The sequence below is a fragment of the Burkholderia sp. WSM2230 genome (assembly GCF_000472445.1).
In the GTDB taxonomy this organism is placed as follows: domain Bacteria; phylum Pseudomonadota; class Gammaproteobacteria; order Burkholderiales; family Burkholderiaceae; genus Paraburkholderia.
On record NZ_AXAJ01000004.1, the window covers coordinates 286,234 to 394,630 of the forward strand.

Genomic DNA, 108,397 nt, shown 5'->3' on the forward strand with positions numbered 1-108,397 from the left:
CCTGGAAGTTCTTCAAGAGAATCTTTTTCACGCTGCTGCGAGAGGCGCGTATCGGTGCGATGTCCGCAAGGGTATCGCACCGTTTTTTATTGGCGCGCGAGCTTTCATGAAACTGCGCTAAAGCGCGCGCGGCGTTTCAGTCACGCGCCGGCGCACCGCTTCGGTGCGCGAGCGGCTTAAACTGCCGCCTCGTTTTCCTCGCCCGTACGGATGCGAATCACGCGCTCCACGTCAGCGACGAAGATCTTGCCGTCGCCGATTTTGCCGGTGCGCGCCGCGCCGATGATCGCGTCGATCACCTGGTCGCACTGGTTGTCCGCCACGACGACTTCGATTTTCACCTTCGGCAGGAAGTCGACCACATACTCTGCACCACGATAGAGCTCGGTGTGACCTTTCTGCCGGCCGAAGCCTTTGACCTCGGTGACGGTCAGGCCCGTAAGGCCGACTTCAGCGAGCGCCTCGCGCACTTCGTCGAGTTTGAACGGTTTGATGACTGCGGTGATGCGCTTCATGGCGAACCTCGTCTCGTGACTGGAAGAGTGAAAGGAAAATGGATGATTTTTATTCTACGCCGCGCCGGATGCCTTGCGGCAGTCCGGCGCGCTCCGGGCAGCGCGCAAGGCGCTGGCTCACTCCACCGGTTCGGTATAGCGCGACGTGATCGGATAACGCCAGTCGCGACCAAATGCGCGATGCGTGACGCGAATGCCGATCGGCGCCTGGCGGCGCTTGTACTCGTTGACCTTGATGAGCCGCGTGACGCGCTTCACGTCTTCGACCGCATAACCCGCGGCGATGATTTCGGCGAGCGAGCGGTCCTCTTCCATGTACATGCGCATGATCGCGTCGAGCACGTCATAGGGGGGCAAGCTGTCCTGGTCGGTCTGGTTCTCGCGCAACTCGGCGGAGGGCGCGCGCGTCAGAATGCGCTCGGGAATCACGTTCTGCTTGTCGTAGGTGGTCGCCTGATTGCGGTAATGGCAGAGGCGATAAACGAGCGTCTTGGCGATGTCCTTGATCACCGCGAAGCCGCCGGCCATGTCGCCGTATAGCGTGCAGTAGCCCACCGCCATCTCGCTCTTGTTGCCGGTTGTCAGCACGATCGAGCCGAACTTGTTCGACAACGCCATCAATAAAGTGCCGCGGATGCGCGCCTGAATGTTCTCCTCGGTCGCATCTTCCGGGCGGCCTTCGAATTCTTGCGCGAGCGAGCTGCGGAACGCGTCGAACATCGGCGCGATGGCAATTTCGTCGTAGCGCACGCCGACGCGGCGGGCCATGTCGGCGGCGTCCGTGGTGGAGATGTCCGCCGTGTAGCGCGAGGGCATCATCACCGCGCGCACGCGGTCCGCGCCCAGCGCGTCGCACGCGACCGCCAGCACGAGCGCGGAGTCCACGCCGCCGGACAGGCCAATCAGCGCGCCTGGAAAACCGTTCTTGTTCACGTAGTCGCGCACGCCCATGACGAGCGCGGCGTATACCTGCGCTTCGAGCGTGAGCTCGGGCGCAATCGTGTTGCAGGCACCACTGCCTTTCGCATCGTTATGCTGGCCGCGCAACGGCGCGCCGTTTTCGAAGTCCACGAACCCGGTCGCTTCCTCGAACTGCGGCATCTTCGCGACCAGTTCGCCTTGAGCGTCGAGCACGAACGAGCCGCCGTCGAACACCAGTTCGTCCTGCGCGCCGACCATGTTGACGTAGACCATCGGCAACCCGGTCTCGCGAATCCGCGCACGCAGAATGTCGAAGCGCACCGCTTCCTTGTTCAGGTGGAACGGCGAGCCGTTCGGAATCAGCAGCACCTGGGCGCCGGCGGCCTTCGCCATTTGCGCGGCCGACGCATGCCACGCATCTTCGCAGATCACCACGCCGTACTTCACACCGTCGAGCTCGAACACGAACGGCTGCGGGTCCGACGCGAAGTAGCGCTTCTCGTCGAACACTTCGGTATTGGGCAGATCCTGCTTGCGATAGCTGCCCGCAATCCTGCCGTCGACCAGCAATGACGCCGCGTTGAATGTGTCGACCGGCGGCACGCCGCGCTCGATCGGCGCGTTTGCATTACCATGACCCAGGTTCGCGCCGTTCGCTCCCGCGTCTGCCCTATCGCGCAACGGATGACCGACGATCACATGCAGGCCGGCAAACGGCTTGAGTTGCGCGGCGAGGTCGGCCAACGCCGCGGCGCTCGCGGTATAGAACGCCGGGCGCAGCAGCAGATCTTCGGGCGGATAGCCGGACAGCGCGAGTTCAGGCGCGACCAGCAGCTTCGCACCGGCGTTGTGTGCGTCGCGCGCGGCGGCAACGATCTTCGCGACGTTGCCGGCGAAGTCGCCGACGGTGACATTGATTTGAGCAAGAGCGATTCGTGTCTTCATGGCAGGATAGACGGGCAAGCGGAAAGCTTGCGAGTCACGCGGCTTGTTATTGGCTCGACGGAACGGATGAACGGGCAAACGACAATTCGGATAAACGAACGACGCAGTACGTGCTTGACGGACCGCGTCGCTCATTGGGACAGTCACACAGATTGAATCAGGAACGCTTTGATTATCGCACGGGCATTCTGGCGTCGCCCTCCGAGGTGGACGCCGCCGAATGGAACGCCCTCCTCGCGCGGCAGCCGCAATCCACGCCGTTTCTGCGGCACGAGTTTCTGAGCGCGCTGGACGCCACCCGTTGCGCGGTGGCGGACACCGGCTGGGCGCCGCAATTCGTCACGCTGACCGACCCGCTCACGGGCAAGCTCGCCGCGGCCGCGCCAGTTTATCTGAAGGGCCACTCGTACGGCGAGTATGTGTTCGACTGGGCCTGGGCCGACGCGTACAAGCGCAACGGCTTGCCCTATTACCCGAAGCTGCTGTGCGCGGTGCCGTTCACGCCGGTACAGGGCAACCGCCTGCTCGCCGCCGACCCGCATGCGTTGCGGCACCTCGCGGCCACCTTGATGGCATTTGCCGAGCAGGCCGACGTGTCGTCGCTGCATGTCCTGTTTCCGACCGAGACGGAAGCGAACGCGCTCACCGAAATGGGCATGATGCAGCGCGAAGGCGTGCAGTTTCACTGGTTGAACGACGGCTATCGCGACTTCGACGATTTTCTCTCCACCCTCGAACAGAAAAAGCGCAAGAACATTCGCGCGGAACGCCGCAAGGTGCGCGACGCCGGCATCACGATGCGCCGCATCCGCGGCGAAGACATTCAGGACGCGGACTGGCGCTTCTTCAGCAAATGCTATCGGCAGACTTACCGCGAGCACTTTTCGACTCCGTATCTGAGCCTCGATTTTTTCCGCATGATCGGCGCGTCGATGCCGGAAAATCTGCTGCTCGTGATCGCCGAGTTTGAAGGCAAGCCCATCGCGAGCTCGCTCGTCGTCTATCAACGCGACGCGAAGACCGGCGGCACGCTGTATGGCCGCTACTGGGGCGCGCTCGAACACGTGCCCTGCCTGCACTTCGAGACCGCGTACTATCAGCCGCTCGAGTTCTGCATCGAAGAAAAGCTTGGCGCGTTCGAAGGCGGCGCGCAGGGTGAACACAAAATGGCGCGCGGCTTCCTGCCGACGGTCACGCGCTCGGCGCACTGGCTCGCGCATCCCGCTTTCGCGGATGCGGTCGGCCACTTTCTCGACAATGAAAAGAACAGCATCCACGCGTATGTGGACGAGCTGCGCGAACACAATCCGTTCAAAGGCTGACGCGCGTCCATGACGTGGTTTCTCTATCTGCTCGAATGCTCGGACGGCAGCGTCTATACGGGCATCGCCACCGACGTCGAGGCACGCTTCGAAAAACATGCGAGTGGCGCGGGCGCGCGCTATACGCGTTCGCGCAAGCCGGTGCGCGTGCTGGCGTCGTTTGAACTGGCGAACCGTTCGAGCGCCTCGCGCGCCGAATATTGGGTGAAGCGGTTGACCGCGGACCAGAAGCGCGCGCTGGCTGCGGGAGGAAGGACGCTTGAATCGGTGATGCCGTTGCCTGAGCCGGGGTTGGCCGTTGACGTTGAGGATGTCGAGCGGAAAGGCGACGGCGCGTGAAGGTGTGCGTGGAGCACGCTTGCGCGTGAGACTTGCGCGGCTGTTTAGTGTTTTGGGTCTTGCGCTGGCGCTTTGGTGCCGCTGCTTTGGTGCCGCTGCTTCCGTGCGGTTGCTTCCGAGCCGCTGCTTCCGTGCCATTGCTTTGCGCCGTCACTTTCGCCCCGTCGGGTCTGGCGCCGTTGCTCTCGCCCCGCCGCTCTCCCCTCGCCAATCTCCCCGATCACCCCCGCGCCTCGCGCATCCGCTCGGTGAGCAAGCGCTGCATCAGCGCCAGTTCGCCCACCGCATCCGCCTCGAGCGGCGTCAGACGCTCCCGTGCCGGAAGCTCGTGCCGCAGCGGCACAATCGTGCGATTTAGCGCGGCCTCGATGTCCGCGCTCACCGCCTCGACCCACTCGCCAAGCTCGGCGTGCATACCATCAGAATCACGCCGGTTCGCGCTCAGGCGAAGCTGCGTCGCCGTCCCCGCCATCTTGCGCAGCACACTCAGCACCGTCAGCGCGACGGTGTCGACCATGGAGTCTTCCAGCTTTTCCAGACGAATCCGCGCGATCGCCTCTTCTGCGTTATTGCTGCCCAGACCCGCCGCCCGGCGTAGGCGCTCCACCTCCTTCTCGCCTTGACGCGGCGACTCGAGCGCCGCCAGCAGATAAGCCAGATTGGCGCGCACGGCTTCGCTGAGATACGCGCGGTAATCGGTCTTTTCGCGCGTCGGCCACAGGTAGAACGTGGCGAAAAGCGCGAGCACGCAACCCAGCACGTTGTTGCCGAGGCGCGTCACCGCATACGCGATGCCGCTCGCGCCGGGCGCCGCGAAGTCGGCCACGAGCACGAAGGTCGGCGTGAGGAACAGCACGAAGAGGCTATAACTGACGGGGCGCAATGCCATCGTCGCCATCACGAGCGGAAAGACCGCGAGCGAAATGCCGAGCGGCGAATGAATCGCATAGCCGATGCCCGCCGCCAGCACGCCGCCGACAATGCTGCCCGCCGCGCGTTCGATGCTGCGCGGCCACGTCGCGGCAATCGACGGCTGCAGAATCAGCAGCGTCGCCATGGTCGCCCAATAGCCGAACGGCAAGCCCAGCGCGCGGATGACGAGAAAGCCGGCGGTCGTCGTCAGGCCGACGCGCGCCGCATGGCGCAAGCCGACGGATTCGACCGACAGATTAGCCTTGAGGGTCGACCAGAGTCGCGCAAGTGTGAGCGCGACGCTCTCTGCGAAACGCGGCGGCACCGCCTGCACCGGCGTGAAGTCGACCAGCTCGAAGTCGGACTTGAGCTTTACCGGCTCCATGAGCGCGCTTTCCAGACGCTGCGCGAGCCGGCGCAAACGCAACTGCTGTTGCGAAAGATAGGTCCAGCGCGCCTCGTTAGCGTCGGCGCCGATGTTGCGCAACAGCTCGCCCATTGCTGTGAGCAGACGCGCTGCGCGCGTGACGCGGCGAGCGTGGCGCCCGTCACCCGGCATTTTTTCGCACGCGCCCGAGACGGCGATCAGATACGCGAACAATGCCTCGCCTTCAGTCAACAGACCAAGCAGCGTGTCGTAAGTCTCGCGCGCGCCGGTTCGCGTTGCCGGGACGCGGGCCAGCGCCTTGCGCGAGCGCTCCAGCGCCGCGCGCGCATCGGCGCGAAACTGCGCAGCATGGGTCGCCCACTCGCGCGGCGTGCTGCGCTGTTGCAGCAGACGGGCGCTGTCGAACGCAATATCCGCGAGCCGCAAGTACACCGTGCGCAACGACGAGCGGCTCGCGCCGAACGGATGAATGCGCCACACGGTCAGGCTCAGCGCGACAGCGAACAGGCAGCCGGTCAGATAAACGCCGAGAAACGCGAGCCCTTCGCGGACATCGCGCATGGGCCGGTCGACCATCACGACGCAGGCGGTGGCGGCGAGAATCGTCACTTGCGAGGTCGCCGCGCCCCAGATGCGGCCGAATGCGCCGAGGCTCGTGAACACAAGGACCGCGAGCGCGGCCACCGCCGTGCCGCTCGCCGACGCGAAAGCGGTGAGCCCGCCGCATAGCGTGGAAAGCAGCGTGAAGCCCATCATCGACGCGAAGCGGGCGCGGTTCGAGCCGGCGGCATCGGCGAGGCAGGTCCAGAAGGCGCCGATCGCCGCCCACGCGAAGACCGGATCGTGCAACAGGTTGCCGAGCGCGAGCATCGCCGTTGACGCGCACGCGGCGCGCAAGCCTTCGGAGAGACTCGCCTCGCTGGCCGAAAACGACACCATCCACACCGGCCGCTTGCGATAGATCGCCGTGACGATCGCATACAGCCGATTCGACCAGCGAGGCAAAGAAGACGGCGTGTTGGACTTGCGGTTCGACATCCGGACGATGTGCTCCTGAAGCGGGCGCGTTGCTGGCGATTGCGGCGAACCGCACGGCTATGAAAGGCTATGCATGCCCATTGTCGACATGGCCGCGGTCGGGACAATCCGCCGCAGGCCACAAATAATAAGGGTTTACACCAAGATATAAAAATGGCTTTGGTTCATCCGCGCGATGCACTGCGGCTATGCGAGCGCATGGAGTCGCCTGCATACGTTCAGGCATCGCGAGGCAGATGCAATAAAAAACCGCGCGGCCCTTCCGGGCTCGCGCGGTTTCCAGCGTGATGCGTGCCGATCGGCGAACCGATGACTTGATTCTGTCCGACCGGCGCGTCAGGCCAATTACTTCTTGTAGTTCGCCACGCCTTCGCTGATTTCCTTGTGCGCGGCTTCGATGTCGGCCCAGCCTTCGACCTTCACCCACTTGCCCTTCTCCAGCGCCTTGTATTGCTCGAAGAAGTGCTTGATCTGGTCCTTCAGGTAAGCCGGCACGTCGTCGATCGACTTGAGGCTCGCGGTCATCGGGCAGATCTTGTCGTGCGGAACCGCGATCAGCTTTGCGTCCACGCCCGATTCGTCGGTCATTTGCAGCATGCCGAGCGCGCGTGCGCGAACCACGGAGCCCGCCAGCAGCGGGAACGGCGTGATCACCAGCACGTCGACCGGGTCGCCGTCGCCCGACAGCGTTTGCGGAATGAAGCCGTAGTTGGCCGGATAGCGCATGCCGGTGCTGATGAAACGGTCGACGACGAGCAGGCCCAGGTCCTTGTCGGCTTCATACTTCACCGGGTCGCTTTGCGCCGGGATTTCGATGATGACGTTGAAATCTTGCGGAAGGTCTTTCCCTGCGGGGACGTTATTGAAGCTCATGAGCGCTCTCTGGTCAGGATGGAATTCGGAGCACGGCAAGCAGCGCGTGCGCCCGAGGCGATGCGTGGTGAAACTCGCCTCGAATGCGAGCGCTGCGGCCGGACAGTACGGAATGCGCCATTATAGCCAATCGGCCGATGGCGCCCCTCGCCGGATCGGCGCGATAATCATCTGGCGCGTTGCGGTCGGGTCTCGCGGTTGTGTCTCAGGTTTGTGGGTCCCGATTGTGCCTCTCGTTTGTGAACACCGCGTAACGGCGCTCGCTTTGCGCGTCCGGTCGAGCGTGCGCCTGCTGCGCCACATCTGAAGGAGTCTGCATGGAAGAAGCCCGGCATTTCATTGGCGGCGAGTGGGCCGCTGCTTCAGGCGGCGACACGATCGCCGTGCTCGATCCCTCGGACGGCCAGCCGTTCACGCAGCTTGCTCGCGGCACCGCGGCGGACATCGACGCCGCCGTGCACGCCGCCCGCCGCGCCGTCGAAGGTGCATGGGGCGCCGCGAGCGCGGCCGAACGCGGACGCGTGCTGTACCGGCTCTCGATGCTCGTCGCCGCGCGCCAGGAAGAACTGGCGCAGCTCGAAGCGCGCGACACCGGCAAGCCGCTCAAACAGGCACGCGCCGATTCCGCGGCGCTCGTGCGCTACTTCGAGTTCTACGCCGGCGCCGCGGACAAGCTGCACGGCGAGACGCTGCCCTACCAGGCCGGCTACACGGTAATGACGATCCGCGAGCCGCACGGCGTGACCGGCCACATCGTGCCGTGGAACTATCCGATGCAGATTTTCGGGCGCAGCGTGGGCGCGGCGCTGGCCGCCGGCAATGCATGCGTCGTCAAACCCGCCGAGGACGCGTGCCTTTCCGTGCTGCGCGTCGCCGAACTCGCGGCCGAGGCGGGCTTGCCCGCGGGTGCGCTCAATGTGGTCACTGGCTATGGACATGACGCCGGAGCGGCGCTCGCCCGTCATCCGGGTATCGATCATATTTCGTTCACCGGCTCGCCCGAAACTGGCAAGCTCGTCACGCAAATGGCCGCCGAGAATCACGTGCCGGTCACGCTCGAGCTTGGCGGCAAGTCCCCGCAAATCGTGTTCGCCGATGCGGACCTGGACGCCGCGCTGCCCGTGCTCGTTTCCGCGATCGTGCAGAACGCCGGGCAGACCTGTTCGGCGGGCAGCCGGGTGCTGATCGACCGTGCCATTTACGAGCCGCTGCTCGACCGGCTGAGCGGCGCATTCAACGCGTTGCGCGTGGGGCCTTCGCATGCCGACCTGGATTGCGGGCCGCTCATCAACGCAAAGCAACAGCGGCGCGTGTGGGACTTCCTCTCCGACGCCCAGCACGACGGCATTGCAATGGCCGCGCACGGCGAAGTGATTCCAGAAGCACCGGAAAGCGGCTTCTATCAGGCGCCTACCTTGCTGCGCGACGTGCCCGCAACCCACCGCCTCGCGCGCGATGAAGTGTTCGGCCCCGTCCTCGCCGCCATGCAATTCAGCGACGAAGACGAGGCGCTCGCGCTCGCCAACGGCACGCAATATGGGCTCGTGGCCGGAATCTGGACGCGTGACGGCGCCCGGCAGATGCGTCTTGCGCGGCGTCTGCGCTCAGGCCAGGTGTTCATCAACAACTACGGCGCGGGCGGCGGCGTCGAATTGCCGTTTGGCGGCGTCAAGCATTCGGGCCACGGACGCGAGAAAGGTTTCGAGGCGCTGTATGGCTTCACGGTGCTGAAGACCATTGCGATCCGGCACGGCTAGCTGCTGAGCGGGTGCCTGCTTCACCAGTTGCAACGTCACAACTTCACAACATATACAGCGGAGACATCATGCGGTTGACAGGTAAAACGGCCATTGTCACAGGCGCCGGCTCGGGTTTCGGCGAGGGCATCGCTAAGACTTATGCGCGCGAAGGCGCGAACGTCGTGGTCAACGATCTGAACGGCCCGGCCGCCGAGCGCGTCGCGAGCGAAATTGCGCTGGCGGGCGGCAAAGCGATTGCGGTCGCCGGCAACGTCGCGCAACGCGAGGACTGGCAAAAGCTGCGCGAGGCGGCGCTCGAAGACTTCGGCAGCGTGCAGATCGTCGTCAACAATGCGGGGACCACGCATCGCAACAAGCCGGTGCTCGAAGTCACCGAAGCGGAGTTCGACCGCGTGTACGCGGTGAACGTGAAAAGCATCTACTGGAGCGTGCAGGAGTTCGTGCCGTACTTTCGCGAGCAGGGCGGCGGCAGCTTCATCAATATCGCGTCGACGGCGGGCGTGCGGCCGCGGCCGGGACTCGTCTGGTACAACGGCAGCAAGGGCGCGGTGATTATCGCGAGCAAGTCGCTCGCCGTGGAGCTCGGGCCCGATCGCATTCGCGTGAACTGCGTGAATCCGGTGATCGGCGAGACGGCGCTGCTCTCGGAGTTCATGGGCGTCGAGGATACGCCTGAGAACCGCAAGCGCTTTCTCGCCGGCATTCCGCTGGGACGCTTCTCGACGCCGCAGGATATTGCCAACGCAGCGCTCTATCTGGCTTCGGACGAAGCGGAGTTCATCACCGGCGTGTGTCTGGAAGTGGACGGCGGACGCTGCGTGTAGCAGCGCGCGGGACGTTGCGCGTTGCGTTTTGCTTTGCGATGTATCTGGCGCTGGGTTTGACGCGGTATTCGGCGTTGCATCCCGCGCTGCGCCGCTGCTTTTTGTGTACGCAGATGTGCCGTGAGCAAGCGCCGTTCACGCGCGGCGCTTGCCGGGCTCAGTGTTTTCCCCCGGTATCTAAATGACGTGCGAGCCGCGCCGCACGGCTAGAATCGATCGACGCGGCACTTCAATTCCACAAGAATAGAGGAGACACCATGGCTAGTCCCGCAGATCCGCTCCACCATCCCGGCGCGGGTGCGCCGCCTTCCACTTTTGAAGAGGCTACCTACCGCAAGGTCAACTGGCGACTCGCGCCGCTTCTGATGCTCTGCTACGTGGTCGCGTATCTGGATCGCGTGAACGTGGGCTTCGCGAAGCTGCAAATGACGAGCGACCTCGGCCTGAGCGACGCCGTTTATGGCTTCGGCGCAGGCATTTTCTTCGTCGGCTACTTTTTCTTCGAGATTCCAAGCAATGTGATCCTGCACAAGGTCGGCGCACGCGTGTGGATCGCGCGGATCATGGTGTCGTGGGGCGTGCTCTCCATGCTGACGATGTTTGTCACCACGCCCACCATGTTCTACGTGATGCGATTTCTGCTCGGCGTTGCTGAAGCCGGCTTCTTTCCCGGCATCATTCTGTACCTCACGTACTGGTATCCGGCGCATCGGCGCGGGCGCATGACGACGTGGTTCATGACGGCGATTGCGCTCTCCGGCGTGATCGGCGGGCCGGTGTCAGGATATATCCTCAAGACGTTCAACGGCATGAACGGCTGGCACGGCTGGCAGTGGCTGTTTCTGCTCGAAGGGCTGCCTTCGGTGCTGGTGGGCATTCTCGTGTTCTTCGCACTCGACGACCGCATTGCGAAAGCGAAGTGGCTCACGAAGGAAGAACAGGAACTGCTTCAGCGTCACGTTTCCGCCGAGGAAGCGACCAAACACGACATGCCGATCCGCCAGGTGCTGACGAGCGGCCGCGTGTTGATGCTGAGCCTGACTTACTTCTCGTTCGTGATGGGTTTGTATGGCGTGAGCTTCTGGCTCCCGACCATTATCAAGGCGACCGGCGTCACGGATGCGTTGGTGATCGGCTTGCTCTCCGCGATTCCGTTTGCGGCCGCGGTGGTGGCGATGGTGCTGGTCGCGCGCAGTGCGGACCGTACGCGCGAGCGCCGCTGGCATATTGCGTTGCCCGCGTTTGCGGGAGCGATTGGGCTGGTGCTGTCGGTGGTGTGGGCGCAGAACACATTGCTCGCGATGGCTTCTCTCACGCTTGCGACCATGGGCATTCTCACTACCTTGCCGCTGTTCTGGAGTTTGCCTACCGCGATTCTTGCGGGGACGGGCGCGGCGGCCGGGATTGCGATGATCAATTCGATTGGGAATCTGGCCGGGTTCTTGAGTCCATATGCTGTGGGGTGGTTGAAGCAGGCGACCGCGGCTAATGATTCGGGGATGTATATGCTCGCCGCGTTTATGGTGTTGGGTGGGTTGCTGGCGATTAGCGTGCCGGCGAAGATGGTTAATCGGTGAGGTGAGGTGGGTTTTTAAGGTGGGAGCCCTGGTGGCGATTTGCTGCTGGGGCTTTTTTGCTTGTGAATGACGCGGTGGTTTTGCGGGGGAACAGTGGTCGGTTGGTTTGGTGTGGTGCGAGATGATGGATGGGCTTAGCTCCTTCACTCTCAACGGGCAAAATGTCCGCCGGACCATTAGCGTTGAAACCGGCAAACCACGGCGCAATTCAACTCCGCCTTAGCCCACCTCATCCATTCAGCCAACTCGCAGCATTTCACTGTCAAGACCAAATTCAAGACAGCCCCTCCCTTATAATCGCCAAGTCGCCGGGAAACACCCAGCGACCAGGTTTAGCAGCCTGAACGTTGAAACCCGCACGCCTGCCCAGGCAGGCCGTGCGTCTGCTGCTGCACGTCTATAATTCTATGGGCGGGCCGTGGTGGGGGAGCCGCAAGGCTCGCCGGTTCTGGTTTCAACGCCGGTCTGCTAACCCCGCCACGTGCCCGCTCACCCCTTCCCCAAAAGCGGTTGTCCGGGCAATCCTAAGCATCACCAGGAAGATCGCACCATGACCAGGCCCGTCAAAAGTCAATCTGCTGCACGTCCACCCATCGACGCACTCCAGTACGAAAAACTCGCCCTTTCCGCCTTCGACCTCTGCGACCGCCAGGTAGCTCAACTGACCACGTTGATTACACTCACGTCTTCGATAATTAGCAATCCTGCTATTTCACGTGACGAACGACAGCGCCGTCAGACGCTCCTCGAATTGCTGCTGGACACGGCAGAGCAGTACCAGCAGGAACTCGAATGCGACCGCGAGCTCTTTCAAGTCATCGCGCTCGATGCCAAAGGTGTCCCGCAAAGCCGCATCACTGCGCGCCACGCGACGAAGCTGCTCGCCGAGGCATTACGGAGAGCGAAAGCAAGCGCCGACAATCAGGGCGCGGCGACGCGTCGCAAGAGAACGTCCGCGAAGCCTGCGCCCACACTGGCCGCGAACGTCGATCAGCGGCCCCTCGCCGCGCCACGCTAACTAGTGCAGCCCGAATAGAGATAAGGGCAGGCTCGCGTGCTACTCGTTGACCACTGCCCGATCAGCCTTCTTCGCAACCCGCTCACTGCACTCTTTCGAGATCGCCAGGTTTCCAGTTCTGGTCGAAATAAGCCTGAGTGGGACCATACAGGCGAAGCATCACGAAAAATCCCTGCCCCGGCACCGTTCGTCTCCAGTTGCGCTTCTTGCCTGCCGGCGCCTGCGGTCCGAAGTAGAGATCCGTCGATCCATCCGCGTTTGCGAGGGGCTTGTCGCGCGAGCCGATCGACGGGAACGGCTCGCCGTTATCCAGGCCCGACGCGGTTTGCGAGTCGTACAACGTCACAGACCAGAAGACCGCGGCGGGAACATTGGGCGGCAGGTGGAGGCGGTAGTTGCGCTCGCCGCGCAGGAATGCGGCATCGGCATCTTTGAACGTTGTCAGGTATCGCGCGCCCTGGCCGGGCACCGCCGATCCCATCGCGGGACTGGTTCCGAAAATGACGCTGTATGCGGCGCTGCGCGCATCGAGATCGAGAAAGCCTGCCGTCTTGTCCATCCATTCCCAGTCGGTGACGAAATTCCGCGTGGGCGTGACGTAATGACGGTCCGGGTAGATGAGTCCTCCGGGACGCTGTGCCAGCCCTTCATACATCATTGAACGGCTCATTCTGAAGGCGGTTCGCGCGGCCTGATCGAGGATTTGCCGCGTATGCCCATCGGGCTTGAACGGCTGGCCCTTCACGATGCCGATGGCGGCCATCATCCCGCGCCATTCGGGATCGGCGGTATCGCGCGGTTCACTGTCGATGAAACGGGCAAGCATGTCGAAGAAGCGGCCGTCAGCCGGATAGTTCATGTTGACCGGTACAGCCGAGGCATCGGGGAAGCGCATCGTCTCTGCCGGTCTGCCGAGCGGATAGATATGCGTTTGCTCCATCAGACTGACCGGCAAGGCGAGCCTGGCTGGATCGGCGAAAAACGCTCGCCAGAATATGAGCACGTTGTTCGTGCGGGACCGATACACGAAATAGCCGTCCGGAATCTTCCCCTGGTAACCCGGCGGCAGCACGAGAAACTTGCCGCCATTGCCGCGATCGGGGCCTGCGAAACCGACATCGCCCGCGTAGGTCGTTCCGTCGATCGTCGGCCCTTCGATTGGCCGCTGCCAGAAGTCGTTCAGGATACCTTGCTGTTTTGCTGGAACCTCGATGACCATCGGTCCGTTTTTGCCGACATCGATGTAGCCTAGCGCGTAGATCACATCTGAGTTCGGCGTAGGGATCACGGTCTTTGTGTCGAGCCGGCGCTTCCATACCGGAAACACGGTATAGCCGGCACCAAAGGCGCCCTCGGAGCCTTCCTTCATCGCGTAAAGGTTCACCGCGGGCAGCGCCCATAGGTAGACCTGGGTCGCACGCTGGAAAAGGAGTTCATCGCTCAGGATGGACGCCTCGTCTTTTGTGGGATACCCCTCCTTGAAAGGCAAACTTGCAAGCGATTCCCTGCGTGAAGCGATCTCCGACCGCGACGACTCATGGGCCGCATCGTCACGTAGAGCGCAGCCGCTGAGGAAACCTGCGAAGGTCGCGAAAATTACCAAAGCAAGCCAGCTTGTCACGCGCGGTCGCAGCATAGTTGTTCCTCTTCGTTCCGATGTAGCCGAAAGCAGCCGCCGACGGCATACAGGCAGGCTGCGGTTCTGTCCCAGGCAGATGTTATTCACCTTGCCGGCCAGGCCGCGCCCCTCGTTAAGAGGGGGCTAACCCACGCAGCACCAGAAACAAAAAAAATGGCCGCAGCGTCGGCTGCGGCCATCAGGTACAACGTGCAAAAGCAAGCGTGCGATTCAGCGAACGCCCATCACGCAAAAAGCAATCTCACACGATATTCATCGCCAACGCACTCTCGCGATAATGCAGGCTCGCCTTCTCGGTATCGCCCAACTGCTCATGCAAACGGGCCAACGCGCGATGCGAGCGGATCTTCAACGTCTCGTTATCGGCCAGCTTCAACGCACGCTCGAGGAACGACTGCGCCTTGCCCCACAACTGCTGATGCAGGCACAGCCGACCCAAGGCGAACAGCAGGTCCGCGTCTTCCGGACGTTCCTTCTGCCACGCCTCGGCCTTGTGGATCAGCGGCAACGCATCGCCGCCTGCCGTGTCCGGATAGCGGCGCAGCAAACGCGCGTCCCAATTCTGCGCGAGCGCGTCCTCCACGATTTTGCGCGCCTCCTGCGGACGATTCAGCGCGACCAGCAATTCCGCCGCGAGATCGGCGAGACGCGGTGAATGACGCTCGGTCGGCGTCAACGAGTTCCACATTTCGAGCAGCGCATCGGCGTTATGCCGACGATCGCGCAGCAGATTTTCCGCCGCGAGCTGACGCAAACGCACAGCGACAGCCGGGTGAATTGCCTCGCGCTTTTCCAGCGTCTTGACGAGCTTGAGCACTTCGCCCCAGTTCTTCAATTGCTGTTGCGCGCGCAACATGATCTGCTGCGCGTGAATGCGCCGCCCGCCCTGCGATTGCATTTCCTTCAACGCCGTCAGCGCGCCGTCCGCGTCGCGGCCGTCGGCGCGCATGTCGGCGGTGGCCATCAGACGCGCGTCCTGCCAGTCGGCCTCGTCGATCTGCGCAAGCCATTCGTCGCGCCGCGCATATTCGTGCATGCGATGCGCCGCGGTCGCCGCGATCAAACCGGCCGCGCCCTTGTTGTCGCCATTCGCGAGCGCATCTTTCGCGGCCTTCTCGGCGCGCGAAAAGCGCCCGGCGTACAGGTTGCCGATTGCATCGCGCAGCGCCGCGTGCGCCTTCGCGACGCGCGAGCGCGCACGATACGCGGCCACGCGCTGCGGCATGCGCCAGATATTGCGCACGATGCGCAAGAGCGCGTAGACCAGAATGAACAGCACCACCAGCCCGACCACGAACAGATTCAACGAGATGTCGACGCGGTACGGCGGATACACCAGCAGCACCTGCCCCATGTCGAAGCGCCCGACCACCGCTAGCACGACCGCGATGGTGAACAGCAGCGCGAGCCATAGAAGTCCCCGGATCGCCATGATTAACCTCGGCTCCGGTATTGATTGACCGCTTGCAGGCTCGTATTCAGATTCGGCAATTCGACCGCGGCGGAGCCGGCCTCGACCTGCTTGACGAGATCGACCACGTTCTGCGTTTTCTTCGACGATGCATCGAAGTAGCGCGTCAGCGCATTTTCCGCTGCCTGCAGGTCGGACTTGAGCGTGGTTTCGTTGCGCGACAGCAGCGCGAGCCGCGCCGACAGCAGACGCAGTTTCACGTTCTCCCGCACGAAGTAGCCTTGATCCGGCGCGACCATCATCGCGTCGGCGTTGTCGATACGGCGCACTTGCACCAGGCTCGTCAACTGCTGGCCGATGCCGCTCGTCACCTCGCGCCACCACACTTTCCAGCGCGGCTCGCCGGTGGCCGCCGCGACCTTCGCCGTGTCGGCCCAGGTCGCCGCGCGCGGCGTGGCATGCGCAATCGGCGCCTCGCCCGAAAGCGGCAGGCTGTCGACCTGATCGACCGCGTTATCGAGCTTGATGGCAAGACCGGTGAGATCAGTGGAAGGCGCGGCCTTCAGCTTGTCGATGTCCTGCGCGATGGCCTTTCGCACCGCGACCGCCTGCGGGCTGTCCGACGCCGCGAGCCGCGTATCGGCGCTTTGCAGCGCGAAGAGCGCAAGCTGCGTGTTGCCGGTAAGTTGCAATTGCTGGCTCGCGGCCGACAGCATCTGCCCCACTTCGGCGAGCGTCCAGTCGTCGCGATTGCGCGCGAGATCCGCGTACTGTTGTTGCAGCGCCTGCTGCGCGGCCTGCGCGTCGGCAAGCTTGCCTTCCAGTTGCGCGACCTGCGAGTCGGACTGACGCACCGTGGCGAGCGCCTGCTCCGTCTTGATGCGCAACTCGTTGGTCTGTGTGTCGTTCGCCTGCTGACGTTGCGCAATCTGCTGTTCGGTGCGCTCCAGCTTGCGATTGAGCGCATAGCCGCCCACGCCCGCGGCGCAAGCCAGAACCACGACGACAAACCACAGAAGCGGTCCGCTCGCGCTGCGGCGCTTTTGCGCTTCGTACGGCGTGAAGGGTTGGTTCGGCGGCAGGCTTGCGGTCGCGGCCGGCTTGGGTGAAGCGTTCGTGGATGCGTTCGTTTCAGTCATGCGTGATTGAGCCGGTGAATGAGCCGGATTGGACGGTACCGGTTGAACTACGGTCGGCAGGGCGGCGAGCAGGGCTTGGGCGATGCGCTCGTCGCCCGCGCCGGACACCGTAATCCTATCAAAACCCAATGCCCGCGCGGTCTGCGCGATACGGGGATGCGGCGTGACGAGCAACGCGCGCTTGAGCTGCACGATTTCGTCGGCGGTGAGGTGTTCTTGCGCCAGCTCGTGCAGATTGCGCACGCCTTCGGAACTCGTGAGCAGCCAGGCATGCGGTTCGCCTGCGAGCAGTTGATGCACGCGCGCCCAGGCGGCGATAGAAGGCTCGGGCACGAGGCGCCGGTATGCCGCGACCGTCTCCACTTCAGCCCCGGCTTCGCGCAGACGATCGGCGAGCCACTCGCGGCCGCCGTCGCCGCGCACGATCAGCACGCGCTTGCCTTCCAGCGTCGCCTCGCCGAGCGCTGCTTCGATCGCGGCGTAGAGACCTTCGGAATCGAAGCGGCCGTTGGCGTCATCCACGCCTGCCGCCGGGCTGATGATCTGGTGCGCCGGCGCACTCACGCCGTGACGCGCGAGCGCGCGCACGCTGCCCGGCCCGACCACGCCGACCGGCAACGCATGTGGCCAGATCGCGCCGCTTTTCGCAAACGCATGGTCGATCGCGTTGGGCGACACGAAGACGACGAGCGCGTAGCGTTCGAGCGAAGCGAGTGCGGCGCGCAGCGGCGCATCGTCCGCAACGGGGGCGATGTCGATCAGCGGAAAGTCGAGGGTGGCGACGCCGGCCGCGGCAAGCCGTGCGATCAACTCGCTCGACTGACCGGCCGGTCGCGTAATGACGACCGTGAACGCCGCCTGAGCGGCGGTTGAAGAGGACGCGTTGCGCGGAATATCGGCCGCCATCAGTCGCCGGACAAGGGGCTGTCCGCTGGGCCTTGCTCTGCGCCGCCCTGCGCGCCCGACGCCGCCGGGCCGCTTGCCGTGCTCAACGCGCGGACAATTTCCATCGCGCCTTGCTGTTCGAGCGCGCTCGCCACTTCGCGGCCCAATGCGACCGCGCGCTCCACGGTGGACGCCGGCGCCGACGCCTGCGCGCTCAGCACGCGCTGGCCGTCGGGCGTGGCCACGACGCCACGCAGATGCAGCGCGCCGTCATGCCACGTGGCGTAGGCGGCGAGCGGCACTTCACAACTGCCGCCGAGCGCGCGTGACACCATGCGCTCCGCCTCGACGGCCGCCGCCGTATGTTCGTGATGCAGCGGCGCGAGCCATGCCGCGAGGTCCGCCCGGTCGGCGCGAATCTCGATGCCGAGCGCGCCCTGCCCGGCGGCGGGCAAGCTGTCCTCAGGATCGAGCAGCGCGCGGATCCGGTCTGCAAGACCGAGACGCTTCAAACCTGCCGCCGCAAGAATGATCGCCGCGTAATCGCCGCGATCGAGCTTGGCAAGGCGCGTGTCCAGATTGCCCCGCAGCGCACGCACTTCCAGATGCGGATAGCGCATGCGCAGCATTGCTTCGCGGCGCAGGCTCGAGGTGCCCACCACCGCGCCGGCCGGCAGCGCGGCGAGCGAATCGTAATCGTTCGATACCAGCGCGTCGCGCGGGTCTTCGCGCTCCATGATCGTGGAGAGCGCGAAGCCCGGCGGCAATTCCATCGGCACGTCTTTGAGCGAATGCACGGCGAGATCGGCGCGGCCGTCGGCCAGCGCAGCTTCCAGTTCCTTGACGAAGAGACCCTTGCCACCCACCTTCGACAGCGTGCGGTCCAGAATCTGATCGCCACGTGTCGTCATTCCGAGGATTTTTACCTCGCAAGATGGATATAATTTGTGCAGCGCACATCGCACATGCTCCGCCTGCCACATCGCAAGGCGGCTCTCTCGCGAAGCAATCACAAGCGTGTGGGGTGGCGCGGCAAACGTCTCGGTGTTCATTAGCTTGTCGATTGAATGACGGGATGGAATAACAAGGAATGTTAGCACGCGCCCTTGCGTTCTCCCCTCGGTTCACCCGCCTGCCGCCCTTACGGAGCAAGGCTCGGGTCGAGGCGGCAGCGGGGCGCCGTGCCGGCGCGGTATCGATGGAGGAGACGGGCTTCGCGCCACGCGCGGCTGTCCCACGGTGTCTCGCGGCTGTCTTGCCACAGCCTCTTCACGCACGGTCGTTCGCGCATCGCGCCGCTGCATGCGCGATGATTCAATGCGGCGCAACATGCGCCGTATGCAGAGCTCGTGCGAGCGCGGCCATCCTCCCCGGCGTATCGCCATCGGTGCATACCGCTTCATGCAGTTCACGTTGCAGTTCAGTGCAGTTCCGAGTTCCGCAGTAGCAGTTCATCACTTAACAGACCCTGGCTTCCCTGAGGAAACCCATCGTGACGTCTTCCGGATCGGCGCGCTCAGCCCGCCGCAACACTGCATCGCCCAACGCTTCCACTGCCGACGCCAGCGCGTTCCCGGCCTCTGCATCTATCACCGCCGACGTCGCCGACCCGGCCAAAGTCAAACGCACGACATCGGGCGCGAAAGCCGCAAAGGCAGCAAAGCCCACGAAGGCCGCCAATGCCGCCAACGCTGCGAAAGCCCTCAAGGCCGGGAAAACCTCCGTGCCCGTCAAAGCGGACAAAACCGTGAAGATGCCGAAGCCGGGCAAGTCCGGCGAGGCCGCGTCTTCGACCAGCAAGGCGAAAGGCAAAGCCGCCGACAACGCGCCAGCCCTGCAAGCCGTATCCGGTGACACGCGTGTCGCCGCGCCGAGAGCCAACGGCCGCACACGCGACGACAAGGACCATCCGCTCTTCCAGGACATCCGCTACCTTGGACGGCTGCTCGGTGACGTGCTGCGCGAACAGGAAGGCGACGAGGTGTTCGACGTCGTCGAAACGATCCGGCAGACGGCCGTGCGCTTTCGCCGCGAGGACGACAATGCCGCCGCGCAGACGCTCGACAAGAAACTGCGCTCGCTGAGTCCCGAACAGACGGTGAGCGTGGTGCGCGCGTTCAGCTACTTCTCGCATCTCGCCAATATCGCCGAAGACCGTCACCGCAATCGCCGTCACCGCATTCACGCGCTGGCCGGCTCGGCCGCGCAACCGGGCAGCATCGCCTATGCGCTGGAGCGACTGGTCGAAGCCGGCGCGGCGGCCACGCCGGTACTGCAGCAGTTCTTCAACGACGCGCTGATCGTGCCCGTGCTGACGGCACACCCGACCGAAGTGCAGCGCAAGAGCATTCTCGACGCCGAGCACGACGTCGCGCGTCTGCTCGCCGAACGCGACCAGCAGTTGACCGAGCGCGAGCGCGCGCACAACGAAACCATGCTGCGCGCACGCGTCACGTCGCTATGGCAAACGCGGATGCTGCGCGATTCGCGTCTCACTGTGGCCGATGAAATCGAGAACGCGCTGTCGTATTACCGCGCGACCTTCCTCGAGGAAATCCCCGCGCTTTACGCCGATATCGAAGAAGCGCTGAAAGAGCACGGCCTGGAAGCGCGCCTGCCGCCCTTCTTCCAGATGGGCAGCTGGATCGGCGGCGACCGCGACGGCAATCCGAACGTCACCGCCGAAACGCTCGAGCACGCCATTGCGCGCCAGGCCGAGGTGATCTTCGAACACTATCTGGAGCAGGTGCACAGGCTGGGCGCCGAGTTGTCGGTGTCGAACCTGCTCGCCGGCGCAAGCGACGAACTCAAAGCGCTCGCCGACATCTCGCCGGACCGCTCGCCGCACCGCACGGACGAGCCGTATCGGCGCGCGCTTATCGGCATGTACACGCGGCTAGCGGCAAGCGCGCGCGTGCGCCTCGGCGAAGGCAGCGTGCCGCTGCGCAGCGCTGGCCGCGGCGCCGCGCCGATCCGCGCGACGCCGTATGACGACGCATCCGAGTTTGTGCGCGACCTGCATGTGCTGATGGATTCGCTCGCCGCGCATCACGGTGCGCCGCTTGCCGCGCCGCGTCTCGCGCCGCTCGCGCGCGCGGCCGAAGTGTTCGGCTTCCATCTGGCGAGCATCGACTTGCGCCAGAGCTCGGACATCCACGAAGCGGTGATTGCGGAGCTGCTCAAGCGCGCGGGCGTCCACGACGACTACGCGGCGCTCTCTGAAAGCGAGAAGCTCGAGGTGCTGCTCGCGGAACTCGCGCAGCCGCGTCCGTTGCGTCTGCCTTATGGCGAGTACTCGGATCTCGTGAAAAGCGAACTCGGCGTGCTCGAGCAGGCCCGCGTCACGCGTGAGAAGTTCGGCGCGCGGGCGGTGCGCAACTACATCATTTCGCACACGGAAACGGTCAGCGATCTGGTCGAAGTGATGCTGCTGCAGAAAGAAACCGGCCTCCTGCAAGGACAGCTCGGCAACCCGAACGATCCCGCCAAAGCGGCGCTGATGGTGATCCCGCTCTTCGAGACGATTCCCGACCTGCGCAACGCGCCGCACATCATGCGCGATCTGCTCGCGCTGCCGGGCGCCGATTCGATCATCGAACATCAGGGCAACGAGCAGGAAGTGATGCTCGGCTATTCGGACAGCAACAAGGACGGCGGCTTTCTCACGTCGAACTGGGAGTTGTACCGCGCCGAACTCGCGCTCGTCGCGCTCTTCAACGAGCGCGGCGTCACGCTGCGCCTGTTCCACGGACGCGGCGGCACTGTCGGCCGTGGCGGCGGCCCGACCTATCAGGCGATTCTGTCGCAACCGCCCGGCACCGTCGACGGCCAGATCCGTTTGACCGAGCAAGGGGAAGTGATCGCGAGCAAGTTCGGCAATCCGGAAATCGGCCGGCGCAATCTGGAAACGGTGGTGGCCGCGACGCTTGAAGCTTCGCTGCTGCCGCACGGCAATGCGCCCTCGGAGCTGCCCGCATTCGAGGAAACGATGCAGCAGTTGTCCGACGCAGCGATGGCCTCGTACCGCGCGCTCGTGTACGAAACGCCCGGCTTTAAGGAGTATTTCTTCGAGTCGACACCGATCTCGGAGATCGCGGAGCTGAACATCGGCAGCCGTCCGGCGTCGCGCAAATTGCAGGACCCGAAGCATCGCAAGATCGAGGATCTGCGGGCGATTCCGTGGGGCTTCTCGTGGGGCCAGTGCCGGCTGCTGCTGACTGGCTGGTATGGCTTCGGCAGCGCGGTCGGCGCGTATCTCGACAACGCGTCGAGCGACGCCGAACGCGGCCGACGTCTTGCGCTGCTCAGGAAGATGCATAAGAGCTGGCCGTTCTTCTCGACGCTGCTCTCAAATATGGACATGGTGCTCGCAAAGACCGACCTCGCGGTGGCCTCGCGTTATGCGGCGCTCGTGTCCGACAAGAAGCTGCGCAAGCACGTGTTCGAGCGGATCGTCGCGGAATGGGAGCGCACGTCGAAGGTGTTGTCGGAGATTACCGGCAAGAGCGAGCGGCTCGCGGAAAATCCGCTGCTCGCGCGTTCGATCAAGAACCGCTTCCCGTATCTGGATCCGCTCAATCACTTGCAGGTGGAACTGCTCAAGCGTCACCGTGCGGGCGACAGCAACGCGCGTGTGCGGCGCGGGATTCATTTGACCATCAACGGGATCGCGGCGGGATTGCGCAATACGGGCTAGCGCTTGGGGGATGCGCGGCGGCGTTTTTTGCGGGCGCCGCTGCTCCCTGCTCCTCTAATGAATGAAGCCGGACGTGGATTGGTTGGCCACGGCCGGCTTTGTTTTTTGCGCCGAAAGATTGCTATCAACGCTGCTGATCAACTCGCATGGCTCAACTCGCTTCGATCATCAACGCGTCCAGCTTGAACGAGCCATCTTCCTGCACCTCGAAATACTGCCGCACTTCGTCCGGCGCGCCGCGCCACAGCGATTGAATCGCGACCACCCGCGGCTCGGGCGTGCGCATGCGCGCGACCCACGAGCTGAACTCGATGTCGATGCGCCAACGCTCGCGAATCGACGCATTGAAGCCCGCGGTTTCAAACATTGCGATCCATTCGTCGGAGCGGTAATCGCGAATGTGCGAGCCGTCGCGCAACAGTTCGATCGCCTGAATATGCGTATCGAGCAGCGGATGGTCGATACCGGCAATGTCGATGAACAACACCTTGCCGCCCGGCTTCAGCACGCGCCGCACTTCAGCCAGCGCGGGCGCCACGTCGTGCCAGTGGTGCGCGCTCATGCGGCTGATGACCCAGTCGAACGTGTGATCGTCGAACGGCAGCTTTTCGGCGGCGCCCTGCTGCGTGCGGATGTTGGCGAGGCCGCGCTCCTTCGCCGCGCTTTCGACGGTGGCGAGCATCGGCGCAGCAATGTCGTACGCGACCACCTCTTTTGCATGCGGCGCGACCGCGAAGCTCGCGTGGCCCGCGCCGCAACCCATGTCCAGCACGGTCGCGCCCGGCGTCGCGGCAACCGCTTCGGCCAACGTGCGCAGGTCCGCGCCGGTTGCATGGGTCGGACTCGTCAAATAGGCGGCGGCGGTCGACCCAAAGGCGTCGGCGACCTGATCGTGATGCTTCATGGATAGCTCCGGTTATCTGCGTGGGGACGAAGTGTCGTGAGGGTCCGCGTGTAGCGTCCGGCAGCGCGGCCTGCCGTTCCTGCCGCTACGCCGCTACAATAGAGCCCGCCCGGTACCAGTACAAGTTAAGCGATTATTCTGGTATCTAAACCACCCTCTTCACGCGCCGCAAGAATCGAATGACCCCGCGAACCACCACGCGAACGAGCCCGCCCGCTTCCGCCGACCACCCTCCGCCGCTCGACGCCACGCCTGCCCGCGCGCTCGGCGACTTTATCCGCGCGCATCGCGAACGGCTGTCGCCGCAAGCGGTCGGCCTGCCGCCGGGCCCGCGCCGCCGCACGCCGGGCTTGCGTCGCGAGGAAGTGGCGCAACTGTGCGGGGTGAGCCCGACCTGGTATACGTGGATCGAACAAGGGCGTCCGGTCTCTGCTTCCGCCGACGCGCTCGCGCGCATCGCCGTCGCGTTGCAACTGTCGCGCGCCGAACGCGCGTATCTGTTCGAGCTGGCGGCGCAGCGTGATCCGGCCGAACCCGATCCGGCCGCCGCCGACGCCCCCGCCACGCTGCTCGAAACAGTGCAGTTGGTGAACACGCCGGCGTATGTACTCGACCGTCAATGGAATGCGCTCGCGTGGAACGAGCGCGCGGCCGGGCTGTTCGTCGGCTGGCTGGACGGCGCGCACGATCGCAATCTGCTGCGCTATACGTTCACGGAACCGGCGGCGCGCGAATTGATCGTCGACTGGGAAACGCGCGCGCGGCGGCTCGCCGCCGAGTTTCGCGCGGACTCCATCCGTCATCTGAACGATGCGCCCACGCGCGCGCTGATCGATTCGCTGAGCGCGGCAAGCGACGCGTTTGCGCGCTTCTGGGCTTCGCAGGACGTGGGCGGCCGCGAAGGCGGGCGACGCGAATTCAACCATCCGCGCGAGGGCCGGCTCGTCTACGATCAGATCACCTTCAAGCCCGCACATCGCGAGGATCTGAAACTGGTCGTGCTGGTGCGCGAATAGGTGCCCGGCCGCAAGCTCGCACCGGCCGCGCCCGGCTTGCGCCAACTCGCGCCAACTCGCCCCGGCCCGCCACGGCCGCACCGCCCGCGCGGCCTCGCTGGCGCGGAGCCGTTCAGTCGCCGGCGCGGCCTTTCGCCAGTGTTAAAATCAGCGTCTTTCTTCGCTTCGGCGATTCGCTTGCAGCCGTGTCATGTGCATTCGCGCCGTCTGCTCGTCACCGCTCGCTCAACCGTCGCTCAACTGCTGTTTAACTGCCCAATACCATGACGTCCCAACTGCACAAAAAAGGCGAAGCCTGGTCGGCTCGCTTCTCGGAGCCGATGTCGGAGCTCGTCAAACGCTATACGTCGTCGGTTTTCTTCGACAAGCGTCTGGCGCTCGTCGACATTGAAGGGTCGCTCGCGCACGCCTCGATGCTGGCCGCGCAAAAGATCATCGCCGCCGACGACCTCGCCGCGATTCAACGCGGCATGGCGCAGATCAAGGGTGAAATCGAGCGCGGCGAGTTCGAGTGGCAACTCGATCTGGAAGACGTCCACCTGAACATCGAGGCGCGGCTGACCGCGCTGATCGGCGACGCGGGCAAGCGCCTGCACACGGGCCGCTCGCGCAACGACCAGGTCGCGACGGACATCCGCTTGTGGCTGCGCGGCGAGATCGACCGTATCGGCGATTTGCTGAAGCAGTTGCGCACGGCCCTGCTCGACATGGCGGAGAAGAACGCGTCGACCATCATGCCGGGCTTCACGCACTTGCAGGTCGCGCAGCCGGTCACGTTCGGCCATCACCTGCTTGCCTACGTGGAAATGTTTTCACGCGATTCCGAGCGCATGCTCGATTGCCGCAAGCGCGTGAACCGCCTGCCGCTCGGCGCGGCTGCGCTCGCCGGCACGAGCTATCCGATCGACCGCCATGCAGTGGCGAAAACCCTCGGCTTCGACGGCATCTGCGCAAATTCGCTCGATGCCGTTTCGGACCGCGACTTCGCGATCGAATTCACGGCCGCGTCGGCACTGGTCATGACGCACATCTCGCGCTTCTCCGAAGAACTCGTGCTGTGGATGAGCCCGCGCGTCGGCTTCATCGATCTGGCCGACCGCTTCTGCACCGGCTCGTCGATCATGCCGCAGAAGAAGAACCCGGACGTGCCCGAACTCGCGCGCGGCAAGACCGGCCGCGTGAACGGCCACCTGATGGCGCTGCTCACGCTGATGAAGGGCCAGCCGCTCGCGTACAACAAGGACAATCAGGAAGACAAGGAACCGCTGTTCGACACCGTCGACACAGTCGCCGATACTCTGCGCATCTTCGCGGAAATGGTGGCGGGCATTTCGGTGAAGCCGCAAGCCATGCGCGACGCCGCATTGCAAGGCTTCTCGACGGCAACCGATCTGGCCGACTATCTGGTCAAGCGCGGCCTGCCGTTTCGCGATGCGCACGAAGCGGTCGCGCTCGCCGTGCGTATCTGCGCGGACCGCGGCTGCGATCTCGCGGATCTCACGCTCGACGAAATGCGCGGCGAGTTGCCGAACGTCGCACATCTGATCGGCGAAGATGTGTTCTCGTATCTGACGCTCGAAGGCTCGGTTGCGAGCCGCAATCATCCGGGCGGCACGGCGCCCGAGCAGGTGCTCGCGGCGATCAAGGCCGCGCGGCAAGCGTTGAACTGAGCACAGGCGCGTGGCTTGCACGCGCGCTCACGCATGGCAAATCGCGAAGGGCGAACTCGTTGACGAGTTCGCCTTTTTGCTAGCAGCGTGCCTGCTCACACGGGGGCGAACGCGGATTGAAACCGCGCGGTTTTTGACTACCATCAAAACACGTTCCGCCCTTTGTCGTGGTTCATCATGCTTACCCGCACGCGCTCCCTTCTTCCTCTGACCGAATGCAGCGCGCGCCGCGGCTGCGCATGGTCGAACCTGCTGCGCGGCGCGGCACCGATGGCGTTGCTCGCGCTCGCCGTCGCCGGCTGCACGATTACGCCGCCGCCGCGCGCGGTGGTGGCCACGCCGCCTGCCGCGGTCAACAGCGTCACGCTGGATCAATACCGCGAAGCTGTTGCGCGGCGCATCGTCGAGCGCAGTCCGTCATACGTGCTGCGCGGCACACCGCAAGCGATGCTGCGCTCGCTCGTCGTGGTGTCCTTCACGGTGGATCGCAACGGGCACGTGGTGCAGTCGTCGGTGTATCGCACGAATGGCGACGACGAAGCCGAAGGCACCGCGCTCGCCAGCTTGCGGCGCGCCTCGCCGCTGCCCTTGCCGCCCGGCAAGTTGCTGAACGGCCGCGGCCAGCTCGAGCTGTTCGAAGACTGGCTTTTCAACGACGACGGCAAATTCCAGTTGCGCGAACTCGCGTCGCCGCAAGCGCTCACTATCGACTAACCGTGTCGACTGAACGTATTGACTGAATGCAGCCTGGTTGATGGGGCTGTTGAACGGCCTGTTGATCGGCCGACCGCCTTGCTGCGCGAGCGCCGCGCTCGCTATAATTTTCCGATTCCCCGCCGGAGTCTTCCGGCACCGCTCAGGCCGCCTGCTCATCCGCAGGCGTGCTCGCAGCCTGTCGCGGCACCGCGTCATCCGTGCGTGCCGCGCAAGCGCCTTCGTGTAATGCGTTGTATGTTGTGCGTTGCGAGTCGTATCTCGACGCAAGCTCGACGCGTGATCCGCACAAGCGCGCACGAACCCTCAACAAAGATGCCGATTCAGCTCGCCGTTTTCCGGGCGTGGTCCTATTGACTGCACCGCGGGCGACAACGCTGCCGCGAGGCGCGCGCGCCGCCGTCACAGGCTGCAAGGCGGCAGCGAACCGGCATCACGACACATGGAGACCCTGCATGTCCACATCGCCGATTTCCGCGGCCAGGCCCAATGCGGCCGGGCAGACCAACAGCGGGCGGATCATCTTTGCGAGCTTCATCGGCACCGCAATCGAGTTCTACGATTTCTATGTCTATGCGACCGCCGCGGCGCTCGTCATCGGCCCGGTGTTTTTCCCGCATGGCTCGGCAACGGCTCAGGCCTTGTCGGCTTTCGTCACGTTCGGCATTGCCTTTGTCGCGCGCCCCATCGGCTCGTTCCTGTTCGGCCACTTCGGCGACCGCATTGGCCGTAAGTCGACGCTGGTCGCGTCGCTGCTGGTGATGGGTCTGTCCACCACGTTGATCGGCTTCGTGCCTGGCTACGACTCCATCGGCAGCCTCGCGCCAATCCTGCTGTGCATCTTGCGTTTCGGCCAGGGCATCGGGCTCGGGGGCGAATGGGGCGGCGCGGCGCTGCTCGCCACCGAAAACGCGCCGGCCGGCAAGCGCGGCTGGTTCGGCATGTTCCCGCAATTGGGGCCGTCCATCGGCTTTCTCGCGTCCAACGGACTTTTCTTCGCGCTTGCGATGTCGCTCACCGACGCGCAGTTTCGCAGCTGGGGCTGGCGCGTGCCGTTCCTCGTGAGCGCGGTGCTGGTGGCGCTTGGCCTGTACGTGCGCCTGAAGATCGCCGAGACGCCGGCCTTTCAGGCCGCTATCGAGCGGCAGGAGCGCGTGAAGGTGCCCATCGCGACGCTCCTCTCGCGGCATTGGCTGCCCACGCTGCTCGGCGCGCTGGCGATGGTGGTCTGCTACACGCTGTTCTACAACGCGACGACGTTCTCGCTGTCGTACGGGGTGTCGGTACTGCACATTCCGCGGCAGACGTTCCTCGGGCTCCTGTGCATCGCCGTGGTCTTCATGGCGCTCGCCACGCCGCTCTCGGCGTGGGCAAGCGACCGTTATGGCCGCAAGCCGGTGCTGGTCGTGGGCATCGTCGCGGCTGTGCTGTCCGGCTTCACGATGGCGCCGCTCCTCGGCAGCGGACAGACGCCGCTCGTGCTGCTCTTCCTCGTGATCGAGCTGTTCCTGATGGGTGTGACCTTTGCGCCGATGGGCGCGTTGCTGCCCGAACTGTTCCCCACCAACGTGCGTTATACCGGTGCGGGCGTGTCGTATAACCTCGGCGGGATTCTGGGCGCGTCCGTGGCACCGTATATCGCGCAGATGCTGGCTGCGCGCGGCGGGTTGCCGTGGGTTGGCGCGTATGTGTCGATTGCCGCGGCGGTCAGCATGATCGGCGTGCTCTGCATGCGCGAAACACGCGACTCCCGCATGATGTGACGGCAGCGGTCCGCAAGGCGGCGAGCTTCGGCTACCCAGGTGCCGAAGCGCCCGCCTGGCGGGCTTTCGCTGCGTGAATCCCCGGTCTTGCGCGCCTTTTTGACTTGCCTATACTCGAATTGAAATAACCACATGGCAAGCAGGGAGGTCCGGATGAACCTTCATCTTCACAATGCCGACGTCGTGATGATCATCGCGCTCGCGCTTCTGTGTTCACTGCTGCTGGCGCTGCGCTTTCGTCCCGCCAGCTGGAAGGGCATTGTCGTCGAGGCGCTCGCGGCAAACGCGGCGGCCATTACCGCGGTCGTCGCGTTCGAAATGCTGGTCGCCTGATGCGCTGAAATTCCCTCCCGCGCCTTCCGGCCGACACTTCGTGGCGGGCCAGGCCGCGCATTCAGTGGTCAGCGGTCAGCGCGGCTCAACGATCTGAGCGATCTCAGCGGTAGTAATAGCCGTGATGGTGGTAGCCGCCACCGCCGTAGTAATAGCCCGGCGCCGGAGCGACGATACAGCCGCCCAGCATGGTGGCAAGCGCGGTGCCGGCGATCAGGGTCAGGATCAAGCGTTTCATGTTGTTCTCCGTCGAGTCAGATTGTTCGAGCCGAGGTCCCGAATGACTCGATTGAACACGACCCGCGCCCGCGAGAACGTTGCCAGTTGTAAGGGAAGATCACGGCGGGGTTACACATTCGCGAAGGCCGCCCGGCTTTGCCAGTCGCCGCACGTTGAGAACTGACGTTCTGCGAAACAGCAAACGAAAACACCGCCTATACTGGCTTGCATGTGCCCGGCGCCGACGCGCCTCATGGCTGCTGCGTTGCGGCTTCGCGAAGATGGAATGGACCGGGCGTCATGCGGCTCGGAACCGCGTCGAGAGCGGCTCGAAAGCAGCACGGTGGCCCGCACTCATGGCCCGGGGCCGGCACAGGCCGCGGGCGCAATGAGCCTCACGACCAACGAAAAGCGACAGATTTAACAAGCGTGTAATGCATGCACGGCGCGCAATAAGCACTTCGCGGACAACTCGCGGGCACCTGGCGCACCGGATCTCACGCAGCAATGCGGCTTCTCTTCGCCCGACGTTCCCCGACGCGGGCGTTTCCGGGCGTCACGTGACTGGGCCGGTTCACATAGGCACCCTGCACGTCACGCCCTTTTTCTTTGAGCAAACGATTGCGCGATTGCGCGGCGACTATCGCTCAAGCCGCGGCCGAGCCCTGCTGCGCGGCCAGAGCCTGCGGCTCCGTGTGCACGTAGTCGATGGCGTCGAGAACGTCGCTGATGGGCGGCACCGAAAGGCCGTCGCCGACCGAGATCGAGCGGAACGGCGCTTCCACGCCGCAGTGCGATGGCGAGGTCGCCACGAAGACCATCACCGTGCGCTTTTGCAGTGCATGTGCGAGGTGGACAAAACCGGTGTCCGTGCCGACCACCAGCGCGCACGCGTCGATCATTTGCGCGATTTCAGTGACGCTCAGTTTCGGCAGAACCTTCGAGCCCGGCACTTGCGCGGCGATCTGTTCGGCTTCGAGGCGCTCGCCTTCGGAGCCCCACGGCAGAACCACCCGAAAGCCGCGATCCGCGAGTTCCGCGCCGACCACCGCCCAATGCGAGACCGGCCATTTCTTGTCGTCTTTCGACGTGGCATGAAAAAGCGCGGCGACGGGCGCCCGTTCTCCTGCGAACAGCGGCTTTGCCGGCTCGGGCAATTTCAGATCGTAGACGGCCGGGCCCTGCACCTCATAGCCCAAGGCTTCACTCGCGCTGATGCGCATGCCGTGCCACGCATTGCATAGCGGACGCGGACCGAAGCGCCCACTGTAGGCGAACGCGGCGCCGCGCTCGCCCAGATCCTGCGACTGATAGCCGATGCGCCGCGACGAGCGGGCCAGAAACGCGATAATCGCGCTCTTGTACACGCCGTGAATGTCGATAATGTAGTCGTAGCGATGCGCGCGCAGTTCCGAAATGGACGCCGCAATCGCCTTTAAGTCCGCCCAGCGGCGTGCTTTCTTGAAGCGGCGCAGCGGCGCGAACAGCACGCGGTCTATACCCTTGCACCATTGCGCCACTTCGGCGAATGCTTCGTCCGCGGCCCAATCCACCTGAACGCCGGGAAACGCGCGTTTGATATCAGCCACGACGGGCAGCGCTTGCACGATATCGCCTAGTGAGGTGACCTTGACGATAAGGACTCGCTTCATTGAGGGCCTTTGGTTGTTCAGACTTCAAAACATTTTAGCCGACGAATGGAATAGTCTTTGCTGAACCGGGCAATCCGGATGCCCGGCAATTAATACGGCGCCTTACAGCGGTCGCCTTACAACTTGTCTTTTACTACATTTCACGTTGCTTTCAAACCGTTTGGGGCGATCCGCGCGCTTTATACTTCTTCATTTGCTTCTTCAGACACTCATGCCGCGAGCACAACCTCTCCTTTCCTCCGGGATCGTGCGTCGAGCCAGACGCCTTTGGCGGCAATACGGCATTTTCTGGCTCGGTGCAATTGCGGTCGGGCTCGTCGCGGTGCTCTACGCGCGGCTGATTGACTGGGGTTACGGCGAATTCCGTGCGGTGCAGCGCGAGTATGTCTGGGCGCCGCTCATCATCACGCCAGGCGTTGCCGCGCTCGCCGTGTGGCTCACGCGCAAGTTCTTCCGCGGCGCCGAGGGCAGCGGCATCCCGCAGGTGATCGCTACGCTTCATGCGAAGCCCGGCGAATACGGCGCGCGGCTGCTCTCGTTTCGCATCCTGCTTGGCAAGATCGCCGTGTCTTTCCTCGCGATTCTCGGCGGCTTCACGATCGGCCGCGAAGGTCCGACCGTGCAGGTGGGCGCCGCGCTCATGTTCAATCTGCGCAGGCTTTATCCGCGCTCGAATGCGCTGATCGAGCGGCAACTGGTGCTGGCGGGCGCGGCAGCGGGTTTGTCGGCGGCATTCAACACGCCGCTCGCCGGCATTGTGTTCGCCATCGAGGAATTGACGCGCAGCTTCGAAGCGCGCGCGAGCGGCGTGCTGATTACCGCGATCATCATTGCCGGTGTCATCGCGCTTGGCCTGAACGGCAACTACACCTATTTCGGCACGATTCAGATCGGCGCGCACTTTCCCGATCTGCTTGCGCTGGCGGTGCTGCTCACGGGCATCGTCACCGGCATCGCGGGCGGCGTGTTCGGCTGGTTGCTGCTCAACACCGCGCGCTGGATTCCCGCACCGTTGCGCCAGTTGCACGGCGAGCGGCCTGTCGCGTTCGCCGCGTTGTGCGGCCTTGTGATCGCGGCAGTCGGCCTGATTTCGGGCGGCACCACCTTCGGCAGCGGCTATGCGGAAGCACGCGGATTGCTCGACGGGAACCAGCAGTTGTCCGTGTTCTACCCGTTCCTGAAAATGATTTCGATGGTCGGCTCATACCTGCCCGGCATTCCGGGCGGTATCTTCGCGCCGTCGCTGTCGATCGGCGCGGGCTTCGGCAATCTGCTGCACATGGTGTTCGGCTCGATGCAACTGCCGATGCTGATCGCGCTTGCCATGGTCGGCTATCTGGCGGCCGTCACGCAATCGCCGATTACGTCGTTTGTGATCGTGATGGAGATGATCAACGGTCACGCGCTCGTGATCTCGCTGATGGCCACCGCGCTCATCGCGAGCCGCGTTGCGCGCATGTTCGCGCCACCGCTTTATGAAGCGCTTTCGGAGCGCTATCTGGCGCCGCTGCCGCGTCCGGCGCCCGCTCCGGTGCCGGAAGTGCCCGAGGTGGATGCGCCTGAGCCGGCGACGGAAGTGACCCAAGCGAATGCGCATGAGCCCGCGAAGGGAGTGTCCGAAGCGGATGCGCCTCAACCGGCGACGCAAGCAGTCGTTGCGCAGCCTTCCACTGAGCCGTCAGGCGACGCGCCAACTGATGCACCCGCTGGTTCGTCGCGCTGATTCGTCGCGCTGATTCGTCGCGCTGGTTCGTCGATCAGTGCGCCCGGTGATGCGCGAGCCGATACATCCATTGACACCGCCCGGCTGCGCGCCGGCCGTAAGCGACGCTGGCGGCTCGCGCGCCGGCCGCTCGTTCCTTGGCCGCTCTTTGGCCAGTCGCACATTCACGGCGCGCCGCACATCGACATGCGCGCCGCCGCGCCCGTCAGCGCATCAACGCACCCGCCCTTCCACCAGCAATGCGCGTCAGGTCTGCGGGATTTCGATCTTGACCTCGAGCACTTCGAGGTCGTCCTGGCGTTCGAGACTCACGCGGATGTCGTCATCGGAAATCCGCACGTACTTCGAAATCACGGCCACCAGTTCGCGTTGCAACGCAGGCAGGTAATCGGCGGGAGCATGACCGCCGGCGCGCTCGTGCGCGATGATCAACTGCAGGCGTTCCTTCGCTACCGACGCGGACTTCTTTTTCTCGCCCAGCAAAAACGAAAGAATCGACATAACGTGCGCTCCCCTTACTTGGTGCCGAAGAGGCGCTGCAGCAGCCCGGGCTTCTGGTAATCGATAAAGCGAAGCGATTTCTGCTCGCCGAGGAAACGCGATACGACGTCTTTATAGGCTTCGGCGACGTCAGTGCCGTCCAGGTGCACCGCCGGCAAACCCTGGTTCGACGCATGCAGCACGGCTTCCGATTCCGGAATTACGCCGATCAGGTCGATGCGCAGAATTTCCTGGATGTCCGTGAGCGACAGCATTTCGCCTTCGCTCACGCGCTTCGGGTTGTAGCGCGTGATCAGCAGGTGCTCCTTGATCGGCTCCTTGCCTTCAATTGCGCGCTTGGTCTTCGACGAAAGAATGCCGAGAATGCGGTCCGAGTCGCGCACCGACGACACTTCCGGATTCGTCACGATCAGCGCTTCGTCGGCGAAATGCATGGCGAGCAGCGCGCCCGATTCGATGCCGGCCGGCGAGTCGCACACGATGTATTCGAAGTCCATTGCGATCAGGTCGTTAATGACCTTCTCGACGCCTTCCATGGTCAGCGCGTCTTTGTCACGCGTTTGCGAGGCCGGAAGAATGAAGAGGTGCTCGCACTTCTTGTCCTTGATGAGCGCCTGGTTCAGATTGGCTTCGCCCTGGATCACGTTGATCAGGTCGTACACCACGCGGCGCTCGCAACCCATGATGAGATCGAGGTTGCGCAGGCCGACGTCGAAGTCGATCACGGCGGTCTTGCTGCCCCGCAACGCGAGGGCCGATGCAAAACTCGCGCTCGTGGTCGTCTTGCCCACGCCACCCTTGCCCGATGTCACCACAATGATTTTTGCCATTACCCTTACCTTGTGTTCGTCAAATTCGTCAATTATGTGCGGCCATATTTCGTGCAAAACGCCGCCTGCCGCAAAGCCTCAGCACGGCGCGCTTCGCTGCGCTTACGTGAGCCGCAATGGTTCGATCATCAACTTTTCGTCTTCGAGCCAGATCTGAACGGGCTTGCCGAGCACGTCGGCCGGCAGCGGGTTTTCGGTCGTCCGATAGATGCCCGCGATCGAGATCAGTTCCGGTTCGAGACACGTGCAGAAAATACGCGCGTCGTGATTGCCTTGCACGCCGGCAAGCGCGCGGCCGCGCAACGGCGCATAGATGTGGATATTGCCTTCCGCGATGACTTCCGCGCCGTAGCTCACGAGCCCGAGCACGACGAGATCGCCCTTTGCGTAGATACGCTGGCCCGAGCGCAGCGGTTTTTCGACCACCATGGTTTGCGACGAGGTGGCAAGGCGTACGGGCTCGGCGGCGGGCGCGGGTTCGAGCGGTGCGGCTGCGGCGGCGCCCAGCGCGGGGTTTGCGCTCGTGTTTGCGTTTGCGCTTGCGTTTGCGTTTGCCGCCGCGTCGCTCGAGCTGTCCGCACCGTTTTCACTGTTCGTCGCGGAGCTTGGCGTGCCATTTGCGGCTGTGCCGCTATCCGCTGCGGGCGTGCTCGCCGAATCCTCATCAGCCGGTTTCGCGCCCGCGCCGCGACGGTCGCGCGCTTCGAGAAGCGGCAATGCCGACTCCGCGGCCCACGACTGCTGCGGCTCTGCAACGACGCCGACCGGACGCATGCGCACGCTCTCGAGCAATTGCGCGATGTCGGCAAGCGGCACGCGCTCGTTCTCCGCGAGACGGCGCACGTCGATCGCGACGACGTCGTTAGCAAAAAATTCGGGGGTCGCCTCGAAGCGCCGGGTCAGCTCGGCACGCATGGCATCGAGGTCGGTTGTCTTGACCACAAAAAGGAGCGTGTCGACGGAACCGCTGCGGAGTTCGAAAAAGGGCGATTTCTTGGGCGACATAGCGTTCGGCAAAAAATTTTGCGTATTTTACAGGCGTCCACGCGCGCGGCGAGATTTTTTGCCCGACAGCGCGGCGAATATCCGCATGCCGTGCGCTCAAAAGGATCACGCCGCGCCGCGCAAGAGCGGACGAGGTAACGAGCCGTCGAGCTACGGGCGCGGATACGAAGGGGAATGCGCGAGAAAATGCGAGACGGGCGGCGAACTGCTGCGCCGCTCGGTGGGTCACGAGTCAACTGCAGGGGACGTGGACGGCACGTGGCGAACCAGCAGACTTTCGGCCTGCTCCGGCGCACGCGCCATGCGCCGATGCTCGCCGGTCGGCCCAAAACCGAGCGCTTCGTAAAAGCGCATGGCATTGCGATTGGAGTCGGCGACCCAGGCGTAGATTTCCGTGGCGCCCTCGTTGGCGAGCCAGCCGCTCGCGGTGTCGACGAGCAGCTCTCCGCCGCGCAGGTGCCGGACCGCCGGCGCCACCCACAGCTCACAGACGAATGCGCGACGCTCCGGGACATCTTCGAAATGCGCTTCGATCAGTCCGGCCGGATGACCCTCGGTATAAAGAATAAAAGTGCTGACCGTGAGAGAAACCGCGTGCTTCGCGGCGATGACGTCAAAGCTGGCGGCGTCCGCAGACAATGCGTCTTCCAGCGTCGCACCAAAGGCATAGGGCGCCTCTCGCAGCGACGCAGTACGGAGTTCGCGAAAAACGGCGCCCTGATCAGCGGCGATACGGCGAACGGTCAATGACGGACTCATGCAGACGAAAACCCCTTGAAGCCTTAAGGCGTAGCTTTAACCGAACCGGCGTGCGAGTCAAATCATTCTTTGCCGGGCGATCTTATCGCGCGAACGGGTTCTCGCAAAGCGTACGACGGGTTAGCAGCATTTGCCGCGCCCGACGCCGTGCGCGTAAAGCCGCTCGCGAGTAAGGCTTGCGGGCTAAGGAGCCTCGTAGCTGCCGGTGCCGTCCGGCCAGGGCGTAAGGAGTTCGTAGCCGTCGTCGGTGACGGCGATCATGTGTTCCCATTGGGCCGACAGCGAGCGGTCTTTGGTGACCACCGTCCAGCCGTCGCGCAGAACGGTGGTGCCGGCGCGGCCCGCGTTGATCATCGGTTCGATGGTGAAGACCATGCCGGGCTTCAGACGCATGCCCTGCCCCGGCTGACCGTAGTGCAGGACCTGCGGGTCTTCGTGATACACCTTGCCGATGCCGTGGCCGCAATAATCGCGCACGATCGAGAAGCCGTCGCGCTGCGCCACCTTCTGGATCGCATGGCCGACATCGCCGAGCGTGGCGCCCGGCTTCACTTCGCGGATGCCCGCGAGCATGGCCTCATACGTCGTATCGACCAGTTGGCGCGCCACCGGGCTCGGCTCGCCGACGCAATACATGCGGCTCGTGTCGCCGAAATAGCCGTCCTTGATGATGGCTACGTCGATGTTGATGATATCGCCGTCCTTGAGCACCTCGTTGCGATTGGGAATGCCATGGCAGACCACCTGGTTGACCGACGTGCATACCGTCTTGGGAAAACCCAGATAACCGACGTTCGCCGGAATCGACTTCTGTGTGTTGACGATGTAGTCGTTGCACAGTGCGTCCAGTTCGTCGGTGGAGACACCGGCCTTGACGTGCTCGCCGATCATGGCCAGCACGTCGGCCGCGAGGCGGCCCGAGATGCGCAGCCTGGCGATGTCGTCGGGAGTCTTGTAGGTAATGGCCATGAATTCGGTCGATGGGTTCGAAGATGGGGCGATGTTCAATCGAACGGCCAATTGTACAGAGGATCGGGCAGGGGTCGGTGCGAGGGGAGGCAAACGGGCGCGACGGCGAGAAAGCGCGCGCCTGCATCCGTTGATTCGCGTTGGAGCCGCGCCAGCACCATTAACTTAGGATCGCTTATGAAAGCGAGACGCTGGCACGACATTCAAACGACCAACGCAATGCTGGGACCAGAAACAAAAACAGGCCCCGAAGGGCCTGCTTTCTAGATCTGGCGGAAAGGGTGAGATTCGAACTCACGGTACCCCTAAAGGTACACCGGATTTCGAGTCCGGCGCATTCGACCACTCTGCCACCTTTCCGTGTTTTTCCAACTCACCGCCACCTTGTGAAGCCGGGCGGTTTTGTCAGATTCAAGCGGGTCGCTGCTTGAGAGAGAAAGATTATAGAACAGCTGATCTGGATTTCCAAGTCCCTCGTCAAAAAAATTCATAGCGAGGCACTGGAGCAACGCAATTCAAACCGCCGGCACTTCCAGCCGCTCCGTACCGCCCAGATACGGCCGCAATGCAGCCGGCACCGTCACCGACCCATCCGCGTTCTGGAAATTCTCCAGCACCGCCACGAGCGTACGGCCGACCGCGAGCCCCGAGCCATTGAGCGTATGCACGAGTTCCGGCTTGCCCTGCGCGTTGCGATAACGCGCCTGCATCCGGCGAGCCTGGAAGGACTCCGTATTCGAGCAGCTCGAAATTTCGCGATAGGTGTTCTGCGCGGGCAACCACACCTCGAGGTCGTAAGTCTTGGTCGCCGAAAAGCCCATGTCGCCCGTGCACAGGGTGATTACGCGGTACGGCAGTTCCAGTTTCTGCAGAATCGTTTCCGCGTGACCGACCATCTGTTCCAACGCGTCGTAAGAGGTTTCCTGCGCAACGATCTGCACCATCTCAACCTTGTCGAACTGATGCTGTCGGATCATGCCGCGCGTATCGCGCCCGTACGAACCCGCTTCCGAACGGAAGCACGGCGAATGCGCGGTCAGCTTGATGGGCAACGCATTGGCTTCGACGATGCTCTCGCGCACCGTGTTCGTCAGCGAGATTTCCGACGTCGAAATCAGATATTGCGTCACCGTATTTTCGCCGCCGCCCTTTTCGACGCGAAACATGTCGTCTGCGAACTTGGGCAGTTGGCCGGTGCCGTACAGAATTTCCGGATTCACGATATACGGCGTGTAAATCTCCGTATAGCCGTGCCGCTGTGTATGCGTGTCTATCATGAACTGGGCGAGCGCGCGATGCAGCCGCGCGATCTGTCCACGCAACATGGTGAAGCGCGCGCCCGAAAGCTTGGCGCCGGTCTCAAAATCGAGGCCGAGCGGTGCGCCCACATCCACGTGATCCTTCACTTCGAAGTCGAACTGACGCGGCGTGCCCCAGCGGCGCACCTCGACGTTATCCGCTTCGTCGCGACCGACGGGCACGCTCTCATGCGGAAGATTCGGCACGCCCAGCAGCAGATCCGACAGACGCTTCTGAATATCGTCCAGCTTCGCCGCCGACGCCTTCATCTCGTCGCCAATGCCGCCTACTTCGGCCATCAGCGCCGACGTGTCCTCGCCCCGCCCTTTCATCGCGCCGATCTGCTTGGACAGGCTGTTGCGGCGCGCCTGCAGTTCTTCGGTACGGGTCTGGGTATCGCGGCGTTCCGCTTCGAGCGCGGTGAAAGCCGCGACGTCGAGGGTATAGCCGCGGTCGGCGAGGCGTTTCGCGACGCCGTCGAGGTCTTTGCGCAGCAACTGGATGTCGAGCATGGGATGGGGCGGGTATTCGTTGTGTGAAGGTGGGATTTTAGCGCACCGGCGCAGCGCGCCGGAGAGTGTCAGCCCTTCTTCGGCTTGTTCTCGCTGCGCCATTGCGCGTCGAGTTCGGCAAGGCGCGCCATCTTGTCGCCGATCTTGCCTTCGAGGCCGCGCGGCGTCGGCGTGTACCAATGCGGATCGCGCATGTTGTCCGGAAGATACGTCTCGCCGGCCGCGTAGGCATCGGGTTCGTCGTGCGCGTAGCGATATTCGTGACCATAGCCAAGCTCCTTCATGAGCTTGGTCGGCGCGTTGCGCAAATGCACCGGCACGCCGCGCGACTTGTCCTTGCTGACGAAACGCCGCGCTTCGTTATACGCGTTGTAGCCGGCATTCGACTTCGGCGCGACCGCGAGATAGATGATGGCCTGCGCGAGCGCGAGTTCGCCCTCCGGTGTACCCAGCCGCTCGTAGGTTTCGGCCGCGTCGAGCGCGATGCGCGCCGCGCGCGGGTCGGCGAGACCGATATCCTCCCACGCCATCCGGACGATGCGGCGCGCCAGATAGCGCGGGTCCGCGCCGCCGTCGAGCATCCGGCAGAACCAGTACAGCGCGCCGTCCGGACTGCTGCCGCGCACCGATTTATGCAGGGCGCTGATCTGGTCGTAGAACGCGTCGCCGCCTTTGTCGAAGCGGCGCAGATTTTCGGCGAGCGCGCTGCCGAGCAACGTGCCGTCAATTTCGGTGGTCTTCTGCTGCGAAGCGGCACGCGCGACGATTTCGAGGTTGTTCAGAAGCTTGCGGCCGTCGCCGTCGGCGGAACCGATCAGCGCGTCGCGCGCTTCGTCGGTGAACGTGAGGCCGCCCAGTTCGTGCTGCGCGCGCGCGAGCAGTTCGCGCAACTCGCCCTCGTCCAGGCTTTTCAGCACATACACGGCGGCGCGCGACAGCAACGCGCTGTTGACCTCGAACGACGGATTTTCCGTCGTCGCGCCGATGAACACGAAAAGCCCCGACTCGACATGCGGCAAGAACGCGTCTTGCTGGCTCTTGTTGAAGCGATGCACCTCGTCGACGAACACGAGCGTCTGATGCCCGTTCGCGCGATGAACCTGCGCGGTTTCGACCGCCTCGCGAATGTCCTTCACGCCCGAGAGCACCGCCGAAAGCGCGATGAACTGCGCGTGAAACGCGTCCGCCATGAGCCGCGCGAGCGTGGTCTTGCCGACGCCCGGCGGGCCCCAGAGGATCATCGAATGCGCCTGGCCGGACTCGAATGCGACCCGCAGCGGCTTGTTCGGGCCGAGCAGATGCTTCTGGCCGATCACTTCGTCGATATTGCGGGGCCGCAGGCGTTCGGCGAGCGGGACATTGGCAGGGGTTTCTTCGAACATGACGTTTTGGGGATAATCTCGGCTTTCCGGACGCGGTTCGCGCGACGGTATCTGCGATGGGCCGAAGGCGGCGTGTTGCCGGACAGCGCCAGGCCCGCGCGACAAACACGCGGGCAACGTCCTGCATTATGACAGTGACGACGCCTCAGCGAGAGCGGCGGACGCGCCAGCCGCCTTTCTCGCGGCGACGAGCAACAAGATCAGCAACAGACACAAGACTCAGGGACAACACCCGATGACGCAAGCAACACCAGATCCGCTCACCGGCGACGCCGGTTCCACCTACGCGCCGCTCACGCCGGTGCCGGACGCGCGCCGCGCCTTCCGTACCGGCGACGCATTCGCGCTCTGGTTCTCGCTCGGCATCGGCCTGCTGGTCGCCCAAGCCGGCGCGCTGCTGGTGCCGGGCCTGTCGCTGCCGCATGCGCTCATGGCCATCGCAATCGGCAGCGCGATCGGCGTGGTTCTGCTCGCGCTCGCGGGCGTGATCGGCACGGACACCGGGCTTGCCGCGATGTCGTCGCTGCGTCCGACGCTCGGCGTGCGCGGCGCTTCGGTGCCCGCGGTGCTGAACGCCGTGCAACTGGTCGGCTGGGGCGCGTTCGAAGTAATCGTGATGCGCGATTCCGCCGACGCCCTCGCGAAGCAGGCGTTCGGTTTTTCGATGCCGCTCATCTGGACCGTCATCTTCGGCTTGCTCGCGACGCTGCTCGCAATCAGCGGGCCGCTGTCGTTCGTGCGGCGTTTTCTGCGCACGTGGGGCATCTGGCTGCTGCTCGCGGGCGCGGGATGGCTCACGTGGAATCTGCTCGCGCAGCACGACCTCGCGGCCATGATGCGCCGGCCCGGCACCGGCGAGATGTCCTTCGGCGGCGCGATCGATCTTGTGGTTGCAATGCCGCTGTCATGGCTGCCGTTGATCGCGGACTACACGCGCTTTGGCCGCCGCGCCGGCGACACGTTTCGCGGCACGCTGCTCGGCTACGGCATCGCGAATATGTGGTTCTACGCGTTGGGCGCAATCTACGGACTCGCCGCGGGCGGCGGCGACGCGCTGCTCACGAGCGCGCTCGCGCAGGCGGGCGGCGGCCTCGCGCTGCTGCTGATCCTGATCGACGAAATCGACAACGCATTTGCCGACATTCATTCGGCAGCGGTGTCGACGGGCACGTTCTGGGCGCGCGGCAGCGTGCCGATGCTCTCCGCGGCATTCGGCGCGCTCTGCACGTTGATCGCGCTGCTCGTGCCGATGGCGAAATATCAGAACTTCCTGTTGCTGATCGGCTCCGTGTTCGCGCCGCTCTTCGGCGTGGTGCTGGTGGATCACTTCATTGTGCGCAAGCGCCGCATAGAAGCCGCCGTGCTCGCCGACGTCCGCGGCCGTTACGGCTTTTCGGGAGGCTGGCATCTGAGCGCCTTCATCGCGTGGGCGATCGGCATCGCGGCCTACCAGGCGATCAACCAATGGCTGCCGAATCTGGGCGCAACGTTGCCGTCGCTGGTGATCGGCGCCGTGTGTTATCTCGTCTTCGTGTCGACGCGCAAGACCGCTTACGCGTGAGCGGTCTCTTTGCTTGCTCATGAAGAAAAGGCCTGCAAATGCAGGCCTTTTCGTTGCACGGCGCACCGCTTTGCGCCAACTCACCTCGCGAGCCGCCGGCTCAACGAGCCGCGGCCGTGCGATATTCGACGCCCGGCAGCACGCACAACAACTCGAACGCGAGGTTGGCGCCGAGCAGCGCCGTTGTGCCGAACGGGTCATACGGCGGCGCGACCTCCACCAGATCACACCCGACGATGTTCAAGCCGCGTGCGCCGCGAATGATCTCTAGCGCTTGCGGCACCGTCAGCCCCGCGATTTCCGGCGTGCCGGTGCCGGGCGCAAAAGCCGGATCGATCCCGTCGATGTCGAATGTGATGTAGACCGGGCCGTCGCCCATGCGCTCGCGCACGCGCGCCATCAGCGGCGCGAGCGACTGGTTCCAGCACGCCTCCGCCTGCACGACCTCGAAGCCCTGGTCGCGGCACCAGTCGAAGTCTTCGGCCGCGTAGCCGGTGCCGCGCAAACCGATCTGCACGACGCGCTCGCAATCGAGCAAGCCTTCTTCCACCGCGCGACGAAACGGCGTGCCGTGGGCGATTTTCTCGCCCATCATCGTGTCGTTGACGTCGGCATGCGCGTCGACGTGAATCAGCCCCACCTTGCCGTGCTTGCGATGAATCGCGCGCAGGATCGGCAGCGCAATCGTGTGATCGCCGCCCAGTGTGATCGGCTTGCAATCGTGCTGGAGGATTTCGTCGTACGCGGTTTCAATCCGCGCAATCGAGTCGTGCAGGTTGTACGGGTTGATGGCAACGTCGCCGAGATCGGCCACGCGCAGCGAATCGAAGGGCGCGGCGCGTGTCGCCATGTTGTACGGGCGCAGCAGCACAGACTCGCTGCGGATCTGACGCGGCCCGAAGCGCGCGCCCGTGCGGTTCGAGGTGCCGAGATCGAACGGCACGCCGACGAAGCAGGCGTCGAATCCCGCGGCCGAGCCGACGTTCGGCAAACGCATCATGGTCGCGATCCCGCCGCAGCGCGGCATCGCGTTGCCGGAAAGCGGCTGCGGCCGCTCGCCAGCTTCGGGAGAAATGAAAGAGGACGTATTCATCGTGACTCGGCAATGAAAGCAGCGCAGCAGGCGCGAATCGACAAACCGGCTGGAGACACTGGGCTGGAAAGCCGCCTGAACGGCCCATGCCGGGCAAGTCCTCATTCTTGAGCAGTTCTCGCCAACCTCAAATAGCCGCGCAAAAACCTTCACATCGATTCCGAGCGATGTATCCTGACGCATGTTCTCGCAACTCACCGACCTCGATCTGCGGCTCATCCGCGTATTTCTGGCGATTGTCGACGCGGGCGGCGTCTCGCCGGCGCAAGCCACGCTCAACGTCGGCCAGTCGACCATCAGCACGCAACTGGCCACGCTCGAGACGCGCCTCGGCTACCGGCTATGCGAACGTGGCCGCGGCGGTTTTCGTCTCAGCGCGCGCGGCGAGCAATTCGTCGACGCCGCCCGCGCGCTGCTCGATGCGGTGGACAGCTTCGGCATGCAGGCGCGCAATGTAGGGCGCAAGCTCGTCGGCACGCTCGACATTGGGATGATCGGCCATACGCCGGTGTCGGCAAGCGCGCGCATCAGCGACGCGATCGGCCGGTTCCGTTCGCGCGACCAGTCGGTGCGGTTTTCGATTCTCGTGCGCTCGCCGGGCGAACTGGAAGAGCTGCTGCTCAATGGGCGGATTCAGATCGGCATCGGCTATTTCTGGCATCGCGTGCCGTCGCTCGAATACACGGAAGTGTTCGCCGAAGAGCAGTTTGCCTACTGTGCGAAGGGGCATCCGCTTTTTGCGCGCGCCGGTGACGTGACGCCCGCAGAGGCTGCGGCGCACGAATGGGCGTGGCGCAGCTATCCGTTGCCCGAAGCAGAAAATCCGGTGGCTGCCGCCAATGTCACCGCCGTCGCCGACAACATGGAAGCGGTCGCGATGCTCGTGCTTTCCGGACATCACCTGGGCTACCTGCCGGGGCACTTTGCGGCGCCGTTCGTCGAGCAAGGTCTGCTCGCCGCATTGAACCCGGCTCTGATGCGCTATCGCGTCGCATTTCATATGGTCACGCGGGTACGGCGGCAGCGAACGGATATTGTCGAAGCGTTTCTCGAGGACATGAAGGCCGCGCATGCGGTAAAAGCGCACAAATAACGCGGCGAATTTTCCGTAGCTCATCTGGCGCCGCGCCTTGCGTCTCGCCTTGCGTCTCTTCTATCGGCGTCACGCCCATGAAAAAAGCCGCGCATGCAGCGCGGCTTCCCTCATCAATCTCAAACATACAGCGGCAATCTAGCCATTGATCACGTCCGCACCCTTCGGCACGGTGAACTTGAACGCGTCGGCAGGCAGCGGCGGATTCTTCTGGATGTTCGAAAACGTCAGCAACGTCACGTTGCCGAACACGTCGTGCAATTCCATAGCTTGCAGATTGCCGTCCTTGAAGCCGATGCCCACGCGCTGAAACTGCGTGTCCTTCGTTTTCGGCGTCAGTTCCAGCCAGTCGATGCCGGCCTTCACACCCGCGTCGCGCAGCGTGAAGTTTTTATCGAGATCATTGCTGCCGAACAGAATCGCCGCCGGGCTCGCGCCAAGCGCGCCGCCCAGGCTTCGCACCGTCACCTGGTTTAGATCCTTGTCATACACGTAAAGCTTGTCACCGTCCGCTTGCAGCAATTGCGCGTAGGGCTTTTCGTATTGCCAGATGAACTTGCCAGGACGCGCAAACGTGAATGTTCCACTCGACGTGCTGTTCTTGCCGCCGCCGTTGGTGGACAGCACGCCGCTCGCGCCGCTCGCTGCTTGCGCCTTGCCCGGCGCGCGCACTTCCTGCTGCACGAAGGTACCGCGCGCCGAGTGAACCTGTGCGACGAACGTCTTCAACTGCTCGGTGCCGCTCGCGAAAGCCTGCGAAGCGACGAGCATCGACGCGCCGATCGCCGCCGCGCCGGCACTGCGCGCGACAGTGCGAGCGAGGCGGGCAAAACGGCCGGGGCCGCTGGACTGAGCATGCTGCTGCGCAAATAGCTGCATATGTTTTTTCTCCCTCGATTTCAGTTCGTTGAGCGGCCGCGGTGGTTGCGGCGCGTGGTCATAGCGTGTCTCTTCTGGCCGCTGGCAAAGTGAGCGGAGCGTGACGCACGGCCCGTGATTCGCAGACTTAGGGCAACAAACGCGTGAGGCTGAAACGCTCGCGACAGGTCTTGCGGCTTTGGTCCGGAGCTTAGGCAGCCGGTCTTAAGCGAACCTTAGAAGCGAACGTTTGGAAACGAACGTTACAGGCGGACATCAACCTCTGCGCGTCAATCCGCCTCGCGCGCCGGCGCAAGAATCTCGCGATTGCCGTTCGACGACATCGCCGATACGACGCCGGAGTTTTCCATCTGCTCGAGCAGGCGCGCCGCGCGGTTATAGCCGATGCGCAAATGCCGCTGCACCAGCGAAATCGACGCGCGCTTGTTCTTCAGCACCACGTCCACGGCCTGGTCGTATAGCGGGTCGGACTCGCCGTCGCCCGAGCCGGCCCCGCCCGCGCCCGCCGAGCCCTCGTCGCCCTCGCCGGTCACGCCGCCTTCCAGAATGCCCTCGATATAGTTCGGCTCGCCCTGCTCCTTGAGCTTGTCGACGACACGGTGCACTTCCTCGTCGGACACGAACGCGCCGTGCACGCGCACCGGCAAGCCGCTGCCTGGCGGCAGGTACAACATGTCGCCCATGCCGAGCAGCGATTCCGCGCCCTGCTGATCGAGAATCGTGCGCGAGTCGATTTTCGACGACACCTGGAACGCCATCCGCGTCGGCACGTTGGCCTTGATGAGGCCGGTGATCACGTCGACCGATGGACGCTGCGTCGCGAGAATCAGATGAATACCCGCCGCGCGCGCCTTCTGCGCGATCCGCGCGATCAGTTCCTCGACCTTCTTGCCGACCACCATCATCAGGTCCGCGAGTTCGTCGATCACGATCACGATGTTAGGCAGGCGCGTGAGCGGTTCCGGATCGTCCGGCGTGAGGCTGAACGGGTTCGGCAGCTTTTCCTCACGTTTCGCGGCTTCGTCGATCTTGTTGTTATAGCCCGCGAGATTTCGCACGCCGAGCTTGCTCATCAGCTTGTAGCGGCGCTCCATTTCGGCGACCGCCCAGTTGAGCGCGTGGCCGGCCTGGCGCATGTCCGTCACGACCGGACACAGCAGATGCGGAATGCCTTCGTAGACGCTCATTTCGAGCATCTTCGGATCGATCAGGATCATGCGTACCTGGTCCGCGCTCGCCTTGTAGAGCAGCGACAGAATCATCGCGTTGATACCGACCGACTTGCCCGAACCGGTCGTACCGGCCACGAGCAGGTGAGGCATCTTCGCGAGGTCCGCGCAGACGGGCTTGCCGCCGATGTCCTTGCCGAGGCCCATGGTCAGCGGCGACGCGGCGTCCGCATAAACCGCCGAGCCGAGAATCTCCGACAGACTCACGGTCTGGCGGCGCTGATTCGGCAACTCGAGCGCCATGTAGTTCTTGCCCGGAATCGTCTCGACAACGCGAATCGACACCAGCGACAGCGAACGCGCGAGGTCCTTCGCCAGATTCACGATCTGGCTGCCCTTCACGCCGGTGGCCGGTTCGATCTCGTAGCGCGTGACGACCGGGCCCGGATACGCGGCAACCACGCTCACTTCGACGCCGAAGTCCTTGAGCTTTTTTTCGATCAGACGCGAGGTGAACTCGAGCGTATCGGCGGAAATGGTTTCCTGCGCGGCCGGCGCCGGGTCGAGCAGCGAAATGGGCGGCAACGTGGAATCGCCCGGCAGATCGGTGAAGAGCGGCACCTGCCGTTCTTTCTCGACGCGCTCCGACTTCGCGGGCGTGACGACCGGCGGCACGATCACAACCGGCTCGTGTTCCTCGATACGCACGCGGCCCTTTTCGACCTTGCCTTCGCGCTTGACCGCGGCGGCTTCGCCCAGCTTGCGGTCGCGCCCGGCCTCGCGGCGCAGCTTCGCAAAGGTCACGGCCGAGATGATCGACTCGCCGACCTTTTCCGACACGGACAGCCACGAGAAACGGAAATACAGCGACAGGCCGATGGCCAGCACGATCAGCAATGCAAGTGTGCCGCCGGTGAAACCGAGCGCGTGCGACACGCCGCGCGCGACCGCCTCGCCGATCACGCCGCCCGGCGCACGCGGCAGTTGCACTTTCAGCGACCACATGCGCAGCGCCTCGATACCGTCGCAGGCGAGCAGCACGAGCATGAATGCGAAGGCGTCCGCGAGCCACGTGGTGTCGCGCGGCGCGTCTTCCGGCAATTCCTCGTGGCGGGTGATGCGCTTGTAATTCGCGGAGATGTGCCGGCCCAGCAGCACGATCCACCAGTAGGCGGAAAGGCCGAACAGCAGCAGCAGGATGTCCGAAGTCCACGCGCCCACGCGGCCCGCCCAGTTGGCGATGTGATCGACCTGCGCGGCGTGCGTCCAGCTCGGATCGCGCCGGCTGTAGCTGACGAGCGCCATCAGCAGGAACACGCCGAGCGCGACCTGCAGGATCCAGCGGATTTCGGTGAAGAGGCGCGACATGCGGTGCGGCAATGCCTGCGCGCTCGCGGAATAAGGAGCTTTTGCCATTGATCCTGTTGCTTGTGTGGCCGATCCGGTGTGCCGGGTCTCGCGCGACGCGGCTACGGGCACGGCGCCGGCGACCCGAAACTTCGATCCGGCCTATTGTAAACGCAGTACCCCGCGGGAGGCTGTAAATGACGGTAACCTGGCCGATTGACCACACGCGCGTGCCGCGCGCGCCACGCGCCGGGCTATCGCCGCGATCGGAAAGCTTCATGGAGCAGCCCGCCGCCCCGCCCTTTATAATGCCCGACTGATGCCCATCTACAGTTTCAGCCAAGTCGCGCTGCCCGCATGGGCGAGCAGTGCGCCGTAAAAGGATTCGATCATGCCCGCAACTTCCACGAAACACGCCAAGGTTCTGATTCTCGGTTCCGGTCCCGCCGGCTACACGGCTGCGGTCTACGCGGCGCGCGCCAACCTCGCGCCGGTGCTCGTCACCGGACTCGCGCAAGGCGGCCAGCTCATGACCACGACCGACGTTGAAAACTGGCCCGCCGACGCCAACGGCGTGCAAGGCCCGGAACTGATGGCGCGCTTCCTGGAGCACGCTGAGCGCTTCAACACCGAAATCATCTTCGACCACATCCACACCGCAAAGCTGGATGAAAAACCGATCCGCCTGATCGGCGATTCGGGCGAATACACCTGCGATTCGCTGATCATCTCGACGGGCGCGTCGGCGCAATACCTCGGCCTGCCGTCGGAAGAAGCGTTCATGGGCAAGGGCGTGTCCGCCTGCGCGACCTGTGACGGCTTCTTCTACAAGCAGCAGCATGTGGCCGTGGTCGGCGGCGGCAACACCGCGGTCGAAGAGGCGCTTTATCTGTCGGGCATCGCGAAGAAGGTCACGGTAATCCATCGTCGCGACAAGTTCCGCGCGGAGCCCATCCTGATCGACCGTCTGCTCGCGAAAGAAAAGGAAGGCGTCGTCGAGATCAAGTGGAACCATACGCTCGACGAAGTGACCGGCGACCAGTCGGGCGTGACGGGCGTGCGCATCAAGCACACGCAAACCGGCGAGACTACGGACATCGCGCTGCAGGGCCTTTTCGTCGCGATTGGCCACAAGCCGAACACGGATATCTTCGAAGGCCAGCTGGAGATGAGGAACGGCTACATCATCACCAAGGGCGGCCTGAACGGCTTTGCCACGGCGACGAGCGTGCCGGGCGTGTTCGCCGCGGGCGACGTGCAGGACCACGTGTACCGTCAGGCGATCACGAGCGCGGGCACGGGCTGTATGGCCGCGCTCGACGCGCAGCGCTATCTGGAAACCATCAACGAGATGGCCGGCGAACATGCGATGAGCCAGGAAGCCGAGCGCTGATCCGCAGCGCCTGCGCGCCAACGCAACGGTAAAATGGCGGCTGGGCGTGGCCCAGCCGCTCGCTGAATGAAAGGCCACGGCTCACGAGCCGGCGGCCTTTTTTCATGTGAAGCCGCATCATGGTTGCGCGAGGCGCGGCGCGACCAGATCGCCGCGTGACCAGATAGTTTTCCGCGTTTTTTCCGCGTCTATTACCGCTATGCCGAAGAATCACCCACACCCAAACGAGCCGAAACGGGCACGCGCCGCCGCGCCGGCCTCGCGCGAACCGGCGACGCCCGCCGCGAAGCCTGCCATCGAGCCGGCCGCGGGCCTGGCCGGCCTCTCCGCGCTGCGCGACGCATTGAAGATCGACGCGCAAAAGCGTGAGCGCGAACGCGCTGCGGCGGCAGCCGCGAAGCGCGAAGCGGCTGCGGACGCTGACCTGTTTCGCCGCGAGATTGGCGAAGTCGCGCCGCTCGCGGTGCCGCCGCGCGCATCGTTGCCGCGCAATCCTCCGCCGCCGCTGCCGGTGCAAACCCGGCTCGACGAAGAAGCGGTGCTGCACGAAGCGATTTCCGACGAGTACGACCCCGAGGTACTGCTCGACACGGACGAAACGCTCTCCTATTGCCGCCCCGGCGTAAGCCAGGAAGTCGTGCGAAAACTGCGGCGCGGCGACTGGATCGTGCAGGCGCAGATCGATCTGCACGGCATGCGGCGCGAGGAAGCGCGCGAGGCGCTGGCCGAGTTCATCCGCGAGTCGGTCAAGCGCGGCTTGCGCTGTCTGCGGGTGATTCACGGCAAGGGCCTCGGATCGATCGGCAAGGAACCGGTGCTGAAGGGCAAAGTGCGCGCGTGGCTAGTGCAGAAGAACGAAGTGATCGCGTTTTGCCAGGCGCGCCCGCATGACGGCGGCGCCGGCGCGGTCGTCGTACTGCTTCAGCCGGGCGCGGCACCGGCTTACGCCAGACCTTCGACGGAGCCGCGGTGATCCATCCCAGACTCACGCTGGCGCTTTCCATCATGGAGGCGCTGGCCATCTTTGCGTACGCTATTTCCGGCTTCATCGAGGCGAGGACGCGGCGCCTTGACGCGGTCGGCACGTTTCTCGTGGCGATCGCCACGGCTTTCGGCGGCGGCACGCTGCGCGACGTGCTGCTCGAGCGCCGGCCGTTCTATTGGGTCGAGCATCAGGACTATCTGATCGCCATCTTCGCGATGTCGCTGTTCGCGCCGACGCTGCTCAAGATGACTTCGCGTCTTTTGTCAGAGCGCGTGCTGCTGGTGGCCGATGCGATCGGCCTCGGCCTTTTCAGCATTGCGGGCACCTCCATCGCGCATGACGCGCAAATGCCCTGGTTCACGTCAGTGATGATGGGCGTGGCCACAGGCGTTTTCGGCGGCGTGATCCGCGACGTGCTGTGCAACGAGGTGCCGCTAATCTTGCGCGATTCGCGGCCTTACGCGACGTGCGCTTTCGTCGGCTGCTGGCTGTATGTTTTGCTGGACTACGTGAACTTCGACACGGTGTATAGCGTGCTGGTCGCCACCGGGTTCATTCTGCTCGCGCGGCTCGCGACGTTCCGCCTCAATGTACGCCTGCCGCATTAGCGGCTTTTTGCTTCGTGATCGCCGGGCGCCTGGTCGCCCGGCGCGGCGTGTCGATTTTCGCCGTGCCCGTTCGTCGTGATCTGAGCGGCCCAGCCGGGCCGCAGCACACGTCCAACCGTCAAAGGTGATCACGATGAGCCTCAAGCTATACGCCCACCCTTTTTCCTTGTACTGCCAGAAGGCGCTGATCGCGCTCTACGAGAACGGCACGCCGTTCGAGTTCCGCCTGCTCGCGTACGACAATCCGCAGATCATGGCCGAATTCGCCGAACTGTGGCCGATCAAGCGCTTTCCCGTGCTGGTCGACAGCGGGCGCACGGTGATGGAGGCGAGCATCATCATCGAATATCTCGGGCTCTACTATCCGGGGCCGGTGGCGCTCCTGCCCACCGACGCCCGCGCGGCGCTCGAAGTGCGCAGCATGGACCGCTTCTTCGACAACTATATTTCGACGCCTCAGCAGAAGGTCGTGTTCGACAGCCTGCGCCCCGAAGCCGAACGCGACAAGCGCGGCGTCGCGGAGGCTCGCGCAATGCTCGACACCGCCTATGCGTGGCTCGACAGGACCATGGCGGGTCGCGAATGGGCGGCGGGAGATACGTTCAGTCTTGCCGATTGCGCGGCCGCGCCCGCGCTCTTTTACGCCGACTGGACCCACCCGATCGACCCGGGGTTCGCACAGGTGCGTGCTTATCGCGAGCGCCTGCTGGCGCGTCCGTCGTTTGCCCGCGCGGTGGACGAGGCGAGGCCATATCGCCCGCTGTTCCCGCTCGGCGCGCCTGACCGGGACTGACCATGCCCGAGCGGGACTGAGCGAACCTGAGCGTGACTGGAGCACGGCTAAAGCGTATCGAGCGGCACCGAGCGCCATCGCGCGGCGCCTCCACCACTTGCGGACAACATTAATTCGAGCCTATACACTTCACGTCGAAACCTATTTCCGCCAATTACATAGAAGGCCAAACATGGACCGTTTCGAAGCGATGGAGATATTTACGCGTGTGGTCGAGGCGAACAGCTTCACGAAAGTATCCGAATCGCTCGACCTGCCGCGCGCCAAGGTGAGCCGCACGATTCAGGCGCTCGAAGAACACGTCGGCGTGCGCCTGTTGAACCGCTCGACGCGCCAGGTCAGCGTCACGGAAGACGGCGCGCTTTTCTACGACCGCTGCGTTCGCATTCTCGCGGAAGTCGCCGACGCAGAGTCGTCGCTGTCGAACAAGCGCGAGAACCCGGTGGGCACGATCCGTGTGGATACGTCGGGCACGCTCGCCCGCGCGCTGCTGCTGCCCGCGCTCGATGACTTCTACCGGCGCTACCCTGAAATCGACGTGCGGCTTGGTCTCGCCGACCGCAACATCGACCTGATTCAGGACGCGGTGGACTGCGTGATCCGCATGGGCACGCCGGAGGAATCGAGCCTCGTCGCGCGACGCATTGGCCATGCGCGGATCGTGACGTGCGCGTCGCCTGCGTATCTGGAGAAATACGGCACGCCGACCACGCTCGATCAATTGAGCGAGCACCGCGCGGTCAACTACGTGTCGGCGCGCACTGGCAAGACCTTTCCGTTCGAGTATGAAGTGAACGGCGAGATCGCGAAGGTCGCGATGAAAAGCGTGCTCGCGGTGAACGATGGCTCCGTCTACATCCGCGCGGGCGCGCTCGGCCACGGCATCATTCAGCCGTCGCGCTTCATGGTCGCGCATCTGATCGAGCGCGGCGTGCTCAAGGAAATTCTCACCGACTACACGAGTCCCGGCACGCCGTTGTCGATTCTGTACGCGCATCGCCGCAACCTGAGCTCGCGGCTGCGCGCCTTCACCGAATGGGTCACGGAAGTCGTGCGCAACAATCCAGACCTTCGCATTCCGGACGCTTGACGCGCGTTTGCCGAGCCGGTTGCGAAACAGAAGCAACCGCAATAGCAACAGCGAAAACAAAAGCCCCTTGTCTCTCACGAGCCAAGGGGCTTTCTGCTTCGGAACAGATGACGCGAAACGCAGTCGCGCCTTAAGCGATCCGCTCTTCGTTCGACGGGTCGAACAACACCGCCTTCGACGTATCGAACAGCAGCGTGGTGTTCGTCAACGGCTGCGGATTCGAAGCCGGGTGCACGCGGCTCACCACGCGCTTGCCGTTGACCTGCGCGAACACGAGCGTGTCCGGACCGGTCGGCTCGATCACGTCGACCTTCACTTCGATCTGCTGCAGCTTGCCGTGATCGCCATGCGCGCCGCGCGAATCGGTAATGCGCTCCGGACGCAAGCCGAGAATCACTTCACGACCGATGTGCGACTTGACCTTGGCCGAGTCGAACGGCAGCACGAGCGCCGTGCGCGCGACGCCCGTGTCGAGTTCGAGGCCCACGCCCGCGCCCTGCTCGACGAGCTTGCCCTGAATGAAGTTCATCGGCGGCGCGCCGATGAAGCCGGCCACGAACAGATTCGACGGCGAATCGTAGATCTCCTGCGGCGCGCCGAATTGCTGGACGATGCCGTCTTTCATCACGGCGATGCGGTCGCCGAGCGTCATTGCTTCGATCTGATCGTGCGTCACGTAGACGATCGTCGTGCCGAGGCGTTGATGCAGCAGCTTGATTTCCGAGCGCATTTCGATGCGCAGTTTGGCGTCCAGGTTCGACAGTGGTTCGTCGAACAGGAACATCACCGGGTCGCGCGCGAGCGCACGGCCCATTGCCACACGCTGACGCTGGCCACCGGACAACTGCCCCGGCTTGCGATCAAGCAGATGCGTGATCTGCAGCGTGTTCGACACGCGGTCGACAATCTGCGCCTGCTCGCTTTTCGGCACCTTGCGGATGTTCAGGCCGAACGAGATGTTCTCGCGCACCGTCATCGACGGATACAGCGCGTATGACTGGAACACCATCGCGATATCGCGGTCTTTCGGCGACAGGTTATTCACCGTCTTGCCGTCGATCTGGATCTCGCCCTTGGTCACCGTTTCGAGCCCGGCAATCATGTTGAGCAGCGTCGACTTGCCGCAGCCCGAGCCGCCGACGAGAATCAGGAACTGGCCGTCTTCGATGTCGATGTTGACACCCTTCAGAACCGGCACCCCATTCGGGTAAGTCTTGTACACGTCACGGATGGAAAGGCTTGCCATGCTGTGAATCCTCTAGTCTCTGGTACTGCTTGAAATCGTCTTGTCGGGTGACGGCGGCACTGGTTTAGTGAAGCGCCGCCGCGCCCGGATGGTCTGTCGAGGGTTAGCCCTTCACTGCGCCGGCCGTCAGGCCGCGCACGAAATAGCGTCCAGCCACGATGTAGACGAGCAAGGTCGGCAGTGCGGCGATGATCGCACCGGCCATGTCCACGTTGTATTCCTTCACGCCGGTCGAAGTATTCACGAGGTTGTTCAGCGCCACCGTGATCGGCATTGAATCGACGCCGGAGAACACGATACCGAACAGGAAGTCATTCCAGATCTGCGTGAATTGCCAGATCAGGCACACCATGAAGATCGGCAGCGACACGGGTAGCAGAATCTTCGTGAAAATCGTGAAGAAACCCGCGCCGTCGATGCGCGCCGCCTTCACGAGTTCAGCCGGAACGCTCACGTAGAAGTTGCGGAAGAACATGGTCGTGAACGCAATACCGTAGATCACGTGTACCACCACCAGACCGGTCGTCGTGTTCGACAAACCGAGCGCGCCTTCGAAACGCGCCATCGGCAACAGGATCGCCTGGAACGGAATGAAGCAGCCGACGAGCAGCATCGTGAAGATCGGATCGGCGCCGCGGAAACGCCAGTGCGTCAGCACATAGCCGTTGAACGCACCGATGATCGACGAAATCAGCACCGCCGGAATCACCATGCGCACCGAGTTCATGAAGAACGGCTGCATGCCGTCGCAACGCACGCCCGTACACGCGCCGCTCCATGCCTTGATCCACGGATCGACAGTCCAATGTGAAGGCGGCGTAAGCAGGTTGCCGGTGCGCAGCTGGTCGATGTCCTTGAACGACGTGGACAGCATCACATAGAGCGGAAACAGGAAGTACAGGGCGAACAGAATCAGGGCCGCGTAAATGACGGCACGGCTGATCGTCATCTTAGGCTGCATTGCGGGTGCTCCTCGATTCCAGATACATGAGCGGCACGAGCACGGCCACGACGGTGGCGAGCATCATGATCGACGATGCCGCGCCGACGCCGAGCTGCCCGCGATTGAACGAAAACGTGTACATGAAAATGGCCGGCAGCGACGACGAAGTGCCAGGACCGCCCGCAGTCAATGCGACGACGAGGTCGAACGTCTTGATCGTGATATGGCAAAGAATCAGCAGCACCGAGAAGAACACCGGGCGCATGCTCGGAATCACAATCTTCCGGTAGATGGTGGGCAGGTTCGCGCCATCCATCTGCGCGGCCTTGAAAATTTCACTGTCCACACCGCGCAGGCCGGCGAGAAACAGCGCCATCACGAAGCCGGTGGATTGCCACACCGCCGCGATCACCACGCAGAAAATCGCTTTGTCAGGGTCGCCGAGCCAGCCAAACGAGAAGCTCGTCCAGCCCCAGTCGTGAAAGACTTTTTCGAGGCCGATGCTCGGCGTCATGATCCATTGCCACGCCGTGCCGGTCACGATGAACGACAGCGCCATCGGATAGAGAAACACTGCGCGCAGCGCGCCCTCGTTGCGGATCTGCTGATCGAGCAGGATCGCGAGAAAGAGACCGAGGCCGATACAGATGCCGATGAACGGAATGCCGAACCAGCCGAGGTTCGCAGCCGAGGTCCAGAATACGTCGTTATCGAACAGTTCGCGATAACGGTCGAAACCGACAAAATCATAGCGCGGCATGAGCCGCGAGTTGGACATCGACAGATAGCCGGTGATGGCGATGAAGCCATACACGAAGATCAGGCTGATCACGACGCTGGGTGCGAGCACCAGCTTCGGAATCCAGCGATCGGCAAGGGCCGCCATGGGCGACGTGCGGCGGGCGACGGTAGCCGTTTTCCCGTTTCCGCTGATAGAAGCAGTCACTACTCGACTCCTGCTGAAACTGTCAGGTGAAGCCGCGTGCATCGGATACGCGCAGTGCAAGCAACGCATCGCATTGCGCGAATTCACGCGATCAACGGCGCGAAGGGCGCGCCGATACACCGGCGCGCCCTTCGCAACTTCACTTACTTGGTCTTCGCTGCCTTCGCGAGCGCTGCAACCGCACTCTTCGAATCCTGCTGCGAGTTCATGAACTTCGTGACGACGTCGGAGATCGCGCCGGCTGCGGCATCCGGCTGAGCCATGCCGTGAGCGAGCGACGGCACATAGCCGCCCGACTTGATCGCGGTCTGCTCATCCGCGTACGACTTCTTCGCGCAGTCGTCGAACTTCGCCATCGACACGCCGAGACGCACCGGAATCGAGCCCTTGTACAGGCTGAACTGCTCCTGGAATTCCGGCGACATGATGGTCTTCGCGAGCGCGAGCTGGCCCGGCGTTGCAGCCTTCTGGCCCTTCTGCTGGAAGAACACGAACGAGTCGACGTTGAACGTGTACGACTTCTCGGTGCCCGGCACGGCGGCGCAGACGTAGTCCGCGCCCGACTTCTTGCCGGCGTTGGCGAATTCGCCCTTCGCCCAGTCGCCCATGAACTGCATGCCTGCCTTGCCGTTGATGACCATGGCGGTGGCGAGGTTCCAGTCACGGCCGGTGCGGCCCTGATCGAAGTAGCCCTGGATCTTACGGACCGTGTCGAACACGCCGACCATCTTGTCCGAAGTCAGCGTCTTTTCGTCCAGATCGACCAGCGCCTTCTTGTAGAAGTCCGCGCCTTGCGACAGCACGACGTCTTCCCACAGCGTCAGGTCTTGCCACGGCTGGCCGCCCATCGCGATCGGCTGGATACCCGCGGCCTTCATCTTGTCGGCGACCGCGAAGAATTCAGGCCACGTGGTCGGCACCTTGCCGCCCGCCTTGTCGAGCGCTGCCTTGTTGATGTACAGCCAGTTCACGCGATGCACCGAGAACGGCGCCGCGACGTAGTGGCCCTCCGCGTGCATGATCTTGTCGATTTCCGGCGGCAGGTTCTTCTTCCAGTCACCGGCGACGGAGTCGATCGGCACCAGCACGCCCTGCGAAGCCCAGTCCTGGATCAGCGGACCCTTGATCTGCGCGGCGCTCGGCGCGTTGCCCGAGATCACCTGCGTCTTGAGTGCCGTCATGGCAGCCGCGCCGGCGCCGCCCGCAACCGCGAAGTCCTTCCACGTGTAACCCTGCTTCGTCATGTCGTCCTTGAGGACGCCGACGGCTTTGGATTCACCGCCCGAGGTCCACCAGTGCAACACTTCGACCGACTCGGCAGCCTGCGCGGCCGAGACGCCACACATCAGACCTGCGGCGCACAGAGCGCCCATGATCGCGCGAAATTTCATTGCTTATCTCCTCCAGACACCTGAACAAAAAACAAATGGCCCCTGATGTCGCCAGGGTGCTGTGGTTGGTTCAAAACAGGCAAAACACTGGGCGATCGAGCACGGTCGGGCGCATGCGTGACGCATGTGCCGGCGGACCGATGTCCGGCCGCTGGAAGCTCAAGAGATGAGTGGTTCGGGATGCAACTGACTGTCTCCTCTTTTGATTTTTGCCCGCCCGCGTCGCGCGGCAGACTCGAGGTGCCTTGCACGTCAACCGAGGCAACCGGCTTGCCGGACCTGCCAGCTTTGCCACGCACTTGCGAGCTTCGCCAACGCGGCTTTGCTGCAACAACTGCCCGGTTGGCTCGCCGATGCCGGCATGCATTGTCCGTTAACATGCAGGGGGCGCCTGCCGATTCGCGAAAACGCGCAACCTGCCTGCCAGCGCACGCTTTTTTCATCGAATTAGCGCTACCTCTTGATTTGGATTGTAGTTAAACTACAATTCAGTGTCAAAAAATATTTTATCGGACTACGGTCGCCTTTCCGCAAGCAGTCAGCGGTCAGCGCGGCGGCCTCAGGACATCGACGGAGACTCATGCAAACCGATTCGAGCTTCACCTTCGTTCTCTTCGGCGGAACCGGCGATCTGTCGATGCGCAAGATTCTCCCCGCCCTGTTTGAAGCACACCGTGCGGGCGGCATGCTGGCCGACAGCGGCAAGATCGTCGCGGTAGCGCGCCACGTGGGAGATCGTGGCGAATACCTTCAGTGGGTGAACGAGCACGTCAAGCCGCATGTGTCGAAGAACGGTGTCGACGAAACCGCATGGGCGAGCTTTCTCGAACGCATCCAGTTCGTGAAGATCGACCTCGGCAATCCGGAAGACTTCGTGCTGCTGCGCGATGCGGTAGAGTCGCTGCCCGGCATCCGCGTGTTTTATCTGGCCACCGGTCCGTCGCTGTTCGTGCCGATCTGCCGCGCGCTCGCATCGGTTGGACTCAACGAAAACGCGCGCATCGTGCTCGAGAAGCCGCTCGGCTATGATCTCAAGTCGTCCAATGCAATCAACGACGCGGTCGGCGAAATCTTCGCGGAAGAGCAGATCTACCGTATCGATCACTACCTCGGCAAAGAGCCCGTGCAGAACCTCTTGGCGCTGCGCTTCGGCAATGCGCTGTTCGAGCCGCTGTGGCGCCGCGAGTGGGTCGAGAGCATTCAGATCACCATCGCGGAAGAACTCGGTGTCGAAGCGCGCGGCGATTTCTACGACAATACCGGCGCGCTGCGCGACATGGTGCAGAACCATTTGCTGCAACTGCTTTCGATCGTCGCCATGGAGCCGCCCCACTCGATGGACTCCGACTCGGTGCGCGACGAGAAACTGCGCGTGCTGCGAGCATTAAAGCCCATCAATCCGCTCGACATCGGCAAAGTTGCGGTGCGCGGCCAGTATCATTCGGGCGTGATTCGCGGCAACTCGGTGCCCGCCTATGCGACGGAACCTGGCGTGAAGCAGAACAGCACGACGGAAACCTTCGTCGCGCTGAAGGTGGAGATAGAAAACTGGCGCTGGGCCGGCGTGCCGTTTTTCCTGCGCACCGGCAAACGGCTTGCCGATCGCGTCGCGGAAATCGTGGTGAATTTCCGTTCGGTGCCGCATTCGGCATTGGGCGCCTCGGCGTTGCGCGCGGGCGCGAATCGTCTCGTGATCCGTTTGCAGCCGAACGAGACAATCCGGCTTTACTGTCTCGCGAAGCAGCCGGGTGAGGGCATGAATCTCGCAAGCGTTCACCTCGATCTCGCGTTCGACCAGTTCTTCCGCGAAGGGCAGATGGAAGCGTATCAACGTCTTCTGCTCGACGTGATCAACGGTCGTCTCGCGCTCTTTGTGCGACGCGACGAACAGGAAGCCGCATGGCGCTGGGTCGAACCGATCCTGAACGAATGGAAGGCTTCGAACCGGCCGCCCAAGCCGTATGCGGCGGGCACGTGGGGTCCCGCGGCCGCAAGCGCAATGCTCGCGCAGCACGGCACCTGCTGGCTCGAAGAAGAGAATTGATTCGCGGCGGTCTTGCGCCGCGCTAACAAAAAAGCAGCACGGAGGAGAAGTGATCGAGCTTCACGCTTTCGACGATCAACGCGCACAATCCGACGCGTTGGCGAAGGCAGTCGGCGACGCGTTACATGCATCGCTGGCCGCACAGGCGGCAACGTCGGACGCCGGTATTGCCGGCGCGTCCACAGCCGGTACCGCAACCGCCGGCGCGCGCCCGGCCCTGCTCGCCGTGTCCGGCGGCAGCAGTCCGCGCCCGTTCCTGCAGACGCTGTCCACGCAAACTTTCGACTGGCCGCGCATTGCCGTGACGCTGGTCGACGACCGCTGGGTGCCCGAGACGGATAGCGCGAGCAACGCGCAACTGGTGCACGCCACGCTGTTGCAGAACGCTGCGCAGAACGCGACGTTCTGGCCGCTCGTCGACACGACGCAGGATCTGCATTCGCATGTCGCCGCGCTCAACGTAGACCCGCGTTTTGCGAACGTGCCCGACGTCGCGATTCTCGGCATGGGTGAAGACGGCCACACGGCGTCGATTTTCGCCGACGCACCCGAATGGGACCACGCCATCACGACTGCCGAGCGCTTCGTCGCCGTGCATCCCGGCAGCGCGCCGCATGCGCGCGTGAGCTGGTCGCTTTCTGCGCTGAAGGAAGTGAAGCACCTGTTTTTGCTGATCGCAGGACCGCGCAAGATGGACGTGCTGAACGCCGCCGCGTCTTCGCTACAAAAAAATGCCATCTCGCAGTTGGCAAACGACAAGGGAGTGAGACTCGATGTCTACTGGTGTGCAAACTAAGGCTGTTCCGGGCGCGGGCCAGCACGCCGATGGACCGAGGCTCCTCGCCGACATCGGCGGCACGAACGCGCGCTTCGCGCTCGAGACCGGGCCGGGCGAGATCGGCTCGGTGCAGGTCTATCCATGCGCGGACTACCCCGGTGTCGCCGAAGTTATCAAGAAGTACCTGAAGGACATGAAGATTGGCCGCGTGAATCACGCGGCGATTGCGATTGCGAACCCGGTCGACGGCGATCAGGTCAGCATGACGAATCACGACTGGACCTTTTCGATCGAAGCCACGCGCCGCGCGCTCGGCTTCGACACGCTGCTGGTCGTAAACGACTTCACCGCGCTTGCCATGGCCCTGCCCGGCCTCACCGACACGCAACGCGTGCAGGTCGGCGGCGGCACCCGCCGCCCGAACAGCGTGATCGGCCTGCTCGGTCCGGGCACCGGCATGGGCGTATCTGGCCTCATTCCCGCCGACGACCGCTGGATCGCACTCGGCAGCGAAGGCGGCCACGCCACCTTCGCGCCGGCCGACGAGCGCGAGGACATCGTGCTGCAGTACGCGCGCAAGAAGTGGTCGCACGTGTCGTTCGAACGCGTGGCCGCGGGCCCCGGCATAGAAGTGATCTACCGCGCGCTCGCGGGCCGCGACAAGAAGCGCGTGGCCGCGACCGTCGACACGCGTGAAATCGTCAAGCGCGCGCTGGATGGCGAGCCGCTCGCGGCCGAATCCGTCGACGTGTTCTGCGGCATTCTCGGCACCTTCGCGGGCAACATCGCGGTGACGCTGGGCGCGCTCGGCGGCATTTATATCGGCGGCGGCGTCGTGCCGCGGCTCGGCGAATTCTTCGCGCGCTCGTCGTTTCGCAAGCGCTTCGAGGCGAAGGGCCGCTTCGAGGCGTATTTGCAGAACGTGCCGACCTACGTGATTACTGCGGAATATCCGGCTTTTCTGGGCGTATCCGCGATACTCGCCGAGCAGTTGTCGAATCGCGCGGGCGGCAGTTCGTCGGCGGTATTCGAGCGGATCCGTCAGATGCGCGACGCATTGACGCCGGCCGAGCGCCGCGTCGCGGATCTCGCGCTGAATCATCCGCGCTCGATTATCAACGACCCGATTGTCGACATCGCACGCAAGGCCGACGTGAGTCAGCCGACCGTGATCCGCTTCTGCCGTTCGCTCGGTTGCCAGGGGCTGTCGGATTTCAAGTTGAAGCTCGCCACCGGTTTGACCGGCACGATTCCGGTCAGCCATAGCCAGGTGCATCTTGGCGACACGGCGACCGACTTCGGCGCGAAGGTGCTGGACAACACCGTGTCGGCGATCCTGCAGTTGCGCGAGCATCTGAACTTCGAACAGGTGGAGCGCGCAATCGATCTGCTGAACGGCGCGCGCCGCATCGAATTCTACGGTCTCGGCAATTCGAACATCGTCGCGCAGGACGCGCACTACAAGTTCTTCCGCTTCGGCATTCCGACCATTGCATACGGCGACCTCTACATGCAGGCCGCTTCGGCTGCGTTGCTCGGCAAAGGCGACGTGATCGTCGCGGTGTCGAAGTCCGGCCGCGCGCCCGAACTGCTGCGCGTGCTGGACGTCGCGATGCAGGCCGGAGCTAAGGTGATCGCAATCACGTCGAGCAATACGCCTTTGGCCAAGCGCGCGACGGTCGCGCTGGAGACGGATCACATCGAAATTCGCGAGTCGCAGCTTTCGATGATCTCGCGCATTCTGCATCTGGTCATGATCGACATTCTCGCGGTCGGCGTGGCAATTCGCCGCGCGGTGCCGAGCGCGGACGTCGCGGAAACGGTGGCCAAAGCACGTCAAGGCGCCGACGACGACGCGACCGCCGTGCTCGACTGGCTCAGTCACGGCGCGGCTTCATCGGCGCGCGACTAAGTCTGCTGGAAGCCTGCTCGAAGTTGGCACGAAGGCCACGCTGCGGCGTGGCCTTTTGCATTGCATGGAATGCGGCAGAAACCTTGTCGCCTGTAGAAGCGATAATAGAAACCCCATCGCTTACGGCCACGCACACCGATGATAATCCGCCCGCATCTCCATTGGTTCCGCATGCTGCTCGCCTGGCGAGGCTCTGTCCTTCCGCAGTTGCTGCCACGGCTCGGCCTCATTTTCGCCATTTCGGTGATCGCGGTCGCGGCGCACGATCATCTGTTGCCGATTTCGCTGAACCTGAACACGACCGCGCCGTTCTCGCTGGTCGGCATCGCGCTCGCGGTGTTTCTCGGCTTTCGCAATAACGCGAGCTACGACCGCTGGTGGGAAGCGCGCAAGCTGTGGGGCCAGTTGCTGAACGACTCGCGTTCGCTGACGCGGCAGGCGCTCACCTTGCGAACGCGGCAGTTGCCGAAAGAAGACCTGATCGAGTTCTGCGCGGCGCTCGGCGCGCTCGCGCATGCGCTGCGCCATCAGCTTCGCAGAACAGATCCGCGCGAAGACCTGGCTGCGCGTCTGCCGCCAGCACTGTTCGAACGCGTGATGGCGTCGCGCTTTAAGCCGGCTACGTTGATGCTGTTTCTCGGCGAATGGGTGCAGCGCCAGGCGCAGGCCGGCGCGATCGATCCCATGGCGGTGCTCGCCTTCGACCGCAATCTGAATGCGTTGTCGGATGTAATCGGCGGATGCGAGCGCATTGCGTCCACGCCGCTGCCGTTTGCGTACTCGGTGATGATTCACCGCACCGTGTACTTCTTTTGCGCGTCGCTGCCGTTTGGGCTCGTGGACAGCATCGGCATTTTCACGCCGGTGTTCGCGGTGTTCGTTGCGTACACGTTCATGGCGCACGAAGCGATCGCGTCGCAAATCGAAGAGCCGTTCGGCACCGACGACAACGACCTCGCGCTCAACACGATGTCCATGATTATCGAAGACGCAATGCGCGATCTGCGCGGCGAGCCGGCGCTTGCGCTGCCCGGTCCGCAGCCCGAGAGCTATGCGCTCACGTGAACGTGAACGCCTGCATCGGGCATGGCGTCTCGCCGGCTGCGGATCAAGCGTCTAGTGGTTGCCGGCCGTTTCCGACAGGCGCTTGAGCGTTGCGATCCGCGTACCGATGATGTCGATGCGGCCGCGCTCGTCGACGAGCGGCGTGGCCGCATTCAGATAGGCTGTCCACGCCTTTTGCGCTCGCGTCAGCGTGGGACGCGAGTGCACCGGCATTTTCGCCCGCAGACGGCGGTAGTAGCGGTTCATGTCGAACATCGCGTGTTCGCAGCGTGCGTCGGCGCTGCAGGCGCGCAGACGTTTGCCGCCCGGAGGGTCGCCGGCGCTCGCGTCGGCCACCGCGCTGCGCAGCACGAGCGCGCGGTCGCGCACCGGCTGGAGTTGCATGTCGGCTGCGGCCAGCACATACATGGTGCCGCGCGTGGTGGCGAACACCGCCGCGAGCAGTTGCGTGTCGGCATCGCGCGAAGCCTGCCAGCTTGCCTGACTCTTCTGCCATTGCTGGCGCCGTGCCGGCGGCAACTTCGGCTGCAACTGCTGCCATGCGTTGTCGAGCGCGGACTTCCAGCCTATGCGCGCCGTCTCCATGCACTGCACCTGCCCCGCCGTCGACGACATATCGCTGCGCGCCAGACACGTGCGCATGGCCGCGTCGATCGGATCGGCGGCGGCGACTTCGGCGCGCGCCGCGAGCGGCGCGGCGCCGAACACGAGCGCGCATGTCAAGGCGAGCGCGAGAGACCTCGTCAGCCGCATTGTCAGACGCGCACGCAATCGACGAAATACTCGATGCGCCCGTTGATCATTTCGCCGACGAGCCCGTGTATGTCCGTGTGGAAACCCGGGAAACGCTCGTTGAACTCGCGCGCGAAGCGCAGGTAGTTCACGATGGTCTTGTTGAAGCGCTCGCCCGGAATCAGCAACGGGATGCCCGGCGGATACGGCGTCAACAGAATCGACGTGACGCGGCCTTCCAGCTCGTCGATAGGCACGCGGTCGATCTCGCGATGCGCGAGCTTCGCGAATGCGTCCGACGGCTTCATCGCCGGTTCCATGCTCGACAGGTACATCTCGGTCGTGAGACGCGCAATGTCGTTTGCGCGGTAGACGCTGTGAATCTGCTGGCACAGATCGCGCAAGCCCACTCGCTCATACGTCGGATGCAGCGCGACGAAGTCCGGCAGCACGCGCCACAGCGGCTGGTTGTTGTCGTAGTCGTCCTTGAACTGCTGAAGCTCGGTCACCATCGAGTTCCAGCGGCCCTTCGTGATGCCGATCGTGAACATGATGAAGAACGAGTACAGCCCGGTCTTTTCGACGATGATGCCGTGCTCCGCCAGATACTTCGTGACGATCGCGGCCGGAATGCCGGTTTCGCCGAAGTCGCCGTTCATGTCCAGGCCCGGCGTGACGATGGTCGCCTTGATCGGGTCGAGCATGTTGAAACCCTCGGCGAGCGGGCCGAACCCGTGCCACGAATCGTCCGGGCGCAGCATCCAGTCTTCGCGTGAGCCAATGCCTTCTTCGGCGAACTGCTCGGGGCCCCAGACCTTGAAGAACCAGTCGTCGCCGTATTCTTCGTCGACCTTGGTCATCGCGCGGCGGAAGTCGAGCGCTTCGGCAATCGACTCTTCGACGAGTGCCGTGCCGCCGGGCGCTTCCATCATGGCCGCGGCTACGTCGCACGAGGCGATGATCGCGTATTGCGGGCTCGTCGACGTATGCATCAGATACGCCTCATTGAAGCGATGCTTGTCGAAGCGGCTGTTCTTCGAGTCCTGCACGACGATTTGCGAAGCCTGCGAAATACCGGCGAGCAGCTTGTGAGTCGAGTGCGTCGCGTAAATCATCGCGCCAATGCGCGGTCGGCCCGCGCCGATTGCGTGCATGTCCTGATAGAACTCGTGAAACTCCGCGTGCGGCAACCAGGCTTCGTCGAAATGGAGCGTGTCGAGCCACTCGCCCAGCATCTCCTTGATCATCTCGACGTTGTAGATCACACCGTCGTACGTGCTTTGCGTGATGGTCAGAATGCGCGGCTTGAGGTTTGGGTTCTTCGCGAGCGCCTCGCGCGCGAACGGATTCGCCGCGATCTTCTTGCGGATGTTCTCCGGCTCGAATTCCGAGCGCGGAATCGGACCGATGATGCCGAAGTTGTTGCGCGTCGGCGTGAGGAATACGGGAATCGCGCCCGTCATCGTGATCGCGTGAAGGATCGACTTGTGACAGTTGCGGTCCACCAGCACGATATCGCCCGGCGCGACCGTGCCGTGCCAGACGATCTTGTTCGACGTGGACGTGCCGTTGGTCACGAAGAACACGTGGTCCGCGCTGAAAATGCGCGCGGCGTTGCGCTCCGAGGCCGCAACCGGCCCGGTGTGGTCAAGCAGTTGCCCGAGTTCGTCCACGGCATTGCAGACGTCGGCGCGCAGCATGTTCTCGCCGAAGAACTGGTGGAACATCTGGCCGAGCGGGCTCTTCAAAAACGCGACGCCGCCCGAATGACCCGGGCAGTGCCACGAGTACGAACCTTCGTCCGCGTACTTCACAAGCTCCTTGAAGAACGGCGGCGACAGCGAGTCGAGATACACCTTCGTCTCGCGGATGATGTGGCGGGCGACGAACTCCGGCGTGTCCTCGAACATGTGGATGAAGCCGTGCAGCTCACGCAGGATGTCGTTCGGCAGGTGGCGCGAGGTGCGCGTTTCGCCGTACAGGAAGATCGGAATGTCCGCGTTGCGGCGGCGCACTTCGGTCACGAACGCGCGCAGCGCGACGATCGCGGCCGCGAGCTCCGGCGTCTCGCCTTCCACCACGACGTTTTCGACGTACGGCAGCAGTTCGTCGTCGTCGATGGAAAGAATGAAGCACGACGCGCGGCTCGACTGCTGCGCAAACGAAGTCAGATCGCCGTAGCTCGTCAACCCGAGCACTTCCGCGCCTTCTTTCTCGATTGCTTCGGCCAAAGCCCGGATGCCGGAACCCGAGATGTTCTCGGAGCGGAAATCTTCGTCGATGATGACGACGGGAAAACGGAACTTCATGGGCGATTCTCCAAAAAGAACGACCGCTGCATTCTGAAAATTGCAGCGGTCACCCGAATAGCTGGTGGGTCAATGCGCTGCCGACGTCACGTCTTCGGCAACGTGACGCCGTGCTGACCTTGATATTTGCCGCCGCGATCCGCGTACGACGTTTCACAAATCTCGTCGCTTTCGAAAAACAGCACCTGCGCGACGCCTTCGTTCGCGTAGATTTTGGCAGGCAAAGGTGTCGTATTCGAGAATTCGAGCGTGACGTGCCCTTCCCATTCCGGCTCGAACGGCGTGACGTTCACGATGATGCCGCAGCGCGCGTAAGTCGACTTGCCGAGGCACACGGTGAGCACCGAGCGCGGAATGCGGAAATACTCGACCGTGCGGGCGAGCGCGAACGAATTAGGTGGGATGATGCAAACGTCGCCCTTGAAGTCCACGAACGATTTTTCGTCGAAGTTTTTCGGGTCGACAATCGTGGAGTTGATGTTCGTGAAGATCTTGAATTCGTCGGCGCAGCGAATGTCGTAGCCGTAGCTCGACGTGCCGTAGCTGACAATCTTCCGGCCGTCTTCGGAGAGGCGAACCTGATCGGGCACGAACGGCTCGATCATGTTGTGCGACTCGGCCATGCGCCGGATCCACTTGTCGGATTTGATGGTCATAGGTGAACGCTGCTCGACGTAATAACAGATGTGTGACGGATAACCGACGGGTAACTGAATGATCGCAGCGCGGTAAGCGCCGGGCACCCGGGGCCGGGCTCGCGCGCCTCGCGCCCTCAGGCGCCGAGGACGGCGCGCCGCACGAAAGGCGCTTATTTTACGCGATCGCGAAGACGCTGCCGTAGATACGGGCCGCGAGCGGGTTGTCTTGCGAGAACCCGCGCAACGGCAAAGTCCGCGGCGCTTGCGCTCATTGCCGGATCAGTCCGCAAGCGAGCGCCGCACCGGCGCCGTGCTGCGGATACGCGTAGGGGTCGGTTGCGTCGTGATGCAGCAGAACGGCGCGCTGCAGGACCGAACGGATACCGTCGAGCGAAACGTCCGGTGCCACGATGAAGCCGCTTGCCACGCCATTGGCGTCCGCATGAATGTTGCCGAGGTCGCCCTCCACCCGGGCGCCTGCTTTCAGACGCTCGGCGGCCGGCGAGAACACCTGGCCGGCGCTTGAGCCGTCGGTGGCATTGCAGTCGCCGCGCTCGTGGACTTGCAGCGCGTGATCGCTATTGGGCGGCAAGCCCGCAAGATTGTAGGTGACCTGCACCCCGTCCGAGCGCTCGATGAACGTAACGAGGCCGCGCGCCTGATTGCCCACGGTGGGCAGCAACTGCGCGTCGGCACGCTTTTCCTGTGGTCTCAGGAAGGCGCTGCAGCCGCATAACAGCACACTGCTGGCAGTCAGGACGATGAACGCATGCACCGCCTGCCCGTCGATTCGTTTTCCCATGCGATCCTCTTGCCGGCCTGGCGGCCGCCCCTGCGGCCGCCGAGCCGAACCTGTGAAGTCGACATGATACCGCGAGACCTGGCGAAAACAGACGCTTCGGCCCGCCCGCCGCGCCTTGGCGGGCCGCCCGAGCGCGCCGCCCAGCCGGTTGGCACGATGCGTCAGGTGTTCTGCACGACGATGTTGGGGAACTTCGAGCTCATGTCGCGCGCCCGCTCGGCGATATGCACCGCCACCTTTCGCGCGATCGTGCGATAGATCTCCGCGATACGCCCTTGCGGATCGGCCACCACCGTCGGCCGGCCGGAGTCGGCCTGCTCGCGGATCGCAATGTCGAGCGGCAGGCTGCCGAGCAGGTCGACACCATACTCCTTGCCCATCCGCTCGCCGCCGCCCGCGCCGAAAATATGCTCTTCGTGCCCGCAATTCGAGCAGATGTGCATGGCCATATTTTCGACGATGCCGAGAATCGGAATGCCCACTTTCTCGAACATTTTCAGGCCCTTGCGCGCGTCGAGGAGCGCAATGTCCTGCGGCGTGGTGACGATCACGGCGCCCGTCACGGGCACCCGTTGCGAGAGGGTCAACTGGATGTCGCCGGTGCCCGGCGGCATATCGACGATCAGGTAGTCGAGATCGCGCCAGTTGGTCTGCCGCAGCAGTTGTTCGAGCGCGGACGTGGCCATCGGCCCGCGCCACACCATCGGGTTGTCCTGCTCGATCAGAAAGCCGATGGAGTTGGCCTGCAGACCGTGACCCGTCATCGGATTCATGGTCTTTTCGTCCGGCGACTCCGGGCGTCCCTCGATGCCGAGCATCAGCGGCAGCGACGGGCCGTAAATGTCCGCGTCGAGTATGCCGACCGACGCGCCCTCGCTAGCCAGCGCGAGCGCAAGATTGACGGCAGTCGTGCTCTTGCCGACGCCGCCCTTGCCCGACGCTACCGCCACGATGTTTTTAACGTTCGGCAAAAGTTTCACGCCGCGCTGCACCGTATGCGCCGCGATTTCCTGCGACACCTGCACGCGGGTCTGCGCCACGCCCGGCACGGCCCGCAGCGTGTCGTCGAACTGTTTGCGGATCGCGTCGAACTGGCGCATGGCCGGATAGCCGAGTACCACTGCGACGCTAACCGTGTCACCCTCTACGGCGACGCTCTTCAGGTTTCTGGCAGCGGCATACGGCCGGCCAGTGTTAGGGTCAGTGACGGCTGCGAGCGCAGCGTCGACCAATGCCCGATCGATACTCATTGACACTCCGAGGGGAACACCCGCGGCGCGGCAGGATCGAAATCTCGGCCACGCGCCGGAATTTGCAAGAAATTGTTAGGCAGCATTGCGAAAACCAGGCGTGCCAGGCACCCTTCGGGCAGGCGGACCGCCGTGGGGCCGCATCGCTGCGCGCCAGCCTTCATTGTAGTGGCTAGGGTGAAGCGGTGCCGGAAGACCCTTCTTCACTGTCGGACCGGGACGATGAAGGCCCTTGGGTTGGCCAGGCTCCGCCGCTGTTTTTACAGCTTGATGGGCACAGTAATTTTGTTGCCGTGACGTTCGCCGCCACGGCTTGACGTTGCGCAATGCTTCACCTGCGCGCTTTATGCGCGTCATTCGCTTCAATCAAGAGGAATCAAAAATGAATGCAAAAATCATGACTCGCCTGGCCGTTTTCGCCGTTGCAGGTTCCGTGCTGGCCGGCTGCGCTAGCCAACAGGGTACGAACACGGCCGTCGGCACGGGCGTAGGCGCCGGCACCGGCGCGGCACTGGGCGCGATTTTCGGCGGCGGCAAGGGCGCGGCAATCGGCGCCGGCGTCGGCGCTGCGGTGGGCGGCATCACCGGCTACAACTGGCAGGCGATCCACAACAAGCTGTCGGGCGCGACCAAGGGCACCGGCACGCAGATCACCGAGCAGCCGGACGGCTCGCTCAAGCTGAACATTCCGAGCTCCGTCACGTTCGACACGAACAGCTACGCGATCAAGCCGTCGTTCGCGCCGGTGCTCGATCAGCTGACGCAGACGCTGCAGCAGAATCCGGAAGTGATCGCGCAAGTGGTCGGCCACACGGACAGCACCGGCCAGCCGGCCTATAACCAGACGCTGTCGGTCAATCGCGCGCAAAGCGTGGTGAGCTTCCTCGAGCAACGCGGCGTTGCGGCGCAACGCCTGTCGGCGCAGGGCATGGGCCAGAACCAGCCGATCGCCGACAACAACACGGAAGCCGGCCGCGCCGCCAACCGTCGCGTCGAGATCTATCTGCGCGCCACCGCTCAGCACGCTACGCAGTAAGAACAGCGCGCGACAGCGCGGAGGAAAACGGCGGGGCGCGCGCAGCGCCCCGCTCGGCTCATGGCAGTGTGAAGGCGCGGTTTATCGCGCCGAGGCCGCCTTGCGCCGGCCAGACAGCTTCGCAGCACCTCTGCGGATCGACTCGCGAGACACCGCGAAACATGCGCCGTGGGAAATCTCGCACGAGGACGAAAAAAATTTCGAACTCTCGCGAAAATCCGCTGTCTCTCTTTACGGTACGTGGCTGGCGAAGCCGCCGCGTCACCATTCTCCTCTTGTCGTTGTTGCTCCGGGGTTAATCGCCCCGGTTTTTTTTGGGCGCTCGCTTTTCGTGCCGCCCGGTGCCGCCCGGCAAAGCCCAACCCCGCGCGGGCCCGCGCCCGGCGGGCGTCCGCCCTGCTAGAATCGACCTTTCGTCCCACCGCAGGCTCCCACCATCCTTATGTCAGCACCCGCAACCGATCTCACCGCAGGCGCGCCGTCGGGCCGCCGCCAGATTCTCGTCACGTCGGCCCTTCCGTATGCGAATGGGCAAATCCATATTGGCCATCTGGTCGAATATATCCAGACGGATATCTGGGTCCGCGCGCTGCGAATGCACGGGCACGAGGTCTACTACGTGGGCGCCGACGACACGCACGGCACGCCGGTCATGCTGCGCGCGGAAAAGGAAGGACTGACGCCGAGACAATTGATCGAGCGCGTCTGGCAGGAGCACAAGCGCGACTTCGACAGCTTCGGCATTTCGTTCGACAACTATTATTCGACCGATTCCGAAGAGAACCGCGTGCTGAGCGAGAGCGTGTATCTCGCGCTGAATGAAGCGGGCCTCATCGACGCGCGCGACATCGAACAGGCATACGACCCGGTCAAGGAAATGTTCCTGCCGGACCGCTTCATCAAGGGCGAATGCCCGAAATGCGGCGCGAAAGACCAGTACGGCGACAGTTGCGAAGTATGCGGTTCGACCTATCAGCCGACCGAACTCGTCAATCCGTATTCGGTCGTGTCGGGTGCCACGCCGATTCGCAAGACCTCGACGCATTACTTCTTCCGCCTCTCGGACCCGCGTTGCGAAAACTTCCTGCGCGCGTGGGTCGGCGGCCTCGCGCAGCCGGAAGCGACCAACAAGATGCGGGAATGGCTCGGCGACGCGGGCGAAGCCAAGCTCGCCGACTGGGATATCTCGCGCGACGCGCCTTACTTCGGCTTCGAGATTCCGGGCGCGCCGGGCAAGTATTTCTACGTGTGGCTGGACGCGCCGGTCGGCTACTACGCGAGCTTCAAGAATCTTGCAGAAAAGCGCGGTCTCGACTTCGACGCATGGGTTCGCAAAGGCTCGACGGCCGAGCAGTATCACTTCATCGGCAAAGACATTCTGTATTTCCACACGCTGTTCTGGCCGGCGATGCTCGAATTTTCGGGCCACCGCACGCCGACCAACGTGTTCGCGCACGGCTTTCTGACCGTGGACGGCGCGAAGATGTCCAAATCGCGCGGCACCTTTATCACGGCGCAAAGCGTGATCGACACCGGGCTGAATCCGGAATGGCTGCGCTACTACTTCGCCGCCAAGCTGAACAGCACAATGGAAGACCTCGACCTGAACCTCGACGACTTCCAGGCGCGCGTGAACAGCGATCTGGTCGGCAAATACGTGAATATCGCGAGCCGCGCCGCGGGCTTCCTGATCAAGCGCTTCGACGGCCGCGTGCAGGACAGCGCGATGCAGCATCCGCTGCTCGCAACGCTGCGCGCCGCCGTTCCGCAAATCGCCGCGAACTACGAGGCGCGCGAGTATAACCGCGCGCTGCGTCAGACCATGGAACTGGCCGACGCGGTCAACGCGTACGTCGATACGGCCAAGCCGTGGGACCAGGCGAAGGACCCGGCCAACGCCGTCGCGCTGCACGAAACCTGCAGCGTGAGCATCGAGGCGTTCCGGCTGCTCTCGCTCGCGCTCAAGCCCGTGCTGCCGAAGCTGGCGGAAGCGGTCGAAGCGTTCCTCGGCATCGAGCCGCTGCGATGGGCCGACGCCAACCTGCCGCTCAGCTCGGCGCGCCCGATCAACGCCTACAAGCACCTGATGACGCGCGTCGATCCGAAACAGATCGAAGCGCTGCTCGCGGCCAATCGCGAGTCGCTGCAAGCCACGCCGGAAACGGCGGCACCCGCGGCGGACGCAAACGCGAAATCGAAAGCCGCAAAAGCCGCGAAAGCGACCGTTGCCGAAAAGGACGAAACGCCCGGCGTCATTTCGATCGACGACTTCGCGAAGATCGATCTGCGCGTCGCGAAAATCGTCGACTGCAAGGCGGTGGAAGGCTCGGACAAGCTGCTGCAACTCACGCTGGACGTCGGCGAAGAAAAAACGCGCAACGTGTTCTCCGGCATCAAGTCCGCATATCAGCCGGAGCAGCTGATCGGCAAACTCACGGTGATGGTCGCAAACCTCGCGCCGCGCAAGATGAAGTTCGGTCTGTCGGAAGGCATGGTGCTGGCGGCGTCGGCAGCGGACGAGAAAGCCGAGCCGGGCCTGTACGTGCTGGAGCCGCACAGTGGCGCGAAGCCCGGTATGCGCGTGAAGTAAGCCCACAGGCAGGGCGCCGCGGCGGATTCGCGGCCTGTTTTAGCGCGGCGCTCTCACGGCGCGGCGCTCTGCGCTTCGCTCTGCACCGCGCCCAACGGCACGCCCTGAAAAAGCGTGCCGTTTCTCATACCGCAACCGTCACCACTTGATCCGGTCATAACGCCGCGTGTAGAGCAGCGTGACGCCGTCGAAGGTGCCTCCGTAAGCCGCCACCGACCAGTAGCGCGTCAGATTGACGGTCGCCTTGATCGCATTGCTCGCGGACTGCAGGCCTTGCTCATAGCCGATCACGAGCCATTCGTTGATCGCCTTCGACACCATCACAACCTGCGGATCGGTCAGCCCGACTTCGCTGCGGCCAATCGAAAACTCGTCGAGACCAAAGGTCTGCGCAATCCGCTTGCCGCTCGCGCTGCCGAGCAACGCAAGCGCCGTCGTCATGGTGCTCTGCTGGCCGAGGTTGTTGCCTTGATCCGTGCCGTGGCCGAACAGCAGCCATGAGAGCTTTTCGTTGTCCGGCACGTTCGGCTCGGACACGAGCTTCGCCACCGGGAAGTTGACCGTGCCCGTCACCTGCACGCCCGCTTCGACCTGTTGATTGCGGCGCATCGCCAGAATGTTGATGCCCGGATTCGCCACCGGCCCGTTGAACGTGAAAAAGCCGTTCTCGATGTTCAGCTTGCGGCCAAACGCGGTGTAGGTCGAGCCCGGTGTCACGCGGACGTTGCCGACCGCGCGCAGCGGCAGGTTCGGCGCGCTCATCGCCGTGATGGTGCCGGTCAGGCGGAGATCGGCGCCTTGCCCGCGGAAGCGGAAGCTGTCGCCGAGATTGATGTCGATGTTCGCGCGCGGCGCAAACGGACCGATCGGCTTGTTGCTGCCGGGCACCGGCCGCGGGCGCTCGCCGGCCACGGTGCCGTCCGGGCGCACCACGACGACGTCGTCGCCGAGCTTGGGCGCCGACTGCTCCGGCATGTCGAAGAGCGCATGATCGACCACGAACTTGCCGTTGATCGCCATGCCGCCCTGCGCACCCGCGTTCGCGACCGTCGCGCTGCCGGTCAGCGACAGGTTGCGATCAGGCGCGGCAAAAAGCTCCAGCTTGTCCGCGACGATGCTCGCGGTGAGATCCGGCTCCGCCCCGTCCAGGCGCACGCGGCCGGTGGCGCGCAAGGTGCCGCTCGCGCCGTGGAACTCGACCTGCTGGAAGTCCACGAGGTTCTTCGACAGCGCGATGCGCACCACGCCGTCCTTCAACTGCACGCCCTGATCGACGAGCGTGGCCGAAAGCTCGTCGCCGAGCAGCGAGCCGGTCAGATTGGGACGCGCGACAGTGCCGCCGAGCGCGAGCTTGAGCGCGAGATGGCCGTCGAGCAGATAACTCGGCCCGAACAGCCCGCCGGTCGTTTTCAGCGACGGCACATTGGCGCTCACATTGCCGGTGAGCGCGCTCTCCTCGTCGACGGTCAGGAAGCCGTCGCGCGCGACGAGCAGCGTGTGGGCGTCGGCGTCGATCACGCCGATGCGGCTCGCCTGCGCATGCAATGTCGTGTTCAGCCGATTGCCGCCATTGAAGTCGGCACGCGCTGCAATGTCGGTAATGCCGAGCGACGCCAGCCCGCGGCCGATTTCGACGGTGACGTCGCCGCTGCGGCGCTTCAACTGGATATGGCCGCTCGCGCTGCTGCCGAGCGCGAAGTCCCAGTCGCCGTCGAAGATCAGGTCGGTCCGAACCGCCGGCGGCACGCCCGTGATCTCGCGCCGCAGATCCTGGAGACGCGCGAGCGAAATGCCGGTCAAGCTGCCTGCCGACTGAACCCGGCCGTGGTCGAACGCGAACGATTTGAGGCTCAGCACCGCGCCCTCGAGCGTGAGCCTTGTCGCGCCGAGCGTCAGACGGCGCGGCCCGGCGCTCACGGCGAGCGGCGAGTCGAGGTTCAGTGCCGGTGTGCCGCGGTTTTGCAGACGCGTTACCGTGCCGTCCCAGCGCGTGCCGTCGCGCGCCTCGGTGAGCTTGCCGTTGGCCGCGAGCGTCAGATCGAGCGGCCGCTCCTGCAGCTTGCCAGTGGCGGCCGCTTCGAGCGAATGATTGGCGCGCGTGCCGCTGAGCCGCGCGGTGAGCGTGGCGAGATCGACGCCGCCAGCGCTTACGTTGCGCGCGTCGGTGGTGAAAACGAGCGCACCGTTCGCGCCGTCGCGCAGTTCGGCGTGGCCTTCCGCATGGCCAATTCTGTTGCTGCTCATTACGACGCTGTCGGCCTTGTAGTTCAGCACCACGTTTGGATGGTCGAACGAGCCGGTCAGATCGCCGTCGGCGGCAATGAGGCCAGCGAGGCCGAAGCCGAGGCGCTCGAGCGCGGGGGCGTCGATATGAAAGCGCAAGCGGTCGCCGCGTGCGCCGAAGCTGCCCTGCAAGTCCACCTGGTTGCCCGCCACCGAGAGGTTCGCGCGGCTCGGCAGAATTCGCGAGCCCGCCAGTTGCACGGTGCCGCCGCCCGTCAGCGGCAGGCCGTCGTAGACGCTCGGGCCGAGTTTGAATTCGGCCTTCGTGGTGAACACCGGAGCAAGCATGCCAGTGGCGGACAACGTGCCGTTGACCTTCGCCTCGATCTTGCGCGCGGGCGGCGCGGCGCGTTTGGGCGCCGGCGTCTTGCGCTGCATGACCTCCGCTTTGACGACGGCCTTGCCGGTGTTTCTGACTGCCGCCGCCGCTTTGTCGGCGGGGGCCGCGCTCCTGGCTCCGGCCGTGCTGCCCGCTTGCGCAGCGGCCTCGGCGGCGAGCTTGCTGTTCGCGGCGCTCTGCGGCGCGGCGGCCCCTTTGACCGGCGTGCGCGACGGCATTTGCGAGGTCAACGTCAACGGGTCGAAGTCGGTCAGTTGCGCCTTCAGGTTGTAGCTGGAATTCGCGTCGTGCTTGAGCGCGCCGGACAGCTCGATGCTGCCCTTGCCCGACGTGATGCGCACGTCGTTGAAGCTGAGCCGCGCCGGATCCATGGTCAGCTTGCCTTGCGCGCGCAACGCGGCTCTCGGGTCGGCAAGATCGAGCGTGACGCTCTGGATATCGTCATTCAGACGAATCGCGATGGGCCCGGAAAGCTGCGTCGGACGCACCGCCGCCTGGAGCGCATTGAGGTCGAGCCCGGCCACCTGCAGATCGAACTGCCCGCGCTTGCCGGTCAGCGTGCCGCCGCCTGTCAGCGTGGCGCTTTTCACCAGCCGGACGGCGAGATTCGAGATGCGCTGCGCCTCGGCGTCGAGGCGCACATCGGCGTTGGCGTCGATGAGCGGCAGCAGCTTCTGATCGATCGCGCCGGGGCGCGCGTTGACGATCGAGATGTGGCCGGCCACTGCGAACGGGCTGGGAGTCTTGCCGGAGTTGCCAGAGTTGCCGGGGTGGGCGGGGCTTGCTGGCGCCGCCGCGCTTGCGTGCTGAGTGATGGAGCTTGCCGGATGCGCCGGGGTGCGGCGCTCGGCCGCGCCAACCTCCTGCCCCACCGGCTGCAACTCCGCCCTCACGGCCAGATCGGCGAGCGGGGCGCCCGGCGCGAATGCCTGCGGATTGACGTGATCGAAAGTCAGCGTGGCACGTTTGAGCGGCACCTCGGCGAACGGCGTCGCCTCGACGCGCGCATGCCCGGCAAGCTTCATCCCGCTTGCGTCGAGTTCGGCCAACAGATTCTCGAGCGACCCGCTCAGATGCCCGCCCACCTGCACGGCTTCGTCGCGCACCTTGCCCGAATAACCGACGTCGCCCGTCAGCGGGAACGGCTTCGCGCCGTCCAGCTTCGCGGACGCCCTCACTGCGCCGAACGGCGTATCCAGCTGCTCAATCGCGGCCTCGTGATGACGCCCGTCGCTGCGTCCATGAAACGCGAAGTGCGCAAACTCGCTGATCGAAGTGCCCTGACGCAGCAACAGCCTGTCCACCTGGACGTCGCGAATCTCGAGCTGCATCGGCAAACGCAGGTCTTGCGGCAGCGTGAGCGGCTCGTTGCTGCGCGGCGACGACGAGCCGATGCGCGCATCGACGGTACCTACATGCAGATAATCGACCGTGAAACGCCACGGTTCGCGCGTGAGCCCCCAGCGGCCCGACACGCGGTCGACCTGGATGTCGGTGCCGCTGCCGTCGAGCGCGCGCCAGCGCACTGCCCGCAGCCGCACGCCGTTTGCCAGCGAGCCGCCTTCCAGTGTGCCGCTCAGCTTGCCGTCCAGCAGCTTGACCGCCGCCTGCCACGCGTATGCGGTGCCGCGCTCGGTGGTGAGCGCGCCGTAGAGCAAGCCGAGCGCCAGCGCGAGCAGCAGGACCAGCACGACCACCGTCCAGCCGAGCGTTTTCAGCAGCAGGCGGCCCGCGCCGCGGCGCCTTGGCGGCGGCGAACCCGGCGGCCCGGCTTGCTGGCCGCCGGGCGGCTCGTTCCCCGGCGGCGGCGCGGGAGGTTGGGCGGAAACGTCCGTGGTCATGCGCAGTTTCGGTAAAAGGAGGTTTCCATCAGAAGGCGATGCCGAGCGTCAGATAAGGCCGCACGCTTCGGTTGCGAATGCCGTACGCGAGGTCGACGTTGACCGGCCCGACCGGGCTGCGCCAGCGCGCGCCGACGCCCACGCCCGGATAAAACACGCGCTCGCCCCAGGTGTCGGTGGCGGTGCCGACGTCGAAAAACGCCGCCGCGCCCCAGTCGTGCGTAAACCAGTGCTGGTATTCCGCCGACGCCGTAACGAGATATTTGGTTGGCAGCACAGAACCCTGAACGTTGTTACCGATGCTCTGATAACCATAGCCGCGCACCGAGTTCGAACCGCCCGCGCGAAACAGCAGCGAAGCTGGAATGCCGCTCGAACTGCCGCTCGTGAACACGCCGCCCAGCTCCGCGCGAAACACCACGAGGTCTTCCTTGCCGATGGGCAGATACTGCTGGCCGCGCGCGTAGCCGCGAATGAACGTCTGATCGGTCAGCGCCCCTTTCACCGCGAAACCGGCCTCGACGTGAATCAGGTTGCCTTTGCGCGGAAACAGCGGGTCGTCGGTATTGCGGCGGGTCCACGACCACGACGGCACCAGCGCGCGGCTCGTGGTCGGCGCGCCGACGTTCTGATCGAGCCGGTCCTGATAGAACAGGATCGCGTAGGTGTAGTCGATGAATTGCGATGTACGGGTGCGCTGCACGCCGCCACGGATGCTGTAGATGCGCGTGTCGGAAACGTCGGTGGTGGTGTAGGAAGCGAGCACGCTGTTGGTCCACGCACGCGGCCCGGGCGGCATCGCGAGCTGCACCTGGCCGTATTGCTGGACCTGATCGAGACGGCCGTCGACGGTAAACGGCCAGGCCTTGCCGAACGTATTCAGATACGAATACGCGCCCTGCACGAGCGCGCCGTTGTCCGTGGAATAGCCGACGCCGCCGCGAATGCTGTTGTACGGATACTCCGACACCTTCACATGCAGCGGCGTTTCGACCGGCTTTGCCGGGTCGCTGTCCACGTCGATCGCGACGCTCGCGTAATACGGCGTGTTCTGCAACTGCCGCTGCAATTCGGTGATGCGCTGCACGTCGTAAATGTCGCCCACCGAAATCGGATTGACGTTTTCGACGATCTGCTCCGGATAGCGCCGCGTGCCCGACACGTCGAGCTTGCCCATCGTGAAGGTTGGCCCGCTTTCGAACGCGACCGAGAGCTTTGCCTCGTGCGTGCGCGGATCGACGCGCGCCTCCGAATGATAGATTTTCGCGCCGAGATAGCGGCGCGCCTGCAGCGCCTTCAGCGACGCGTTCTTCGCGTCGTCCCAGTCGCCCTGCGAGAACGGATCGCCTTCGTGCAGCGAAAACGCGAAGCGCGCCGCGTTTTCCTGCGCCGGGTCCTCGGTCAGCACCGGGCCGCGAAACGACAGCGAGATCGCGCTGACGATGGTTTGCGGCCCCGGCTCCACGCTCACTGTGACGTGCTTCGTATTGTCCACTGTGCGCACGTCGGTACGGACAACCGGCGTGAAGTAGCCTTGCGTAGCCGCCAGGTCGCGCACCTGCTGGGGCGTGGCGGTGATCAGAAATTCGAACTGGTCGTCGCTGATGTCGGGACGCTTCGCGAAGCGCGCAATGTCCAGATGCGCGTCGAGCAGCTTGCGCAGCGAGCGCGGCGAGGCTTCCACGTCGACCTTGTAGCTCGCCGCCGCGCGCGCGGCATAAGCGGGGCCGCCAGCGAGAATCAGCAGCATGCCGACGGCAAGCGACGCGTGCAGCCAGCACAGCCAACGCCGCAGCCCGGCTGCATTGAATGCCGCCGGCTGCGGCGCTGCGCACCGCGCGCCGGCTTCGCCGCGCCGCTCATGCGGCTTTTCGATCACACACCCCGCCAAGCAGGACCTCCGGCCATGGTTGATGAATTTGTCGTTCGGGCGCGCAGTGCCGCCGAAGCTCGCTATTTGACCACATCGGCGCAACCGCGCTATCTCAAAACGCATCCGCGAATGCGCCGTCGGACGCGCCCTTAGCCTCACGCCGGGCGCCTCGCGCGGTCCTGACGCGCCCGCCTTTGACGCGCCGTGCGGCGCGCGGGTTCCAGCCGCATGTGCCACGCGAAAGATGGAGCGCCCGCGTGACCCGCCGGCGGGGTTTTTCGCCCGCGCGCGGCGCATGAGCTAAAATTGCGAAATCGAGTAGCGGCACCCGCATAGAGACAAGCGAAGCCGCCATTTCACCAACCACGGACGTCGAGCCATGTATCAATCGGACATCACCCAGTTCCTGAACCAGCTCAAGCAGCAGAAGCCTAACCTGGAAGCCGAGCAACGCCGCGGCCGGGCACTCCTGTGGGACAAACAGCCGATCGACCTGGAAGAGCGCGCCGAGCAGAAGGCCTCGCGCGTCGAACAGACGCCTTACCAGTACTACCAGAACTTCTGAGCGCCGCGCCGCCACCGATGAGTCACGCCGACGAGGCTCACGGCGCGCCGCCGGCATCGCCCGACGCCGCGCTCGCCGCGCCCGCCACCGATTCGACGCCGGACACCGTCGACGGCATTGCTTTCGCGCGCCTGTACGGCGAGCCGCTCTTCAAGCTGCCCACCGACCTGTACATCCCGCCGGACGCGCTCGAGGTGTTTCTCGAAACGTTCGAGGGACCGCTGGATCTGTTGCTGTACCTGATCCGCAAGCAGAACTTCAACGTGCTCGACATCCCGATGGCGGACGTCACGGTGCAGTATCTCGGCTACGTCGACCAGCTGCGCCAGACCAATCTGGAACTCGCGTCAGAATATCTGCTGATGGCGGCCATGCTGATCGAGATCAAGTCGCGCATGTTGCTGCCCGTCAAGAAGGTGGACAGCGGCGAGGAAGCCGAAGACCCGCGCGCCGAACTCGTGCGGCGCCTGCTGGAATACGAACAGATGAAGCTGGCCGCGCAGCGCATCGACCAGTTGCCGCAACTCGGGCGCGACTTCCTGCGCGCCGAGGTTTACATCGAGCAAAGCATCACGCCGCGCTTTCCGGACGTGAACAGCGAAGACCTGCGCGCCGCGTGGGCCGACGTGATCAAGCGCGCCAAGCTCGTGCAGCATCACAAGATTTCGCGCGAAGAACTGTCCGTGCGCGAGCACATGAGCGCGATCCTGCGGCAGTTGCAGAACGCGCGTTTCATGGAATTTTCGGATCTCTTCGATACCAGCAAGGGCGTGCCCGTCGTGGTGGTGAATTTCATCGCGGTGCTGGAGCTGTGCCGGGAATCGCTCGTTGAAATTACCCAGGCCGAGCCGTTCGCACCTATTTATGTGCGCCTCGCCTACTTGCCGGCCTGAACGCCGATCTGAAGCCGAAGCCAAACCTAGGGCCGCGGCGTCGGCGTTCGCGCGGCGGCGCAAGACCGCCTGCTCCGAAGTGGCCGTTCAGGCCTCATTTCGGTGCGTGCAGCCGCCAAATCCACTACAATCCCGCGCTTCGAACCTGTCATTACCAGTGAGGCCGCGGGCCGCGCAATCGGCCAGGGCCGTTGCGTCAACCCAGTCTCGCGCCGCGCGAGGAATCCCTGTCCGATCATGAAAGTCATCAGCTCGATCCATGAATTGCGCGACCAGTTGCGCGGCCAGAATCGCACGGCCTTCGTGCCGACCATGGGCAATCTGCACGAAGGCCATCTGTCGCTGATGCGTCTCGCGCGCCAGCACGGCGATCCGGTGGTGGCGAGCATCTTCGTCAATCGTCTGCAGTTCGGACCCAACGAGGACTTCGACAAATACCCGCGCACGCTCGAAGCCGACATCGAGAAGCTGCAGAAGGAAAACGTCTACGTGCTGTTCGCGCCGACCGAGCGCGATCTGTACCCGGAGCCGCAGGAGTATCGCGTGCATCCGCCGCACGATCTGGGCGACATCCTCGAAGGCGAATTCCGTCCAGGCTTCTTCCAGGGCGTGTGCACCGTCGTGATGAAGCTGATGTCGTGCGTGCAGCCGCGCGTCGCGGTGTTCGGCAAGAAGGACTACCAGCAGTTGATGATCGTGCGCCGCATGTGCCACCAGTTCGCGCTGCCGACCGACATCATCGCCGCCGAAACCGTGCGCGATACCGACGGCCTCGCGCTCAGCTCGCGCAACCGCTACCTGCAGCCGGCCGAGCGCACCGAAGCACCGATGCTGGCGGCCGAACTGAATCGCGTGCGCGACGCGGTGCTCGCGGGCGAGCGCGACTTCGCGGCGCTCGAGCGCGCGGCAATGGCATCGCTCAGCACGCGCGGCTGGCAACCCGACTACGTCGCGGTGCGCAAGCGCTCTAATCTGCTGCCGCCCGGTCCGCAGGACGCGAACGCGGAACTCGTCGTGCTGGCAGCGGCCAAGCTCGGCGCGACCCGTCTTATCGACAACCTCGAAATCTGAAATTGCTTTAGGCGATCGCGCAGCGCCTAAGAATCACAAGGGATTGACTAGTCATGCAACGCAACATGCTGAAGTCGAAGATTCACCGCGTCGCGGTCACACATTGCGAGCTGCACTACGAAGGCTCGTGCGCGATCGACGAAGACCTGCTCGAAGCGGCGAACATTGTCGAAAACGAACGCATCGACATCTGGAACATCAACAACGGCGAGCGATTCTCGACGTACGCGATCAAGGGCGAGCGCGGCAGCGGCATGATTTCGCTGAACGGCTCCGCGGCGCGGCGCGCGCAACTGGGCGATCTGGTGATCATCGCGGCCTTCGCCATGGTCGATGAGACGGAACTCAAGGCAGGCTGGAAGCCGGATCTGGTTTTCGTCGACGAAAACAACAGGATCAAGGGCAGCCGCGACCACGTGCCCACCCAGAACTGGACCTGAGCCGGCGCGGGCGGTTTTTTCGGGCGGTTTTCTCCCAGATTGCAGCCTGTGCAGCGTGGTCGCGGCAGCGAGGCGTCGCTCGACGCCCGCTCAGCCTTTCTTCGCGGCGCCGTTGGTCCACTGGATGATCGGCTCCCACTGCTCCAGATCCTTCTCCACACGGCTTTTCGCGACGTCCCACAGCGTCAGGCCGTGCGCCGCGAGTTGCACGTAGTTCTGCGTGTCCCGCAAATAGCCGAGCACCGGCAGCTTCAGCCCCTCTACGAAACGATGCAGTTGCTCGGCCGAGCGCGTGCGCGCGTCCACCCGCATGCCGACCACGCCGATCTCGATTGCGCCTTTTCTGACAGCCTTTTCCTTTGCCAGCCGCTCCAGAAAGTCCTGAGTGGCGAGGATGTCGAACATGGACGGCTGCAGCGGCACGATCACCTTGTCCGCCAGTTCCAGCGCGATGTTCATGCGATTGCCGTGCAAACCGGCGGGCGTGTCGACGATCGCGTGCTCGAGCCCCTTCGGCGGTCTGGCGGGCGTCTCGGGGTTGACTTCCCACGTTTCGATGGCCGGCAGCGTGTCGGGCCGCAACGACAGCCACGCGTGCGCCGACTGCTGCTTGTCAAGGTCGGCGAGCGCCACCCACTCGCCGGTTGCGGCGAAATAGCCGGCCAGGTTCGTAGACAGCGTGCTCTTGCCCACGCCGCCCTTCGGATTCGCCACCACGATTACCGTCATGAATACTCCCGGAAAGAAGGCTGGTCGATGCCAGCCGGTTTGCCGCTTTCTGCCTCGAACTTCGTGCCCTGCTGCCGCACCGGCGCGCCGATTTGCCGAGTTCGAGCCCGCGCGCCGATCCAGCCGTTGATAATATCGACAAATCCAGCGAGGCCGAAGCCCCCGAACGGCTAATCGGTCGTCGTCCGCCAGCGAATCCATCTTTCAAGGAAGCCCGATCAATGAGCAAGCTCCGTCCGGAATACAGCGTCGAACGCCTGCACGAACGCCAGAAAGGCAAGCTGCCCGGCTTGTTGGGCGTGCATGTGCTGGCGCTGGACGAAGGCATGCTGACCGCGGAACTGACCGTGCGCGAGGAACTCCTGGCGCCGAACGGCTTTCTGCACGCGGCCACGGTGATCGGCCTCGCGGACACCGCCTGCGGCTACGCGTGCCTCGCCCATCTGCCGGACACAGCCCGCAATTTCACGACGGTCGAGTTGAAAAGCAACTTCCTCGGCACGGCGACCGAAGGCACGATCCGCGCAGTGGCAAAAGCCGTGCATCTCGGCCGCAGCACGCAGGTCTGGGACGCAACGGTCACCGATCCGAAGGGCAAGACCATTGCGCTCTTTCGCTGCACGCAAATCGTGTTGTATTGAGGCGCTGGAGAACGTGGAATAGGCGACTGGGCGGAAAACCTGTCGGTTGCGTCTTCACTGGTTCTCCAAGCGATTCAATTAACGGCTGCTCCGGTCCACACTCAGCTCACCGCCGCCATCAATCCCGCCAGGTCGAGATGCTCCGCGAGCGTATCGGCCAGCCGATCCAGCGACGCTTCGCGCAGCGCCGGGTAGTCGATCGCGTCGGCGTCGCTCAGTCCCGCCCATGCCAACAACGCCGCGCAGGCGGCCGGCGTGTCGAACAGGCCGTGCACGTATGTCGCGAGAATCTGGCCATCGGCGGAAAGGGCGCCGTCCGGCCGCGCCTCGCCGTCCTGGCCGACTTGGCCGACCTGGCCGTCCTGGCCGTCCTGGCACGCTTGGCCTGCTTGGCCGTCCTGGCCCGCTTGATCCATTTGGCCCGCTCGGCCGTCTTGGCACCCCCGGCCCATTTGGCCCGCAAAAGCCGCTTGCCAGAGGCGCAGCGCCGGCGACTCCAGCGCCGGCCCCCGCGTCTCGCCCATATGAATCTCGTAGCCGGCCACTTCCGGCGAGCCGGGCAGCGCAAGGCGACCGGTCACGTTCATGAGCGTCTTGTCGCGCGTCAGCACGGTCGAGTAGTCAAGCCAGCCCAGTCCAGCCGACGTACCGGGCGCGCCTTCCACGCCGTGCGGATCGGCCACCTCGCGGCCCAGCATCTGCATGCCGCCGCAAATACCGATCACCCGGCCGCCGTAGCGCAGGTGCTGTTGCAGCACCGCGTCCCAACCGTGCGCGCGCAGGAACGCCAGGTCTTGCCGCACGTTCTTCGACCCCGGCAGGATGATCAGATCCGCGGGCGGCGGCGTCATGCCGCTGCGCACGTAGTGAAAATCGATTTGCGGATGAGCGCGCAGCGCGTCGAAATCCGTGTGATTGCTGATGTGCGGCAGCACCGGCACGACCACCCGCAGCGTGCGCGCGGCGTCGCCGCGCTGCGCCGCGCGCAGCTCGGGCGGCAGCATGTCCTCGGCGTCGAGCGTCAGTCCGTGCAGATAAGGGATCACGCCGAGCACCGGCTTGCCGGTCTTCGCCTCGAGCCAATCGAGACCCGGCTTCAGCAGCCCGATATCGCCGCGAAACCGGTTGATGATGAACCCGCGCACGCGCGCCTGCTCGCTCGCCGACAGGCAGGCGAGCGTGCCCGTCAGATGCGCGAACACCCCGCCCCGGTCAATGTCGGCCACCAGCACCACCGGACAGTCGACCGCCTCTGCAAAACCCATGTTGGCGATGTCGCGCTCGCGCAGATTGATCTCGGCCGGACTGCCGGCGCCTTCCACGAAAATCGTGTCGTACGCCGCTTGCAGCCGCGCATACGATTCCAGCACCGCTTTGAAGGCGACCGGCTTGTAGTCGTGATATGCGCGGGCGTCGAGATTCATGCGCGCCTTGCCGTGGATGATCACCTGCGCGCCGCGATCGCTCGTCGGCTTGAGCAGCACGGGGTTCAGGTCGGTGTGCGCGGCGATCCCGGCGGCCACCGCCTGCAGAGCCTGCGCGCGCCCGATCTCGCCGCCGTCGACGGTGACCGCGCTGTTGAGCGCCATGTTCTGCGGCTTGAACGGCGCCACGCGCACACCGGCGCGCCGCGCGAGCCGGCACAAACCGGCGACGAGCGTGCTCTTGCCGGCGTCGGACGTGGTGCCCTGGATCATCAGCGTGCCGCGCGGCACGGCTAGCGCGTGGAGCGGAATCTCAGACGGGATCGGTTGGCTGCTCACGGAAACGTTGGACTCGACGATGAAAAGGAATGATGGGCCGCTCGCCGGCAACAGACGAGCGCAATGTTGCGCCCGCGCCCGTGCCCGTGCGACGTGACGTGACGCGACGCGAACCGACGTGACGCGACACGATCCGACCCGACGCGACGCGACGCGACGCGACGCGACGCGAATCGCCGCATTATCCCATCGCGCCGGCCCGCTCTGCACGCCGGCACGCCGGTACAATCACGCGATGATTTCCCACGACCTCACCTTCGTTCTCGGCGGCGCGCGCTCAGGCAAGAGCGTGCACGCGGAGCAGCTTGCCAGCCAAAGCGCGCTGCCCGTCACCTACATCGCGACGGCGCGCGTTGCCGGCGACGCCGAATTCAACGCGCGCATCGCGCATCATCGCGCGCGGCGCCCGGCGCATTGGCGCCTGCTCGAAGCGGACCTCGACCTCGCGGGCGCGGTATCGAAGGCGGACGCGCCCGGGCATTGCACGCTGATCGACTGCCTGACCTTATGGCTTGCCAACCTGCTATGTCCCGCCGACGGCGACCCGTTGGCGCCCGCTCAATATCAGGCGCACATCGAAGCGCTGGAGGCCGTGCTCGCCAACGCGCGCGGCAAGATCATCGCGGTCAGCAACGAGATCGGTTTGGGCGTCGTGCCGCTCGGCGCGGCCACGCGTCTTTATGTCGACGAACTCGGGCGGCTCAATCAGCGCATTGCGGCGCTCTCCACGCAGGCCACGATGATGGTCGCGGGCCTGCCGCTCCCGCTCAAAAGCGCAGGCGGCGCCTGATGCTGACGCTTCCCCTCATCGTGACGCTCGCCACCGCAGGCGTGGCCGTGGACCGTTGGATCGGCGAGCCGCACGGCGCGCATCCGCTGGTGGGTTTCGGCAAATGGGCGGCGCGCCTCGAGGCGCACTACAACCGCGGACGGCGCCTGCGGCTCAAGGGCCTGCTCGCATGGGCCCTGGCCGTGCTGCCGCCGGTGCTGATCGCGTGGTGGCTCGTGGCTGTGCTGCCTTTCTTTGCGGCCTGTGCCGTGCACGTCGCGCTGCTGTGGTTCGCGCTCGGCGCGCGCAGTTTGCACGACCATATCGAGCCGATTGCGAAAGCGCTCGCACAGCGCGACCTCGAGCAGGCGCGCTTGCTGACCGCGCGGATCGTCTCACGCGAAACCGCGCATGCCGACGAAGCCGCGCTGTCGCGCGCCGCGGTCGAATCCGCATTGGAAAACGGCAACGACGCGATTTTCGGCGCCCTCTTCTGGTTCGCGCTCGCCGGCGGTCCTGGCGCACTCGGCTTTCGTCTGGCCAATACGCTCGATGCCATGTGGGGCTATCGCACGCCGCGTTATTTGCGCTTCGGCTGGGCGGCCGCGCGCCTCGACGACGTGCTCAACTGGATTCCCGCGCGCCTCACTGCCGCGAGCTACGCGCTGCTCGGCGACACGCGCACCGCGTGGCGCTGCTGGCGCGAGCAGGCGCCGCGCTGGGACAGCCCGAACGCCGGCCCGGTAATGGCCTCGGGCGCGGGCAGCCTGAACGTGCTCATCGGCGGCCCGGCCGTTTATCACGGCGCGCTCGAACATCGGCCCACGCTCGGCTTCGGTCATCCCGCCAAGGCCGCTCACATTACGGCCGCGCTGATGCTGGTCGAGCGCACCATGATCCTGTGGCTCGCGGTGCTCATCGTGCTGGCCTTGCTGAGCGTGCCGCTGCATGTCTGAACGAACCGCCCACCCGCGCTCTCCTCGAGATGCGCAGCCTGAGCAAGCCTCCTTCGCAACGGAGGCTTCAGCGGCGCACCGCGCGCCGATCGCGCACGGCGGCAATCTGCACGAAGCGGCCCGGCGTTATGGCATTCCGTACGGCGAGTGGCTGGATCTGTCGACGGGAATCAATCCGCACGGCTATCCGGTGCCGCCCGTTCCCGCAGACGTGTGGCGCCGCCTGCCCGACGAAGGCGACGGCCTCGCCGACTGCGCCGCGCGCTATTACGGCGCGCCCGATGCCGCGCACGTGCTGCCCGTTGCAGGAAGCCAGGCGGCGATCCGCGCGCTGCCGGCGTTGCTGCCGCGCGCGCAAGCCGGCGTCGCGCCGCTCACCTACAGCGAATACGCGCCGGCGTTCGAGCGCGCCGGGCATCGCGTAGTATCGCTCGATATTTCGTGGGACGTCTTGCCCGAAGCACTGATGCACGCGATCGTTGTGAATCCGAACAATCCGACCGCCGACCATCTGAGCGCTGCGAAGCTGCTCGCATGGCATGCGCAGCTGAGCGCGCGCGGCGGCACGCTGATCGTCGACGAAGCCTTTGCCGACACGATGCCCGCCGCTTCGCTCGCAGCGCACACCAATCGCGAAGGTTTGATTGTGCTGCGCTCGCCGGGCAAGTTCTTTGGATTAGCGGGCGTGCGCGCGGGGTTCGTGCTGGCATCGCCGGTCATGATCGAACGGCTGCGCCGCGCGCTCGGCGCGTGGACCGTCAGCGGCCCGGCACGTCATGCCGTGAAGGCCGCATTTGCGGATCGCGGCTGGCAACAGCAAATGCGCTCTCGACTGGCCGCGGAAAGCGCGCGGCTTGTCGATCTGTTGCAAGCCGATGGCATTCGCACACGCGCCACACCGCTCTTCGCATGGACCGACGACGCACGCGCCCCGGCCTTGCATGAAGCGTTGGCCACGCGCGGCGTATGGACGCGGCTTTTCGCCCCGTCCGGCAGCGTGCGTTTCGGCTTGCCCGGCAGCGAAGAGGAATGGGCGCGTCTGCAAGACAGCTTGCGCGCGGCAATGGCGGCGATTGCCGCGCCGGCGGCGGCATCGAGATGATCCATTTGGCCACTGCAACGCTCGTGCGCCTCGCAGCATCACTCATATGTTCAACGCAAACTTCGACGTCCGAATCGATGACACCATTCGCACGCCATGCCCGTCTCGCTCTCGTTGCTGCCTTCATTATCGCCGCCTTGCCGGCGCGTGCCAGCATCAGTGTGACCGACGACACCGGCGCTGTCGTCACCCTGCCCGCTGCAGCGCAACGGGTGATCAGTCTTGCGCCGCATGTCACCGAGCTTCTGTATGCGGCCGGCGGCGGATCGAAGATTCTGGGCGCCGTATCGTACAGCGACTATCCGCCCGAGGCGAAACAACTGCCGCGCGTTGGCGACAACAAGTCGCTCGACCTCGAACGCATCGTCGCGTTCAAGCCCGATCTGATCGTGGTGTGGCGGCACGGCAATGCGCAACGTCAGCTCGACCGTCTGCGCGAATTGCACATACCGTTGTTCTTTAGCGAGCCGCATCGCCTGGATGATGTGGCTGTCTCGTTGACGAAGCTCGGCCAGTTGCTCGGCACGTCGTCCACGGCGGACTCAGCCGCGGCCGCGTATCGTCGCGAGATCGCGAACTTGCGCGCACAGTACGCGAAGCGGCCAACCGTCAACGTGTTCTATCAGGTGTGGGATCAACCGTTGATGACGCTCAACGGCGAACATATGGTCAGCGACGTCATCGAGCTATGCGGCGGTCGTAACGTGTTCGCCGCGCTGCAACCGCTCGTCCCCACGGTTTCGACCGAAGCAGTCCTCGCCGCGAATCCCGAGGCGATCGTCACTGCCGCGCCCGGCGCGACCAGACCGGACACCACCTTGCCGCAACTCGGCGCATGGCGCGCGTGGCCGCGGCTACTCGCGGTGGCGAACAACAACCTGTTTGCCATCGACGGCGATCTGATCAACCGGCCCGCGCCGCGCATCGTGCAGGGCGCGAGGCAGATGTGCGAAGATCTTGAACTCGCGCGCTCACGCAGGAAGTAGAGCGCGGAGCGAGGCGCAGCGCAGAGAAGAGATGCGAAATGACGCTCATCAGCGCAGCAGCGACGCTGAGTGACAGAGGTGATTCTGACCGACGTGCAATGATGCCTGGTCACACTACAAATATTCAGTAACGCTGACTAATCGCTCCATGCTACTCAATCCCACTCGCCTCACAACCCTCACCCTCAAGCATTCCACTTCACAAGCGACCACGGCTGCCCCTCATCGCCGCGACGCAACCAGACAATGCCGCCTGTTTCAAGCGCCCATCGCAGGCAGCGTTCGAGCGGCACGCCAAGCGCCAGCGAAGCAATCACGCGCATCACGCCCGCATGCGTCACCACATACGCGGGCGAGAGCTCCCGAGTCTGCGTGTAGGCGTCGAACCACGCGCGCACTCGCATGACGAACTGCGCGACGCTCTCGCCGCCATGCGCTCGCGCGTGTTCAAAGTTGGCAGCCCAGTCGTCGAGCAACTCGCGATCGATCGCGTCCCAGCGACGCTCTTCCCAGTCGCCGAAGTTCATTTCCTTCAGCCGATCGTCGTGGCTCAGCACGCAGCCGAAATCGTTCGCTATTTCGACGGCAAGCGCGGAGCAGCGCGTCAACGGACTCGACATCACGACGCGCGGTGCGGGTACCTGCAAGCCCGCAAGCCTCAGCGCGAGCGCGGCCGACGACACGTCGGCGGCCTCGGCGAGCGCCACATCGCTGTGGCCGTAGCACACGCCCGCGTCGAGGGCGACCGCGGGATGGCGAATCAGGACGATATCCATGCGAGCCCTACCAGATAGATGCTCAGTTCAAAAATCTGCTGCGCGAAGCCGAGGCAGTCGCCGGTGTAGCCGCCTATGCGCTTCACAAAGTATCGGCCCATCCCAAAGCGCAGCACGACGAGCATCGCAAGCGTCGCGCCGGCAAAGCGCCAGTCGGCCGCGAAAAGCCCGCGCGGAACATCGGGCCATAACAGCCACGGCAATCCAAAGAGCGTCGCACACAGCAGCGCGGTGCCGCTCAGACGTTGCGCCACCGGCTTCGCCTTGCCTTCGGCGCGCACATAGTCGAGCGTGGCGAGATAGCTGATTGCGCACGCGCGGCTTGCAGCATGGGCCGCGATCATCAAACCAGCGGCACGCGACGGCGGCAAGGCGGCGAGTGTCTGCCACTTGAGCGCGAGCGCGATGACCAGCGCTATCGCGCCAAATGCGCCGATGCGCGAGTCATGCATGATGCGCAATACATCGTCGCGCGTATAGGCGCCACCGAACGCATCGACGCAATCAGCGAGACCGTCCTCGTGAAACGCGCCGGTGATCAACAGCGACGTCGCCATCGACAGCAACACCGCGACACCCGCCGGAAACATGCGCAACGCCGCCAGATACACAAGCGCACTGACACCGCCGATCAGCACGCCGACGAGCGGAAAATAACGCGCCGCTGCATTCAGATAGTGCGGTTCGTAGCCGACCCAGCGCGGCACGGGCACACGCGTGAAGTAACCGAGCGCGGTGAAGAAGTAGCGCAATTCCGCCAGCGGGTTCATAGGTGCGTGATCGCGTGCATGTTGTTGGAGGACATGGCGGGCGTCGCTCAGTCTTCGCGATTCGCCACGCCGGCCGATTCGAAGCTCGCCATTTCGTTGATGAACGCGCAGGCCGCGCGCAGCAGGGGCACGGCGAGCGCGGCGCCGGTGCCTTCGCCCAGCCGCATATCGAGCGACAACAGCGGCCGCGCGCCGAAATGCTCGAGCATGCGCCGGTGCCCCGCTTCGTTCGACGCATGTGCGAACACGCAGTATTCGCGCACGCTCGGGGCAATCGCGTTAGCAACCAGCAGAGCCGAACCGGCGATGAAGCCGTCGACGACAATCGTCATGCGCGCTTGCGCCGCCGCGAGATACGCGCCCGCCATCATCGCGATTTCGAAGCCGCCGAAGGTTGCGAGCACATCGAGTGGCGCATGCGACGCAGCGTGATGCGCGAGCGCCGCTGCCAGCACGTTGCGCTTTTTCGCGAGCCCGGCGTCGTCGAGACCGGTGCCGCGGCCCACGCACTCGTCGATAGGCACGCCGCACAGGCGGCTCATCAGACACGCTGCCGCCGACGTATTCGCGATGCCCATTTCGCCAAAGCCGATGACGTTGCTGCCAAGCACCGCATGATGCCGCACGCGCGCGGCGCCGGCCTGCATTGCGGCGAGCGCCTGTTCGCGAGTCATCGCCGGTTCGCGCGCGAAGTTGCGCGTGCCTGCTGCAACCGGAATGTCGATCAGCCCGTCGGTGCGCGGCAGGGGCAGCGCAATGCCCGCGTTCACGACTTCCAGTTCGATGCCGGCGACGCGGCTCAATGCATTCACCGCCGCGCCGCCCGCGAGGAAATTCGCCACCATCTGCGCGGTCACCGCTTGCGGATACGGGCTCACGCCTTCGGCAGCAATGCCGTGGTCGCCGGCGAACACGATCAGCGCCGGCCGTTGCACAGTGGGATGCATGCTGCGCTGGATCAGGCCCATTTGACACGCCAGCGCTTCAAGCTGGCCGAGACTGCCGGGCGGCTTCGTCTTCGTATCGATGATGTGCTGAAGCCCGCCGCGCAAGCTTTGATCGAGCGCTTCAACTTCGGGCAATGCGGGGAGGCTTGGCGAGGAGGTCATGAGTTCGTGGAGATAGATGATATTGTGGTCTGGCTAGCGGCGTGCCACCGGGTCATGAACCGAAGACGATTCGTGACGCGAACGCGGGGCGGGAATCAGCGCCTCGTGGTCGCCGTCGCGAATCAGAATCAGCGGGTAGCCGAAGACGCGGCTCGTCAACGCGGGCGTCAGTACATCGTGCACAGGGCCGGCATATGCGGCGCCCTTACCATCGAGAAGCAGCGCGTGTGTCGCAAAGCGGCGCGCGAGATTCAGGTCGTGACATGAAAACAGCACGCTACGCCCTGGCTCCCGCGTCCATTCGGCGAGCGCTTCCAGGCACTCTATCTGATGATGCAGATCCAGATGCGAAAGCGGTTCGTCGAGCAGCAGAAGCGGCGCTTGCTGACACAGCACCGCGGCGAGCGCGACGCGTTGACGTTCGCCGCCGGAGAGCGACAGCACGTCGCGCGCTGCGAATCCGGTGAGGCCCAGCAGCTCCAGTGCAGCGCGCGCGGCCTCCCGGTCGGCCTCGCGCTCCCAGCCCCAACCGGTCAGATGCGGGAAGCGGTTCAGCATGACGATGTCCAGCACGCTCGCGCTGAAGGTGTCGGGCGCGCTTTGCGGCATCAGCGCGCGACGCTGCGCAAGCAGCTGACGGCGCCAGTCGGCAAGACGTATGCCGTCCAATTCGACGTATCCCGCCGACGGTTGCCTCAAACCTGCGAGCGTCGACAGAAGCGTCGTCTTGCCCGCGCCGTTCGGGCCCGCGACACACCAGATCTCGCCGGGGTAGAAGGTATGCGTGAAGGCGTCGAGCAAGGTACGCGCGCCAACACGCAACGTCACGCGTTGGGCGCTGAGCGCGGGCTGGGCCTGGTTGGACGTGTGCGTCATCGGGTATGCATCATCGGGGAGCGCGCAGCAGCATCCACAGAAACACCGGCACGCCGATGATCGAGGTGATCACGCCGACCGGCAATTGCGCCGGTGCAATGACGAGGCGTGCGATCAGGTCCGCGCCCATCACCGCGACGCCGCCGCCGAGCGCAGCGGCAGGCAGCAGCATGCGTTGATCGTTGCCGAATGCGAGCCGCAGCATATGCGGCACGACCAGCCCGACAAAGCCGATGGTGCCCGCGGTCGTCACGGCCGCGGCCGCGGCGAGCGAAGCCGCGAGATAGACGCGCAGCCGCAGCGGCATCACTGCAACGCCCAGCGCTTCTGCAACCGCATCGCCTCGTAACAGCACATTCAGGCGCGGCGCAACAGGCACGATCGCAATCAGCACGATGACGAGCGCGGCGAGCGCCGTCCACGGCATTGCATTGCCGTTGAGGTCGCCGGTGAGCCAGAACAGCATGCCGCGCAAACGGTTGTCGGGCGCGAGATTGAGCAGCAGCGTGATCAGCGCGCCCCAACCGGCGGCAATCACTGCGCCGGTCAACAGCAAACGCGGCGACGTGTCCTGCGGTTCGCCGCGCCACAACTCGCGGCGCGCGAGGCCGAGCACAAGAAGAATCGACACGAACGCACCCGCGAACGCCGACACGTCGACGAGCCACCAGGCGCTGCCGGCGATCATCGCGACCAGCGCGAAGCTCGCTGCTCCGCCGGATACGCCCAATACATAAGGCTCCGCGAGCGGATTGCGCAACAGCACTTGCAGCAGCGCGCCGGCCAGCGCGAGCAACGCGCCGCATGCGAAACCGGCCAATGCACGCGGCAGACGCAGCGTGCGGACGATCTCGCTGGCGAGGTCGGCAGGTATTGTTTGCGAAGACGCATGCAGTGGTGAAAGCGGCAGCGGCGAAAGCGCCTCGATCACGCTCGACGGCGCGAGCGACACGCTGCCCAACGCGAGCGACGCGATCAGCACGACAAGCGCGGCAAGTGCAAGCACGAGCCAGATCGCGGCAGCGCGCTTCGCGCTCATCGCGTGGAGCGTGGCGGGCAGCGAAGCCGGGTGACGGTTCATCGGGACGCTCCCGGCATGGCGCGCGCGTTATTGCTGCTGCCAGCCGACCGTGACATACGCACCGCGTCGCGGCGAGTTATACGAGTAGGCTGTTTCATAGTCCTTGTTCAACAGATTCTGGATTTGCGCCGCCACGTACCACGCTTTCGTGATGTTGTAGCGCGCGGACAGATTCACGATGCCGTAACCGCCCAGCTTGCCGCTGCTGTCTTCGCGTGGACCGCTCACGATCCACTCGCCGCCTACACGCCATCCGGCGATGCTGCGATTCACCGCCAGCGACGCAAAACGGCGCGCGCGCCGCACGAGGTCCACGTCGTTGTCGAGATCGACGGGATTTTGCAGCGTCACCGATGCGCGCACGTCCGTCTTGCCCACATGTCCGCTCCACGATCCCTCGATTCCCTGCACTTTTGCATGCCCCACGTTCTCGGCCAGATAGATGCCCGGCGTGACCTGCTGATAATCGATCAGATTCGAATAGCGCGTCTGGTAAGCGCTCAAACGCATCACGCCAAGCGCATTCGACGCATATTGCAGCGCCGCCTCGAGCGAGTGGCTGCGCTCTGGCTGGATCGACGGATTGCCGCTTATCGGATAGTACAGATCGTCGAAGCTCGGCGCGCGAAACGAATCGGAGTAGCTTGCGCTCACCTTCCAATGCGACGTGATGTCGAACCCATAGCCGAGATAGTAACTGTTCGCTCCGCCGAAATCCGAGTACTGGTCACGCCGCACGTTCGCCTGAATCTGGCTGCGCCCAAAGCGCGCCGAGTAGCCCGCAAAAGCGGAATCCACGCGACGGTTAGGCGCGGCAAACGTATCGGAATCGAGGCGCTGGTCGAGATGCTCGTAACCCACGCGCAGTTTCTGCTGCGCGGCGAGCGCAAAATCGTTCTGCCACGTGTACTGCCGGTTGTCGGTATCGAAGCGGCCGTTGTACAGACCGTTGGTGTTCGACACGCTGCGATCGTCGCCTTCGGAGACGATCAGGTGCGTGGTCCACCAGTCGGTCACCTTGCCGTTCGCAAACGCGGACACCTGGCGAACCTTCGTGTACAGGTTGTTCAGATCGGTCGGCGCGCCGTACGCGTTGTCATAGCTGTTGTTGCCGTTCGACTGGAAATAGCTGACGCCCGCATCCCACTTGTCGCTGAACTTGTGACGCAGCGAAGCCGAGACGCTCTCGTTCAGATAGCCGTTCGCATTGGGATTGGCATTGGGCGCCTCGCGCGGATTGAGCGCGGAAAAGCCGTCGTCTTTCGAGCGCGCGAGCGAAATGCTGAAGGTCGTGCGGCCATCGTTGTCCAGTGCGCCGTTGGCGCCGATCTGCTGTGTCTGCGTGTGATAACTGCCGTAGCCCACCGAGAAATTGAAGCGCGGCGGATGGTCGCCGCCGCCTTTGGTGAACACCTGGACCACGCCGCCGATCGCGCCCGAGCCGTATAACGCGGACACGTTGCCGTTCACGACTTCGACGTGATCGATCTGGTCGAGCGGAATCTGGGCGATTTGCGCGGTGCCGAGACTCACTGAATCGACGCGCACGCCGTCGACAAGAACCAGCGATTGTGTCGTGGATGCGCCGCGCAAATAGAGGCTCGCCGTCGAACCGGGCCCGCCTGTACGCGAGATCTGCGCGCCGGGCGCAAGTTGCAGCAGGCCGGGCAGATCGGTCGCGGTGGTGTCGGCGATGTCCTGCTGATCGAACAGCGCCGTTTGCGGAATCGTATCGGCGAGCGCTTGCGGTCCGCGCTCGGCGGTCACTACGACCGGCGATAAAACAGTGAACGACGAATCGGCGTTTTCAGGCGCCGTGGCCTGTGCATACGCGAAATGCGGCAGCCCTGCAAAAGCGAGCAACACCGCGCGGGCGATGGGGGACAGCATGGAATGAGAGTTCCCGTGGATGGCGTGCGCGGCCCGCTTCCCCGCAGGCCATCGCGTAACGAGGCGCGTGCGCTTTTGACATTTCGCGGATCGCGCCCCTCCCTCTGGCCGGTATCCGGGCTAACGACTTTCAATCCCGCCTTCCCACGCGTGACGCGCAGTGGCACACTCGCGAGTTGAACCGGAACACGCGAGTGGGATCGAACTGCAAAGCGCGAACTGCTAGCCAACTGCTACCCGTATGGCAGTACTGAACTGCGATATGAGCGCGCCAATGCGGTCGCTTACCGTTGCGGGGGCAGCGCAGGTTAGCGCGTTCAGATGAACCGCGCGCCCTGCTTCCCGTTTAACTGCGCGCACAGTGAAATGCGCGCGGGCACCAAAGTGCGGCCAGTGTATGAGCGGCCTCAGGGTCAGTCAAGAACGCGGGCCGCACGAGCGATTCATTCGGACAGGGTCGAACTTATGTCCGACGCGATGTCCGGCACGCGAGTAGATTTTCTTCTTCAGTCGAAAAAAGCCTGCAAAAAGCGGTGTTGTTACGTCTCGAAACGAGACAATTGTCGGAACGTGCGACATTCCGCGCTAAAATGCGAGGTCTTTAGAGGACGCAGCACATGCTCACCGAACTCGAAACACTTTCACAGAATATCGGCAAGCTGATCGCTATCAGCCAGCGCCACAATGAAGCGCGTATCGCGCTCGAAGAGCAACTCGCGCAATCGCGCGCCGAAGCAGAAGCCACGCGCACGGAACTTGCGCTGCTGCGCGAGGAACGCGACGCACTGCAAGCGGAGCGCGACGCGCTGTCGGCCAAGATCGACGACGCTCAGGTGCGGCTAAACGCGATCCTCGAGAAATTGCCGCGCGCGCGCGCGCACAACGAGCCGGACAACCAGCTCGATCTGCTCGAGCCCGCTCAGCATGAAGTGCAAGCGGAGAGCGACGCCACTCGCCACGGAGAAAATGCATGACCACCAAGCAGATCGAAGTTTCGATTCTCGGCGTGCCCTATCGCCTCGCCTGCTCGCCGGAAACGGAAGGTGCGCTGCTCGAGGCAGTCGCGCGAGTCGACGCCGAAATGTCGAAGATCCGCAATAACAGCAACGTGCGCGGCACGGATCGCATTGCTGTGATGGCTGCGCTATCGCTGGCATCCGAACTGCTTAAGCTGCAACAAAGCGTGCGTCACGGAGAAGCATTTCCCGCTGAGGAAATCCGGCGTACAATGCATCAAATGAACGAGCAACTGGGTACTGTCATCGCGCAGTACAGCGTGCAGTAAGCAGCAGTTGCCAGTAGTGCTGGCCGGCCATAATACCGGCCATGGAGTCAAACGGTAAATGCGCAAGCAAGGTTCGTGAAGCATGCACGAACAACGCATAGCAAACGTTTGAATCCAATCGTTTCAGTTTTATCGGTTTAGCTTCCCTGCCTGGTTCGCCAAGGTCATATATTCCTTGAACCAATGCCATGTGCACGGTTGCGGAAATTTGTAGCACGGGCGTGCGCGTCACTCTGTCTGATGTACCCGAAGTGCTGCTAACTGCGACCAATTCTGAACCCCCGGTTCAGGATGCCGGCCTAGCGGCTAAGGCGGGGACCTTATTGGGAACGGCATCGGACTTGGGTCCGATGCCGTTTTTGTTTGTGCCCCGCGTTTCGTGTCTCTTTTCCCTGCTTCTTCAAACCCTTAACGTTCAATTCGATTCATGCGCTACTGGCTAATGAAGTCCGAACCGGACGAAGCAAGCATCGACCATCTCGCCAACGCCCCGCACCGCACGCTGCCGTGGACAGGCGTGCGCAACTATCAGGCGCGCAACTTCATGCGCGACGCCATGCAGGTCGGCGACGGCGTGCTGTTCTATCACTCGAGCTGTCCGGAGCCGGGCATCGCGGGGATCGCTGAAGTGGCGTCCGCTGCATATCCGGATCCAACGCAGTTCGACAGCAAGAGCCCGTATTACGACCCAAAGTCGTCGCAAGAAACGCCGCGCTGGCTGCTCGTCGACGTCGTGTTCAAGAAGAAGATTCCGCTGATTCCGCTCGCGGCCTTGCGCGAGCACGAAGAACTGAAAGATATGCGCGTGCTGGCAAGAGGCAACCGTCTGTCGATCACGCCGGTGACTGAAGCCGAATGGCGCTTCATCACGACGCGGCTTGTTTGAATTGACCGACGTTTGGTGCGTGGCCGTGTGCGCCGCCGTGAACGATGCAAGCCACATTGCGGGCCACGGGTGAGGACCAACAGTGCGGACAAACGTCGCGGGCGAAGCTGCTGAGTAAAGGTTCAGGCAAGGTTAAATTAGGGAACCAAGCTCAGGTTACTAGCGCCTAACGGACTCGCAACGGCTCGTGCAAGGGCCATGCCGTTGCATCGCGCGCCCTCGCCGCGCGCCATTCTGTTCAAGCAAGGAGTCCAATAATGACGAAACACACCGCACGTGCACTCGCTTTCGCGCTCGTCTGCGCGGCACCTGCTGCGCTCGCACTTACGCCGGCTCTCTCGCGCGCGCAGAGCGTCGCGCCCTATCAACCGGCCGGCGTGCTGTCGTTGAATGCGCAGGCCAGCGCGGAGGTGCCGCAAGATGTGGTCGACATCACGCTCTTTTATGAGCAGGAAGCCAGCGACCCGTCGTCGCTCACTTCGACATTGAATCAGCGCGCCGATTCGGCGCTGCAAAAAGCCAAGGGCGTGAGCGGCGTGACCGCGCGCACCGGTTCGTTCTCGATTTACCCATCCACGGATCGCGACGGCCGCATCTCCGCATGGCGCGGCCGCACGGAGGTCGTGCTCGAATCGCACGACTTCGCCGCGGCGTCGAAGCTTGCGGGGCAAATGGCATCCATCATGCAGGTCGGCAACGTGCAGTTCTCGCTGTCGCCAGCAGCGCAGCGCGCGGCCGAGCAGAAGCTCACTGGCGAGGCGATCAGATCGTTCCGCGAGCAGGCGGCTTCGTCTGCGCAGGCGTTCGGCTATAGCGGCTATTCGATTCGCGAGGTCAACGTCGGGCACAACGGCGTCATGCCGCGCCCCGTCATGATGATGAGCGCGCGCGCTATGGGCGCCGACGCGAAAATGGCCGCGCCGGTGCCGATAGAAGGCGGCACGTCGACGGTGACGGTCAATGTCTCGGGCTCGGTCCAGATGAAGTGATGCTGCGTCGCATCGCTCACTGTTGACGACGAACCAGGCATCGCAAACAGAAACGCCACGGCATGCCGTGGCGTCTTCTTGTCTATTTCCCAGCGAATCGCACACTCACGGCAGCGCGTGCGCCGGTTCGCTGCGGCCACGGCGATACGACCACACGAGCATCGCAATACCCGCGAGAATCATCGGCAGAGAAAGCCACTGGCCCATGGAGAGGCCCATCGCGAGGAGCCCGAGGAAGTCGTCGGGCTCGCGGGCAAATTCAACCGTGAAGCGCGCGAGGCCGTAGCCGATCAGGAACACGGCTGAAATCGCGCCGAGCGGTTTGGGCTTCCGCGAAAAGAAGAACAGCACGAAGAAGAGCGCGACGCCTTCCAGCGCAATCTCGTACAACTGCGAAGGATGACGCGGCAGCATGTGGTATTGCGCGAACACTTCGGTCAGATGCCATTGCGCCGCCAGTTGCGGATGCGCGGCGAGCCACGCGGCGTCGTCGGGCGCGGCGCCGGGAAAGAGCATCGCCCACGGCGCGGAAGGATCGGTCACGCGCCCCCACAACTCGCCATTGATGAAGTTGCCAAGCCGCCCCGCCGCGAGCCCGGTCGGCACCATTGGCGCGACGAAGTCCGTGACCTGCAGCCACGAGCGTTTGCGCTGGTACGCAAACAGCACCATTGCGAACGTCACGCCCAGAAAGCCGCCGTGAAACGACATGCCGCCTTCCCACACCTTGAAGATGTCGAGCGGATGCGCGAAGTAAAAGCTCGCCTTGTAGAACAGCACATAGCCGAGCCGGCCGCCGAGAATCGTGCCGAGCACGCCGTAAAACAGCATGTCGTCGATATCTTTCGGCGTCCAGCCTTGTGCCGCGACATACGGCAAACGCAGCCGCAGCCTGCCGACGACAATCGCCGCGATGAACGCGACGAGGTACATCAGTCCGTACCAGCGCACGGCAAGCGGCCCCAGGTGAATGGCAACGGGGTCGAAGTTCGGGTGAATGAGCATCGTGTTGTTATGGGCAGTTCGGGTTCAGAAGCTTTGGTTGGAATGGACGGCGAGCGGCGTATGCCGCTTGCGTTGGACGGCTGCGCGCGCAATGCGTTCGCCGACGCTGCACTAAACAGGCGACGCGGCCGGCTGCGCATCATGAGCGGCAGCATGAGCGCGCACGATTTCGATAAAGCCCGCGAGCACCGGGCTCACCTCGGCGCTGCGCCACACGAGGCCTGTCTCGATAGCGGGCACGGACTCCCGCAACGGCCGGTAGACGACGCCGGTGCGGCGCAGGTTACGCAGCGATTGCGGCACCAGTGCGACACCCATGCCGGCCGACACGAGGCTCACGATGGTCTGCATCTGTATCGCTTCCTGGCCGATCCGCGGCGCGAGCCCCGCCACGCCGTAGCAATCCATAATGATGTCATAAAAGCCCGGCGCCAAACGTCGCGGGAAGACGACGAGCGGCGCATCGGCCACCTCGCGCAAGCTAACCGGCGCGGCGAGCCATTCGGCGCGCGGGTCGCCAGTGCTGCCGGCGGCAGCCGCCACGCGCGCCGCCGTCTCCGTCGACATTGCAATGACGAGCGGCTCGCGCTCGATGGGCAGCCAGGAAAGTTGCGTGGCATGACGCGACGGCAGCGGCGCGATCACGAGGCCTGCGTCGATGCGCCCGGCCATGAGTTCGTCCAGTTGCACGTCGCTCGTGGCCTCGGTCAATTCGAGCCGCACCCGCGGATGGCGCGCGCCGAAGTCGCGCAAGAGGCGCGGCAGCAGGCCGTAGTCGGCGGTCGACACGAACGCCAGCGACAGCACGCCCGCCTCGCCGCGCGCAAGGCTTTGCGCAAGCGGCCGCAGCCCTTCCGCGCCGGCCAGCAGCCGCTGCACTTCGGGCAACAGGTCGGCGCCCACCCGCGTCAACTCCACCGAGCGCTTCGTGCGCGCGAACAGTTCGACGCCGAGCGTCTCCTCGAGCGCACGAATTGCCTGCGACAGCGGCGGCTGCGTCATCGAAAGGCGCGCGGCCGCACGGCCGAAGTGCTTCTCTTCGGCGACGGTCACGAAATAGCGCAACTGACGCAGGTCGGGAACGGTAGACAGCATGATTAATACATTTTACGACCTAATCAGCCGCCAATAATATATTGGACACGCATATCGCAAAATTGCATTCTTGCCCGACGCGTCCGAACTACACTGGACCGACCAGCAAAACAAACAGACTGGAGTTCCCCATGGCATACAACCGTCGTTCGAAGAACATCACGCAGGGCGTGGCCCGTTCGCCGAACCGCTCGATGTATTACGCGCTCGGCTATCAAAAGGAGGACTTCGACAAGCCGATGATCGGCATCGCGAACGGCCACTCGACCATCACGCCGTGCAACGCGGGCCTGCAGCGTCTGGCCGACGCCGCCGTCGCCGCGGTCAAGGGCGCGGACGCGAATCCCCAGATCTTCGGCACGCCGACTATTTCGGACGGCATGTCCATGGGCACCGAAGGCATGAAGTACTCGCTGGTGTCACGCGAAGTGATCGCCGACTGTATCGAGACCTGCGTTCAGGGCCAATGGATGGACGGCGTGGTCGTGATTGGCGGCTGCGACAAGAACATGCCCGGCGGCATGATCGGCCTCGCGCGCATGAACGTGCCGGGCATCTACGTGTACGGCGGCACGATCCGTCCGGGCAACTGGAAAGGCGTCGATCTGACCATCGTGTCGTCGTTCGAGGCGGTCGGCGAATTCACGGCGGGCCGGATGTCGCAGGAAGATTTCGAAGGCGTCGAAAGGAACGCATGCCCGTCCACCGGTTCGTGCGGCGGCATGTACACGGCGAACACGATGAGCTCGTCGTTTGAGGCGCTCGGCATGTCGCTGCTGTATTCGTCGACGATGGCCAATCCGGACCAGGAAAAAGTCGACTCGGCCGCTGAATCGGCGCGCGTGCTTGTCGAAGCGGTCAAGAAAGATCTGAAGCCTCGCGACATCATCACGAAGAAGTCGATCGAAAACGCCGTCGCGCTGATCATGGCGACGGGCGGCTCGACGAACGCGGTGCTGCACTATCTGGCAATCGCGCACGCCGCCGAAGTGGAGTGGACCATCGAAGACTTCGAGCGCATGCGCAAGAAGGTGCCGGTGATCTGCAACCTGAAGCCGTCGGGCCAGTACGTCGCGACCGACCTGCACAAGGCGGGCGGCATTCCGCAGGTCATGAAGATTCTGCTCGACGCGGGGCTTTTGCACGGCGACTGCATCACCATCACCGGCAAGACGCTCGCCGAGGAACTGAAGGACGTGCCGGGCAAGCCGCGCGCGGATCAGCAGGTAATTTTCCCCATCGAGCAGGCGCTGTACAAGGAGGGCCACCTCGCGATCCTCAAGGGCAATCTCGCGGAAGACGGCGCCGTCGCGAAGATCACCGGGCTCAAGAACCCGGTCATTACCGGCCCGGCTCGCGTGTTCGACGACGAGCAAAGCGCGCTCGAAGCAATTCTGGCGGACAGGATCGTTGCCGGCGACGTCGTCGTATTGCGCTATCTCGGGCCGAAGGGTGGTCCGGGCATGCCTGAAATGCTCGCGCCGACTTCGGCGATCATCGGCAAGGGGCTCGGCGAAAGCGTCGGCCTGATTACCGACGGGCGCTTCTCGGGCGGCACGTGGGGCATGGTGGTCGGCCACGTGGCGCCGGAAGCGTTCGTCGGCGGCACGATCGCGCTGGTGCAGGAAGGCGACTCGATCACCATCGACGCGCACAAGTTGCTGCTGCAACTGAATGTCGACCACGCCGAACTGCAGCGCCGCCGCGCCGCCTGGCAGCAGCCGAAGCCGCGTTACACGCGCGGCGTGCTGGCGAAATACTCGGCGCTCGCGTTGCCGGCCAACAAGGGGGCGGTCACGGGCTGAGGCCGCTCGCGCGGCCTGCTTTGTGACCGGTGGGCGCGCGCGAAGCACGCGGCGGGGCTCGCGGTGACCCATGAAGCCCGGCAGGCACGATCGGGCGAAACGCCCTACGTAAAAGCGAAAGGGGCGCACGAAAAACCGTGCGCCCCTTTCCTTTTATAATGCTTGCACCACAAGTCGGGCAACTGCACCGGCGGAGACCAGAATGAAATCAATGTCGTATGCGGTGCTTGCAGCGGCTGCCGTGTTCGCCGCCATGTCCATCGGCGTCAGCGCGAGTGCGCACGCCGAAGCGGCGACAGGACTCGCGCTTGCACAGCAGCAGAACTGCATGAGTTGTCACTCGGTGGCGCGGCCGTTCATGGGGCCGGCGCTGCACGATGTCGCCGCGCGATACTCGGGCCGCGAAGACGCCGCCACCTATCTGAAGCACAAGATTCTGGATGGCAGCGCGGGCGTGTGGGGCCAGGTGCCGATGCCCGCGAACACGCAGCTCACGCCTGAGCAGGCGGCCACATTGGCGAGCTGGGTGTTGACGTTGAAGTAACGCGAGCGAGCCTGGATGCTCGCCGCTTGCGCTCGTCGCGAGTGTGTAGGTTGCGTGTGACCGGTGCTTGCAAAGGCGCGAGCCCAATTCAATACGCGCCCCGCTGCACTATCACGCGCCAGATGTTCGCCGTGCGACTTCCGCTTCAACTGCTTCGCGTACCCAGCCAGTCATTTCCTTTTCCAACGTCAACACCACTTCGCGCGTGATCTGATCGACAAGCCGGCTGGTGTGCTCCTGCACCGCGCTGCGACAGCGTTCTTCGACGACGGCGCGTCCATCGCCCGCCAGGAAAGTTGCGAAGCGTTCGCGTAGACGCCCGGCGATGAGTTCGGCATCGACGCCCGCAGTTGCCCGCTCGCTCCCGTCCTGCGTAATGTCCGGCGGCACCGTAGCGCCTGCTTCGAGCGGCGGCGGCGGCTCCGTGCGATCGAACACGCCCGCCGATGCCGCAAGCACCTCGTCGTGTGCGTGCTCGGCTTCGGCTGCGCGATGGGCATCGTCGGAATGAATTTTCGGCTGAGCGCGAACCGCTGCGGGCTGCGGTGCAAGCACGGGTTCGGGAGCCAGCGTTTCTTCCGGCGAGAGAACCGGCTGCGGCGCGAGTTCGGGCTCGGCTTGCAAGCCGGACTCGTGAAGCCCCTCGGATTCGCGCAGCGGCATGTCGGCCGGAGCGGTGGCGGGCGAAGCGGCTTCAGTTGAAGGCTGCGCAGCGGCAGGCGCAGCGGCTACCGTTGAAGGCTGCGCAGCGGCAGGCGCGGTAGCTTCGGCCAAAGGCTGCGCAACGTCAGGCGCAGCAACGCCATCCGCGGGCTCTGCAACAGCCGGAGCCGCGCCACCGCTCTGCGGCTCGCGCTTTTGCGCCGCGTGGCCCGGCACTAGCACCTCTTGCAGGATAGGGATCGAGTTATCGTTGGGATCGGACACGTGCGCTCTCCGTGTTTGAGTCTTGGCGGAAGCAGGCCGCGTATGTGCTGAAGCGCCTGAACAAAGACACGACGCAACGCACAACGCGACGCGGGACGAAGGCCTAGCCGCCCTGCTTGTAGTTGTTCAAAGCATAGCCGCGATCGCGATAGAAGCGATAGCGCTCGCGGCCGGCAATGAGTTCGTCGTGTGCGTTACCCACCACTTCAAGCAATCTTTCGAAGCGCGCGAACTGCGCGGGCACGCTCGCCCCCAGGTTGAGCAGCACCTGATGATGCGGAACGTCGTCGAGATTCGTGGCCAGCACGATCGGCGTTTGCGCGGCGAGCGGCGTGCCCGCCATGCAGTGCGGCACAAAGTCGAGCGCGGAAAACGTCCACAACTGTTCGTCGAACGCGCGCAGCCGCTCGGGCTCGGCCACGACGATGGTGGGCTGCCCCGCCTGGTACGCCTTGCGGGCGAGGCGGCACGCATACAGCAGCGAGTCGCCGACGTTCGAATGGAAGTCGATTCGAGTCATCGGCGGCTCCGCTTTGCGCCTTGTGCCGGCACTGCGGCACGTGCGACGTTACTGCAATGCGTCATTGTGCGGGGCGGCCATCCGCGGGGCGGCCGTCCGCAGCCCGGCCGTCAGCGGCCCTGTCGATCAGGAACTGCGCGAGTAAGGGCACCGGCCGACCCGTCGCTCCCTTGGCTGCGCCGCTTTTCCAGGCCGTGCCGGCAATGTCCAGATGCGCCCACGGATACGCGTCGGTGAAGCGCGAAAGGAAGCACGCGGCCGTCACGCTGCCCGCCGGACGTCCGCCGATGTTGGCCAGATCCGCGAAGTTCGACTTCAACTGCTCCTGATACTCGTCGTCGAGCGGCAGGCGCCAGGCCGGGTCCGACGCCTCGCGCGACGCGTCGAGCAATTCGCCCGCGAGCGCGTCGTCTTTCGAAAAGAGGCCGCTGTTGTGATGGCCAAGCGCAATGATGCACGCGCCGGTGAGCGTGGCAATGTCGATTACCGCGGCCGGCTTGAAACGCTCCGCGTAGGTGAGCGCGTCGCACAAGATCAGGCGGCCCTCGGCGTCCGTGTTGAGCACTTCGATCGTCAGCCCCTTCATGCTGGTGACGATGTCGCCCGGCTTGGTGGCCGTGCCCGAGGGCATGTTCTCCACAGCCGGAATGATGCCGACCACGTTGATCTTCAGGCCCATTTCGGCGACCGCGCGCAGCGTGCCCAGCACCGAACCGGCGCCGCACATGTCGTACTTCATCTCGTCCATGCCTTCGCCCGGCTTGAGCGAAATGCCGCCCGTGTCGAACGTCACGCCCTTACCGACCAGCACGACCGGCGCGGCCTTCGCGGCGCCGCCGTGGTACTGCAGCACGATGAACTGCGCCGGCTCGACCGCACCCGCCGTGACCGACAGGAACGAGCCCATCTTGAGCGCTTCGCACTGCTTTTCGCCGAGCACCTCGACCTTCAGCTTCCAGTCTTTCGCGAGCTTCTTCGCGGTGTTCGCGAGATAGGTGGGCGTGCACACGTTGCTCGGCAGATTGCCGAGGTCGCGCGTCAGGTCCATGCCGTTGGCAAGCGCGGCGCCCTGCTTCGCGGCGAGCTTGGCGGCCTTCTCGTCGCCAGTATTCACGCTGAAGACAATGCGCTTCAATGCACGCGCCGAGTTATCCGGCTTGCTCTTCATCTGCGAAAACCTGTAGGTCAGTTCGCGCAACGCGAGAATCGCGGCGCGCACGCCCCAGTCGGCCGAACGCTCGAGGACAGGCAATTGGGCCAGCGTGAACGTGACTTGCACGACCTTGGTGGCGAGCAGCGCGCGCCATGCCGCGCGCACCGCTTCGCCGTAAGCTTTCTGGCTGAAAGCGTCCTGTTTGCCGAGCCCGACAAGCAGCACGCGCGATGCGCCGATACCCGAGACTTCATGCAGGAACAGCGTGGTGCCTGCTTTGCCGTCCATGTCGCCCGCCTTGATGATGCGGGTCAGGAGGCCCTTGGTGGCCGCGTCAATCTCAAGTGCCGCGCCCGAGAGCGTTTGCGACTCGAACACGCCGATTACGATGCAATCCGATTTCCCGGTGAGGAAACCGTTTGACGAGCCTTTGGTCCAATCACAGGCTTTTATGCTAAAGTCCATCGCGCTTGTCCTCGGATAAAATCTGGGCTTAGGATGAAAGCCGCAATTATCCGCTATTTTTCCCGCGGCGGCTGCACCGGAGGCGTGACGGAAAGCAACCCGCGCGTCGCTGAGAGCGCCCCCTCTCGTCATCAATAATGATCTTCGAACGCTCCCTCCAGCGCGAACTCGCGTATACGGCTGGTGCCGTGTTCATGGTTCTGCTCACGCTCGTGCTGACCACGATGATGATCCGCATCGTCGGCTTTGCAGCGCAAGGCGAGATCGACCCGCGCGACGTGCTGGTCCTGATCGGCCTGACTGTGATCGGCTACCTCGCGATCATGCTCGTCGCCACGCTGTTCGTGTCGATCCTGTTCGTGCTGACACGCTGGTACAAAGACTCCGAGATGGTCGTGTGGCTGTCCTCGGGTGTGAGCCTCACGCAATTCATCAAGCCGATCGGCCTGTTCGCCACGCCGATCGTCATTCTCATCATGTTCTTCGTGTTCGTCGGCTGGCCGTGGTCGAACCAGCAAAGCAAGCTGATTCGCGCGCGTTTCCAGCAGCGCGACGAGGTGTCGTTGCTCGCCCCCGGACAGTTCCGCGAATCGGCGGCCAGCCATCGCGTGTTCTTCATCGAAAAGATGTCGCCCGACCAGGGCCACGTCGAGAACGTGTTCGTGACCAGCACGGAAAACGGCAAGGTCAACGTGGTGGTCTCGAAGAACGGTCATACCGAAACGCACAAGAACGGCGACCGCTTCGTCGTGCTGGAAAATGGCCGGCGTTATGAAGGCGAACCGGGGCATCCGGATTTCCGCATCATGGAATTCGAGCGTTACGGCGTCAGAATCGAGAGCCAGCCGGTTGTCAACACGCCCACCACCACCGGTACGCCCACGCTTACGCTGCTGCGCAATCCGACAAAGGAAAACCTCGCGGAATTCGCGTGGCGCGCGGGGCTGCCGCTCATCGCAATCAATCTGATGCTGCTCGCCATTCCGCTTGCGCATCAAAACCCGCGGCGCAGCCGCACCATCAACCTCGTGATGGCCGTGCTGATCTATCTGACGTATTCGAATCTGCTGAATGTTGTGCAGTCGTGGATCGAGCAAGGCAAGATGTCGTTCGGCGTTGGTCTCGTGATTCTGCATGTGATCGTGGCCGGCATTGTCGCGTTCATCTTCTGGCTGCGCGTGCGCAACCGGCCGCTTTTCACGCGGGCCATGTTCAGCCGTGCGCAGGAGGCCTGAGCGATGCGCATCTATGAAAGGTACTTTGCGCGTCAGATCTATCTCACGTTCATCTTCATTCTGTTCGCGTTCTCGGGTCTGTTCTTCTTCTTTGACCTGATCAACGAACTGAACTCGGTCGGCCACGGCAACTACAAATTCCAGTACGCGGTGCTGCGCGTCGCGCTGCAAACGCCGTCGCGTTTCTACGAGATCATTCCGGTCGCCGCGTTGATCAGCGCGATCTACGTATTCGCGCAGATGGCGGCGAATTCCGAGTACACGATCTTTCGCGTGTCGGGACTCGCCACCAATCAGGCGCTGCGCTCACTGCTGAAAATCGGCATTCCTCTGGTGTTTCTCACGTACCTGATCGGCGAAGTGGTCGGCCCGTACACAGATCAACTGTCCGAGCGCGTGCGTCTGGAGGCGCTGGGGTCGTCCGTGTCGAGCAACTTCCAGTCGGGCGTGTGGGTGAAGGACACGCTGACCGCGCGCGCCGACGGCGAGCAGGTCACGCGCTTCGTCAACGTCGGCGAACTGAAGCCGGACGCGACGATCAGCAATGTGCGGATCTATGAATTCGATTCCAAGTTCCGGCTCTCGAACGTGCGCATCGCGCAGAGCGGGGTCTATCAGCCGCCCGGTCATTGGAAATTGACCGGCGTGACGGATACGCAGTTGATCGACGTGCCGCCTCCTGCGGGCACGCCGGCCGATGCGCTGAACCCCGTGTATCGCGCGAAGCAGGTTGCGCTGCCCGAGTATTCGCTGCGCTCCGAGTTGACGCCGCAGATTCTGTCGGTGCTGCTGGTCTCGCCAGATCGCATGTCGATGTTCAACCTTTTCCGCTACATTCAGCATCTGACGGAGAACCATCAGGACACGCAGCGCTATGAGATCGCGCTCTGGCGCAAGCTGCTGTATCCGTTTGCCGTGTTCGTGATGCTGGTGCTTTCGCTGCCGTTTGCTTATCTGCATACGCGCGCTGGCGTGGTCGGCATGAAGGTGTTCGGCGGGATCATGCTCGGGATGAGCTTCCAGTTGTTCAATACGCTGTTCTCGCATATCGGCACATTGAACACGTGGCCCGCGCCGTTGACGGCAGCCACACCGGGACTGGTTTATCTGGTGCTGGGATTGGTCGGGCTGAAGTGGGTTGATCGCCATTAGGAGCCTTCGCAATGGCTACGCATGGGTTGGTCCTGTTCGGGCACGGCGCACGAGATGTGCGTTGGCGTGAGCCGTTCGAACGGCTCGCGGAGAAGCTGCGCGCAGCGCGCGCTTCAGGCGGCGGCGATGGGCATGTACGTCTGGCATTTCTCGAGTTGATGGAGCCGGATCTGCGAACGGCGGTCGGCCAGCTCGTGGCCGATGGGTGCGATGTGATTACCGTCGTGCCCGTGTTCTTCGGGCAAGGCGGGCATATCAGGAAGGATTTGCCTGAGCTGATTCAGCGCTGCCGCGAGGCACAGCCTTCTGTGGAAATTCGATGTGCTGTTGCTGTCGGTGAGGACGAGGCTGTGCTTGAGGCTGTCGCGGCTTATTGTTTGCGGCAGGTTTGAGGCTAAGCCTTTCTTGATTTTCTGTTTTCGCGCGGTGCAAGTCGGTCTTTCCAGGCCCGTTGTTGCATTCGTTCTCTTTGGCTGAGCCGCGTCTCTGTCTTAGCGCGCCGTAGGTCTCCTATCAGTTGCAATTATCTCCATCGGATTGCGCCCGGGCGTGGTTCGCCTTTGCCGTCGACCTGCGACGGCATGCGTTTTCCACAATTTGCATGTGCCGGGCATCGCTCGCGCATCTTCAGATTGTCCTCACACGCATTTAAGCCCTTTCCTCTTCCCGGCCAGCGGAAATCCGATTTCGCCGTCTCGCCTGATCGACTAGTCTGAGCGACGAGCTTGCCGGTCCGCGCGAATTGCATTTCGGGAACGAGATGATTCGTTTCCGCGCGTCGCCGGATTCTGCCGCGCCGACAAACCGATGAGAGGACAAGAAGCGATGAACGACCGGCTCGATGCCGCGGCAACGCGCAATGGAGGATGGGTGGACGCCGTCAGCGGGCGGCAGTCATATGCGCTTCACGTGACTGGGCCTGCAAACGGCCGCGCTTTGTCAGTGGTCTCGTTCAACGCTGTCGAGCGTCTTGGCGAGCCGTATCGTGTGACGGTGGAACTCACGCATCCCGAAGCGCTTTCACGCGCGGACTACCTCGGCCGCGATGCGAGCTTCACGATCGATCCCGCCGACGGCAGTCCGCCACGCGTGTTCGCCGGCTGCATCACGCGCTTCAGCAGGACGAAGACGACTAAAGACTTCACCGGCTACCGGATCGTGGTCGAAGCGCATATCGCGCGTTTGAGGCTTGCGCGCGCGAGCCGCATCTACCAGCAACAGAGCGCGCCGCAGATCATCGAGGCGATCCTGCGCCGGCACGGCTTCAAGGGCCATCAGTTTTTATTCAAGCTGCGGCGGAAATATCCACAGCATCCCTTCCGTTTCCAGTATCAGATGTCGGATCTTTCGTACATCCAGATGCTGATGCAGAAGGAAGGCATCTACTGCTATTTCGAGCAGGGCAAGCATGGCGACGTGATCGTGTTCGGGGATGA

Annotated in this window: 90 protein-coding genes, 1 tRNA gene, 1 other RNA gene and 1 riboswitch; of the genes, 46 read left to right on the forward strand and 46 right to left on the reverse strand. The window is 64.1% G+C overall.

Features of this window, described 5'->3' with window-relative positions; all coding sequences use genetic code 11:
• Positions 1–176: 176 nt before the first annotated feature.
• Together glnK and A3AC_RS0111470 are read right to left on the reverse strand one after the other, a co-directional pair.
• On the reverse strand, positions 177–515 hold the full coding sequence (glnK, locus tag A3AC_RS0111465; protein WP_006048444.1) for a P-II family nitrogen regulator: 339 nt from the start codon (positions 513–515) through the stop codon (positions 177–179).
• A gap of 117 nt (positions 516–632) precedes the next feature.
• The gene (locus A3AC_RS0111470) at positions 633–2,381 is read right to left on the reverse strand and encodes an NAD+ synthase (protein WP_025598980.1); all 1,749 of its coding nucleotides are present in this window, start codon (positions 2,379–2,381) and stop codon (positions 633–635) included.
• 152 nt (positions 2,382–2,533) lie between these two features.
• Between A3AC_RS0111470 and A3AC_RS0111475 the strand changes: the two genes are divergently transcribed.
• Complete coding sequence (locus A3AC_RS0111475; protein ID WP_025598981.1) at positions 2,534–3,703, forward strand: GNAT family N-acetyltransferase; 1,170 nt, start codon at positions 2,534–2,536, stop codon at positions 3,701–3,703.
• A gap of 9 nt (positions 3,704–3,712) precedes the next feature.
• Entirely contained in the window at positions 3,713–4,042 is a 330-nt protein-coding gene (locus A3AC_RS0111480) for a GIY-YIG nuclease family protein (RefSeq protein ID WP_025598982.1), read from the forward strand.
• A 220-nt stretch (positions 4,043–4,262) separates the two neighbouring features.
• Here the strand turns inward: A3AC_RS0111480 and A3AC_RS0111485 are convergent, their stop codons facing one another.
• A complete protein-coding gene (locus tag A3AC_RS0111485) occupies positions 4,263–6,380 on the reverse strand; it encodes an FUSC family protein (protein ID WP_025598984.1) in 2,118 nt (705 codons plus the stop codon).
• 345 nt (positions 6,381–6,725) lie between these two features.
• A complete protein-coding gene (gene ppa / locus A3AC_RS0111490; RefSeq protein ID WP_013338535.1) occupies positions 6,726–7,253 on the reverse strand; it encodes an inorganic diphosphatase in 528 nt (175 codons plus the stop codon).
• 317 nt (positions 7,254–7,570) lie between these two features.
• On the opposite strand from ppa, the gene A3AC_RS0111495 reads away from it, so the two are divergent.
• The 4 genes from A3AC_RS0111495 (at position 7,571) to A3AC_RS0111510 (ending at position 12,432) form a co-directional block, all read left to right on the forward strand.
• Entirely contained in the window at positions 7,571–9,010 is a 1,440-nt protein-coding gene (locus A3AC_RS0111495; protein WP_025598985.1) for an aldehyde dehydrogenase family protein, read from the forward strand.
• Positions 9,011–9,078: 68 nt separating this feature from the next.
• Complete coding sequence (locus A3AC_RS0111500; RefSeq protein ID WP_013338533.1) at positions 9,079–9,837, forward strand: SDR family oxidoreductase; 759 nt, start codon at positions 9,079–9,081, stop codon at positions 9,835–9,837.
• 257 nt (positions 9,838–10,094) lie between these two features.
• Positions 10,095–11,414: an MFS transporter gene (locus A3AC_RS0111505; RefSeq protein WP_025598987.1), complete on the forward strand. Its 1,320-nt coding sequence runs from the start codon at positions 10,095–10,097 to the stop codon at positions 11,412–11,414.
• 550 nt (positions 11,415–11,964) lie between these two features.
• Positions 11,965–12,432, forward strand: coding sequence for a hypothetical protein (locus A3AC_RS0111510; RefSeq protein WP_025598989.1), 468 nt, complete (start codon positions 11,965–11,967; stop codon positions 12,430–12,432).
• A gap of 82 nt (positions 12,433–12,514) precedes the next feature.
• Here the strand turns inward: A3AC_RS0111510 and A3AC_RS0111515 are convergent, their stop codons facing one another.
• The 4 genes from A3AC_RS0111515 to hemC all read right to left on the reverse strand — a co-directional run bounded on the left by A3AC_RS0111515 (position 12,515) and on the right by hemC (position 18,558).
• A complete protein-coding gene (locus A3AC_RS0111515; protein ID WP_232231931.1) occupies positions 12,515–14,053 on the reverse strand; it encodes a DUF1254 domain-containing protein in 1,539 nt (512 codons plus the stop codon).
• Between the two features lie 259 nt (positions 14,054–14,312).
• Positions 14,313–15,503, reverse strand: coding sequence for a heme biosynthesis protein HemY (locus A3AC_RS0111520; protein ID WP_025598991.1), 1,191 nt, complete (start codon positions 15,501–15,503; stop codon positions 14,313–14,315).
• Positions 15,504–15,505: 2 nt separating this feature from the next.
• Positions 15,506–17,527, reverse strand: coding sequence for a fused uroporphyrinogen-III synthase HemD/membrane protein HemX (hemDX, locus tag A3AC_RS0111525; RefSeq protein WP_025598993.1), 2,022 nt, complete (start codon positions 17,525–17,527; stop codon positions 15,506–15,508).
• The gene (gene hemC, locus A3AC_RS0111530) at positions 17,527–18,558 is read right to left on the reverse strand and encodes a hydroxymethylbilane synthase (protein WP_025598994.1); all 1,032 of its coding nucleotides are present in this window, start codon (positions 18,556–18,558) and stop codon (positions 17,527–17,529) included. Before hemC ends, hemDX begins: the two co-directional genes overlap by 1 nt.
• Positions 18,559–18,998: 440 nt before the next feature.
• On the opposite strand from hemC, the gene ppc reads away from it, so the two are divergent.
• Positions 18,999–22,202: a phosphoenolpyruvate carboxylase gene (gene ppc, locus A3AC_RS0111535; protein WP_025598995.1), complete on the forward strand. Its 3,204-nt coding sequence runs from the start codon at positions 18,999–19,001 to the stop codon at positions 22,200–22,202.
• 151 nt (positions 22,203–22,353) lie between these two features.
• Here the strand turns inward: ppc and A3AC_RS0111540 are convergent, their stop codons facing one another.
• Entirely contained in the window at positions 22,354–23,106 is a 753-nt protein-coding gene (locus tag A3AC_RS0111540) for a class I SAM-dependent methyltransferase (protein ID WP_025598996.1), read from the reverse strand.
• Positions 23,107–23,285: 179 nt separating this feature from the next.
• Here A3AC_RS0111540 and A3AC_RS0111545 point away from each other — a divergent pair, with 179 nt between their 5' ends.
• The 5 genes from A3AC_RS0111545 (at position 23,286) to A3AC_RS0111565 (ending at position 28,602) form a co-directional block, all read left to right on the forward strand.
• Positions 23,286–24,122: a helix-turn-helix transcriptional regulator gene (locus A3AC_RS0111545; RefSeq protein ID WP_025598997.1), complete on the forward strand. Its 837-nt coding sequence runs from the start codon at positions 23,286–23,288 to the stop codon at positions 24,120–24,122.
• A gap of 263 nt (positions 24,123–24,385) precedes the next feature.
• Positions 24,386–25,792 carry an argininosuccinate lyase gene (argH, locus tag A3AC_RS0111550; RefSeq protein ID WP_025598998.1) on the forward strand — a complete coding sequence of 469 codons (1,407 nt, stop codon included), beginning with the start codon at positions 24,386–24,388 and terminating at the stop codon, positions 25,790–25,792.
• Between the two features lie 177 nt (positions 25,793–25,969).
• Complete coding sequence (locus A3AC_RS0111555; RefSeq protein WP_025598999.1) at positions 25,970–26,506, forward strand: TonB family protein; 537 nt, start codon at positions 25,970–25,972, stop codon at positions 26,504–26,506.
• Between the two features lie 455 nt (positions 26,507–26,961).
• Entirely contained in the window at positions 26,962–28,269 is a 1,308-nt protein-coding gene (locus tag A3AC_RS0111560; RefSeq protein ID WP_025599000.1) for an MFS transporter, read from the forward strand.
• A gap of 153 nt (positions 28,270–28,422) precedes the next feature.
• On the forward strand, positions 28,423–28,602 hold the full coding sequence (locus A3AC_RS0111565; RefSeq protein WP_025599001.1) for a hypothetical protein: 180 nt from the start codon (positions 28,423–28,425) through the stop codon (positions 28,600–28,602).
• 103 nt (positions 28,603–28,705) lie between these two features.
• Here the strand turns inward: A3AC_RS0111565 and A3AC_RS31170 are convergent, their stop codons facing one another.
• Together A3AC_RS31170 and waaC are read right to left on the reverse strand one after the other, a co-directional pair.
• A complete protein-coding gene (locus tag A3AC_RS31170) occupies positions 28,706–28,840 on the reverse strand; it encodes a hypothetical protein (protein ID WP_269664075.1) in 135 nt (44 codons plus the stop codon).
• A gap of 628 nt (positions 28,841–29,468) precedes the next feature.
• On the reverse strand, positions 29,469–30,473 hold the full coding sequence (gene waaC, locus A3AC_RS0111575) for a lipopolysaccharide heptosyltransferase I (protein ID WP_025599002.1): 1,005 nt from the start codon (positions 30,471–30,473) through the stop codon (positions 29,469–29,471).
• 211 nt (positions 30,474–30,684) lie between these two features.
• On the opposite strand from waaC, the gene A3AC_RS0111580 reads away from it, so the two are divergent.
• Positions 30,685–32,196, forward strand: a complete 1,512-nt coding sequence (locus tag A3AC_RS0111580) for a chloride channel protein (RefSeq protein ID WP_025599003.1) — start codon at positions 30,685–30,687, stop codon at positions 32,194–32,196.
• Between the two features lie 246 nt (positions 32,197–32,442).
• Here the strand turns inward: A3AC_RS0111580 and minE are convergent, their stop codons facing one another.
• From minE to A3AC_RS0111620, 8 genes are all read right to left on the reverse strand, one after another.
• Positions 32,443–32,697 carry a cell division topological specificity factor MinE gene (gene minE, locus A3AC_RS0111585; protein ID WP_006048489.1) on the reverse strand — a complete coding sequence of 85 codons (255 nt, stop codon included), beginning with the start codon at positions 32,695–32,697 and terminating at the stop codon, positions 32,443–32,445.
• 14 nt (positions 32,698–32,711) lie between these two features.
• Positions 32,712–33,527, reverse strand: coding sequence for a septum site-determining protein MinD (gene minD, locus A3AC_RS0111590; RefSeq protein ID WP_025599005.1), 816 nt, complete (start codon positions 33,525–33,527; stop codon positions 32,712–32,714).
• A gap of 102 nt (positions 33,528–33,629) precedes the next feature.
• Complete coding sequence (gene minC / locus A3AC_RS0111595; protein ID WP_025599006.1) at positions 33,630–34,532, reverse strand: septum site-determining protein MinC; 903 nt, start codon at positions 34,530–34,532, stop codon at positions 33,630–33,632.
• 225 nt (positions 34,533–34,757) lie between these two features.
• Entirely contained in the window at positions 34,758–35,291 is a 534-nt protein-coding gene (locus A3AC_RS0111600) for a GNAT family N-acetyltransferase (RefSeq protein WP_025599007.1), read from the reverse strand.
• A gap of 183 nt (positions 35,292–35,474) precedes the next feature.
• Positions 35,475–36,260: a type I methionyl aminopeptidase gene (gene map / locus A3AC_RS0111605; protein WP_025599008.1), complete on the reverse strand. Its 786-nt coding sequence runs from the start codon at positions 36,258–36,260 to the stop codon at positions 35,475–35,477.
• A gap of 270 nt (positions 36,261–36,530) precedes the next feature.
• Positions 36,531–36,620: transfer RNA gene (locus tag A3AC_RS0111610), tRNA-Ser, on the reverse strand.
• A gap of 155 nt (positions 36,621–36,775) precedes the next feature.
• Positions 36,776–38,071 (reverse strand): serine--tRNA ligase, encoded by a 1,296-nt coding sequence (gene serS, locus A3AC_RS0111615; RefSeq protein ID WP_025599009.1) that lies wholly within the window; start codon positions 38,069–38,071, stop codon positions 36,776–36,778.
• A 68-nt stretch (positions 38,072–38,139) separates the two neighbouring features.
• On the reverse strand, positions 38,140–39,453 hold the full coding sequence (locus A3AC_RS0111620; RefSeq protein WP_025599010.1) for a replication-associated recombination protein A: 1,314 nt from the start codon (positions 39,451–39,453) through the stop codon (positions 38,140–38,142).
• A gap of 235 nt (positions 39,454–39,688) precedes the next feature.
• Here A3AC_RS0111620 and cytX point away from each other — a divergent pair, with 235 nt between their 5' ends.
• Positions 39,689–41,014, forward strand: coding sequence for a putative hydroxymethylpyrimidine transporter CytX (gene cytX / locus A3AC_RS0111625; RefSeq protein WP_025599012.1), 1,326 nt, complete (start codon positions 39,689–39,691; stop codon positions 41,012–41,014).
• A 100-nt stretch (positions 41,015–41,114) separates the two neighbouring features.
• On the opposite strand, the gene speB is transcribed toward cytX, so the two are convergent.
• On the reverse strand, positions 41,115–42,107 hold the full coding sequence (gene speB / locus A3AC_RS0111630) for an agmatinase (protein ID WP_025599013.1): 993 nt from the start codon (positions 42,105–42,107) through the stop codon (positions 41,115–41,117).
• A gap of 181 nt (positions 42,108–42,288) precedes the next feature.
• On the opposite strand from speB, the gene A3AC_RS0111635 reads away from it, so the two are divergent.
• Positions 42,289–43,200: a LysR family transcriptional regulator gene (locus A3AC_RS0111635; protein ID WP_025599014.1), complete on the forward strand. Its 912-nt coding sequence runs from the start codon at positions 42,289–42,291 to the stop codon at positions 43,198–43,200.
• Positions 43,201–43,338: 138 nt separating this feature from the next.
• On the opposite strand, the gene lolA is transcribed toward A3AC_RS0111635, so the two are convergent.
• Both lolA and A3AC_RS0111645 read right to left on the reverse strand, forming a co-directional pair.
• The gene (lolA, locus tag A3AC_RS0111640) at positions 43,339–44,079 is read right to left on the reverse strand and encodes an outer membrane lipoprotein chaperone LolA (RefSeq protein WP_025599015.1); all 741 of its coding nucleotides are present in this window, start codon (positions 44,077–44,079) and stop codon (positions 43,339–43,341) included.
• A gap of 269 nt (positions 44,080–44,348) precedes the next feature.
• Positions 44,349–46,664, reverse strand: coding sequence for a DNA translocase FtsK (locus A3AC_RS0111645; RefSeq protein WP_025599016.1), 2,316 nt, complete (start codon positions 46,662–46,664; stop codon positions 44,349–44,351).
• Between the two features lie 322 nt (positions 46,665–46,986).
• Between A3AC_RS0111645 and trxB the strand changes: the two genes are divergently transcribed.
• From trxB to A3AC_RS0111675, 5 genes are all read left to right on the forward strand, one after another.
• Entirely contained in the window at positions 46,987–47,988 is a 1,002-nt protein-coding gene (trxB, locus tag A3AC_RS0111650; RefSeq protein WP_025599017.1) for a thioredoxin-disulfide reductase, read from the forward strand.
• A gap of 199 nt (positions 47,989–48,187) precedes the next feature.
• Positions 48,188–48,961 carry a Smr/MutS family protein gene (locus A3AC_RS0111655; protein ID WP_025599018.1) on the forward strand — a complete coding sequence of 258 codons (774 nt, stop codon included), beginning with the start codon at positions 48,188–48,190 and terminating at the stop codon, positions 48,959–48,961.
• The gene (locus A3AC_RS0111660) at positions 48,961–49,581 is read left to right on the forward strand and encodes a trimeric intracellular cation channel family protein (protein ID WP_025599020.1); all 621 of its coding nucleotides are present in this window, start codon (positions 48,961–48,963) and stop codon (positions 49,579–49,581) included. Before A3AC_RS0111655 ends, A3AC_RS0111660 begins: the two co-directional genes overlap by 1 nt.
• A gap of 133 nt (positions 49,582–49,714) precedes the next feature.
• Positions 49,715–50,374 (forward strand): glutathione S-transferase family protein, encoded by a 660-nt coding sequence (locus A3AC_RS0111670; protein WP_025599021.1) that lies wholly within the window; start codon positions 49,715–49,717, stop codon positions 50,372–50,374.
• A 172-nt stretch (positions 50,375–50,546) separates the two neighbouring features.
• The gene (locus tag A3AC_RS0111675; RefSeq protein WP_025599022.1) at positions 50,547–51,464 is read left to right on the forward strand and encodes a LysR family transcriptional regulator; all 918 of its coding nucleotides are present in this window, start codon (positions 50,547–50,549) and stop codon (positions 51,462–51,464) included.
• 130 nt (positions 51,465–51,594) lie between these two features.
• Here the strand turns inward: A3AC_RS0111675 and A3AC_RS0111680 are convergent, their stop codons facing one another.
• The 4 genes from A3AC_RS0111680 to A3AC_RS0111695 all read right to left on the reverse strand — a co-directional run bounded on the left by A3AC_RS0111680 (position 51,595) and on the right by A3AC_RS0111695 (position 55,990).
• Positions 51,595–52,710, reverse strand: coding sequence for an ABC transporter ATP-binding protein (locus A3AC_RS0111680; protein ID WP_025599023.1), 1,116 nt, complete (start codon positions 52,708–52,710; stop codon positions 51,595–51,597).
• Between the two features lie 103 nt (positions 52,711–52,813).
• On the reverse strand, positions 52,814–53,671 hold the full coding sequence (locus A3AC_RS0111685; protein ID WP_013587500.1) for a carbohydrate ABC transporter permease: 858 nt from the start codon (positions 53,669–53,671) through the stop codon (positions 52,814–52,816).
• Complete coding sequence (locus A3AC_RS0111690; protein ID WP_025599024.1) at positions 53,661–54,599, reverse strand: carbohydrate ABC transporter permease; 939 nt, start codon at positions 54,597–54,599, stop codon at positions 53,661–53,663. The genes A3AC_RS0111685 and A3AC_RS0111690 overlap by 11 nt, the downstream gene beginning before the upstream one ends.
• Before the next feature lie 143 nt (positions 54,600–54,742).
• Positions 54,743–55,990, reverse strand: coding sequence for an ABC transporter substrate-binding protein (locus tag A3AC_RS0111695; RefSeq protein ID WP_025599025.1), 1,248 nt, complete (start codon positions 55,988–55,990; stop codon positions 54,743–54,745).
• A gap of 580 nt (positions 55,991–56,570) precedes the next feature.
• Between A3AC_RS0111695 and zwf the strand changes: the two genes are divergently transcribed.
• From zwf to A3AC_RS0111715, 4 genes are all read left to right on the forward strand, one after another.
• Positions 56,571–58,034, forward strand: coding sequence for a glucose-6-phosphate dehydrogenase (zwf, locus tag A3AC_RS0111700; protein WP_025599026.1), 1,464 nt, complete (start codon positions 56,571–56,573; stop codon positions 58,032–58,034).
• Positions 58,035–58,083: 49 nt separating this feature from the next.
• Positions 58,084–58,830: a 6-phosphogluconolactonase gene (gene pgl, locus A3AC_RS0111705; protein WP_025599028.1), complete on the forward strand. Its 747-nt coding sequence runs from the start codon at positions 58,084–58,086 to the stop codon at positions 58,828–58,830.
• Positions 58,808–60,724, forward strand: coding sequence for a bifunctional transcriptional regulator/glucokinase (locus A3AC_RS0111710; RefSeq protein WP_025599029.1), 1,917 nt, complete (start codon positions 58,808–58,810; stop codon positions 60,722–60,724). Before pgl ends, A3AC_RS0111710 begins: the two co-directional genes overlap by 23 nt.
• Positions 60,725–60,862: 138 nt before the next feature.
• Positions 60,863–61,789 carry a bestrophin family protein gene (locus A3AC_RS0111715; RefSeq protein ID WP_025599031.1) on the forward strand — a complete coding sequence of 309 codons (927 nt, stop codon included), beginning with the start codon at positions 60,863–60,865 and terminating at the stop codon, positions 61,787–61,789.
• Between the two features lie 51 nt (positions 61,790–61,840).
• Here A3AC_RS0111715 and A3AC_RS0111720 read toward each other — a convergent pair whose 3' ends face one another.
• The 5 genes from A3AC_RS0111720 to apbC form a co-directional block, all read right to left on the reverse strand.
• Positions 61,841–62,542 (reverse strand): lysozyme inhibitor LprI family protein, encoded by a 702-nt coding sequence (locus tag A3AC_RS0111720; RefSeq protein WP_025599032.1) that lies wholly within the window; start codon positions 62,540–62,542, stop codon positions 61,841–61,843.
• A 2-nt stretch (positions 62,543–62,544) separates the two neighbouring features.
• Positions 62,545–64,830 (reverse strand): arginine/lysine/ornithine decarboxylase, encoded by a 2,286-nt coding sequence (locus A3AC_RS0111725; protein ID WP_025599033.1) that lies wholly within the window; start codon positions 64,828–64,830, stop codon positions 62,545–62,547.
• Between the two features lie 86 nt (positions 64,831–64,916).
• Positions 64,917–65,486 carry a dCTP deaminase gene (gene dcd / locus A3AC_RS0111730; protein ID WP_025599035.1) on the reverse strand — a complete coding sequence of 190 codons (570 nt, stop codon included), beginning with the start codon at positions 65,484–65,486 and terminating at the stop codon, positions 64,917–64,919.
• Between the two features lie 250 nt (positions 65,487–65,736).
• Positions 65,737–66,270, reverse strand: coding sequence for a superoxide dismutase family protein (locus tag A3AC_RS0111735; RefSeq protein WP_025599037.1), 534 nt, complete (start codon positions 66,268–66,270; stop codon positions 65,737–65,739).
• A 161-nt stretch (positions 66,271–66,431) separates the two neighbouring features.
• Positions 66,432–67,520: an iron-sulfur cluster carrier protein ApbC gene (apbC, locus tag A3AC_RS0111740; protein ID WP_025599038.1), complete on the reverse strand. Its 1,089-nt coding sequence runs from the start codon at positions 67,518–67,520 to the stop codon at positions 66,432–66,434.
• 382 nt (positions 67,521–67,902) lie between these two features.
• Here apbC and A3AC_RS0111745 point away from each other — a divergent pair, with 382 nt between their 5' ends.
• Together A3AC_RS0111745 and metG are read left to right on the forward strand one after the other, a co-directional pair.
• The gene (locus A3AC_RS0111745; protein ID WP_025599039.1) at positions 67,903–68,556 is read left to right on the forward strand and encodes an OmpA family protein; all 654 of its coding nucleotides are present in this window, start codon (positions 67,903–67,905) and stop codon (positions 68,554–68,556) included.
• A 442-nt stretch (positions 68,557–68,998) separates the two neighbouring features.
• The gene (metG, locus tag A3AC_RS0111750) at positions 68,999–71,146 is read left to right on the forward strand and encodes a methionine--tRNA ligase (protein ID WP_025599041.1); all 2,148 of its coding nucleotides are present in this window, start codon (positions 68,999–69,001) and stop codon (positions 71,144–71,146) included.
• Positions 71,147–71,284: 138 nt separating this feature from the next.
• Here the strand turns inward: metG and A3AC_RS0111755 are convergent, their stop codons facing one another.
• Positions 71,285–75,610, reverse strand: a complete 4,326-nt coding sequence (locus A3AC_RS0111755) for a translocation/assembly module TamB domain-containing protein (RefSeq protein WP_025599042.1) — start codon at positions 75,608–75,610, stop codon at positions 71,285–71,287.
• A gap of 28 nt (positions 75,611–75,638) precedes the next feature.
• Positions 75,639–77,501: an autotransporter assembly complex protein TamA gene (locus A3AC_RS0111760; protein ID WP_025599043.1), complete on the reverse strand. Its 1,863-nt coding sequence runs from the start codon at positions 77,499–77,501 to the stop codon at positions 75,639–75,641.
• Between the two features lie 361 nt (positions 77,502–77,862).
• Between A3AC_RS0111760 and A3AC_RS0111765 the strand changes: the two genes are divergently transcribed.
• The 4 genes from A3AC_RS0111765 (at position 77,863) to panD (ending at position 80,452) form a co-directional block, all read left to right on the forward strand.
• Positions 77,863–78,048 (forward strand): DUF3460 family protein, encoded by a 186-nt coding sequence (locus tag A3AC_RS0111765; protein WP_013338483.1) that lies wholly within the window; start codon positions 77,863–77,865, stop codon positions 78,046–78,048.
• A 17-nt stretch (positions 78,049–78,065) separates the two neighbouring features.
• Positions 78,066–78,941, forward strand: coding sequence for a segregation and condensation protein A (locus A3AC_RS0111770; RefSeq protein WP_025599044.1), 876 nt, complete (start codon positions 78,066–78,068; stop codon positions 78,939–78,941).
• 237 nt (positions 78,942–79,178) lie between these two features.
• Entirely contained in the window at positions 79,179–80,012 is an 834-nt protein-coding gene (gene panC, locus A3AC_RS0111775; RefSeq protein WP_025599045.1) for a pantoate--beta-alanine ligase, read from the forward strand.
• A 53-nt stretch (positions 80,013–80,065) separates the two neighbouring features.
• A complete protein-coding gene (gene panD / locus A3AC_RS0111780; protein ID WP_025599046.1) occupies positions 80,066–80,452 on the forward strand; it encodes an aspartate 1-decarboxylase in 387 nt (128 codons plus the stop codon).
• A gap of 90 nt (positions 80,453–80,542) precedes the next feature.
• On the opposite strand, the gene A3AC_RS0111785 is transcribed toward panD, so the two are convergent.
• Positions 80,543–81,181, reverse strand: coding sequence for a ParA family protein (locus A3AC_RS0111785; protein ID WP_025599047.1), 639 nt, complete (start codon positions 81,179–81,181; stop codon positions 80,543–80,545).
• A 221-nt stretch (positions 81,182–81,402) separates the two neighbouring features.
• Here A3AC_RS0111785 and A3AC_RS0111790 point away from each other — a divergent pair, with 221 nt between their 5' ends.
• Complete coding sequence (locus tag A3AC_RS0111790) at positions 81,403–81,822, forward strand: PaaI family thioesterase (protein ID WP_025599048.1); 420 nt, start codon at positions 81,403–81,405, stop codon at positions 81,820–81,822.
• A gap of 101 nt (positions 81,823–81,923) precedes the next feature.
• Here the strand turns inward: A3AC_RS0111790 and A3AC_RS0111795 are convergent, their stop codons facing one another.
• Positions 81,924–83,519: a cobyric acid synthase gene (locus A3AC_RS0111795; protein ID WP_156924603.1), complete on the reverse strand. Its 1,596-nt coding sequence runs from the start codon at positions 83,517–83,519 to the stop codon at positions 81,924–81,926.
• A gap of 301 nt (positions 83,520–83,820) precedes the next feature.
• On the opposite strand from A3AC_RS0111795, the gene cobU reads away from it, so the two are divergent.
• The 4 genes from cobU (at position 83,821) to A3AC_RS0111815 (ending at position 87,398) form a co-directional block, all read left to right on the forward strand.
• Positions 83,821–84,375: a bifunctional adenosylcobinamide kinase/adenosylcobinamide-phosphate guanylyltransferase gene (cobU, locus tag A3AC_RS0111800; protein WP_025599051.1), complete on the forward strand. Its 555-nt coding sequence runs from the start codon at positions 83,821–83,823 to the stop codon at positions 84,373–84,375.
• The gene (cbiB, locus tag A3AC_RS0111805; protein WP_025599052.1) at positions 84,375–85,310 is read left to right on the forward strand and encodes an adenosylcobinamide-phosphate synthase CbiB; all 936 of its coding nucleotides are present in this window, start codon (positions 84,375–84,377) and stop codon (positions 85,308–85,310) included. Before cobU ends, cbiB begins: the two co-directional genes overlap by 1 nt.
• Positions 85,303–86,412 (forward strand): threonine-phosphate decarboxylase CobD, encoded by a 1,110-nt coding sequence (gene cobD, locus A3AC_RS0111810; protein ID WP_025599054.1) that lies wholly within the window; start codon positions 85,303–85,305, stop codon positions 86,410–86,412. The genes cbiB and cobD overlap by 8 nt, the downstream gene beginning before the upstream one ends.
• A 77-nt stretch (positions 86,413–86,489) precedes the next feature.
• Complete coding sequence (locus A3AC_RS0111815) at positions 86,490–87,398, forward strand: cobalamin-binding protein (protein ID WP_025599055.1); 909 nt, start codon at positions 86,490–86,492, stop codon at positions 87,396–87,398.
• Positions 87,399–87,583: 185 nt separating this feature from the next.
• On the opposite strand, the gene cobC is transcribed toward A3AC_RS0111815, so the two are convergent.
• The 6 genes from cobC to A3AC_RS0111845 are packed head-to-tail and all read right to left on the reverse strand — an operon-like array spanning position 87,584 to position 93,900.
• Positions 87,584–88,174, reverse strand: a complete 591-nt coding sequence (cobC, locus tag A3AC_RS0111820) for an alpha-ribazole phosphatase (RefSeq protein WP_025599056.1) — start codon at positions 88,172–88,174, stop codon at positions 87,584–87,586.
• Entirely contained in the window at positions 88,159–88,944 is a 786-nt protein-coding gene (locus A3AC_RS0111825) for an adenosylcobinamide-GDP ribazoletransferase (protein WP_025599058.1), read from the reverse strand. The genes cobC and A3AC_RS0111825 overlap by 16 nt, the downstream gene beginning before the upstream one ends.
• Positions 88,945–88,991: 47 nt before the next feature.
• A complete protein-coding gene (cobT, locus tag A3AC_RS30985) occupies positions 88,992–90,053 on the reverse strand; it encodes a nicotinate-nucleotide--dimethylbenzimidazole phosphoribosyltransferase (protein WP_025599059.1) in 1,062 nt (353 codons plus the stop codon).
• Between the two features lie 33 nt (positions 90,054–90,086).
• The gene (locus tag A3AC_RS30990; protein ID WP_025599060.1) at positions 90,087–90,929 is read right to left on the reverse strand and encodes an ABC transporter ATP-binding protein; all 843 of its coding nucleotides are present in this window, start codon (positions 90,927–90,929) and stop codon (positions 90,087–90,089) included.
• Positions 90,930–90,939: 10 nt separating this feature from the next.
• Positions 90,940–92,010, reverse strand: coding sequence for a FecCD family ABC transporter permease (locus A3AC_RS0111840; protein WP_025599061.1), 1,071 nt, complete (start codon positions 92,008–92,010; stop codon positions 90,940–90,942).
• Between the two features lie 27 nt (positions 92,011–92,037).
• Positions 92,038–93,900 (reverse strand): TonB-dependent receptor domain-containing protein, encoded by a 1,863-nt coding sequence (locus A3AC_RS0111845; protein WP_025599063.1) that lies wholly within the window; start codon positions 93,898–93,900, stop codon positions 92,038–92,040.
• A gap of 89 nt (positions 93,901–93,989) precedes the next feature.
• A riboswitch (cobalamin riboswitch) is annotated at positions 93,990–94,299 on the reverse strand.
• A gap of 218 nt (positions 94,300–94,517) precedes the next feature.
• Here A3AC_RS0111845 and A3AC_RS0111850 point away from each other — a divergent pair.
• The 5 genes from A3AC_RS0111850 (at position 94,518) to A3AC_RS0111865 (ending at position 97,060) form a co-directional block, all read left to right on the forward strand.
• Positions 94,518–94,874, forward strand: coding sequence for an ATPase (locus tag A3AC_RS0111850; RefSeq protein WP_025599064.1), 357 nt, complete (start codon positions 94,518–94,520; stop codon positions 94,872–94,874).
• A complete protein-coding gene (locus A3AC_RS0111855; protein ID WP_013338465.1) occupies positions 94,871–95,185 on the forward strand; it encodes a cell division protein ZapA in 315 nt (104 codons plus the stop codon). The genes A3AC_RS0111850 and A3AC_RS0111855 overlap by 4 nt, the downstream gene beginning before the upstream one ends.
• A gap of 140 nt (positions 95,186–95,325) precedes the next feature.
• Positions 95,326–95,507: non-coding RNA, 6S RNA (ssrS, locus tag A3AC_RS29925), on the forward strand.
• A gap of 105 nt (positions 95,508–95,612) precedes the next feature.
• Positions 95,613–96,071 carry an EVE domain-containing protein gene (locus A3AC_RS0111860; RefSeq protein WP_025599065.1) on the forward strand — a complete coding sequence of 153 codons (459 nt, stop codon included), beginning with the start codon at positions 95,613–95,615 and terminating at the stop codon, positions 96,069–96,071.
• 257 nt (positions 96,072–96,328) lie between these two features.
• Complete coding sequence (locus A3AC_RS0111865) at positions 96,329–97,060, forward strand: SIMPL domain-containing protein (protein ID WP_025599066.1); 732 nt, start codon at positions 96,329–96,331, stop codon at positions 97,058–97,060.
• A 105-nt stretch (positions 97,061–97,165) separates the two neighbouring features.
• On the opposite strand, the gene lgt is transcribed toward A3AC_RS0111865, so the two are convergent.
• Both lgt and A3AC_RS0111875 read right to left on the reverse strand, forming a co-directional pair.
• Positions 97,166–98,065 carry a prolipoprotein diacylglyceryl transferase gene (gene lgt / locus A3AC_RS0111870; RefSeq protein WP_025599067.1) on the reverse strand — a complete coding sequence of 300 codons (900 nt, stop codon included), beginning with the start codon at positions 98,063–98,065 and terminating at the stop codon, positions 97,166–97,168.
• A 111-nt stretch (positions 98,066–98,176) separates the two neighbouring features.
• A complete protein-coding gene (locus A3AC_RS0111875; protein WP_025599069.1) occupies positions 98,177–99,160 on the reverse strand; it encodes a LysR family transcriptional regulator in 984 nt (327 codons plus the stop codon).
• A 131-nt stretch (positions 99,161–99,291) separates the two neighbouring features.
• Between A3AC_RS0111875 and ilvD the strand changes: the two genes are divergently transcribed.
• Positions 99,292–100,965, forward strand: a complete 1,674-nt coding sequence (ilvD, locus tag A3AC_RS0111880; RefSeq protein ID WP_025599070.1) for a dihydroxy-acid dehydratase — start codon at positions 99,292–99,294, stop codon at positions 100,963–100,965.
• A 202-nt stretch (positions 100,966–101,167) separates the two neighbouring features.
• Positions 101,168–101,509 carry a c-type cytochrome gene (locus tag A3AC_RS0111885; protein WP_025599071.1) on the forward strand — a complete coding sequence of 114 codons (342 nt, stop codon included), beginning with the start codon at positions 101,168–101,170 and terminating at the stop codon, positions 101,507–101,509.
• A 111-nt stretch (positions 101,510–101,620) separates the two neighbouring features.
• Here the strand turns inward: A3AC_RS0111885 and A3AC_RS0111890 are convergent, their stop codons facing one another.
• The 3 genes from A3AC_RS0111890 to A3AC_RS0111900 all read right to left on the reverse strand — a co-directional run bounded on the left by A3AC_RS0111890 (position 101,621) and on the right by A3AC_RS0111900 (position 104,574).
• Positions 101,621–102,436, reverse strand: a complete 816-nt coding sequence (locus tag A3AC_RS0111890) for a DUF2486 family protein (RefSeq protein ID WP_025599072.1) — start codon at positions 102,434–102,436, stop codon at positions 101,621–101,623.
• Positions 102,437–102,539: 103 nt separating this feature from the next.
• The gene (locus A3AC_RS0111895; RefSeq protein WP_025599073.1) at positions 102,540–102,956 is read right to left on the reverse strand and encodes a DNA polymerase III subunit chi; all 417 of its coding nucleotides are present in this window, start codon (positions 102,954–102,956) and stop codon (positions 102,540–102,542) included.
• A gap of 61 nt (positions 102,957–103,017) precedes the next feature.
• Positions 103,018–104,574 carry a leucyl aminopeptidase gene (locus tag A3AC_RS0111900; protein ID WP_025599074.1) on the reverse strand — a complete coding sequence of 519 codons (1,557 nt, stop codon included), beginning with the start codon at positions 104,572–104,574 and terminating at the stop codon, positions 103,018–103,020.
• A gap of 137 nt (positions 104,575–104,711) precedes the next feature.
• On the opposite strand from A3AC_RS0111900, the gene lptF reads away from it, so the two are divergent.
• The 4 genes from lptF to A3AC_RS29170 all read left to right on the forward strand — a co-directional run.
• A complete protein-coding gene (gene lptF / locus A3AC_RS0111905) occupies positions 104,712–105,809 on the forward strand; it encodes an LPS export ABC transporter permease LptF (RefSeq protein ID WP_025599075.1) in 1,098 nt (365 codons plus the stop codon).
• A 3-nt stretch (positions 105,810–105,812) separates the two neighbouring features.
• A complete protein-coding gene (gene lptG, locus A3AC_RS0111910; RefSeq protein ID WP_025599076.1) occupies positions 105,813–106,961 on the forward strand; it encodes an LPS export ABC transporter permease LptG in 1,149 nt (382 codons plus the stop codon).
• An 11-nt stretch (positions 106,962–106,972) separates the two neighbouring features.
• Positions 106,973–107,353: a sirohydrochlorin chelatase gene (locus A3AC_RS0111915; RefSeq protein WP_025599077.1), complete on the forward strand. Its 381-nt coding sequence runs from the start codon at positions 106,973–106,975 to the stop codon at positions 107,351–107,353.
• A gap of 433 nt (positions 107,354–107,786) precedes the next feature.
• Positions 107,787–108,397, forward strand: a 611-nt coding sequence (locus A3AC_RS29170) for a phage late control D family protein (protein WP_035475019.1), incomplete at its 3' end; no start/stop codon positions are given.

Coding starts and splice junctions, on each gene's coding strand:
- glnK (WP_006048444.1), bottom strand. CDS start 515: ATGAAGCGCATCACCGCAGTCATCAAACCGTTCAAACTCGACGAAGTG.
- A3AC_RS0111470 (WP_025598980.1), bottom strand. CDS start 2,381: ATGAAGACACGAATCGCTCTTGCTCAAATCAATGTCACCGTCGGCGAC.
- A3AC_RS0111480 (WP_025598982.1), top strand. CDS start 3,713: ATGACGTGGTTTCTCTATCTGCTCGAATGCTCGGACGGCAGCGTCTAT.
- A3AC_RS0111485 (WP_025598984.1), bottom strand. CDS start 6,380: ATGTCGAACCGCAAGTCCAACACGCCGTCTTCTTTGCCTCGCTGGTCG.
- ppa (WP_013338535.1), bottom strand. CDS start 7,253: ATGAGCTTCAATAACGTCCCCGCAGGGAAAGACCTTCCGCAAGATTTC.
- A3AC_RS0111495 (WP_025598985.1), top strand. CDS start 7,571: ATGGAAGAAGCCCGGCATTTCATTGGCGGCGAGTGGGCCGCTGCTTCA.
- A3AC_RS0111500 (WP_013338533.1), top strand. CDS start 9,079: ATGCGGTTGACAGGTAAAACGGCCATTGTCACAGGCGCCGGCTCGGGT.
- A3AC_RS0111505 (WP_025598987.1), top strand. CDS start 10,095: ATGGCTAGTCCCGCAGATCCGCTCCACCATCCCGGCGCGGGTGCGCCG.
- A3AC_RS0111510 (WP_025598989.1), top strand. CDS start 11,965: ATGACCAGGCCCGTCAAAAGTCAATCTGCTGCACGTCCACCCATCGAC.
- A3AC_RS0111520 (WP_025598991.1), bottom strand. CDS start 15,503: ATGGCGATCCGGGGACTTCTATGGCTCGCGCTGCTGTTCACCATCGCG.
- hemDX (WP_025598993.1), bottom strand. CDS start 17,527: ATGGCGGCCGATATTCCGCGCAACGCGTCCTCTTCAACCGCCGCTCAG.
- hemC (WP_025598994.1), bottom strand. CDS start 18,558: ATGAACACCGAGACGTTTGCCGCGCCACCCCACACGCTTGTGATTGCT.
- A3AC_RS0111540 (WP_025598996.1), bottom strand. CDS start 23,106: ATGAAGCATCACGATCAGGTCGCCGACGCCTTTGGGTCGACCGCCGCC.
- A3AC_RS0111545 (WP_025598997.1), top strand. CDS start 23,286: ATGACCCCGCGAACCACCACGCGAACGAGCCCGCCCGCTTCCGCCGAC.
- argH (WP_025598998.1), top strand. CDS start 24,386: ATGACGTCCCAACTGCACAAAAAAGGCGAAGCCTGGTCGGCTCGCTTC.
- A3AC_RS0111555 (WP_025598999.1), top strand. CDS start 25,970: ATGCTTACCCGCACGCGCTCCCTTCTTCCTCTGACCGAATGCAGCGCG.
- A3AC_RS0111560 (WP_025599000.1), top strand. CDS start 26,962: ATGTCCACATCGCCGATTTCCGCGGCCAGGCCCAATGCGGCCGGGCAG.
- A3AC_RS0111565 (WP_025599001.1), top strand. CDS start 28,423: ATGAACCTTCATCTTCACAATGCCGACGTCGTGATGATCATCGCGCTC.
- A3AC_RS31170 (WP_269664075.1), bottom strand. CDS start 28,840: ATGAAACGCTTGATCCTGACCCTGATCGCCGGCACCGCGCTTGCCACC.
- waaC (WP_025599002.1), bottom strand. CDS start 30,473: ATGAAGCGAGTCCTTATCGTCAAGGTCACCTCACTAGGCGATATCGTG.
- A3AC_RS0111580 (WP_025599003.1), top strand. CDS start 30,685: ATGCCGCGAGCACAACCTCTCCTTTCCTCCGGGATCGTGCGTCGAGCC.
- minE (WP_006048489.1), bottom strand. CDS start 32,697: ATGTCGATTCTTTCGTTTTTGCTGGGCGAGAAAAAGAAGTCCGCGTCG.
- minD (WP_025599005.1), bottom strand. CDS start 33,527: ATGGCAAAAATCATTGTGGTGACATCGGGCAAGGGTGGCGTGGGCAAG.
- minC (WP_025599006.1), bottom strand. CDS start 34,532: ATGTCGCCCAAGAAATCGCCCTTTTTCGAACTCCGCAGCGGTTCCGTC.
- A3AC_RS0111600 (WP_025599007.1), bottom strand. CDS start 35,291: ATGAGTCCGTCATTGACCGTTCGCCGTATCGCCGCTGATCAGGGCGCC.
- map (WP_025599008.1), bottom strand. CDS start 36,260: ATGGCCATTACCTACAAGACTCCCGACGACATCGCCAGGCTGCGCATC.
- serS (WP_025599009.1), bottom strand. CDS start 38,071: ATGCTCGACATCCAGTTGCTGCGCAAAGACCTCGACGGCGTCGCGAAA.
- A3AC_RS0111620 (WP_025599010.1), bottom strand. CDS start 39,453: ATGTTCGAAGAAACCCCTGCCAATGTCCCGCTCGCCGAACGCCTGCGG.
- cytX (WP_025599012.1), top strand. CDS start 39,689: ATGACGCAAGCAACACCAGATCCGCTCACCGGCGACGCCGGTTCCACC.
- speB (WP_025599013.1), bottom strand. CDS start 42,107: ATGAATACGTCCTCTTTCATTTCTCCCGAAGCTGGCGAGCGGCCGCAG.
- A3AC_RS0111635 (WP_025599014.1), top strand. CDS start 42,289: ATGTTCTCGCAACTCACCGACCTCGATCTGCGGCTCATCCGCGTATTT.
- lolA (WP_025599015.1), bottom strand. CDS start 44,079: ATGCAGCTATTTGCGCAGCAGCATGCTCAGTCCAGCGGCCCCGGCCGT.
- A3AC_RS0111645 (WP_025599016.1), bottom strand. CDS start 46,664: ATGGCAAAAGCTCCTTATTCCGCGAGCGCGCAGGCATTGCCGCACCGC.
- trxB (WP_025599017.1), top strand. CDS start 46,987: ATGCCCGCAACTTCCACGAAACACGCCAAGGTTCTGATTCTCGGTTCC.
- A3AC_RS0111655 (WP_025599018.1), top strand. CDS start 48,188: ATGCCGAAGAATCACCCACACCCAAACGAGCCGAAACGGGCACGCGCC.
- A3AC_RS0111670 (WP_025599021.1), top strand. CDS start 49,715: ATGAGCCTCAAGCTATACGCCCACCCTTTTTCCTTGTACTGCCAGAAG.
- A3AC_RS0111675 (WP_025599022.1), top strand. CDS start 50,547: ATGGACCGTTTCGAAGCGATGGAGATATTTACGCGTGTGGTCGAGGCG.
- A3AC_RS0111680 (WP_025599023.1), bottom strand. CDS start 52,710: ATGGCAAGCCTTTCCATCCGTGACGTGTACAAGACTTACCCGAATGGG.
- A3AC_RS0111685 (WP_013587500.1), bottom strand. CDS start 53,671: ATGCAGCCTAAGATGACGATCAGCCGTGCCGTCATTTACGCGGCCCTG.
- A3AC_RS0111695 (WP_025599025.1), bottom strand. CDS start 55,990: ATGAAATTTCGCGCGATCATGGGCGCTCTGTGCGCCGCAGGTCTGATG.
- zwf (WP_025599026.1), top strand. CDS start 56,571: ATGCAAACCGATTCGAGCTTCACCTTCGTTCTCTTCGGCGGAACCGGC.
- A3AC_RS0111710 (WP_025599029.1), top strand. CDS start 58,808: ATGTCTACTGGTGTGCAAACTAAGGCTGTTCCGGGCGCGGGCCAGCAC.
- A3AC_RS0111715 (WP_025599031.1), top strand. CDS start 60,863: ATGATAATCCGCCCGCATCTCCATTGGTTCCGCATGCTGCTCGCCTGG.
- A3AC_RS0111720 (WP_025599032.1), bottom strand. CDS start 62,542: ATGCGGCTGACGAGGTCTCTCGCGCTCGCCTTGACATGCGCGCTCGTG.
- A3AC_RS0111725 (WP_025599033.1), bottom strand. CDS start 64,830: ATGAAGTTCCGTTTTCCCGTCGTCATCATCGACGAAGATTTCCGCTCC.
- dcd (WP_025599035.1), bottom strand. CDS start 65,486: ATGACCATCAAATCCGACAAGTGGATCCGGCGCATGGCCGAGTCGCAC.
- A3AC_RS0111735 (WP_025599037.1), bottom strand. CDS start 66,270: ATGGGAAAACGAATCGACGGGCAGGCGGTGCATGCGTTCATCGTCCTG.
- apbC (WP_025599038.1), bottom strand. CDS start 67,520: ATGAGTATCGATCGGGCATTGGTCGACGCTGCGCTCGCAGCCGTCACT.
- A3AC_RS0111745 (WP_025599039.1), top strand. CDS start 67,903: ATGAATGCAAAAATCATGACTCGCCTGGCCGTTTTCGCCGTTGCAGGT.
- metG (WP_025599041.1), top strand. CDS start 68,999: ATGTCAGCACCCGCAACCGATCTCACCGCAGGCGCGCCGTCGGGCCGC.
- A3AC_RS0111755 (WP_025599042.1), bottom strand. CDS start 75,610: ATGACCACGGACGTTTCCGCCCAACCTCCCGCGCCGCCGCCGGGGAAC.
- A3AC_RS0111765 (WP_013338483.1), top strand. CDS start 77,863: ATGTATCAATCGGACATCACCCAGTTCCTGAACCAGCTCAAGCAGCAG.
- A3AC_RS0111770 (WP_025599044.1), top strand. CDS start 78,066: ATGAGTCACGCCGACGAGGCTCACGGCGCGCCGCCGGCATCGCCCGAC.
- panC (WP_025599045.1), top strand. CDS start 79,179: ATGAAAGTCATCAGCTCGATCCATGAATTGCGCGACCAGTTGCGCGGC.
- panD (WP_025599046.1), top strand. CDS start 80,066: ATGCAACGCAACATGCTGAAGTCGAAGATTCACCGCGTCGCGGTCACA.
- A3AC_RS0111785 (WP_025599047.1), bottom strand. CDS start 81,181: ATGACGGTAATCGTGGTGGCGAATCCGAAGGGCGGCGTGGGCAAGAGC.
- A3AC_RS0111790 (WP_025599048.1), top strand. CDS start 81,403: ATGAGCAAGCTCCGTCCGGAATACAGCGTCGAACGCCTGCACGAACGC.
- A3AC_RS0111795 (WP_156924603.1), bottom strand. CDS start 83,519: ATGATCCAGGGCACCACGTCCGACGCCGGCAAGAGCACGCTCGTCGCC.
- cobU (WP_025599051.1), top strand. CDS start 83,821: ATGATTTCCCACGACCTCACCTTCGTTCTCGGCGGCGCGCGCTCAGGC.
- cbiB (WP_025599052.1), top strand. CDS start 84,375: ATGCTGACGCTTCCCCTCATCGTGACGCTCGCCACCGCAGGCGTGGCC.
- cobD (WP_025599054.1), top strand. CDS start 85,303: ATGTCTGAACGAACCGCCCACCCGCGCTCTCCTCGAGATGCGCAGCCT.
- A3AC_RS0111815 (WP_025599055.1), top strand. CDS start 86,490: ATGACACCATTCGCACGCCATGCCCGTCTCGCTCTCGTTGCTGCCTTC.
- cobC (WP_025599056.1), bottom strand. CDS start 88,174: ATGGATATCGTCCTGATTCGCCATCCCGCGGTCGCCCTCGACGCGGGC.
- A3AC_RS0111825 (WP_025599058.1), bottom strand. CDS start 88,944: ATGAACCCGCTGGCGGAATTGCGCTACTTCTTCACCGCGCTCGGTTAC.
- cobT (WP_025599059.1), bottom strand. CDS start 90,053: ATGACCTCCTCGCCAAGCCTCCCCGCATTGCCCGAAGTTGAAGCGCTC.
- A3AC_RS30990 (WP_025599060.1), bottom strand. CDS start 90,929: ATGACGCACACGTCCAACCAGGCCCAGCCCGCGCTCAGCGCCCAACGC.
- A3AC_RS0111840 (WP_025599061.1), bottom strand. CDS start 92,010: ATGAACCGTCACCCGGCTTCGCTGCCCGCCACGCTCCACGCGATGAGC.
- A3AC_RS0111845 (WP_025599063.1), bottom strand. CDS start 93,900: ATGCTGTCCCCCATCGCCCGCGCGGTGTTGCTCGCTTTTGCAGGGCTG.
- A3AC_RS0111850 (WP_025599064.1), top strand. CDS start 94,518: ATGCTCACCGAACTCGAAACACTTTCACAGAATATCGGCAAGCTGATC.
- A3AC_RS0111855 (WP_013338465.1), top strand. CDS start 94,871: ATGACCACCAAGCAGATCGAAGTTTCGATTCTCGGCGTGCCCTATCGC.
- A3AC_RS0111860 (WP_025599065.1), top strand. CDS start 95,613: ATGCGCTACTGGCTAATGAAGTCCGAACCGGACGAAGCAAGCATCGAC.
- A3AC_RS0111865 (WP_025599066.1), top strand. CDS start 96,329: ATGACGAAACACACCGCACGTGCACTCGCTTTCGCGCTCGTCTGCGCG.
- lgt (WP_025599067.1), bottom strand. CDS start 98,065: ATGCTCATTCACCCGAACTTCGACCCCGTTGCCATTCACCTGGGGCCG.
- A3AC_RS0111875 (WP_025599069.1), bottom strand. CDS start 99,160: ATGCTGTCTACCGTTCCCGACCTGCGTCAGTTGCGCTATTTCGTGACC.
- ilvD (WP_025599070.1), top strand. CDS start 99,292: ATGGCATACAACCGTCGTTCGAAGAACATCACGCAGGGCGTGGCCCGT.
- A3AC_RS0111885 (WP_025599071.1), top strand. CDS start 101,168: ATGAAATCAATGTCGTATGCGGTGCTTGCAGCGGCTGCCGTGTTCGCC.
- A3AC_RS0111895 (WP_025599073.1), bottom strand. CDS start 102,956: ATGACTCGAATCGACTTCCATTCGAACGTCGGCGACTCGCTGCTGTAT.
- A3AC_RS0111900 (WP_025599074.1), bottom strand. CDS start 104,574: ATGGACTTTAGCATAAAAGCCTGTGATTGGACCAAAGGCTCGTCAAAC.
- lptF (WP_025599075.1), top strand. CDS start 104,712: ATGATCTTCGAACGCTCCCTCCAGCGCGAACTCGCGTATACGGCTGGT.
- lptG (WP_025599076.1), top strand. CDS start 105,813: ATGCGCATCTATGAAAGGTACTTTGCGCGTCAGATCTATCTCACGTTC.
- A3AC_RS0111915 (WP_025599077.1), top strand. CDS start 106,973: ATGGCTACGCATGGGTTGGTCCTGTTCGGGCACGGCGCACGAGATGTG.